The organism is Halobacillus litoralis (genome assembly GCF_009856445.1).
Taxonomy (GTDB): Bacteria; Bacillota; Bacilli; order Bacillales; family Halobacillaceae; genus Halobacillus; species Halobacillus litoralis.
Map to the genome: position 1 here is coordinate 56930 of NZ_WMFA01000004.1, position 115343 is coordinate 172272.

A 115343-nucleotide genomic window follows, 5' to 3' on the forward strand; every position below is an offset into this window, starting at 1 on the left:
GAATACGGAAACCACTGGTCAGGGTTTTTCAGCCATTCACCGATCAGAAACCGAAGAGATGCGCCGATCATCCCACCGATTCCGACATAAAAATAAATCATTCCACAAACCTCCTACAAATCTAATCGTTATTATATAGACTTTCGGAGTAATTTGAAAGGAATGCTTTTTTTACACGGCAAGAAGCCTTATAATTTACATAATAGTACCAAACGAAAGAGGGTTACGCATGATACGGAGAATTTTAAAAAACATAGATTTTACCATCCTGTTCGCTGTATTGGCATTGTCTGCTTTCGGTACGGTGATGGTATATAGTGCCAGTATGGTCAGTGGTGTCATGGTTTACGAAGTAACCCCTGATTACTTTTTCAACAGACAGTTGATGTCATGGGGACTTGGCCTGGTCGCCCTATTCCTTGGGATCATCTTCCCTTACAAAAACTATCGACGGTTATTCAAGCTGATTCTGCTTGGGACTGTCATCCTTCTGGCCGCGGTCTTTGTATTCGGACATACGTCCAACAATGCCCAATCATGGCTTCCGATTCCTGGTCTTGGAAAGTTCCAGCCGGCTGAATTGGCCAAGATGTCTCTGATCATTTACATGGCCACGATTTTTACGAAGAAGAGCGGGTATATTGAAGATTTCACAAGAGCGCTGCTGCCACCGATCATTTTGATGATGCTGGTCGTCGCGATGATCTTGAAGCAGCCGGATTTAGGGACAGCCCTGATTGCTCTTGCGGTATCCGGTCTGATTATCATGTCCAGCGGATTAAAGAAGGTCCACCTCTTTTCCATGATCGGGATTGCCCTTGCCGGGGCGATCTTCATGTACAATTTCGGGCTCAGTGAAGAACAGCTTTCCCGTTTCGACGGAGCTTATCAACCGTTTGAATACGCGGATGATGCCGGCTATCAGCTGATCAACTCCTACCTTGCGATACATAATGGAGGGTTGTTCGGCACAGGACTTGGAGCTGGCGTCCAGAAACTCGGATACTTACCTGAAGCCCACACTGATTTCATCATGGCTGTCATTGCTGAAGAACTAGGCGTCATCGGTGTCACTGTGGTGTTGTTGTTACTTGGTTTGATCGTACTCCGTGGATTCTATGTCAGCATGGAGAGCCACGATACCTTTGGTCGCTTGCTTGCGATTGGTGTTTCCGGTTTGATCGGCATTCAGGCCATCATCAACCTGGGTGGTTTGACCGGCCTTCTACCTCTGACCGGAGTTCCACTTCCATTCGTCAGTTATGGAGGAACGTCATTGCTCATGATGATGTTCTCTGCGGGGATTCTCATCAATATCCATGCGATTTCAAAAATTAAAAAAGGGCAGGAACAGAAAGCAGCTGCCTAAGCGAAAAACGTCACCAATGTATGGTGGCGTTTTTTTGTTTGGTTATGGTGCTTATCTCGAGGTATAGGAATAGGTGGATCGCGCGAAAGAGAGGGCGAAACGCGCCAAAGAGAGGGCGAGTCGCGCCAAAGAGGGTGTGACTCGCGCCAAAGGAGTGGCGAATCGCGCCAAAGAAAGGCGGAATATACTAACTAGCAACTGGATTTACCAGAATAGGAAAAGATAATAGAGAGAAAATTCAAAAAAGATGAAACGTAACCCCACGCTCATTCGTTAGTATAGTAACCGGTGAGGGCAACACTGCCTAAAGAATTTGGAAGAACCGTAAAAGATAACGGATTGGTTTTTCACTGTAAAAGGAGGGAGAGGTGCTTATGGAGATCTTGATCTTTCTCGTGCTTTTCACTCCATTCTTACTTATTGGATATTTTGCCTACAAATCTTCTGGTTATCAGAAGGGCAATATTGTCATGCATTTGGATGAATGGTACAAAGATCATACGAACTATGTGAAGGCTATTGAGTTGGAATTGAAAAATCAAGGAAGAAAAGTGACGAGCGATGGAAAATACACATTTAATATTGATGGGAAAACATATACGCTGCACCCACAGATTGTTACTAATGCTCGTGTTCCGACTCAACGAACAGTCCTAATACCTGAAAAATGATTAACCTCACTTTGTTGTAGTGAAAGTTTTTATAAGAGGTTGGATATTAAGGAGGGACCTTATGAATTTCATCAATTTGATCATGGCTATCGCGATGATTGTGGCTCCAGCCATGTTTCTAATTTACTGGGGGAAATCAGGCTTCGATTTTGGTGGGAGAAAAGATGAAGAATAGGCGGGGCTTTTCTCCATATTTACGTAGCGTTTTACTTTTACCATCATAGAAATCAAACGATAAGGAGGTGAGTCATGAAGATACGGAAAGCTGAACGGGCGGATGTTCCGACCATCGCAAAAATCCATGTGGATGCCTGGATCGAGACTTATCGAGGACTGGTCCCAGACACTTACTTGGATCGTCTGACCTATAAAAAAAGAGAAGCTCTTTGGACGGAGAACATCCAATCTTCAAACATCATCTTAGCGGAAGATGAGGAAGGGACCGCCGGCTTTGCTACATGGCACTACTCCTCAACTTACGGGACTTACGATGCCGAATTGAGTTCATTATACATACGGCAAAGGTTTCAGCGCCTTGGGGCAGGAAAAGCTTTGCTCTCTTTCATCCTTCATGATTTGCAGGAAAAGGGTCACCAAAAGATGAGGGTCAAAGTATTATCAGAAAATCCTGCCTGTCAGTTTTATGAAGCGATGGGCGGTGAAAGAGTGGAAGAGGTCACGATCACCATTGATGGAAAAAGGCTTAAGGAAACGATTTACTTGTGGACTTTAACAGAAGAGAGTATGTCTTGATCGTTCGGATGGATTCATAAGGTTGATAAGAAAAGGGCCCTGAGTAATCACTCAGGGCCCTTTCTTTGAATGTTCCATGACCAGCACCTTGGCTCAACCTAAAGGTCCTAGAGTATGAATGCAATTTTTCATAGAAAAATGAAAATGTACACGTTTAGAAATTCATCGAAACAGGTATGGATTCTGTACGAATACGATGTGTAAGGACGTTCACAATAAGTGTTTCAGCCCCGTAATGGCTTACATAGTTGGAAGAGTACATGGGCAGCTGAACGTGTTCCTGAGTGACACAAGTTCCGTCGCATTTTAATCAAGGAAGGGAGAATGATGAAATTGAAAAAAAGAATGATCCTATATATTCCGTTAACCGTACTTGTGATTCTCTTCACTTGGGGAATGGTGGAGCCCTATACGATAGATGTAGAAGAAGAAGAGGCTGTGATTCCTAATCTCCCTGAAGAATGGGAAGATAGAAAGATCATAGCGATCGGTGATTTTCAAGTAGGGATGTGGCTGGATAACGATGGACAAATTGAAGATGTGGTGGACCGCATCATAGATCGATCCCCGGATGCAGTCGTTCTCCTCGGAGACTATGTCTATCAATCCGTGAATGACCACCAGAATGAAATGGAAAAAGTTCAATCCTATTTAAAGCCTTTAACAGAGGAAGGCATTCCTGTCTATGCCGTGCTCGGAAACCATGACTACAACATGAGCAGTCGTAAGGTAGACCCGAGCGAAGAGACAGCTGAACGAGTGAGAAGGAAACTGAAGGACATTGATATTGAAATTCTTCACAATCGTTCTGTAGCTCTGGAAAATGAGAGGGCAGATGAACCTCTTTATCTGACAGGAATCGGAGCTCGGTGGCCGGAAAAGGATGAGATTCCCCGCGCGTTTGAAAATATAGAAGAAGAGGATGCGCGTTTCGTCATGATGCACAATCCTGAATCGTTTGATGAAATTCCAGAGGGAGCTGCATCCACCGCAGTCGCCGGTCACACGCATGGCGGGCAAATACGGATCCCGTTTACCCCGCATTGGTCATGGAAAGATCTTGTTGCTAAAGGGAAGGCCCGTGTAGATGGGTGGACGAAAGAAGAATATGGCAATGACGAAAACAGCCTGTATGTCAACCGTGGCATCGGCTTAAGTATGATTCCGGTAAGGGTGAACAATCCACCGGAAATCACAGAATTCCAATTAACCAGGGCAGAAGAATAAAGAAGAATTTCGATGGAAGATTCCAAGTAATCACTTAAATCTATGTATATTTTATGGGATTCTCCACTTTGGATTACAATAATTTTATTATGTAAACATAAAATCAAAAGAAAAGCGGTACTACGCGATGAGTACCGCTTTTTTCATATTTTCAACGGATGACAATATGAATCTCATCCATATCTGACGTTTTCGCATCATTTTGCAGGACAAGTTTAGTTTGAAGGATATAGGTCGTCTCCGGATCATCCAAATCCAGTGTCTCTGGTAAAATGAAATGAAACGGATATTCACTTTCTTCTTTTGGATCAAGTTCACGGTTCATGAGAACGGTGGTGATCGGCTGTAAGAGGCTCGGTTTGTTTCCTGGACTTTTCTTCATTAAGTCACATTCCAGCCGTTGAATGATCTGCTGATTCGATCCACCGATCAAATGGAAAAATCCGGTCACTTTTTCTCCGGGAGCATATTCTGTCTTGGATAGTACCAAGTCGACCTTGGGCAGGCCTGGTCCGAACCAGTTGAACAGCTTCGCTAACATGATCAAAGCCTCCTTATCTCCATCGTTCAAGTTTATGGGAACCTCAAAGCTTGAACTCTATTGATTCGATATATTTGTATCATATTCGACCCTGTACATCCCGTCAATCTTTTTTCGAAAATTCAGCAACTGACTATAAATCGCTTCCATAAAGGTTAATCTTGGAAAAAATCTATGGTAAAGTTATCTAGGAGGAGTGAGATGGATGGACTCATCCATGTGATTCAATACTACGTATCTAATAAAAAACACTCGTTTATACGACATTCATACAAAAGGAGTAGGATGAGACAGCATCCAAACTTTCAGCGGGAGGCGTGAAGTACCGAGTCGCTGCCGTCAACCATACACCTTCCGTAGGCTCACCTGCACACAGGTATGATTACCGTGTGGAATTCAAATTTTGTGTAAGAAAAGTTGATCATCACAAAGCGGAAGAAGCAATTCATAGATAGGAGAAAAGTAGAATGGCAAAAAAAGATTGGTCCGGTATTTTATTTTTTATCAGTGGCATCATTCTTTACGGTTTTACAGCGGTGGGGGCGGTAATTCATCTGTCCTTTATCGAAAGCTGGAACAATCCGCCGGGGTTGTATTGGAGTGCAGTGCTGCAGGGGGGCCTCATGTTTCCGATGATTCTCAGTTGGATTCTCATGGTCCTCGGTATCCTCTTTATGTTCTCCAAAGAATTGAGGAAGGCGTACCAACGGTTGAGCAATTAAAAAGAGCCGGGAGCGATTCCCGGCCTGCTTTTATTTGAAAATGCCGAACGGTTTCCCGATGGGCAGCGTGACTTTACCAAAATGGACATTCAAGACGCTGGCGGCTGATCCGTAAAAGCTCATGATCGCAATCATTAATTCAGCTACGGCAGCTATCATATGCGTCGTGTGCGGCGCAATTCCGAGTGTAGACAGGGAAAGGCCGATGAACAGGAAGTCGATCAATACAAAAATGATGAACAACACTTTGTTCGCTTCCATGGCGCCGATCGTCATGAATAAAGAAAAAATCAGGTAACCGACATAGGCGATCCCTAATTGATGCGGGTCGACCGCCTGGGCGGCTGCTTCTCCGAAGACACCAAAGTCGATGAGCCAGGACGTTCCGACTCCGAACCAGAAGAGTCCGAAAGCAGCAAATGCCGTCGTCCCGAACGTGTTGTTATGTTTCGCATCCTGAATGGCTGCGAACAGCTGGGCAAGCCCGCCGAGGAAAATCGCCCAAGGCAGTACGAAAGATACCCCGTCCGTCCATCCAAGCTTAGCTGAAGATGCCACAAGTGTAACCATAGCGAGTCCAAAAAGTCCGATCGCGGAAGGGTCTGCGGTGGTCATTTGTACCCGTTGCGTCGTTGTTGATTGATTCATAGATGATCCCTCCTAAAAAACATACTTGTTCAATTTACATAAAAAATAGAGGCCATGCAATGAGTTTTTTCATGTAAGCGAAACTTTCATAGATTTCAAAGCCTAGAGAGGAAGTGGAAGATGTTCCAGCATGTCATTACAGATGAAAAGGAGCTTCGCGAAATGACAGGCGAACCCAGTGAACTGGTGAACAATAAGGTGATTCACCACGTGGATGAAAATGCCCGGCAGTTCATCAGACAATCGCCGTTCCTATTGCTTGCGACTTCCGATTCGGAAGGGAATGCTGACGTGTCCCCCCGGGGAGATGAGAAAGGTTTCGTTCACATCCTGAATGAAAACTACTTGATTATTCCTGAGAGGCCGGGGAACAAGCGTGTGGATTCGATGAGGAATCTGCTATCCAACCCTCATGCAGGCTTGATCTTTTTCATCCCAGGAGTTGAAGAAACGTTGAGGGTAAATGGACGGTCGTGCATCATAGCTGATAAAGATCTCCTTGAAAAAATGGCCCACAAGGGAAAAGTTCCTTCCCTCGGCATCGCCGTTGAGGTCCAGGAATGTTTCATCCATTGCGCCAAAGCATTCAAACGATCCGGACTATGGAAGCCTGACACATGGCTTCCAACAGAAGAGCGGCCATCTGCTGCGAAGATGCTGGCGGAACACGCCAGACTTCCTGACTTGGATGAGGCGGCGGTCACGGAGCGTTTAAAAGAAAGTTACACAAAACGACTGTATTGAGAGGTGTCAGGAACATGGACTTTCAAGAATTAAAAACCGATCGCCTGAAGCTCGTGGAAATCACGGACCAATATATTGATCCCTACTATGCCATCATGTCGAAAGATGAGGTCACCAAGTACTATGGAATGCCTTCTCTCACAGAACGGGAGCAGGCAGAAAACATCGTCCGTTCGTTCCGTGACAATTTTGCAGTGATGAAGAGCATCCGCTGGGGAATCATTTGGAAAGAGACAGAGGCATTCATCGGAACCGTCGGCCTGAACAATTGGAGTCCCTACAGCCGAAAGGCAGAAGTGGGTTATGAACTCGACCCTTCCTTTTGGAGGAAAGGGATCACATCAGAAGCCGTATCGGCGGTTGTCGGATATGCGTTTTACGAGTTGGGTCTTTATCGTTTAGGTGCGGTGACTTTTCCTCAAAATGATGCCTCATCAGGATTGCTGCGGAGACTGGGATTTAGAGAAGAAGGGGTGCTGAGAGGGTATCTCTTCCAAAATGATCAGAATCATGATGCACTCATGTTTTCCCGTTTGCGACATGAGTTCCTAAAGGAAGAATCCTGATGGAAATCAATCGTTTCTTCCTGATGTTCGCAACGACGATGATGCTGATTTTTGGAGGCGTTTTCTCTATCCGTTACCTTCGTAATGGAGAGTTCCTCACCGCTCATCTCCTGAGCGCGCTGGCAGGTTTCCTTATCCTTATCATCGCTTTGATTTGGAGGCAGAAGCATAAAGGGAGAGGATGAATACATATGTGGAAATTTCTTTTTTGGTTAGTAGGGATTGGTCTGGTCTTCGGCGGTGGGTATTTTGTTGGGATCATCACATCCGATGACCCTTCCTATCAGATCATGATTCAGGAAGAGGGAGGAGAAAATCAGCCTCCCAATGGGGCGGTTCTGACAGAGGTTGACCAGCCGGCAAAGATGGATACCATGCTTGCCATTCTTCTCGGAAAACAGCCTGCCGATGGGGTCAATGTAAAGGAAAATGAACCGGATGCCTCTCTGAAACTGATGAGTCCCAAGAGGTCGGTCGGATTGACGGATCTTAGAATATGGTTCACAGAAGACGGGGCTGTATTGGCAGAAAGACAAAGCGATACATGGGAGGATCCCGCCTTTTTCACGATTCCGGAAAGGGATGCATCATATATCCAATCCGTGATTGCAGAGGAGGATGAATAGCGTGGAGATGGAAAAACTTCGCGGACCGATTTATTTTGTCGGTATCTGTATCCTGTTCGCCGGCTGTGCCGCTTCAAGTGGAAATAACAGCCCCGTCATTCAACAACAGGATCATTCCTATGAACTGGAGGAGATCCAGCAGGAACTTCAGATGCTGAGGCAGGAAGTCGAGGTCTTAAATGAACAGCTTTCGGATGATGACACTACGGAACGTACGGGTACGAAGCGAACCTATTAATCATGGAGGGATATGTCATGAAGGATGGATTCAAGCACTATTTCTGGAAGCGGTTCTGGTTGATATTCGTTCCGCTTTATTTGATGGCGATTGGAAATGAAAGCTATATTGTCTCGAATTCTTTTTCTGAATTCGAGGACTATGGTTCTTTTCTTTATTTCCTGGTTTTCTATTTCATCGGTTACGGAGCCATTACCGCGGGGATCCTTCACCTTTTTTGGAGAGCGGGGAGGAATACGGGGGTCCTGAATCGTGAAGAAAAGTTTAGAGAGTAAATTTTTCCGGTTATTTACAGGGGAAGGGACGGCTCTCGCTTTGTTCCTTCTGATGTATATTTCTATGTTGGAAAAAATAAATATCATGCAACCCTTCCTTTTTACTCCTTTGTCAATCTTCTGCTTTTTTCTCCTGGAATGGGTTTTATTTCAGGGAACCGTGTACTGGTTTCTTAAATGGAGAAGAATATCTCTTACGAAAAAGACCAGGCTTGATGAATTACAGTATCGGTGGTTCGATTGGTTGAAAAAGAGTAATCTTCTCCTGCTTTCTATTGCGGGAGGATTCCTGATTTACCAATGGGTATTCTCAAGCACAGGAAACTGGTGGGCCTTGTTCCTTTTCGTTTTTGCTGCAGGGGAGCATATCAACTATTACCATATCCGTTTATCCTACCAGACAAAAGAAGAGTGGAGGGATTGGAAAAGCAGAGGGTGGCAGCGCTCTTTACTTGCTCGCGAATTGAGTAAGCATAAAAGGAGACCCAGCTCCACTCATGGACGTTTTTAACCATGCAATAAATGAGTTCCATACATATCCTTGAGAGGTAGAATGAAAAGAAGGGGGATGGCAGGGTGTACTTTCCACCTATGGAAACAGAACGTCTCCATTTAGTCCATGTGAGTCAGAAGCATACGAACTTCATATGGAAGCATTTCAGCAACAGCAAAGTCTGTGAGTTTTTATATGATGAAGAAGACTTGGAGAATTACGACCAAGCTCTGGCATTAGTCGAATGGTTCTCTAATCCTGAAGAAAAAGGGTACAACCGCTGGGTCCTCGAGAGTAAAGAAAAGGGCGGAATACCTGTCGGGACCTGTGGTTTCCATTTATGGGACAGGCAGAATCGAATGGCGGAAATCGGATATGATCTTTATCCCGACTATTGGGGCAAAGGACTGATGAAAGAGGCGCTTGTGGCCTGTATCAACAGCGGCTTTCAAAACATGAATCTGAACCGAATCCACGCTTATGTAGCGGTTGAGAATCAACGTTCCTCTGATTTGTTGAAACGTTTAGGGTTTACGTGCGAAGGTGTGTTCCGGGATAAACATTATTATCATGGCAGGTATTATGACCATTATACGTATTCTCTGCTCCGTAGAGAATGGTAAACCTATGATGATGTAAAAAGCACAGATGGAAAAGGGGGAGAAAGCTTACCCCTTTACAAAATTCAAGTCCTGTTATAAGATGTAATTCGTAATCGTTACTATTAATTGAGTTGGGATTCGTTCTTTAGAAAAGGAGCGTCCTATTTTTTTACGTGTTTTTAAATCGTAATAATTACTATTATTGAAAGGAATGAAGATATGGCTAAAAAGTCAAAAGTAGCAAAAGAGAAGAAACGTCAGGCGTTGGTTCAAAAATATGCAGCACTGCGTAAAGAGTTGAAGGAAAAAGGCGACTACGAAGCGTTAAGGAAACTACCTAGAGATTCCTCCCCCACCCGTCTGACCGGACGCTGTGAAGTCACCGGAAGGCCGCGAGGGTACATGCGCAAATTCAAAATGTCTCGCATAGCCTTCCGAGACTACGCCCACAAAGGCCAAATCCCAGGCGTGAAAAAATCCAGTTGGTAATTTTAAGTGTGGAGACACCCTGATAGACGCGACAAGCATAAGAGGTTCAGCGGAGTTTTTTCCTCCGCTGCCTTACATAAAAAGAAAGAGGAGGTGGCTCGTTGTATAAGTGGGTCATCATCGGTGGAGGCATCCAAGGGTGTACGGTTGCCTCCTACCTTATACATTCAAAAAAAGCAGATACTTCGAGCTTGAAAGTGATCGACCCACACGAGGGACCCCTTCACAGGTGGAAGACGCTCACCCGGCGCGTAGGGATGAAATATCTGCGTTCTACCTCCGTTCATCATATGGATCCTGATCCTCACTGCCTCCGGAAATTCGGAAGAAAAGAAGGGTATGCTCAACCGTTCATTGGAAGATATGATCGTCCAAGGCTTGATTTGTTCAACGATTATCACGAGGAACTTTTCCATCAATATAAATGGAACGACTTTTGGATACAGGCGACAGTGAAGGGATTAGAAAGAACAGCAGGCGGATGGGAGATCGAGACAGATCGCCACTCCATTGCTGCTGAACGGGTGGTCGTTGCCATCGGGGTCAATGACCGTCCTCATTTTCCAGAATGGGCAGACCCGTCCGATGAGCGGATGTGTCACTTGTTTTCTTCTCCAGAAACCAGGAAGAGTGGATCATTGGTCATCGTCGGTGGAGGGATATCCGCCGCTCACTTGGCCAACACGTATGCGATGGAGGGCGAGAGGGATGTGACGCTTCTGAAGAGACACCCGTTCAGGATCAATGATTTTGATAGTGATCCTGGCTGGTTGGGACCGAAATACATGAATGGGTTTCATAAAGTGACGTGTTATGAAAAGAGGCGTGAAATAATTAAAGCGGCGCGTCACCGGGGGTCCATAACAAATGGCCTTTCTGTAAAGCTGAAGCGGCATGAACGCCAGGGGAGATTGAAAATCATCACTGACCAGGTGGAGGCTGCTAGTTACGATAAGGATCACATCCATCTGCATTTGAAAAATCATAAAGGAATAGAGGCGCAAACCGTGCTGCTTGCTACAGGTGCTGAACATTGTGTTCCAGGATGGGAGTGGCTCGATCGTGTTAGTGTATCTTGCGCACTTCCAACAGCTCCCTGTGGCTTTCCAGTCGTGAATGCCCGCCTGGAGTGGGGACCTGGTTTGTATGTCGCGGGAGCGCTTGCGGAACTAGAAATCGGCCCTTCTGCGAGAAACATTGCTGGAGCAAGAAGAGCAGCGGAAAGAATTGCGGCCATTTAGGAGGAGAACAGATGAACGGAAAAATACCAGTCACCGTGTTGAGTGGATACTTAGGTTCTGGAAAGACGACATTGCTGAATCATCTTCTTCATAATAAAGAAGATCGGAAAATCGCAGTGATCGTCAATGATATGAGTGAAGTGAACATTGATGCATCCATGGTCAAACAAGGAGGATTCTCTCGAACGGAGGAGAAACTCGTAGAGCTTCAAAACGGTTGTATTTGCTGTACGTTAAGAGAAGACCTGATCAAGGAGGTCGAGAAATTATCAGACATGGATATTGATCATATCGTCATCGAATCGACCGGCATTTCTGAACCGATTCCCGTCGCTCAAAGTTTCACGTATATTGACGAGGAGCTCGGTATCAATCTCAGTGAAACCTGCCGTTTGGATACGATGGTGACCGTCGTCGATGCTCATCGCTTTTGGGACGATTACGCTTCGGGAGAATCGTTACTGGACAGGGAAGAAGGCGCGGATGAAACCGATGAGCGGGAAGTGATCGACCTTTTGATTGATCAAATTGAATTCGCCGATGTGTTGGTCTTGAATAAAATCGACCTGGTGGATGAAATCGATCGTAAAGAACTGAAGGCTGTCCTTCAGCAACTGAACCCTGAAGCAAAAATCATGGAAACTTCTTTCAGTGAGGTCCCACTGCAAGAAGTATTGGACACATCGTTGTTCGACTTTGAGAAAGCGAGTCAGGGAGCAGGCTGGATCAAAGAACTGAACAATGAACACGTTCCGGAAACAGAGGAATATGGCATTGGCTCTTTCGTTTATCGTAGGAAAAGACCTTTCCACCCGGAACGTTTCATGCACTGGCTTGAGAACTGGCCCCCGGGCATCGTCCGGGCGAAGGGATTCTTCTGGCTTGCGACAAGGAATGATGATGCCGGACTGCTCTCTCAAGCGGGATCATCGTTAATGATTCAGGGGGCAGGAAATTGGATCGCCACCTTTTCTGAAGAGGAGAAGACGGAGCTGCTTGAAGAAGATCCGCAGCTGAAGGAAACGTGGGACCCCCGTTACGGCGATCGTCAAACAGAGCTTGTGTTTATTGGGATCGATATGGACCGTGAAGATATCATACAGACACTGGATCGTTGTTTGTTGACAGAGGAAGAAATGGGCATGACCTGGTCTCGTTTTCATGATCCGTTGCCAGCGTTCGCAGCAGTAGAATAACGACCATAAAAAAGTAGGGACGCCTGAACAAGGGGTCCCTACTTTTTACATACAGCGACACCTAAAGGATAATAGACGCCTTCACGTGGAGGCTCAATAGTGACGCCACGCTGATTATAGATTTCTTTTTCAGAAAAGTCTTCGAACAATTCCTCGAATTCCTCCGGGGTCAGTTGAAAGTAATGGAAAGGCTGACCGCATTCATAATCCCTTCCTTCGCCGAATGGAGTGGACAGAATAAGCATGCCGCCTGGCTTCAATAAATCGTACATACGCTGGACGAACAAACGGTCATCCTTGACGTGTTCGATTGTTTCAAAACTGAGAATCGTATCAAAGGTCCCGATCTCCTCTGGGAGAGAAGCATCCATCGCATCTCCCTGCTTGAAGGTGAGCAAAGGGTGATAGTAGTTGTGAACCGCGTATTGCAAGGTTTCCTCACAAATATCCATGCCTATGATTTCATCGATCTTCTCTTTTGTATCTTTCGCTATTTTGAGACTTCCATAGCCGGTCCCGCATGCCAGGTCCAATACCCTCCCATGGACATAGGGGGTGGAAAAGACGTACCGTGCAATGTGCTCAAGAAGCATGTTGTTCATCGGGTCCATTTCTTTCGGTATGACCCGTTCGCCCGTATCTTCTAGCATATCAAGTTCACCGCTTTGTCTGATTTTTCTTACTATGGATCAGTATAACATAGTCCGGTTTTACAAATGGAAGACCGTACGTATTGAAGAAGGCAGCGTTTAGGAGGCGCTGCCCTTGGATTGCTGCTGACTCTTGAGATGGCGGATAGCCTTCAACAGATCCGCAGCACAGGCCCTGCCGAAGGGGCCGGTTTGTTTTTGTTGATATAGCAGTTCTCCCTCGTGGTTGATCAGGAAGCAGGCCGGTTCCCCGAATGAACGGATCCCTTCATTGGAAATTTCTCGATGTTGAGTATATACGCCGAATGCTTCGTTGATCGATAGAAATTCATCGGCTAAAAGCGGGAACGTGAAATTTTCTTTGTCCGCCATACGTTTCAACCCCGCAGTATTTTCTGCGGCAATCGCCATGACAGTGACATGCTCCCTGGAAAAGTCGCGGAGATGATCCTCGATCTGTTTTAAAAAGCGGACGCATTCCGGTGACCATGATCCTTGGAAGAAAACAATCAAATGCCAACTTTTCTCATGAATCTCCTGATGGGATTCTAACAAAAACTGTTCTCCGGTGATGGTGGGCAAGATAAAGTTCGGAACACGATCGCCGAGCCTGAACTCAGACATAACGGACCCTCCTTTCCTGATGGTTCTTCTTCAAGTTAATCCTGAGGCTTGTTGCTTGTGACTTATATTTTCTTGAACAACGCTTTCATTATACGGTTGAATCTCTTGTGAAAATGGCTTTCTCCTTTAGATTAACCAAATTTTAAGATAATTATAATAATTGCTGGGTATCTATGAAACTTTTTCCTGTTTACGACCGTATACACAGGAGAAGAGGAAATAGAAGAGAGGGTTACAAGATGAATAGGGAAAGAGAGTTATATGAGGAAGCCAAAGCACTTGTGGAACATAGATATCCAAGCGGTTGGGGAGGAGCAGCAGCGATCCGGATCGAGGATGGCACCATCCTGACGAGCATCGCGCCAGATGTCATCAATGATGCTGTGAATCTCTGCATGGAGACAGGGGCGATTCTCGAAGCCCATAAGCGGAACCAACGGGTTACGCATTCCCTGTGCCTCGCCAGGGATGATGAACGCTCTTCCTATAAAGTGTTGTCGCCTTGCGGGGTTTGTCAGGAGCGGTTGTTTTTCTGGGGCGATGATGTGAAAGTCGCTGTGACTCATCCCGGCGATCAGCTCCTGTTCAAGACACTTGCGGAAGTTCAGCCTCATCACTGGTCAAGAGCTTATGAGGAAGAAAATGAAACATCTACTGAGTGAACGAGAGTTGCAGCTGTTGAAGAATTGGACCGGTAAATCCATTCAGGTGCTGCAATCGGATTTCTTCCAAATGAATAGACAAGATTTTAAGAATGGAGTTTTTTCTACTAGTGAAACACTAGTCATCAATAACACACCGGCCCATTACCTCGTTTTTGAACTGAACACGGATTTAGGCCCTGATTTTGAGGATGTCTACGAAATAACCATCCATGAAAAGCAGACACCAAGCCCGCTCCCCTATGAGGAAGTGGGCGGGTTGGCTCATGCCAAGCGTTCTTCAGGCTTATCGTTGTTCCGTACGATTGAAAGGGTCGACGTTTATCAAAAATGCATAGGGACTTTTTATTACGATCATGCCCTGGTGTTTTCTATCGGTAATGGGGATCAGTTCTGCCTCTCTGGAGACGGTCACATGTTTTGGGTCAGTTTTAATCAGAACCGGATAGATGAAAAGGTGGCTGGTTGTTCCATTCGCTGGAGAAGTGGAAAATGACCTCCGAACATTTTTAAAGTTTGGAAGAATGGTTGGTTTGAAGCTATCCTTACCATCAATGTGGGAGTGTGATTTTTCATGAATGGCATCAATAAGCACGTCGTTCCATCCTTGAAATATGGCGTGGGGGCATTGATGGTGTTTTTGTATATCAATCTCCTCAGTGTGCTGGCAGCAATGATCTGGCCGGACCTGACTTTTGATTTTTCGTTATCCTTTCTGGATCACTCGCTGTACTACTTCTCTGTCAAAGATACAGGTTTCCAGTGGAGCGGATCTTTTATTGTATTCGTACTCATTTTCGGGATAGGTCTTCTCGTCTACCTCATCAAGGAGAAAGTGACGAAGCAGCGGAGGTGATTCTATGGGGATGTTGATTTCTTTAATGATCATCGGGATTCTGATTGGGCTTGGATTCATGTTCGGCCTATTGTCTGTCAATCGAATGAAAGGTGGATTTAAAGGGTTGATTGCTCCCGATTCCTCTTCCATCACCTGCCACCATTGCGGAGAAAAGCTCAAAAGGGGAAAAGGTCAGACCGTCTGCCCTAACTGTTATCGACCATTATAATTTGTTCTTTGTTTTCTAATACTTTTATTATTACTTTTATTCGGAGGTTTTCCGTTTTTATTAGTGCTTTTGCTGGTTTTATTTGCAACTTAAACCGTTTTATTGGCGAGTTTTTAAGTTTTATTAGCAACTTTGTGCCATGGAGCGAATGAGAGTTGCGAACGGAAGAAATCGTGCCTCAAGCATCGGCATCGATGACCAGGATGATGATTCTTAACAAAGTGAATCTAAATTCCTAGTATTTTTTAACAAATGATGACAATAAACCCATGTCAGTATTTTCAATTTATTCCATACATGGTACGCTTTTAGTAACAATACATACGGAGAGCGCGGACGTTGTGTGCTCGAATTTACAGAAAGGTGAGACATCGTGAAGAAATTACTTGTCGTTCTTTTACTCTTAGTCGTAGGATGCAGTGTCGCTGGAAAAGATGTAAGTGCGTTCCAAGGTCAAGTGACAGCAGTCAAAGTCGGCGGTTTAGAAGTCGAATGCTCCTCGGCCGTGCACAAGGGAGAAGTGGCGGACTCGGAAGAAGGATGGCCCTGCCTCGTTCTCGTTCCTCCTGATACCCCGGTCCATACGGATAATGGAGAGGATCTGAAAATGGAGACGTTCAGAGAACAAGCGAGAGAGGAAAAGCTGCTCAAAATACGGGTGACGCTCAGTGAAAGTACAGAGATCAATGAAGATCCAGAAAGCAGGAAAGTGACAGCCAAGCAAATCACGGTCCTTGAATAACAGAAATACATATAGTTGAGGTGTTGTCATGAAAAGACTTTTGTTTCATCTAGGATTTGCTGTCTTTCTGATAGGCGCGATGATGGGGATGTTGAGTATCCGTGGAGGACTCGCTGACCAGGCGGAGATGGAATTCAATGTCCTGCCACTGATGATCTTCGATTTGATCTTCCCGGTTGTTTTTGGGATGTTGTTTGCTCTTCCTTTTCTATGGCGCAGATCTAGAGAAGCCCGGCTGAAAGGTTTTGCGTGGCCGGAGTTCATCGGAATCGGTATTCCAAGTCTCTTTGTTTCCGTGTCGCACTGGTTGTATTACACGAACTTTCCACTGAATCCGGTGACGAAATTTTTTGCGATGCATGCGATCCAGGGACCCATCCTTTTTGGATTCATTTTTGGCTTTACCCTGATTCATTCGATTAGAAAAAGGGAACGTGCCTTATGAAAAGGATTTTAGTCACGGGGATGGTTGTTATTGTGCTCCTTTCCTCCTGTTCTCCAGGAACAGGGGAAGGCGGGCAGCTGGATAGAAGGCAGGTGCTCAGCATGAATCCTGATGCGGATTTCGTGGAATTGGAGAACGGAAATGTCTATACCCACGGAGCGGAATGGATCAGCGAGAAGAAGCTGACCAAAGGTGAAGAAATCGCTATCGTTGAAGAAGGCATGGCGAGCGATCTCCCCCCAGGAACGATCCTATATGAATCGAAGGAAATCCCAGCCATATTGATCGCTGAATACGGCGGAATCACGAAACGTTATCATCTGGCCATGGGAGAATAGAAGGAGGAGAAACTATGTCTAACGATACAAAAGTGGCACTTGTGACAGGCGGGTCTAAAGGTCTTGGAAAGGAAATCGCCTATAACCTGGCTGCCTCTGGTGTCACGGTGATCATCAATTATAATCGTGATCAGGAATCGGCCGATGAGGTCGTTCATCATATCCGGGAAAATGGAGGACAAGCGCACGCGGTCCAGGCAAATGTGACGGAAGAGGAAGAAGTGGAGCGTCTTGTGCGGGAGGCGGAACAACAAGCAGGACGTCCCGTTACGATCATTGTCAATAATGCCACAGGTCCTCAGCCTGAATATTCCCTTGAAGATGTGACCTGGGAGGATTATCTCGATCAGCTACACTTTACAACGAAAGCCCCGTTACTCCTCACAAAAGCTGTCCTGCCTTCGATGAAGGAGCAAAAGTGGGGACGGATCATCAATATTGGGAGTGAAGTCGTCGAACTGGGCAACGCCTATTTTTCCAATTATGTAACAGCGAAGTCAGCCGTTGTCGGCATGACGCGTTCGTGGGCCAGTGAACTCGGCGAACACGGCATCACAGTGAATGCGGTTCACCCTGGTTTTACTCCTGTTGAACGGCATGGAGAGGTATCGGAAGAAACAAAATCTTCTTATATGAGTGATGTTCCTCTGAAAAGAATGGGGGAACCGAAAGATATCGCCAATGCCGTACGGTTCTTAAGCAGTGAGGATGCGTCCTTCATTACAGGACAGAACATCAGCGTCAACGGAGGGAAAACATTTTAGAGGGGTGTGTGAGTAGGATGAATCGAGAGACGATGACACGGACAAGCAAGTGGATCAAAAGGAACGCACGGCCTTTGGAGGCAGCTCGATGGCATGCCATGATGGAAGGCGGTTTGAAGAGTGAGGTTATTCATTACATACGCGCTTTCCAAAACGAGGATGGAGGTTTCGGCCATGGCATCGAACCGGACTTTTGGCTGCCGGAATCTTCTCCGATGGCGACATGGGCCGCCGGACAGTACTTGTACGAACTGGATCTCGCTTCTAAGGAACGTGTCGTCCTTGATATGCTCTCCTATCTGCTTGATACGTACGATGCAGACTCAGGCATGTGGCCTTCGGTTCTTCCTGAACACAATCATCACCCTCATGCCCCGTGGTGGCATTGGAAAGAAGGCGTCCAGCAAAATTGGATGTTCAACCCCGGTGCAGAACTGGCTGGTTTTCTCATTCACTGGTCGTATGAAGACAGTGAAGGGGCGAAAACGGGTTGGGCCAGTGTAGAAAAAGCCGTCGCTCATTTGATGGCTGTCGATTTGATGGACTTTCACGAAGTCAATTGTTTTCAAAAATTGATGAATGTCCTGTTCCGTCATAAGGACAAGGTCGCTGACCATACCCCGTTTACATTCGAAGAAGTGAACGCAAAAACCGTGCTGCTTGCGGAACGGTGCATAGAGAAAGACCCGGAGAGTTGGGGCAGCAGCTACAAACCGCTTCCGCTCGATCTCATCCACTCACCGAAACATATCCTTGCTGAAAAGCATCCGGGACTGTTGAAGGAAAACCTGGATTTCTATTTGGAAACAATGAATGAGGATGGTGTCTGGGATCTGACGTGGGATTGGGGAGATGGATCTGAAGCTTTTGCCGTCAGCAAAAGACAGTGGCAGGGAATCCTCGCTGTGGATCGCTATCAGAAATTGAAGGCTTTCAATCGTCTGCCGGATTAACACCGTACCCTGTTCTTTAGGGGTACGTACATAATGGATACAAGGAGAAAAGTCATGAGAATCATAGACTTGAAACACATATCCACCCGGGACAAGGTGGATTTTTTTCATACCCATTGGGGTAGCACAAAGATGGTCATCTCGAGCGGGGTTTATGAATGCCCGGAGCTTAGCGGATTTGCCGCCTTGGAAGATCAAGAGATCATAGGGTTGATCACTTATGTGAAGAAGGAGGGGGCATGTGAAATCATCTCCCTCGACAGTTTAATAGAAAAAAAGGGGGTCGGAACATCGCTCATCGATAAGGTGGAAGAGGAAGCCGCACGTCTGGGATGCCGTTCGTTGTCTGTCATTACGACGAATGACAACATACAAGCTCTCGCTTTCTATCAAAAACGCGGGTTCCGTATCATGGAGATCTTTCATGATGCGGTTCAGCGAGCAAGGGATGTGAAACCCGAAATACCCGCCATCGGTGATCATGGCATCCCGATCGTGGATGAACTTTTATTGAAAAAGGAGATTTGATGATATGCGTAAGTGGCATGTCGTGGGTTCGTTTCTTGTTATGGCCGGACCCGTGCTCATCCTCTCCGGGGTGAAGAATACGTGGCTCGTCCTCTTCCTGATGGTGCCGGGAGTGCTGACTCTCACGATCCATGCGCTCCTGGAGAAAAACGAAAAAAGCTTACGGTGCCGGCTTGGCCTTCATACCTATGAACGCGTCCGTTGGAATGAGGATGGACCTGGAGAAATCATCGAATGTCAGCGGTGTAAAAAAAGAAGAGAAGTAATGAGAGGCTTTTAATGGACAAGGAAATAGGGGGCGTGATCATGCGTGCATTGAAATTGGTTGAACCTTCCATAGAACTGGAAGAATCGTATCTTTGCTTTTATAAAGAATGGAAAGAGAGTGGAGAACCGATGATTCCATGGGTAATCGGAAAAGATCCGACGGACTTCCCATCAATGGTGGACAACTTACATAAGGAAGCGAAAGGGATCGATCTGCCCGAAGGGTTCGTACCGGGCTCCACTTACTGGCTCGTCGATCAAGAGAACAAGGTGATCGGTGCAGTGAATATCCGCCATACACTGACGGAACCTCTGCGGAATGCCGGCGGGCACATCGGGTATGGCATCCGTCCATCGGAACGAAGAAAAGGATATGCGACGGAATTGTTACGTTTATCCCTGCTGAAATCCAAAGAGCTTGGCATTACGAATGCTCTTGTCGTCTGCGATGAAATCAACACGGGCTCCATGAAAACGATTTTGAACAATGGAGGCCAGGAGGATGAAGATTTTATTGAAGAGGACGGCAATGTGGTTAAGAGGTATTGGATTGAATTATGAGATCTTCCTTAAGGGGGTGGAACGATGGAAGTACATCAAAAAGAAGTCGAGGGATCGGAAAGGAAAATCCCATATACCTATATCCAAAATGGATCCACACGCATTTGCTTCATGTTTGCGGGGAGAGGCTACAACTACGACCGCCCGTTATTTTACTATACGACGATGAAATTGATTGAGGACACCTGTGACATTGTACACGTGCATTATGACTATGATTCCTCCTTTTTTGAACAACCATGGGAGGGGATAGCTAAACAGATGGAAGAGGATGTCTCTTCAGTCATAGAAGATGTATTGAAGCAAAAGGATGATGTCCATTTGTGTTTCCTTGGTAAATCGATCGGGACGGTTCCAATTGCTGAAGGGCTGATTCGAAAATACCCTGCGGCAAAATATATCTTTCTGACCCCTTTATTCAAGTACAACTTCTACTAAGAGCCGCTCATACAAACAAGCGCCGACGTGTTAATTTTTGTAGGAGATCAGGATCATCACTATAAGAAAGATGTCATGGACAAATTGAAGAACCGTTCGAATGTTCGAATAGAGCTTCTGGAAAATGTCAACCATTCTTTAGACATAGCCGGAATGGATACATCAAGGTCTATAGAGGTTATGAAGCAGGTGGTCGAATCTGTTGGGGTGTTCATGAAGGAATAGAGGAGGTGTGAACATGAAAGGTTTGTTAATCAAAGAGCCATGGATCGACCTGGTCCTGGATGGAGAAAAGACGTGGGAAATCCGTGGTACGAACACGAAGCAGCGGGGAACCATAGGATTGATCAAAAGTGGAACTGGTCATGTATTCGGAACAGTAGACATTGTGGACAGCCGACCATTGACGATTGAAAAGTATGTGAATAGCACACGTCTACACCGCATCCCTGAAGAAGATTGTAAGCAGATGCCCTACAAACGTACCTATGCCTGGGTGCTCCGGAATCCGGTTCTTTATGATAAACCGATCCCCTATACTCATCCGCTTGGAGCGGTCATCTGGGTCGATTTGGATAAAGCACTGACTGAGGAAGTGTCAGTATCTACATAAAGCCAAAAGCCCATTTCTCATTAAGAGAAATGGGCTTTTGGCTCATCTTGGAATCCATATCTTCGAGAAATCGAAATGACCGAACGACTGAAACCGGACGTCCTGGATCATCGGGTGGAACGTGCGGACTTTCACAGGATGATATTGGAAAATCAACAGCTGGTGTTGTCGTATGTACGTTTCAATTTCAGCCATCACCCGCTCACGCTCATCCGACGTATCCTGCCTTTTAAAAACCTCAAGTTTGTCATGAATCCACTGCAGGCCCCAATCCGGGAAGAAGCGTTGGAAGAATAGATTCTTGTTGTAAAAAGCCCCTAAAAAAGAGAGGTGGGGGTCTAAAGATGAGACTTCTCCCATGAAAATCAAATCCACGTCTTTGTCCATCTCTTCCGTATAGAAATTGGAGAAGTTGAAGGGATGACGTTCGAAATGGAGGCCATAGGCGGCTCCTCTTTCCTCCAGCCATTCTGCTTCCTTCACGGCACTCGGGAATTCAAGGTGATACAGTTTCAACGGTTCGCCCGCGTAGCCGGATTTTTTCAACAGCTCTGGAATCATCGCACTCTTTTTCTGCAAGTGTATCGATCGTGATGGGGCGAAACTGCTGGCTTCGATGTACTGATTTTCGCCAGGCCTTTCAGCAGGGTCAGTGAAGGGGCGCCAGCCGAAAGCGTCCGCCATCTTTCCGATATCCAGCAGGTGGTAGGTGGCTTCTCGGAAATAAGGATTCTGGACAATGTTCTTTTTATGATGATTGAACGTCAGAAAACGGAAGCCGGTTTCGACTTCATGCTTTTGAGCCGGGTTTGCCTCTTCTCCGTCTGCCACCGTGAAATTGATGATGCTCGCAGCTTCCTGGGAAACTTTGAAAAACTGGACCTCATCAAGAAGCGGACGTTCTTTGAAATATCCGGCGAAGGCAGAGAGGACGAGCTTGTTCTCTGTGCGTTCTTTCAGATAAAAAGGGCCGGTTCCGATCCACTCGTGTTCATTGAAGGGTGTGGCCGATGGAAGGATGCACAAATTCGATGCGGCCATGTATCTCGGAAAAAACGGATTCGGTTTCTCCAAATGGATGATGACTTTATAGCGGCTCGGACAGTCGATGCCCCGAATTCCATCCGTCAGCCAGGACGTAGAGGTTTCCTTATTCATCGCTCTCAATAACGTGAACCGGACGTCCTCACTCGTCAGCTCTTCGTCATTATGAAACCGGACCCCTTTACGCAAATGGAACGTCCAAGTCCTGGACGATTCGTCGACCTCCACGTGGTGGGCGATGTGAGGGAGCACTTCATCTCGTTCCGCATCATATTTGAGGAGCGGATCGCCGAGCTGTTCGATCATATGCGCTTCGAAGGTGATGGAAACTTCCAGTGGATCGAGCGTCGTCAATGATCTAGCTATAAAAGAGTGAAGCACGTCTTTCGGACTGTTCTCCTCCCGGTAGCTGAACATTTTGCGGATATCATAGGACGCTTTCGCAATCCAGGACTTCGGGATCGGCAGGCGCAGGAGATGGGCCGCTTCATCCAGCTCGTCCCGCTCCACACAGGCGGTGACGAAATCCTCGACTTCCTTCTGGAACGATTGCGGAAAACGCAGGGTGGACGGCTTTCCGCGTCCTTTGCCTGGAATGTAGGTAAGTTTTCCATGGGCTTCCATTTCTTTTAAAATTCTCTTCGCATTCTTTTGAGAACAATACCAAATGGTTTCGAGTTCCTGCAGCTTAAACGAGATCTTCTGGGCCTCTTCCCGTTCATATAAATGGGCCCGCAATGAAAAATACCGTTCGTCGAGCATCGGTGCACCTCCTAAAAGGGGACAGATTTTTCTAAATTGTACCCTTTTTACCCCTTTTTGGAAACCCCATAATAGAGGGAACGAAGGGGGAAATCTTATGTTCAAAGAATTGCATCCCAACATCCGGATCCGGATTTATACATCTTTTCTCAGCCGGGTCGTCGGGGCGGCTGTGTTTCCATTCATGGCCATCTATTTTACAAAAGAAATCAATGCGACGGTCGCAGGAATTTTACTGCTGATCCAAGTCGGTGCCCAGTTTGTGACCGGGCTTTACGGCGGGTATCTGGCAGATATCATCGGACGGAAACGTTTGATGGTGACAGGGGAGATCCTGAAGCTTGCGGCGTTCATCGGCATGTTCCTTGCCAATTCTCCGTGGTTTCAATCCGCGTGGATGACATTTTTCATGCTGCTGCTCATCGGAATTGCCGGAGGACTCGTGAATCCAGCGGCCGAGGCGATGCTGATTGATGTCAGCACGAAAGATTCGCGGGCGTTCATGTATGCGATCAACTACTGGGCGATCAACATGTCGATGATGATCGGGCTCATGATCGGCGGCTGGTTTTTCGAGAGGAATCTGTTCGAATTGATCGCCGTCCTCTTAGGGATCAGCCTGCTGACGCTCTGGATGACGAGCACGAAGATCACCGATACATACGTCGTGAGCGAAGAGAAGGTGAGGGAAGGGTACGGACTGAAACCGGTTTTGAAAAATTACAGCCTCGTGATGAAAGACATCCCGTTCCTCGCATTCACGGTCGGTGGGATCGCGATCCTAGGCATCGAATTCCAACGCAACAATTTCATATCCGTCCGTTTAGAGCAGGACATCGCTTCAAACATGATGGACCTTTTCGGTCTGTTTTCTTTTGAACTGGACGGCATCCGGCTGCTCAGTCTGCTGACTGTCGCGAACACGTTGTTCATCGTCCTGTTCACATCGCTTTTCTCAAAATGGATCAAGGGGAAAAAGGAAGAACCAATCATGTATGCCGGCTTTGCTTTATTTGGGCTTGGGTATGCGTTTCTCGCGTTCAGCAATCACATCCCCGGCCTTTTCATCGCTGTCATCGTCCTATCCATCGGTGAATTGCTGTATGTTCCGACCAGGCAGTCGCTCCTTGCTGATATTGTCGACGACACACGGCGCGGAGCGTATATGGCTTTCAACGGACTCGTCTTTCAGTTCGGAAAGATCCTTGGAGCCTTGGGAATCATCATCGGGAATGTCATCGGTGGTTACGGAATGGCGGTATTATACGTCGGGCTCGTGTTCGCGGGCATCCACTTTTCCAAAATGGCGATCCGTCGGAGGAAATCACCGGAAGAAATCGTCCTTGAGGCGAGTGGTTCATAAGGATAGCAGGACTGATCCCTACCGTCGAGTAAAATGAATTTCTAATATTTTGAAACAAAAGGCGCTGCTCTTCCGTATGGAATAAGTAAGAAGAAAAAACGGAGGGGTCATTTATGGAAACCATCAAAAAATATTTGAAGCCATTATTCCTGGCAGGGATTCTACTATTATCTGTAGGCTGCACCAATTCGGAAGACGCAGAGACCCATGCCGAAGAGAATGGAAGCGAAGAAAACATCCGGACAGTTCTAGAGCATAGTTTTACCGGTCCTGATGAGGAACAGGAAAAGTTAATCGAGGGTCCTGAAGGCGATGTGGAAGAGTATGCCAAAGAGCTTGGTGATTATCGTGAGGAAAATTTCAAACCCTATATGACTGAACGTTTCTTTGAAAATTATCTGGTAAATACGAATAGGGCATTAATGGCTCAGAGCCTCGCACACCCAAATTATACGTTGAGTGTTGAGGATATAGAGATGGAAGAAGAAGAAGATTATTATACGTTCACTGTGGAAGTGTCTTATATGGATAACGAAAGCAATGAAAGTAAAACGGTTAACGTTGAAGGACATGCACAAACGAATGAAGAGGATAAATTAACAAGTATCCAATATAGTAACTTTGAAGATCTTCGTACCGCCTTAGAGTAATAAATAACCGCCCCCGCTTTTCAAAAGCGGGGGCGGTTTGATGTTATAGCTGTCCATCATACCAGGAAAAGTATCCGAAATAGACGGAGAAGGCAATCGTTATACCAAGCATCCCGAACATCATCACAGGAAAAAGCCAATCCTTTCGCTGTACTTTCATGGGCCGGTAAAACGTGCGGGTCTTCGCACCGGTGAACCCTTTCGATTCCATCGCGATCGCCGTCCGTTCCGCTTTCCGTATGGCGCCAGCGAGAAGCGGAATTGCGAACCGCTGATACTGAAGGAGTTTTTCCTTCCAAGAATCCGGCCGGTTGACGCCGCGGATGCGGTGCGCCGCGCGAATCTGTTGGAATTCCGTCTTCAACATCGGCAAAAAGCGATACCCGGCAAGCACGCCGTAAGCAATTTTCGGTGGCAGCTTCAACTGCTGGATCAAGCTTAAAATAAAATGGACCATGTTCGTCGTGAACAAAAACAGCAGCGACAGGGTGGCGAACGCAAGCACCCTCAGGCCGAGGGCGGCCGCCGTCCAGATGTCTTCCGTCGGAAACTCCATCCCTAGGAAAGAAACCGAATCAGCAGTCACGGTACTGGTATCCGAGAAGACCACCGTCGTCCAGAACATCCCGAAGGCGAACAGCGTGAACGGAATGAAATAATAGACGTAGTATCGTTTCTTGAACGTCCCGAACACGAAGGTGACAAACACTGTCCACACGATGTAGAGCAGTGGGGTGACCGGGTCGAACACGAAAGCGAGGAGGAAGACAGCACCGATGATCGTCAAGGCTTTGACTGTCGGGTTTACGTCATGAAGAAACATACGCAGGCTCCTCTCGCTTCAAAACGGCACGCTTCCATTGTTCTCTTGGAGGCAGCTCTAAGTGATGGTCGCCCAAATCCGGGCGAGCCCAGAGTTCCTTCGGCTGACCATCAAAGCTGAGTTCGCCTTCGTTCATGACAAGTACTCTCGTCGCGTATTTGTCCACGAGCTCCATGTCATGCGTGATCATCACGATCGTCGTCCCGTTTTCGTGTTTTTCTTTCAAAAGGGACATCAAATCTGAGGTCGACTTTTCATCCTGTCCGAACGTCGGTTCATCGAGGAAAAGCATGTTCTGATTCTCGACGATCATCGTCGCGACACTCAAACGCCGCTTCTGTCCCTGGCTGAGAAGGAAGGGATGCTGATCCTCCAGTCCGTCCAACCGGCAGAACTTCAAGGTTTCCTCGACAATCCTTGTCCATTCTGCTTCCTTCATCCCAGCATGCTGGAGACTGAAGGCGACTTCATCATAGACTGTGTCCGTAATGAACTGGTGCTCCGGGTTCTGAAAGACATACCCGACTTCTTTTCGCATCTCACTTTCTTTCCATTTCTTCAGGGCGCGGCCGTGCATAGCCACGCTCCCTTTGCTCGGAGGTTGGATACCCGCAAGTATTCTGGAAAAAGAAGATTTTCCGCTCCCGTTCTCTCCGACGATGGCCATCCATTCTCCCTCATGAAAAGTGACGTTGATGTTCCGCAAAATCGACTTCCAATGCACAGCCTCTGCTTCCAACAATGCCTTCCCAGCAGATAGGACAGGACGGTTTTCTGGGAGAGCGACGGGTGGTATGTCTCCGATGTGAAGCGGATAGGGCGGTGTCCACCCCTGTTCCAGCGCTGTCCTTGTGGCATAAGGAAGCTGGATGCCCATCTCATGAATGTCCCGAGCGTACGTTTTCAAATGATCGTGCAGCGGACCATCGTAGGCAAGTTCTCCTTTTTCATTAATAATAAGGACCCGTTCCAACAAATCGAGCCAGCCTTCAAGCTTATGCTCGATGACAAGCAGAGTGAAAGAAAGCTCCTCTTTCAATCTTTTCAAAAGCTGGATGAATTCCTTCCGCGCCACTGGATCCAGATTCGCCGTCGGTTCATCGAGAATCAATACTTCCGGTTCCATGGCGAGGATGCAGGCAAGGGCGACTTTCTGCTTTTGACCGCCGGAGAGGGAGGAGATGTCCGCTGTTTTGTAGGCTTCCATCCCGACCTGACGCAGTGCTTGGTCCACTTTTTCCACCATCGACGCATGAGGTGTATTCAAGTTTTCAAGACCAAAGGCCACTTCATCCTCAACGGTAATCATGCAGAACTGCGTCTCGGGATCCTGGAAAACGACGCCGACGTTCTGCGCCATTTCACCGGCAGGATAGGAGTCGGTCCGCTGACCTTGCACGAGAACTTCTCCGTTCATGGCACCATCTAATTCCCGAGGATAGAGCCCGTTCAAACAGTGGGTGAGGGAACTTTTCCCCGACCCGCTCGGACCAAGGATCAGCATGTTTTCTCCTTCCTCGATGGAAAAAGTCAGACGCGACAGCACAGGCTTCTGTCTCTCCTCATAACGGAGGGTAAGGTCCTCAACGCGTATCACTTCCTGACTCATGCCGCCTGCTTCCTTCGCTGTTCTTTCCCGAGAGCGAAGCTTGAGAGGACACCTGTCTTCGCTAAAGCGTCACTGAGCGCTTTACCTGCGACACCTGAGATGATCGCACCACTGATGATGCGGGCGATGAACATGGCGACGACGTACCCTGTACTGAGGGCTGCGTAGCCGGAAAGGAAGTAACCCCAGACGAAGCTGAACACCGCCGCCATCACACCGGCAAGCATGAGGGTGAACAGGTCATAACGCTTGTACCTCGTCATAGCGAAGGCGGATTCTGCGCCGAGCCCCTGGATCATCCCTGAAACGAGCAGCATCGGACCAACTGCATTCCCTAGCAGCACTTCGACCGCCGCCGCAATCGTTTCGGATAAAAACGCGGCGCCGGGTTTGCGGATGATGTAAGCTGCAATGATCGACACGATGAACCAGATGCCGAAGATGAGGTCATAGCCGATCGGTCCGAAAAAGCCGACGAGGATTTTCCCGACCGGAAGGAAGGCCAGATACACGACCGCAAAGACGACAGAAAGGACGGACATGACGACGATTTCTTTCAGTTTCCAGCTGTTCATGCTGTATCATCCTTATGGGAAGGGCTGTTGGCAGAGACCGTCACGGTCATGACCGTATGTGAAGAGCCGCTTGCTTCCGTCTCTCTGAACACATCCTCAAGTCCTTTGAAAATGTCACGCGTATCTCCGTCGAGACGGGTGGAGTAGTGGGCGGGCGTGACTTCAACACCTTTTTCTTTCATCGCTTCGATTTGACGGTAGATTGTGTCCATATAGTCCCCGCCACCCATGGGATACAACGAGAACTTCGCCGCAATGCGTTGTTCAATTTCTCTGGAGTGAGACTTGTTCAATCGTTCTTCTGATTCATCCATGTGGGCATCCCCGGATGAATCCCCCGGGCATCCGATCGAAAATGTCCCTTGAAAAGCGACATGGACGCCTGTTTTCGCGATATGTAACAGAATCGCTTCGGTGACATCAAAGACATGCTCCATCCGGCCGCGCACCGTCGTCGTGACGTCATCCGTCTTCATCCACACTTTCGAGCTGTCCACTTCCTTCAGACTGCCCTTGATATAATCCACGAAGTTGTCGGCCATCGGGTGCACAGAAAAAGAGCACCCCGCAATTCTTGAAGTTCCACAGGTGTTTTCCATTTCTAATTCCTCCTTTTTTTTGAGCACAAAAAAACTGCATCCCACGGGAATGCAGTCTACCAATCATAAAGGAAGAACCAGTCAGGTCCTTGTGAATGACGACTGCACTTCCCCACGCTAGTATTATCTAGTTCGGGTTCCAAGGGTCGGAATGTCTCCTCTCAGCCGCCTCAAGCAGCTCCCCCAGTGCAACACGCGTATGCAATTCTTGTACGTTGCTTCCATCGTAGCGGAGAGTCATAGATTTGTAAACCACCTTTTTCCTGAAAAACAAATGGACCGGACCGCCAAACGGCGGATCCGGTCCATTCCTTATGCTTTCGACAAGCGTAACTTCATTACATTCTGATCTATGACACAATCGATATAGGGTACGCGTTCATAAGGGTAATACGTGAGTGAAGTGGGTATCACTTCCATCATTTGATACAGGTCCTCTGTTGAAGCCACATCATTCAAAACCAATTGCACGTCTTCACCAGTCATCGAGGAGAACTTGGCCGAAGTGTAACCTTCATTTTTCATAAATTGGAGTAGATCCATAGTAGTCTCCTTATTATCTGACCTTGAACCTTACATTTTCCCTGAATAGCAATATTCGAAACATAAACCTTAGAAATTACTTAACGCGACATCGCTCTAACTATTATTCTACTATAACAAGGTGCAGGAAGGAAGCAAAGAGTTTCGACAAAAAAACAGGACCTGCATCGCTTCTTGTCGTGCATCAATAATAAGGGGAGATCATCAAGTAGACGATGACTCCGGTGAGACTGACGTACAGCCATAACGGCATCGTCCAACGCGCGATTTTCCGGTGCTTATCGACCTTCATCGCAAGCCCGCGGAACAAAGTGAGTAGCGCAAGCGGCACGATGAGAGCTGCCAGTACGATATGGGTGATCAAAATGAAATAATAGATGCCGGCAACGATTCCTTCACCGCCGAACGATGTCGACTCCGCCATCGAATGGTACGTCAGGTACGAAACGAGGAAAAGAGCCGTCGATGTGAAGGCGGCGAAAATGAAGCGCTTGTGCCACTTCACGTTTTTCCTGATGATCATGAACAAGGCAGCAACCAGGAACACGAACGTAAAGGAATTCAAGACCGCATTCAGGAGGGGAAGAAGTTTGATATTGAACCCGAGATCCCCGTCGACTTTAGGTAAGAACAATAAGGCCACAACAATGAGGTTGATGGCGATGGAAAGCCCCACGACCCATGGGACGTAATTGAATTTTTTCATGGTATCGATCCTTTCTCAATCTCTTTATATAGAATCCTAGTCAAGTATAAAGAAAGAGAGAGGAGAATGCTATGACAGAAAACGCACAATTTGTCGAGAGAACCTATTTTGGTTTGGAATCAGGACGCACGAAGGACTTTGAAACATGAACATAGGCCTGGCATGGAAAAAGAGATGGGGCAAAAGCTCCATCTCTTTTTCTTCGTTCTGGGTGAATGGGCAAACCGCTGACGACGAAAACCCATAGGATACTACACAGAAAGGAGGGACTTCGATGTCCGAAAGAAACTTGTTCCTCAGATTCATAGGCACAGGACTGGAATTCATCGTATCCGGCTTCCTCGCCATCCTCTACACAGCAACCCAGGACACCGGGCGCGGCTTCGATCCGAACCCCGTCTTTTGGAAAGCGTTCATCATCATCCATGTCTCGCTACTCCTCGTCATTCCGCTGCTTGCGAAAGGAAGGACGCTCGGCATGCTGTTGACACACCTCACCATCGAAACGAATGCAGGAAAGCCACCGAACATTATGCAGATTCTCATCCGTGTGATCCTCGGGTTCGGTCCGGTCATCCTTACCCAGGGAATGTGGTATTGGATTTCCTTCGTCACCGGTTTGATGGATCCGAAAGGGAGAGGGTGGAGTGAGATCATCTCTTTTACGACGATTAAATGGAAAGAGCCTCCACCCGAGTAAGAAACTCAGGCCACTGCTGCTTTATATAAAGGGATTCTGACGTAGTTAGGCATATTTTATAGTTTTGAAACCATACCCGGAAGCTTTTTCTCCATCAATCCCTCAAGCCAATGGGTGGTTTCAACGAGTGGATCCAGAGAAGCGGATGTTTCTACGCCCATTTGATGAAACATATGGACCATATCTTCGGTACACACATTCCCTACGGCCTTAGGTGCAAAAGGGCACCCTCCGAGTCCTCCGATGGAAGAGTCGAATGAAGTGACACCTTCCTGGTATGCGGCTAACACATTTGCTAGTCCTAACCCTCTTGTATTATGAAAATGAAGTCTGAGAGGTACTTCACCTTTGAAAGCCGCTTGATATGAGTGGACGACTTTTTTCACTTGAAGCGGATTAGCCTGCCCTGTAGTGTCTGCCAATACCATTTCAGTACAGCCTGCCTTTATGAAGTCTTCGGAAATTTTTAAGACTCTATTGATGGGTACGTCCCCTTCAAATGGACAGCCGAAGACAGTCCCGAGAACTCCTGTCACGGGTTTTCCTTCTTCTTGAGCTTCCTTCGTAACTTCGACCAGGGCATCTTTGGATTCTTCTACTGTTCGTTTGGCATTTTTTAGGTTGAAAGTGTCGCTCGTCGCTAAAACAGTATGGATGACGTCGATATTTGTGCGTAGAGCTCTTTCCAGACCGGATCTACTTAATACTAAGCCTGAATACTGGACGTCTGAATCTCGTGGAACCTGTTCCATGACTTGCTCTGCATCACTCATTTGAGGGACGACTTTTGGGTTCACAAAAGAGACGGCTTCCACTTGTTTCAATCCGGACTGTACAAGTCGTTCAATCAGCTCCACCTTTTTTTCAGTAGGTACCCACTTCTTTTCATTCTGCAAACCATCCCTCGGGCCGACTTCACATATATGAATCATAACTTTTCCTCCTCATTCAGGATTCATGATCTATGTTCTTCAACACGTGGTCTCTTCCTTGATATATGTGTTCCTGCATAGCAGTTTTGGCTCGGTCCGGTTCATTTGCTTGTATAGCGACCGATATGGTTTGGTGCAACTCAAGAGATTTTTTTAACTGATATTCGTTATACCAATAAAAGGACCGGAAAACTAATGGGAGTACGGTCACACTAGAGATGTGAAACCTCAAATGTTCATTATGAGAGGCGTTGTAAACAGCACTGTGGAATTGGTTGTTCAACTCCATGATTTCATTCAATCTTTCTGTTCTCTCATAGGTGGGGGTTTCAAGCAAATCCTTAAACTGTTCATTGCACCTTTCCATAGCTTCGATATCCTCATCGCTTCGATTCACCGCAGCTTCGGCAGCTGCATAACCCTCCAGCAGTGCCCTCAAATTATAAATCTGTCTGATATCTTCCGTATTGAACTCACTGACTATGACACCTCTTTTTAAAGGAGAGATCAGCCTCTCTGTTTCGAGGCGCTTTATGGCTTCGCGTATCGGTGTGCGGCTGATTTGTAATTCTTTTGCAAGGTTTTCTTCCGTTAAACGGGTGCCTGGTGCGTAGGCACCTTCAATAATGGACTTTTTTATGCGTTCATAAGCTTCCATAATTCTATCCCTCCTTGGTGCTATTGTATACAAAGAGGATTTCAACAGCAACTAAATTGGTGTATTTTTCTGAAAAAAGTGCAAAATACCGGCTTTTTATACATAATATTTGATTTTTCTGAATTTTAAGTTGATTTATTGTATACAAAGTGCTACGATAAATTCAAATTAATGGAAATGGAGGTTGTTAACGTGGACAATTCCGAACACCTGCCGTTGCAGGGGGTACGCGTACTAGAATTGGGGACGCTTCTTGCCGGACCATTTTCAGGAAGGTTGTTAGCTGATTTCGGGGCTGAAGTCATTAAAGTAGAACCGCCTGGAAAGTCCGATCCTATGAGAAATTGGGGCAAAAAGAAAGATGGCGTAGGCTTATGGTGGCCGATTCAATCGCGCAATAAAAAGTCTATTACTCTGAATCTTAGAGAGGAAGCGGGACAACGTGTCCTGAAAGATTTAGTGAAGGAGTCGGATATCATCATCGAGAATTTCCGGCCGGGTACGATGGAAAAGTGGGGCCTCTCCTATGAGAGACTTTCGGAGGTCAATCCGAGAATCATCATGGTACGAACATCCGGATTTGGTCAAACGGGGCCTTATAACAAACGGGCCGGGTTCGGAAGTGTCGCAGAAGCGATGGGGGGCTTGCGTCATGTGACGGGATTCCCAGATCGTCCACCTTCTAGAATCGGCATCAGTATCGGGGATACGCTTGCTGCATTATTCGCTACGATCGGATGTTTGACGGCATTGCATGAACGCGAAAGGTCAGGCGAGGGTCAGGTGGTGGATACTGCCATCTATGAAGCGGTATTTTCTGTGATGGAGAGTACGATTCCGGATTATATGCTTACGGGTTATGTGCGAGAACGGATGGGAAATATACTGCCGGGAGTTGCTCCTTCCAACATATATCTGACGAAAGACGAGACGTATATTGTGATCGGAGCCAATTCCGATGGTGTATTCATGAGGTTGTGTGAAGCGATGGGTGAACCTGAATTGGCAGAGGATGAGAAATATTCGACACACGATGCAAGAGCTAAACATATGAAGGAACTGGATCTACGGATTGAAGAATGGACCAAATCGTTGCCAGCTGAAGAAAGCCTTGCCTTACTCGAAGAGCATGGAGTCCCTTCAGGAATGATTTATAGTGCCAAAGACATTGTCGAGGATCCTCATTATAAGGAGAGGGAGATGATTGTACCTGTGGAGCATCCTGAGCTTGGAGAATTTCCAATGCCTGGAGTCGTTCCGAAATTAAGCCGTACCCCGGGGAAAATACATAAACCAGGGGCTGTGAAGATGGGGATGGATAATGAGAAAGTGTTTAGAGACATCTTAGGCATGACGAGTGAGCAAATGGAAGAGTTAAAAGGAAACGATATTATTTAAAGGAGGATCTTATGTCTGATACTTTCCAGGGGTTTGGTGAAAGTATTCATTTTGGTAAAAAACCGGCTGTTCTGGTCGTTGATTTCATCAATGGATTTACGGATGAATCCTGCGACCTTGGATCCAATTTAGACGAAGAGGTATCTCATACCAAACGTTTGCTTGATATAGCCAGGTCACGCCAGCTGCCTATCCTGTTCACAACGGTCGTGTACGAGCCTCATTATCTCGATGGAGGGCATTTCATTGAGAAGGTTCCTGCCTTGAAGTGCCTGTTACGGGATAGTGGATGGGTGGATTTGGATGATCGTTTGGAACGGAGAGAGAATGAAGAACCGCTGATCGAAAAGAAGTTTGCCAGTTCTTTCTTCGGGACAAGTTTACATTCCATACTCGCCTACAAAAATGTCGATACGCTGATCATCACCGGATGTACGACATCGGGGTGTATAAGGGCCACAGTCGTGGATGCCCTCCAGTATGGGTACAAAGCGATTGTACCTGAAGAATGCGTGGGCGACCGATCCGAGAAAGCGCATCGCAGCAATTTGTATGATATTCAAACGAAGTATGGGGAAGTCATGGCGGTTGAGGATGTCGGGAATTATTTGAACACCATATAATCTAATATTCGGAGGGATCGGACATGTACAGAATTGCTGTTGATGTCGGTGGTACGTTTACTGACGTAGTGCTTCAAAATGAAAGTACAGGAAGTATTATTGGTACGAAGACACCTTCTACTCCATCAGATCAGTCGATTGGGTTGATGAAAGGGATCCAGAAGATTTGTGAGGAAAACGATATCGAGTTATCTCAAATCCAATCCATCATGCACGGAACCACAGTTGCGACAAACGCTGTATTGGAAGGAAAAGGGGCGAAAGTGGGTCTCATTACGACGGAAGGCTTTGAACAGATCCTGCATGTGGCACGGTCATGGACACCTGCTCCGATCAGTGCCTGGATGGGCTTCATTAAACCTGATCCTCTCGCCGACCTTATTTATACACGGGGGGCTAAGGAAAGGATTGATGCAAAAGGGGAAGTTTTGACCGAACTGGATGAAGACCAGGTCCGTTCTGAAATCCAGGCCCTTTATGAAGAAGGAATTGAAAGTTTGACTGTAAGTTTATTGAACTCCTACGCGAATCCCACACATGAACAAAGAATCCGTGAAATGGCTGAAGAGATTGATCCGAATATCCTTGTCAGTATCTCCTACGATATCTTACCTGAATTCAGAGAATATGAAAGAACTCTCACCACTGTTATGAACTCTTATGTCAGACCTCCTATGCAAAGATACTTAACGAATATCCAAAACAAACTGGAAGATTTGAAACTAAATAGCCGTCTAAGCATCGTACGTTCCGACGGTGGGTTGATGAGTATCCCCGCTGCAGCTTCTCTACCTGTGCACACGATGCTCTCTGGTCCTTCCGGCGGTGTTACGGCTGCGGCTATGATCGGCTCGCAAACGGGTAATCGGAATGTCATCTCCTTTGATATGGGCGGTACCTCTACGGACGTATCCCTGACCTACGACGGCACACCGCGCGTATCCAGAGAAACAAAAGTGGGGGTCTTCCCAGTCAAGTCTCCTTCTTTAGAAGTAGAAAGCATCGGAGCTGGGGGCGGTTCCATTGCCCATGTTCCTCCTACTGGAGCGCTGCGCGTCGGTCCGCAAAGTGCTGGTTCAGAACCGGGCCCGGCAAGTTACGGTTCGGGAGGAGAGGATCCGACAGTGACGGATGCGAATGTCGTATTAGGGTATTTACCTCCAAGCCTCGTCGGTGGAGAGATGAAGTTGGACGTAGAAGCGGCTGAGAAGGCCGTTCAGAAAGTTGCTGAAAAGTTGGATACGGACATCTACCATGCCGCTCAGGGAATTTATGACATCGTCAACGAAAACATGTATGGAGCGACAAGGGTCGTCTCTGTCGAAAGAGGGTATGATCCGAGGGAGTTTTCTTTATTGGCTCTAGGAGGAGCTGGTCCGCTGCACGCGAATGCACTTGGGAAACTGACGGGCAGTTTTCCTGTCATTTTACCTCCAACACCAGGCGTGTTATCTGCTCTAGGATTCCTGCAGTCAGATATTCGAAATGAATACTCAAGAACCTATATCCACAAGTTGAGTCATCTGGATCGGGAAAATCTGATTGCAGCATTGAATGACCTTTATTTGGACTGCCATTCATGGCTTGAGCAGGAGAAAGTAGAGGAAGACCAGAGGTTGATCCGATTTGAAGTCGATGTTCGTTACTTCAGACAAGGTCATGAAATCCCTATAAAAGTAACGAAAGAAGAGTTGGATCATGCCGGAGTTTCCATTTTAGCAGAACGTTTCAGCTCGATCCACGAACAGATTTATGGATTCAAAATGGACGTGGAAGTGGAACTTGTGAACATTCGGGCTATTGCAATAGGAAAAGTGGAATCTCCTTCCATTCCAATGGTGGAAGAGGGAGAGGTGGATGCATCGGGAGCAATTATAGACCACTGGGAACGGCCCTTTTAAAATGAAGCTCACCATATGGCGGGAAGGGGATCACGCCTATTTTGACTGGACAGGGACGGATAAGCAGTCTCCTGGTCCTATCAACTATTATTTGAGTGAACCTATGTTCAAAATGTTCATCGGTTCGTTCCTCATTTCCGTCTTTGACCCTGCGATCAATTTTAATGATGGATTCTATGATGTACTCCATATCGAATCTCCAGAAGGGACGTTGATGAGACCTGTTGAACCTGCAGCGCTCGGATGTCGTACCCATGCCCTCAGCCGATTGTTCGATGTCTTAAGTGGAGCGCTCTCCATCAATACGCCAGAAAACAGCCCGGCAGCGGGATATGGAACGAGCCCTTACTTCATTTATTCGGGCTACGATCAAGACGGTCGATATTTCAACCTCATGGAGGTCATGTATGGAGGACTCCCGGGTCGACCGATTGGCGACGGTTTGGACGGGCATTCGTGGTGGCCGGCGTTCGTGAATATTCCGACGGAGTATCTAGAAACCTATTATCCTTTACGAGTGGAATATTATCGAACTGGTAAAGACTCTGGTGGGGCAGGAATGAATAGAGGCGGAAACTGTAATGAAAAATTATATACCTGTCTCGCGAAGGGGACGGTCTCCATTCACGATGACCGGTCGACCTTGCAGCCCTGGGGAATCAATGGAGGGGAACCAGGCGGATCTTCTTCTAAGACATTAATTAGAAAAGATGGCTCAAAACAGGAGCTGGATTCAAAAGTGGACAATATCGAAGTGGAACCTGGTGATCAGATTCTATTCATTACAGGTGGCAGCGGAGGGTGGGGAGATCCTCTGGAACGTAAGCCGGAACAAGTGTGTATGGATGTGAAACGAGAATTGGTCAGCCTTGAAAAAGCAAAAGATGCCTACGGTGTCGTTTTGAATCCATCGACGTTAGAAATTCAGCGCGAAGAAACGGTGGAATTGAGGAATCATATGAGAAGGCAGAGAGGAAATTTAAAAGCGTTCAACTTCGGGAACAGAGCAGATATTGTAAAGGTTTAGCTCCTGTCGGCTAATCCCATGAAACGAGCTCAGTCTATTCACAAGGGAGAGAGACCAGATGGGTATAACCCTCTATGAAAAAATATGGGAGCGCCACGTCGTAGAGAACCGGGAGAATGAACCGGATCTCCTCTACATTGATCTTCACTTGATCCATGAAGTGACCTCCCCGCAAGCTTTTGACGGATTGAAAAAAGAAAATAGAACCGTCCGGCGACCGGAGTTGACGCTCGCCACTATGGACCACAGCATCCCTACTGAAAATCGGGATTTCCCATTTGGGGATCCCGTGGCCCAACTGCAAGTGGAAGCACTCGAAAGGAATTGCAAGGAGTTTCACGTCCCTCTTTTCAACCTGGGAAGCGACCGCCAAGGGATCGTTCATGTGATTGCACCTGAGCAGGGGCTGACATTACCAGGCCAGACGATGGTTTGTGGTGACAGTCACGCCTCTACTCATGGGGCCTTCGGAGCGCTCGCGTTCGGAATCGGGACAAGTGAGGTTGAACACGTATTGGCAACCCAATGTTTACAGTTGGTGCCTTCCAAAACGCTGGCTATTGAATTCACTGGAGAGTTGGCACCCGGCATCACATCGAAGGATTTGATTTTGGCATTGATCGGTGCCTATGGGAATGACTTTGCTACAGGCTATGTCATTGAATATCGTGGAGACCCTATTAAAGCCATGTCGATGGAGCAACGGATGACGATTTGTAATATGTCGATAGAGTTCGGTGCACGGGCAGGTCTGATGGCTCCAGATCAAGTGACTTTCGATTACATCAAGGATAAACCCTTCGCCCCGAAAGGAACGGACTGGGAAACAGCTCTCGGAGACTGGAGGGAGTTATACAGTGATGAGGAGGCCGGTTTTGATAAGGTCATCCATTTTGATGTCACTCAAGTATCCCCGCAAGTCACCTGGGGGACAAACCCCGGCCAGGTCGTCGGCGTCAAAGGGGAGGTACCGAATCCTGAATCCTTTACTGGGTTTGCGCGCTCCAATGTCGAAAACGCCTTGGATTACATGGGTTTAAAACCTGGTACTAAGATGGAAGACATCCCAATTGATGTGGTTTTCATAGGTTCGTGCACGAACAGTAGAATAGAAGATTTGAGAGAAGCGGCTCGAGTATTGAAAGGATATGAAAAATCTCCTGACGTCCGAGGGATTGTCGTTCCCGGATCACAGCAAGTCAAAGCCCAGGCAGAAGCTGAAGGGCTTCATCACATTTTTCTGGAAGCTGGACTGGAATGGCGGAATTCCGGGTGCAGCATGTGTCTTGGGATGAATGATGATTTTGTCGGGCCGAACGAAAGGTGTGCGTCTACCTCAAATCGGAATTTTGAAGGCAGGCAAGGGGAAAATGCTAGGACTCACCTCGTCAGTCCTGCGATGGCAGCTGTCGCAGCGGTCAAAGGTCACTTCTATGACATCAGAGACTGGGAGTACAAACTTCAGGAGGTGCATTCATGAATCCCTTTACCGTCCATGAAGGAATCGTCGCCCCTTTTAATCGGTCCAATGTGGATACCGATACGATCATTCCAAAGCAGTTCTTAAAATTGATGAAGAAAGAAGGGTATGGGAAGTTTCTCTTCTATGACTGGAGATACCTTGATGGAGAGGAAGAAAATCCGGAATTCATCCTTAACCGCTCCCACTATAAGAAGGCTTCCATCCTCTTGTCGAGAGATAACTTCGGGAGCGGGTCGTCGAGGGAACATGCGGTTTGGTCGCTTAAAGATTTCGGTTTCCGAGTCATTATTTCCTCATCGTTTGCTGATATCTTTTATTCGAATTGTGTGAAAAACGGAGTGCTCCCTGTAGTTTTACCACAGGGTTCTATAGATGAACTATTTGATCGAGAGGAAAAATCAGAAGTGTACCCACTGGAAGTTGATTTGGAGAAAATGATGATCACTGATTTCGATGGATTTGAAGAGTCCTTTGAAGTGGATCCATTCATTAAAGAAATGCTCCTTAATGGATGGGACGAAATCAGTATGACGCTAAGGAAAGAACAGTCCATTGAAGATTTTGAAAGGAAACATCCGATTCATTTCAGTCTGAAGGACGCTGTTACTCAAAGGAGTTCTGAATGATTGTTTACAAGCGTTCATGCTTGTTTAACAATAAAGTCTCATGTCGCGCCCTTGGTTTTATGGTCCATTCAAACTAAGAGGAGGAATGAAAGATGAGTAAACAGACAGATGTGAAAAGCAAGGATTTCTTTGTGAAGATGGTGGAGGATCATTACTTCAGGAATGTAGATGCCAATAACCTGGAGGGAGTGTTGGAGTGTTTCAGGGAGGATGCTGTATTTACGATTCAGACGGCCCATTCAGTGCATAAAGGAACAGATGAAATAAAAGAAATGTTCATCAATTTGTTCAACAACTATCAACCCAAGATGGTTCATAAAGACTTCAGGCACGTGATCGACGAGGATAAAAACTGTTGTGCTTCACAATTCAATGTTGAATTGATTGAAACGAATAGTGATCAAGAAATCCTCTTGACCAACTGTAATTTCTTTTACCTTGATGAACAAGGCAAGTTCAAAGAAGTGTATGTGTACATGAGTGACGGCCAGAATGTCTTAGGTTGAGGAGGATGACTATGAGTAAAAGAGTCAAAATCATTATCCCTGTTCCCGTCGATTCAGATGGAGTAGAAAATAGACGGTCCCAGCTTCCTGAAGAATGGATTCGGCCCGGGTATGAGGTCGAATTCGTATCCGTGAAAAATGGAGCATCTCTAGGAGATAGTTATTACGACACTTTACTTATGGATATGTTCGTTTTTGAGGCAGGTTTAAAGGCGGAGGAGGAAGGATACCAGGCCGTCTGTATCGATACCGTCAGCGATTCCGGTTTGTATGCTTTGAGATCCAGGTTGGAAATTCCGGTTTTCGGGCCAGGGCAAACGGCTTTCCATACCGCCTCCATGCTCGGCCATAAGTTTTCAGTCATTACGATGTGGGATGAATGGTTCCATCTTTATCAAAAGACATTAAATGATTATGGATTGAAGGATAAATTAGCGTCATTGAGATCGATTAACACCAGACCTGATTTATCAGAGCTATTATCTGGAAAAGAAGAGATCATCTTCGAAAAATTGGAGCGAGAGTCATGGAAAGCCATCGAAGAGGATGGGGCGGATGTGATTGTACTAGGGTCTACAACGATGCACCAGTCCTACCAGTACTTGAAAGAAAAATTACCTGTACCGGTGATTAATCCGGGTCTCGTTATGTATAAGTATTGTGAAGTTTACCTGGAGTTAGGGTTAACTCATAGTAAGAAAGCATTTCCTTCTCCTGAAATAAACAAGGATGAGGTGGTATTTAATAGTTTGATGCATCAAAACTAACGGTACTTTAAATAGTCGAAAAAAACTTCCTGCTCTCTCCGAGTAGGAAGTTTTTTTAACAACTTATGCCAAAGCTGCTTTACGGTATCGAAACAGGCTTGCACTGATTAAAATGAAGGTGATCAACACAAGGATCCACATCGCATCCCGGTAAGCCGAAAAGGTTAGGGGTTGGATCCAGTCATGATAAAGTTCGATTGCGAGCCAGCCGATCGGGAAAATCGGCGCCGCTTTTGCATAGGAAGCATTCAGGGCTGCCTTTCCTTCCTCCGTTTTTCCCTTCTTCCCCCAAGTAAAGCGTAAGAGATAAACGAGCGCTATTAGAAAGATTGGAGTCAACAAAAGTCCTACGAACATCATTTTTCTTCCCCCTTTCTTATCTGTTCACTAATGGTTTGATTCAAGTACTCATCCATGGGATCTCTCTGTCCGAAATTTTTAAGTCCATCTCCGATGAAGTAGCCGGCTAAGGCGATTCCTGCTGCCAGGATGACAGCATCGAGTGAAAATTCCATTGGTTAGAACCTCCGTCCTGTTCTTTCTCTCTCTTCTATACGCATAGGAAGGAGAAAGGTTTCAGGGTAGAGGACCTCATTCTTAAAATGAAAAGACAGAAAATTCCCTCACTTCATTTACGAGCTAACTGTGAGATGGTAAAATTTATCATTGTAATGAACGAAAGAATATAAAGGAGAGAGGGCAATGGGAAACGATGTACTCTATGCAAAATCATATTTTGAGAGACTGCCGGAACTTGGTGATATGGCACCAGAAGCGTTCAAAGCTTTTGTAGCTTTCGATAAAAAAGCACTTGAACCAGGAAAGCTGAATGGGAAATTAAAAGAATTGATCGCTGTAGCGGTTGCTCACGTGACGGGATGCCCGTACTGCATCGATGTGCATGTGAAAAATGTGAAGAAGCAGGAAGCCACGAAAGAAGAAGTGTCAGAAGCGATTCTTGTAGCAACAGCGTTGAAGGCAGGTTCTTCGATCGCACACAGTGTCAATGCATTGAATACATACGATGAAAAAGGCGACGATGCTTTATACAAAGCCTCTTACTTCGACCGTCTGAAAGAACTATCCAACCTTAATGGGGATGCGTTCCATGCGTTTGTCGATTTTGATCAGCAATCCATGAAAGAGGGAGCGATTTCCGCTAAAGATAAAGAACTCATTGCCGTAGCGGCCGCGCACACAACAGGCTGTCCTTACTGCATCGATGTTCATACGAAAGGTGCGAAGAAGCAGGGTGCTGAAAAAGAGGAGGTAGCGGAAGCGATTTTTGTTGCCACGGCATTGAAAGCAGGTTCTGCTTTAGCTCATAGTGTAAATGCGTTAAATGCCTATGATGATGAGTAATAGAATGAACGATAAGTAAAAAAAAAGTTTCCAGAGGCGATTCCTTAATCAAGGAATCGCCTCTTTTACATCTCAGTATGTTGAAAAGTCCCTGACCCTGACGTCGCTAGTGGGGCAGGAGTTTTATAAAAGCGCCCACCAATCTTCTTCCTGATCCTATTAGCTAGATTTGAAAGTTCCCTGTTAGAAAAATTAACCATTACTTTCCACCCACTAACTATCTGAAATTTACGACAATTACTACTATTATCGTATTTACCAATATCCAATAGTCTTGTACACTTTAATCGAAACGTTTCACCAAACTTTGAAAGGGAGTGTTTTTTTGAAAAAGAAGGTTTCACTTTTATTCCTGGCACTTATCCTAATGATGAGTGTAACCGTACCAACCACGTCTCTGGCTAAACAGTCACCAAAAGGTAAAGAGATTGCTTTATCCAAACAATTGGAAGCGATTTCAAAGAAAACGTACCGGTATTTTGAAGATTTTACAGTGGAGGAAACAGGACTCACTTATGATGCTGTCAGATATGATGAGGACGGGGAAATGACGGCACAGAAACATACCTCACCAACAAATATCGGTATCTACATGATGAGCACGATTGCTGCAGAAGAAGCGGGGCAGATTTCCCGTGATTCAGCGGTTGATAAAATTAAAACGACTTTAACGACGCTTGAAGGTATGGAAAAATGGAACGGCTTGTTTTATAACTGGTACAACACTTCAGATGGATCTCTTTATACGGACTGGGGCGAGTTCATTTCAACGGTAGACAATGGTTGGCTGTCTGCAGGGTTGATCGTCGTCGGACAAGCGTACCCGGAACTCTATGATCAGTCCAACGATATCGTACAGGATATGGATTATTCCACGCTCTATACGCCTGAAGTCGGGCAGATGAGAGGCGGATATGATGTCGCTGCAGAAAGCTATACCTCCCACCATTACGGAGCGTTCTACACGGAACCTCGTGTTGCCAGCTACATCGCGATCGGTAAAGGGGATGTACCTAAAGAACACTGGTGGAAGATGTACCGCACGATGCCTGACAGCTGGGATTGGCAAGCCCAGAAGCCGGAAGGATATACGACAACGTATGATGGTGTAGAAGTGTTTGAAGGCCACTATTCTTACAACGGTAAAAAATATGTACCAAGCTGGGGCGGCAGCATGTTCGAAGCTCTCATGCCACCTCTTGTATTAAAGGAAAAAGAGCTGGGTAAAGATGCATTAGGATTGAACAATAAGCGTCATGCGGACATTCAAATCCAATATGCCAAAGAGGAAGGGTACGCCGCTTGGGGAATGTCCCCTGCCGCGACGCCAGAGGATTATTCTGAGTTCGCTGCTACACCACTTGGTATGGATGGATATAAATCAGACGGCACGGTAACCCCTCACGCCACTTTCCTGGCTCTTGAATATGCACCGATGGAAGCATTCAAAAACATCCATCAATTGAAACGTTTCGATACTTATAGCAAGTATGGTTTCTTAGATTCCGTCAATGTAGAAACAGGGGAAGTGACCAACGCTTATCTCGCTCTCGACCAGGGCATGACGATGGTTTCAATCATCAATTATCTCAAAGATGGGGTAATCAGAGACTACTTCCATGAATCAGACATTGGACACGGTCCTGAAGATCTACTGATCAAAGAAGAATTCTCCATCAAATAATAAATAACCCGGTGACTCTCAAGAGAGAATCACCGGGTTATTTTATTTGCTTCTTACAGAAGAGCGTTTCACAAACTCTGTGGAAAGATCAAACGACTGATCAACCTGCTCTCCTGCGAGCATTTGGAAAATGGTATGGACTGCTAAAGCACCTGCTTCATACTTCGGTTGCTTGACGGTCGTCAATGGTGGGTTTACATACTCCGATAACTGGATGTCATCAAATCCGACGATAGAAATGTCATCCGGGATGGATATCCCTTTTTCTGAGAACGCCTGAAGGCCGCCGATCGCCATTTCGTCATTGGCGTAAAACAGTGCATCCGGCAGTTGCTGCTGGGCAATGAGCATTTTAGTGGCCCGGTATCCGCCATCACGAGTGAAATTCCCACTTATTTTAAAGCGGGATTGGAACGTGATCCCATGTTCGTTCAAGGCATCTGAAAAACCTTTGAACCGTTCCTCATTGTCATGGGAATCGTGGGGACCGCTGATATACCCGATCGATCGGTGACCATTCTCAATCAAATGTTCCGTGGCTTGATAGGCGCCATGGCGGTTATCGACCTTCACATGGATCGCAAACGGATTTTGGACTTCACGATCCAGCACGATGATCGGGAAGTCTTCACGTGCAGACTCCTCAATCAACTGGGTGCTGACATTATTCGCAAGGATGATCGCTCCGTCCACTCGTTTCTCCCGGAGGAATTTCGTGGCGGTGGACCGATCGCCTCCTAATGAACTGCAGGCGATCAAATCATATTGATGGCTTGCTGTCACTTCCTGGACCCCTTTGATCAATTCAGAAAAATAGGGGCCTGACATATCACTCAATATTAAGGCGATCGTATTTGTTTTGGTACGCTTCAGATCGGAAGCGAACCCGTTCTTCTGATAATTCAACTCTCTAGCGGCTTTAAGCACTTTTTCGATCGTCGATGCACTTACTTTTTGATTGCCATTCAACGCATAGGAAGCTGTTGAAAGCGCAACCCCTGCTCGCTTAGCCACATCTTTAATTGTAGCCATATTAAATCCTCCATCTGTCAATTCGTATATTTAATTATAACAGTTTTTTACCGGTTTATTTGATACCAGACATAGTGAAACCTTCCACAATATACTTTTGGAAAAAAGAGAAGATGATGATGATCGGTACAACCATGAACGCAGCTCCTGCCATTTGCAGGGCAAAATTATTCGCGTACTGCCCCTGCAACAGGGAGAGTCCGACGGATAAGGTGTAAAGACTTTCATCATTGGCGATGATCAACGGCCAAAGGAAACTGTTCCATCCCGCTATGAAGGTCAAAATTCCCTGCACAGCAAAAATCGGTTTCGCAATCGGCATGACCAGCCGGAAAAAGATATAAAATTCTCCCGCACCATCAAGCCTTGCCGCTTCAATCAAATCATCGGGAATCGTCGTCATGAACTGACGGAATAAAAAGATGCTGAAGGCGACAGCTAGTCCGGGTAAGATAATCCCTGTCATCGTATTCGTAAGACCCATCGCATTCAACAACAGATATACAGGAATCATGGTGACCTGACCAGGAATCATCATCGTCGCCAAGACGATATAAAACACTTTTTCCCGGCCTTTAAAATCATATTTTGCGAAGCCATAGCCTGCCATCGCGTTGAACAATAATCCGAGGAAAGAGAAGAGCACAATGACGAGCGTATTCCTCAGGTACACCGCAAAATTCATGTTGGTGAACAGGTTGATATAATTATCAAGGGTCGGGTTGTCCGGAATGATGGTTGGCGGGATGGCCAAAACTTCACTTTCAGGCTTGAAGGAGCTTGAGATCATCCATATGAATGGAATCGAAACGAGAATGCCTCCCGCTACCATAATAAAGATGACAAGCGCTTGTTCCCATTTGTTTTTCTTAGTCGCTACTGCCATAACTGCTGAAACTCCCTTCGATTAATATTCCGTATCTGATTTTCTGAATTTGAATTGGATCATCGTTACGATAATGATCATGGCGAAAAGCACAAAGGACGCAGCGGCCGCATAGCCGAATTCACTGAATTGGAAACCTTCCTTGTAAATGAAGAGGGCAATGGAAATCGTGCCATCCAACGGTCCACCATCAGTCATGACGAACGGCTCTTCGAAAAACTGCATCCAGCCGATCAAAGTGGTAACGGTCACGAAGAACGTGGCGTAGCGCAGGAGCGGTAACGTTACATGAAAGAGCACCTGCAAGCGGTTCGCTCCATCCATTTCGGCTGCTTCATAATAGGATTTCGGAATTCCCTGCAAAGCGGCGAGGAAGATGATCATATTGATCCCGATCCCTTTCCAGACCGCTAAGATGATCAGGGAGATCTTAGCGATGGTTGGTTCCTGCAGCCATGGAATATTTTCAACCGTAAGTAGAGAGAGTAAGTAGTTGAACAAGCCGTATTCTGTATTGTATAAATAACCCCAGATCACAGCGACTGCAATGATGTTCGTGATCGAAGGCATGTAGTACACGGCCCGGAACATCGTGAACAGTTTGCTTGTCCCGTAGTTCAGCAGCAAAGCGATGGACAATGAACAAATAATGACTAATGGAACACCGATGACGACATAAAAGATCGTATTGAAAATGGATTTGATGAATTTATCATCAGCGAATAGGGATTGGTAATTTTCAAGACCGATGAAAGAAATCGAAGACCAATCGGCCAGACCTTTCAAGTTCATATCCGTGAAACTGATGAAAAAAGCAATAAGAATCGGGATCAAACTGAAAAGGGATAACAGTAGAACAGCTGGAGAAATGAACATATAAGGATGTCTATTTTTTAATTTCATGAAAACCCACCTACCTTGTCGTGACATGGATAAAAGAAGATGGAATGGGGGTTCCATTCCATCCTGCCATGTGATGTTTTATTCTTCGATCAAGCTTTGAGCTTCCTGGTTGAACTCCTCAAGCTCTTTTTCTACGTCAGCGCCACCTACGGTAATGCGCTCGATATGAGCCAGTAGTTCCTGGGCAATTCTTTCAAACTGTTCGGTCTGCAAACCAGGCTTCGTATTCTCCAGCTGTTCCCCGAATGTTGCATACATCGGATTTTCCTGCATCACTGGATCTTCCCACGCTTCCGTACGGGAAGGGAGGGTGTTGGACTCTTCCAACCAGCTCAACTGTGTATCCACATCTGTCATATAGGAAATGAACTTCAATGCGCCTTCCACGTTATCAGAGCTTTCAAAGATGGATAGATTGGCACCACCCATGCTGGACGTATTCGTTTCTTTGGTCGGCATGACGGCTGTCGACCATTTTCCTTCAAGGTCCGGAGCCTGATCATTGATGATATTGATCATCCAAGGGCCACTGAAGAACATCGGTTTAGATCCATCCTTGAACGCTTCTACGATGTCTTTGCCTTCCTGCTTCTGACTGATTCCTTCTTCGAAATAACTCGTATAGTATTGGATCGCTTCTTTGAATTCCGGAGAATCAAAGTTCAAATTTCCTTCTTCAAGGTTCGCTTCATAACCATTCTGCCACGCAAAAATGAAAGGAGTGATCTGATCATTTCGATCGATGTCAAGACCATAGGAATCTTCGCCGCGCTCCGCTAACGTTTGAGCCGCATCCTTCAGCTCGTCCCACGTTTTCGGTGCTTCTTCATAACCCGCTTCTTTCAAGATATCTTTCCGGTAGTAAATGACACGTGTATCGGCATACCAAGGAATTCCTACGACCTGGTCGTTATGTTCCATCGTCGTTACAGAACCATCGAAGTAATTTTCTTTTGCAAAATTCGGGTAGTCTTCCATGTATTCAGATAAGTCCAGTAAAGCTCCTGCTTCTGCAAATTCCGGTACCCAGGTGGTACCCAGCTGAACGACATCGGGTCCATTTCCTGAGGCAACCGCTGTCAACAATTTGTCATGGGCTGTATCCCATGGAATAGCTTGCACATCGACCGTCAAACCTTCGTTCTTTTCCTCGAAATCTTTACTGAACTCTTTCAGTTTTTTACCTTCTTCTCCCATCGCCCACACCGTTACCGTGTTTTCATCCCCTTCAGAGGATGAACTGTCTGAGCATCCTGCCAACATCAATGATGTCATAACAACTGCGATCAAAAACCATAGTTTTCCCTTCACGTAAAGCACCCCTTTTTGAAAAATTAAAGTTTATTGAAACGTTTCGATAACTGTATTATAATTTACTTTGTATCCGCTTTCAACTACTTCTTTGATTTTTCTAATAAATTTTAATAAATCCCTATTTTAAGCGGTTGACGGATAGAGATAGCGGCATTATACTGCAGTTATATTTATTCGAAACGTTTCACTTACTAAAGAATTGAGGGGGAACATTCATGGCAGAACATCAACTGAAAAACTTATTGGATCAAATGACCGTAGAAGAAAAAGTAGGGCAGCTCGTACAATTGGCCACACCATTTTTTAAAGGAGCTTCCGATCGAGGCGAAATTACAGGTCCGATGGTTCACATGAATATAGATGAAGAAGATATCAAACGTACAGGTTCGGTTCTCGGAGCTTCAGGAGCGAAAGAGACGATCAACATTCAAAAGGTTCATATGGAAGAGAGCCGGTTAGGGATTCCATTGTTATTCATGTCCGACATCGTTCATGGGTTCAAGACCATCTTTCCTGTACCCTTAGCGATCGGCTGTTCCTGGGATATGGAACTGGCTGAAAAGAGTGCTTCCATTGCTGCTAGAGAAGCGGCTGTCGCCGGCGTCCACGTCACATTCGCTCCGATGGTGGATTTATCGCGGGAACCAAGGTGGGGGCGTGTCATGGAAAGCACAGGGGAAGATACCTTCCTGAACAGCCAATTTGCCCGATCGTTCGTTCGTGGTTTTCAAGGAGATTTGGAAAAGGATCCTCATAAAGTAGCTTCATGCGTCAAACACTTCGCTGCCTATGGGGCGCCGGAGGGTGGTCGTGATTACAATACCGTCGATATGTCCGAATGGCAGCTCCGTGAAAACTACCTTCCCGCCTACAAGGCTGCGTTAGATGAAGGTGCTCAAATGGTGATGACAGCCTTCAACATCTTAAATGGCATGCCATCAACAGGAAATGAACCGTTAATGAGGGGTCTTCTCCGTGATGAATGGAACTTTGATGGCGTGCTCATCTCTGATTGGGGAGCGGTGAAGGAATTAATCCCTCACGGCGTCGCAGAAAATGAAAAGCAGGCAGCAGAAAAAGCGATGAAAGCAGGCGTCGATGTCGAAATGATGACGTCCTGTTACGTCAATCATGTTGAAGAACTGATCGAGGAGGGGACATTGGAAGAAAGCCTCCTCGATGAAGCTGTGCTGCGCATCCTGCAATTGAAACAGAAACTTGGATTGTTTGATAATCCTTACCGGGGAGCGAGTGAACAAGAGGAAGACACCCATATCCTCTCCACTGAAAACAGAAAAGCTTCCCGTGAACTAGCCACAAAATCAATGGTGCTCCTGAAAAACGAAGGGACCCTGCCACTGCAACAGGATCAGAAAGTCGCACTGATCGGTCCGTTTGCCGACAATACCGATATCCTCGGGCCGTGGTCATGGGGAGGCTCAGCCGATGATACCATTACCGTTGCTTCCGGCCTCTCCCGATACTTAAATGAAAATCAGCTCCTAACATCAGTCGGATGCGGCATTGAAACGGGAACAGACGAACAAATGCAAGCCGCATTGCAAAAAGCAGAACAGGCGGATTCCATCGTTGTAGCGCTTGGGGAGCATTCTGATATGAGCGGGGAAGCTGGATGCCGGGCAGACATCCGCATTCCTGAGGTCCAGTTAGAGCTTTTGAAAAAAATCAAGTCATTAGGAAAACCTGTCACAGCCGTCCTATTCAATGGCCGTCCCCTTGATCTACGGGAAGTCATCGAGAACGCCGACGCCGTCATTGAAGCCTGGTATCCAGGAACCGAAGGTGGGAACGCGCTCGCAGATATCCTGTTCGGCGAAGTGAACCCTTCCGCTAAATTGACGATGTCGATGCCTTATTCCGTCGGACAAGTGCCGATCTACTACAACCGTTACAATACAGGCCGTCCTAAAGGCGCGCCAGATGCGCAGGAGCGCTATGTCTCTCAATATCTTGATATCCCGAACGAACCATTATTTCCATTCGGCTTCGGAATGAGCTACAGCCGATTCGATTATGACGAACTTACGATCTCCTCGAAGCAGATCCGACAAGATGAATCACTGACTGTCTCAATTCAAGTGACCAACACAGGCGACTATGCCGGTGAGGAAATCGTTCAATTATATGTAAGAGATCTAGTTGGGGAGGTTGTCCGTCCGCTGAAAGAGCTGAAGGATTTCGAAAAGATTTATCTTCATCCTGGGGAGCAGAAGGACGTCCATTTTACTCTTACAGAAGAGCAGCTCAGGTATTATCATGCAAATATGGAACATAAGAGTGATGCCGGGGAGTTTGAAGTTTTCGTAGGGCCGAACAGCCGTGATGTTAAAAGTTCGAGCTTTTCGCTTGAGCTAAAATAATTCCAATTAAAATTCACACGGATCTTTTCCGTGTGGATTTTTTGCTTAATTTAAATGCACGCTTGAATCTCATTAGGAAAAGGTTTCCACATAATAAATAAAGGAAGATCAAAACTCTCATTTAGAGTTTTCACTTCCATATTTTTATAGAATAGATCGAATATCAGTTAAGAAATCAGGGTATTTTGTAAGATTTTGTCGAATAACTACAGGTAATATCTTGAAATTATTTTTATTTTCAAAATATTGTTGAAATTATAAACAACTCTATGTATAATTCAGTCTAAGAAAGCGTTTCCATACACTTTTATTAGGGTAATGAAGTCAATTTGTGGAAACGTTTTTATGTTTAAGTCTTTTGGAAAAATCGTGAGAGGGGGTGAATCTTAAAAAGGAGGTTTGACTATTCGCTTTCAAAACAGAGGAGGGACATAACGAATCATGATGAAAAAGAATTCCAGTTTCATTGTTGCGATGATTCCAGCCGGTATTGCACTGAACTGGGTGGCGAACTCGATTGTAGAGATGCTCAAGCTGCCATTGTTTCTGAATAATATCGGTACCGTACTTAATGCCATCGTCTTAGGCCCGCTATGGGGTGCGGCGACCGCTTTGATGACCAACGTAATTTTAGCTCTTATTGTTCGTTGGACGTACTTACCATTTGCTCTTGTCGGAATATTTGTCGCTTTCTTGGCTTACTTCTTCTATAAAAAAGGATGGTTTAAGAAAGCTTGGAAAGTCATGACAGCAGGTGCCGTGACGGGAATCTTAGCTTCAGCAGTCGCCACTGTCATATCGGTGTATGCTTTTGGTGGATTTTCAGGACATACAGTGGATGTGTTGACCGCAGGGTTGATCGCTTCCGGGCAGGAAATATTCAATGCTGCATTTGTTGCAAACATCCCTGGAACAGTCGCTGACAAATTGTTGACGTTCTACATCGTTTGGATGATTCTTAAAATCTTCCCAGTCCGTTTCCTACCAAATGCTAAAGACATAAGAGAAAAAATCGGAATTGCTCCGAAGAATAGTACAAGCAAAAAGAAAACGGCATAAAAAAGAACATCAATACAACAAAATTTGGGAAATCGTGTTGTATGATGCTCCAATTACTTACTTGTAAGGATATAGAAAAAGAGAACAGAAATCAAAAGTTATGACTTGGTTGAATGTGCGGAAAAGGATCGAATACCTGTTGTAGCCTATTGGGTCCTTTTCCAACTATATGAGGAGGGTGCCGATGAATTTGCGCAGAGATGCTTTGGAGCTCCATCAAAAATACCGCGGGAAACTTAGTGTGGAAGTGAAAGTGCCAGTGGAAAGCAAGGAAGATTTGAGTTTGGTTTATTCCCCTGGAGTCGCAGAACCTTGCAAGGAAATTCATGAGAATGAAGAAGCCATCTATGATTATACGATGAGAGGAAATCTAGTTGGTGTCGTCACCAATGGGACCGCGGTTTTGGGGCTTGGGGACATAGGGGCCGGTGCTTCCTACCCTGTGATGGAAGGGAAAGCGGCACTATTCAAGCTGTTTGCTGATGTCGATGCTTTTCCGATTTGTATCGACCGTAAAGATCCGGATGCATTCATCGATGCCGTGAAGGCGTTAGAAACGACCTTTGGAGGAATCAACCTCGAGGATATTTCCGCCCCAAATTGCTTCTATATTGAAGAAAAGCTGAAAGAGGCCCTTGATATCCCTGTTTTTCATGATGACCAGCATGGCACGGCCATTGTTACTGCAGCCGGTTTGATCAATGCTCTGAAAGTCGTTCAAAAGAAATTGGAGCATGTGAAAGTCGTCATCAATGGAGCTGGAGCAGCAGGTATAGCCGTGGTCAAGCTCCTCGTCAATATGGGCGTCGGGGAGATCATCCTCTGTGATTCGAGAGGTGCGATCTACGAAGGGCGTCATTACCGGATGAATCCTCTGAAAGAAGAGGTCGCTGCCATGACTAATGAAACAAGGGTGAGTGGAGAGTTGTCAGAGGTTTTGCAAGAGGCGGATGTCTTTATTGGCGTTTCTGTAGCAGGAGCTCTCACCAAGGAAATGGTCGCTTCGATGAATCGTGATCCTGTCATTTTCGCAATGGCAAACCCCATCCCGGAAATTATGCCTGAGGAAGCCGAAAAGGCGGGGGCTGCGGTGATGGGAACCGGGAGATCGGATTTCCCGAATCAAATCAACAATGTGCTGGCCTTTCCTGGCATTTTCAAAGGTGCCTTGGATGTTTCCGCAAAAGAAATCAATGAGGAGATGAAGGTTGCAGCTGTGGAAGCCATTGCTTCACTAGTGGATGACGAGCGATTGAGTAAAGATTATGTCATCCCCGACCCATTAGACGAACGTGTCGTTGATAGGGTATCACGGGCGGTAGCGGATGCTGCGATCCAGACCGGTGTTGCCAGAAAGACTAAAATGACGGATAAAGTGGAGGTTAGACGATGAAATTTATGCGTTTTACGATTCAAGGTGAGAAGAAAAAAGGGATACTGGAAGATGGAGAAGTGAAAGAAATTTCAGGGGATATCTATAAAACCTGGGGATATACAGGGGATACCTATGCAACTGAGGAAATCGAGTGGCTGGCACCCTTAGAGCCGAATCAAGTGATCGGAATCGGAGCGAATTATGTAGCGGAGGTTGAGGATCTGCCGGAAAAAGGACCTGATATGCCGGTATTCTTCTTTAAACCGAACAGCTCTGTCATTGGTCCCTGGGACACTATTCAAGTCCCTGAAACCATTGATGAAGTAAAGTTCGAGTCAGAGCTGGCGGTTGTGATCGGGAAGGAAGCGAGTGGACTGAAAGAAGAGGAAGTGCAGGACCATATTTTCGGTTATGCCATTGGGAATGATGTGACGGCACCTCAATATTTCCATGAAAACGGTCATTGGACGCTGGGTAAATCATTCGATACCTTCACGCCTCTTGGACCTGTCATAGAAACAGAGTTTGACCATACGAAGGCCGTTGTAGAAGCTGACCATAACGGGGAAAGAAAGCAGAGCAGTTCGACAAATTTAATGATCGTCACGGTTGAACGGATGATTTCGTATTTGAGTCACGTGATGACACTACAACCTGGGGACGTAATTCTTACAGGAAGTCCGGTCGGAGCGGAATTTTTGAAAGAGAACGATGAAATCGAATGCCGCATCGATGGGATCGGGGCACTTAAGAATTCGGTAAGTAAAACGAGGCAGAAAACAACGGTCTCCTAAGTCTTTTACAGCCTTTTATAAAAACGTTTCCACATCTTCGCAAGGGCACACGCCGAAAAATGTAAAAAATAAATATCTTTATTTTCTGAAAATTATTGAAATAACCGCTTCCTTTCCCGTATAATAGACACAAATAGAAAGCGTTTGCATGCGACTATATAAGGGATGAAAGCTGATTTTTTATCTCTTCTCATAAAAACGTTTCCATAATGATAGGAAGTGGTGACAATGACTACGATCAAAGATGTAGCGAAAGCGGCGAATGTATCCATCTCCACCGTTTCGAGAGTATTGAATAATAGTGGGTACTGCAGCGTAAGCACGAGAGAAAAAGTGTACAAAGCGGTAGAAGAACTCAAGTTTCAAAAGAGCATGGTCGCAACGGCCATGATTAAGAAAAAAACCTCGACCCTCGGGTTGATCATTCCGGATATTAAAAACATCTTCTATGGAGAATTGACCCGGGCCATCGAGGATCAGGCTCATCAACATGGCTTTAACGTGATCTTATGTAATACGGACAATGATTTGGATAAAGAAGCAGAATACCTGAGTTTCCTTTTAAGAAAAGGGATTGACGGCATCATTTTTTCTACCCCTGAAATGAATGATCGGAACATCAGAGAAGTCATGAAGAATCGCCCTGATCTTCCTATGATTTTGTTAGGAAGCCAAGTGGAAAACGTGAAGCTGGATGAAGTCCTCGTCGATAACTTTGAAGGTGGCTATCAAGCGACCCAGCACCTTTTGGAATATGGGCATGAGAGAATCGGCTATATCGGTGGCCAGGAAGATTCTTATGCCACAGTCGAAAGGTATAAAGGTTATTCCAAAGCACTGGAAGATCACGGTTATCAAGCCACTGATCATTATGTGCGGTTGGATGAATTCAAAATCCATAGTGGGTATCAACAAGGGAAGGAATTGCTCGCTCTTCCTGACAGGCCCACAGCCATCTTCGCCGGAAACGATGCGATTGCAGTCGGAATTTACAAGGCAGCAAGGGAACTGGACATATCAATTCCGGAAGAACTTTCGGTCATCGGTTTTGACGATTCACAATTTGCGGAAATCGTCGCTCCAGAATTGACGACAATCCGTACTCCGACGGCTGATATGGGAGAGAAGACTGTGGAATTGATTGTGCAGATCATCAAGGAAGGCAAGAATTTCAAGGAGACGATTACTTTTCAGCCGACGCTGGTTGAAAGGGGATCCACAACCGTCGTTGATGAGAACGACCTCGTACAGAAATACCCATCCTAACTACACGAAGGAGGAAAAAGCGTGAATAGTTTGTACTTGCCCAAAGATAGCTTGATTCACAGCTTGGACCCAAGGACGAAGATGATTTTTGTAGCATTTGTCGTTGCCAGTTCATTTATCATGAATGACCCGGCGCTCCAGCTTTTATTGCTGGTTGCTCTTTTCCCGCTCGTCGTTTTAGCAAAACTTGTAAAACCGTATTTGATTTCCATTCAATTCTTACTGCTTTTTGCAGTCCTGATCATGACCGTCCATGGAATCTATAATCCGATTGGTGTCACACCAGTATTTGAAATTTTCGGCGGTTTGACTTTCAAGTATGAGTCGATGGTTTATGCGTCTGTCATGTCTTTCAGAATTCTTGTTATCGGTACAGGTGCTGTCCTCTTCGTCATGACGACCCACCCATCTGACATGGCGTCAGCCCTTGTAAAATGGAAAGTCCCTCATTCTTTTGCGTTTATCTTACTATCAACCTTTCAAATCATCCCAATCATCGCCCGTGAAGCGAAAATCGTCATGGAAGCCCAGCAGGCGAGATGTCTCGATGTGAAAGGGAACATTATTCAACGTGTTAAGAATCTCGTCCCCATGTTCGCTCCATTGTTCATCATTACATTTATGAAAGTGCACCAACTCTCTTATGTTCTCGAATGCAGAGCCTTTAGTAGAAAAGGAAACAAAACAAGCCTACGCGAGACGAATATCGGATCTCTTGATTATTCTTTCTTCATTGGAATGCTTGCAGCCCTGGTCTTTGAAATCTACTTGAAGTTGTTCATGATGGGATCCTTGCAGTGGACAACCGACGCTCTATTAACCTATTCCCTTATTGGAACCTGGGTCGTATGCGGATTTATGTTCGTTAAGTTCCTGGTCAAACGATTTCAAGGGAAATTCGGAGGTGTGAATTGATGCGAGAACAAGCGATTGAAGTGAAAAATCTCACATTTGAATATCCGGATACAGAAGAACCGGTACTGAAAAACATCAACTTTTCCATCGACTATGGAGAGATCCTCGGCATCGTCGGTCCAACAGGGGCCGGTAAATCGACCTTAGCCATGTGTGTGAATGGCCTTGTACCTCAGGTAATCCAGGGAGAGATCGAAGGGGAAATCACAGTCAAAGGCATGAATGTCCACGAAAGTAATGTGGCTGCGATGTCAGAACATGTCGGTTTTGTCTTCCAGGAACCTGAGAACCAATTGAGTCAGATGACGATTGAAGAAGAAATTGCCTTTGGAATGGGGAATCTCGGAGTCCCTCGGGATGAAATGCTTGTACGCATCAAAGATGCCCTCTCTCAAGTCGGTCTGGAAGGATTCGAAGAGCGCAGCCCGCTCGCCTTATCCGGTGGACAGCAGCAGCGACTTGCCATCGCCGCCGTACTCGCAATGAGGCCGACCATCATGATTATGGACGAGCCGACCTCGATGCTTGATCCGAAAGGAAAGAATGAAGTCTATGATGTGTTGAAGAACTTGAAAGCCTATGGAATGACTGGCATCATCATCGACCATGAGGTAGAGAGAATCGCCGCGTATTGTGATAAGGTCTTAGTTTTGGATGAGGGGGAAGTCAAAATGTTCGGCACGACGGAAGAAGTTTTTACAGAGATCGACCGTCTGCATGAATTGACCCTGCACGCCCCGCAAGTGACCGAATTTTTATCACAATATAACCGGACGTTCCATAAGAATGCCGCGCTTGCGACAACCATTGAAAAAGCTGTTCGATCTTATGAAAGCGCAAACAAATAACGTTTGAGGAGGCAGAAACGATGCAACCATACATGTCTGTTAAAAATGTCTCTCATGTTTATCCGAACGGAGTGACCGCGATCAAAGATATCGATCTCGATATCTATGAAGGAGAAGTCGTCGCGATCCTTGGCAGTAATGGCTCAGGGAAAACGACGCTCGTGAAGCACTTCAACGGGCTGTTGACCCCTACGAAAGGTGAAATTACCGTAGGCGGGTTGAACACGAAGAAGGAGAAAATATCGAAGCTCTCAAGCTTAGTGGGGTATGTTTTTCAAAATCCGAACCACCAGACGTTTCTTCCTTCGGTGAGAAAAGAGTTGGAATATGGCTGTACCAATTTGAAAATGTCGGTAAGTGAGACGGAGGAAAGGGTCAACAAAGCCATTGAACTGTTTGAACTGGAAGAGAGGCTTGATGATAATCCTTTTGATTTGAATTCCAGTCAGCGGAAAGAAGTAGCGATGGCATCGATCATGGCGGTTTCCCCTAAAGTAATCGTCCTGGATGAACCGACGACCGGTCAGGACCATAAAGGGTGTAAACGTGTCCTCGATCTAGTGAGGATGTTCAAAGCGCATGGCCACATCGTCGTTCTGATTACTCACGATATGCACCTGATCGGGGAATTGAACTGCCGGACCGTCGTCATGAACCAGAGTAAAAAGATTGCCGATGATCAGGCGGATGTCGTCTTTTCCCACAAAGGCGTAATGGAAGAGGCTGGCCTTCAGCCACCACAAATCACAAGCTTCGCCAATCAATTAACAGATTTGGATGCAAATAAAACCTATTTAACAATCGATTCCATCCTTTCATGGATCAAAGAAAACAAACCAAACAAAGAGAAAAAAGAGGAGGCTGTTCAAATTGGCTCAGGATCTTAAATGGAAAGCAAAAGCAAATCGACCAGAATCAGCAGATCAATCACAATATCACATTCGGTGCCGTCCCGGTGATGTAGAAAAATATGTCTTGCTGCCAGGAGACCCGGAACGTGTGGGACAGATGGCCGAGCTTTGGGATGAGAAAGAACACATCGCCACTTACCGTGAACACGTTACATATACGGGAAAAGTCGGCGGGGTAGGAATATCCGCCTGCTCGACAGGTGCAGGTGGACCGTCAACGGCCAGTGCTTTGGAAGAACTCGCTGAAGTAGGGGCAGAAACCTTCCTTCGTGTTGGGACTTGCGGGGCGATGCAGGAGGATATCGAACCAGGAGACTTGATCATCTGTGCCGGTGCGGTCCGCTATGACGGGACGAGCGATCAGTATGTCGATCAGAAGTTCCCGGCGATTGCCAACCAGGAAGTCGTGATGGCGACAATCGAGGCCGCAGAGAGATTAGGTGTAACCTATCACGTCGGTATCGGCTACACAGCCGCATCCTTCTTCTGTGGACAGGGACGTCCAGGGTACAACAATTATAACCAAAGCTGGATGCACACGATCATGGATGATATGCAGCGGGCCGGTGTTCTGAACTTCGAAATGGAAGCTGCAACGGTTCTGACTTTGAGCAGTTTGTTCAATTTGAGAGCAGGAGCTATTTTTACAGCGGTTGCCAACAGAGTGAAAGATGAATTCGAGTATAAAGGGGAAGGCGTCGAACAATCGATTGCTGTGGCGACAGAAGCGATCAAAATCCTGAGCCACTGGGATCAGCTGAAAAAAGAATCAGGCAAGCCATACTTTTACCCATCCTTATTAACCCAACAATCCAAAGTTGAAGGAGGAAATGTTCTATGAAAATCGGAATTGTCGGAGGCACAGGCTTTTACAATTTAGTGGACGGCATGAAGGAAGTGCAGGTTTCTACAGAATATGGAGATGTCGTTGTCTATGAAGGAGAGCATGCAGGAAAAGACATCTATTTCCTTCCGAGGCACGGGAAATCTCACGACAGTCTTGCCCACCAGATCAATTACCGGGCAAACATGATGGCCTTGAAACAGCTCGGTACAGACCACGTGCTTGCCATGTGTGCGGTCGGCTCTTTGAATCCTGACATCCCGGTTGGAGCACTTGCCCTCCTGGATCAATTTATGGACGTCACGACGAAGCGCATATCTACTTATGATAAATATTCCGTGGAAATCACGCAGCCGTACTGTCCGGACTTGAACGACACGTTCTTAGAGGCAGCCAATCAGCTTGACATGGAAATCACACCAAAAGCGAACTACATCTGCGTGGACGGCCCCCGTTACGAAACGGCATTGGAGATCAACATCTACAAGCAGTGGGGGATGGATGTTGTCGGCATGACGAATGCGACAGAAGCGATTCTGGCAAGAGAACTTGGCATCGCCTATGCGGTCGTTACGATGTCGACAGACCTCGCGGCAGGAACGACGGACGTTCCACCGGATCTTGATACACATAAAAATGTCGTCATTGAGAACCAGGATAAAATTAGAGATCTTTTCCTGAAGACGATTGAACTGGCGACCGATGACAAACCATCGATTGCGCATGAAGCTTATGCAAGAGCTTTGAAAGCCCGTGAAGAAAAGCTCGAAAAATTAGAAGCGACACAGGCATAAAATGAGCCTAGTCATCAGACAGGCGGAATGGATCGACAAGAAAGGTTCAGTGAAGACGGGGGACATTCTGATCAAAGAAGGGAAAATTGAAAAAATTTTCCCTTCTGGGTCTTATCCCGGCAGCGCTGAAACCCGTGAGGTCGATGCCACCGGGCAGTTGATCATTCCTGGCATGACGAATGCCCATTATCACTCGTATTCCAACTTGCTAAAAGGTACCGAAACCGACCTGCCCCTAGAGCTATGGTCATTATATACCGTTGCTTACGGTCATTCCTTAACAGATGAAGATATCTATTTGGCGGTCTTGCTGGGAGCAGCAGAGATGATCCGTAATGGGGTGACTTCCTGTCTGGACCACTTTCCGCACATTCCGAAATCAGAAAGCGCATTGGAAGCCTATCTCGAATCAGGAATGCATGTATCCTTCGCTCCGATGATTCACGATGTGCCGGATCATCACTTTCTTCAATTGGATTTACCTGATGATCTAAGAAGAAAAATGGAAGTCCCACCAAGGTCTTCCGCACAAATGAATGACTTTTACAGCGAGTTGATCGAAAAGTGGCACGGAAAAGAGGATCGCATCCAGCTGACGGTCGGTCCGAATGCGCCGCAAAGATGTACCGCTGAAGCTTTGGAATTATGCGATCATCTCAGCAGAACCTATGACCTTCCTATCCATACCCATCTCTTGGAAACGAAAATCCAAAGAGATTACGGAAGGCGCCATTATGGGGAAGACGGGGTCCTAACACACTTGGATCAGGCCGGCATTCTGGATAACCGCCTCACCGTCGCCCATGCGATCTGGCTGGATGAATGGGAAATGGATCTACTCAAGGAACGAGGCGTATCGATCGTTCATAACCCGGCAAGCAATATGATTTTAGGCAGTGGACAAGCGCCGGTCTTTGATTTTTTACAAAAAGGGTTCCCTGTTGGATTAGGCACTGATGCTTCCAATTGTGGCACGACACACAGTCTCTTTGAAACGATGAAACTCGTAGCCATGGTGCCAAGAATAGGCGAGAGGGATCCAGGGAGATGGCTGGATGCCTCCCAAGTTTTCAATATGGCTACTGGGCAAGGGGCCCTGGTCTTAGGAAATGAAAATCGAAAAGGTGAGATAGCAGAAGATTTTGACGCCGATCTTGTTTTCCTTAACAAAAACACGACAACATGGACGAATACCCATGATGCCGTCACCCAGCTGGTTTTCCATGAAAATGGTTCTTCCATCGATTCCGTCATGATTCAGGGAGAATGGGTGCTGAAAAATAAGCAGATCACATCATATGATGAGAAGCGAGTGATCCAGCGTGTGCAGGAACGAGCAGAAACGCTTCGCGAAAACAGTGCAGAAGCTGTTGCATTCGCAGACAAGCTAAGGGTTCATGTGGAGGAGTTTTACCATCACTTTTATAAACGGGAGGAATGAAAGATGAGCTACGAATTATTGAAAAAAGAACTGCAGCATGTATCCCATAAGGTTTATCAAAAAGGGTTCACCCAGGCGACAGGTGGAAACATCAGTGTAAGAATTCCAGGCACCGACTATGTGCTGATCAAAAGAAGCGGGGTCAGCCTTGGAGAAGTGAGCAGGGAAGATGCCCTCGTTGTCAATATGGACGGAGAGGTCATTGAAGGCCAAGGAAAGCCTTCGAAAGAAATCGGTTTTCACCTTGGTGTCTATAAAGTCCGCCCTGACGTTAACGCGGTCGTCCACTGCCATCCCAACTACGCGATTGGCTATGCCTGCTTAGGAGAAGAGCTTCCTCTTCCTACCGTGACGGCGAGAAAACTTCTCGGACATGTTCCGGTGGCGGACGTCGCACCATCAGGGTCCAAGGAACTTGCGCAACATGTGACGGACGTCTTCACGCAGTACCCGGATATCAAGATCACGCTGATGAAGGATCACGGTGTTTGTTCGGTCGGACCGACGCTTGAAGCGGCTTACAACGTCGTAGATCTTGCCGAAGCAACAGCGAAACAGGCGTTCATCCTAACTCAATTACGTGCAGGTGTACCGGTAACAAACTAAACGGGGAGGGGATTATCATGACTGAAATTCAACAGTTGGTGCAGCGTTATCAAGAAGAAAATCTCGCTCTTCCGATTTGGTTTGAAGAGGGGACGTTGAAAGTCATTGACCAGACAAAGCTGCCTTTTTCTGAAGAGATTATGACTTGTTCCACAGTCGAAGATTTAGGAGAAGCGATTCGTTCCATGCAAATCCGCGGTTCAGGTGCGATTGGCATCTGCGGGGCTTACGGTCTTTACTTAGCAGCCCTTGTCTCTGATGGCGATCCAGAAGCTGTTAAGGAAGCGGGCGTTTTGCTTAAAAGCACACGCCCGACGGCTGTAAACTTGATGAAGACGGTCGATGAAATGATAGCCGCCATCGAGGGGGCTGGGCAGGAGCTCATTCACACAATGGAAACGAAAGCTGTGGAGATTCTGGAACGCCAGCTTGCCTTTGAATATGAACTCGGCCGACATGGAGCCGAGCTGATCGAGGACGGGGATACGGTTATGACGCATTGTCACTCCGGGGCCTTAGGTGGAGCTGGCTATGGTGGCCGGGCTTTATCTGTCATCCGTACCGCCCACGAGCAGGGCAAGAACATCCATGTCATCACTTGCGAGACACGGCCTTATCTGCAAGGAGCCCGCATCACGGCCTATGAATTGAAAAAATTCGGGATTCCACATACGTTAATCACCGATAACATGTCCGCATTCTGTATGAGTACGGGGCGGATCGATAAGGTTGTCGTCGGGTCTGACCGTGTTTCAGCAAACGGGGATTTAGCCAATAAGGTAGGCACGTATATGCACGCACTGGCCGCCAAAGAGCATAATATCCCGTTTTATACAGCCACATCCAGCCATACAATTGATTTCGAAACACCGAGTGGATCCGACATTGAGGTGGAAATGCGTGATGCCAGCGAAGTCACCCACCTGAAAGGTATCGCCATCGCCCCTGAAGGAACGAATGCTCTCTATCCATCGTTTGATATTACGCCAAATGCGTTGATCAGCGGCATCATTACCGAAAAAGGTGTGATCTCGGCGCCTTACTCAACGAACTTGAAGAAAGTGAACTCCAAGAAGGATAAAGTCTCCCAGTAAGTACGGGAAGGAGGAACTCTTATGGTAAAAGAAGCGATTCTCGCATTGATGGCAGGGATCTTCATCGGTGTCGTTTTCAAATTGATTAAACTTCCTTTACCTGCCCCTCCTGTTCTCGCTGGTGTGCTTGGTGTAGCAGGGGTGTATATCGGTGGTAAGATCATCGAAATGCTTTTTATGAGAGTACAATAAAGGAAGATTAGAAGGAGGAAGGACTTATGAGTCAATATGTACAAATCGGAAATTTGAACGTGGACAAGGCCTTGTATGAATTCATTGTTTCTGAAGCTCTTCCAGAGAGTGGGGTGGCGGACGAACAATTTTGGAGTGATTTTGAAACTTTGCTGGATGAATTGACGCCAGTCAACCAATCGCTGCTTGGAGAGCGCGCCGCTATTCAAAACCAGCTGGATACGTGGTACAAGGACAATAACGCTGGTTATGAATTCGAAGAGTACAAAAGGTTTCTCGAGGAAATCGGCTACCTTGAACCGAAAGTGGAGGACTTCAAGGTCACCACGGAAGGTGTCGATCACGAAATCGCTCAACAGGCGGGTCCTCAATTAGTTGTTCCAGTCGATAATGCGCGCTATGCACTGAATGCAGCCAATGCAAGGTTCGGAAGTCTTTATGATGCGTTGTATGGGACAGATGTCATCAGTGAAGAAAATGGAGCGGAGCAGGGGAGCCGTTACAACCCGGTAAGAGGAAAGAAAGTCGTCACGTATGCCAAGGAATTCCTGGACCGGGTCGCTCCTTTGGCAGAAACCTCCCATAAAGATGTGGTTACATACAAGGTGACGGGAGGAGAGCTGAGTGCAACACTCAGCGATAACTCAGAGAGAAGATTGGTCGATCCTGGGAAGTTCAAAGGGTACCAAGGTGTCCCTGAAGATCCTTCTGCCATCCTGCTTGAAAATCATGGGCTGCATGTAGAAATTCAACTGGATCCTGATCACCCAATAGGTAAGGATGATCCGGCTGGAGTGAAAGATGTGCTCGTTGAATCCGCGACTACGACGATCATGGACTGTGAGGATTCCGTCGCAGCCGTCGATGCCGAGGACAAGGTGCTCGTCTATCGAAATCTGCTTGGTCTCATGAAAGGGGACTTGACCACTTCCTTCAATAAAGGGGGCAAAGAAGTGACGCGTCATCTTCAACCTGACCGCAGTTACACCACTCCTGAAGGTGGCGAAAGGGTGCTCAAAGGTCGTTCACTGATGTTCATCCGCAATGTCGGCCACTTGATGACAACCCCAGCGATTTTGGATAAAAACGGAGACGAAGTGCCGGAAGGGATCGTTGATGGTGTCGTGACCTCTCTCTTAGGTAAACATGACCTGCTTCAAAATGGGAGATACCAGAACTCCGTTGAAGGATCCATATACATCGTCAAACCAAAAATGCACGGTTCAAAAGAAGTGGCTTTTGCGAATACCCTTTTCAACAAGATTGAAGACATCCTTGGCCTGGATCGCCATACCATTAAAATCGGGGTGATGGATGAAGAGCGCCGGACGACGCTTAATCTGAAGAACTGCATTCATGAAGTAAAAGAACGGATCGTCTTCATCAATACAGGCTTCCTTGACCGGACAGGGGATGAAATCCATACCTCCATGGAAGCGGGAGCGATGATTCGAAAACAGGAAATGAAAACATCCACCTGGTTGCAGGCGTATGAACAGTCCAATGTCAATGTAGGAATTGAAACTGGACTGATCGGCAAAGCTCAAATCGGAAAAGGGATGTGGGCCATGCCTGAGTTGATGAGCAACATGATGGAGCAAAAAGGAAGTCAGTTGAAAGCAGGGGCGAACACTGCCTGGGTACCTTCTCCAACGGCAGCCTCCCTCCATGCGCTTCATTACCATGAGATCAATGTAAAAGCGATACAGGAAAAGATTCTTGAGAATATCACAGACAACATCGACGACATTCTCCAAGTGCCTGTCGCCTCTTCGACCAACTGGAGTGAGCAGGAAATCCAGCAAGAACTTGAAAACAATGCCCAGGGAATTCTCGGATACGTGGTACGCTGGGTGAACCATGGCGTCGGTTGTTCCAAAGTCCCTGATATCAACAACATCGGCTTGATGGAAGACCGTGCGACACTAAGAATCTCCAGCCAGCATATGTCCAACTGGCTGCATCACGGGATTGTCACCGAAGAACAGGTCGAACAAACCTTGAAAAAGATGGCCAAGGTCGTAGATGAACAAAATGCTCATGATCCCGAGTATAGATCGATGGCTCCTGATTATGATCAATCGATTGCTTATCAGGCGGCGAGAGACCTGATTTTTGAAGGGACAGAACAGCCGAACGGTTATACCGAACCGATTCTGCATCAGCGGAGAAGAGAGCTGAAGGAAAAGGTTTATATCTAAAGAGAAGGAAAAGCTTAAGGCTGTTTACAGCCTTAAGCTTTTTTTGTGAACGTTACATTTTCCTCACTGTAAAGAGAGTAAACGACTGTTATTTTTCTTGAAAGGAGCATCATATAGTGACTTTTAGTAAATATTAGAGGTTGAAACAGGAGGTGAATGCATGAAAATCAAAGGACCGATTTTATTAGGCATTTTAATTGCAGCTATTTTGAACGGTTGCGCTGGTAACGAACCAAATGAACCAGAAGATGTAAATTACCAGCCGACACGTTATGACCAGGACGACCAGAGAAACCGTTTAGAGATAGATAACGGCGAGGATACGAGGCCTGATGTTGATTACCCGATCATCGATCATCAGGATCAGGAAATCGATTTTGGTAACCGGGAGATTGACCTTGAGGAACCTTTTGATAGGAAAAACAATCATGACGATAACCGGGAAATGGATGAATAACTGATACAAAATACCTCGTTGTACATCAGAAATTCCCTGGCCTCTGCCAGGGACTATCTTGTCCTGTCTACTTTTTTAAAAGTATTGTTCGTTGTCATTTTTGAGCTCGAAAAACTTTAAATTTATTCGATCAACCACTTCATTTCATCTACTTTAGGAGAGGGTCTTATTAATCATACTTAACCTTCCGTTCGCTTCTCCCCAGAAGTTCATCCTTAGTTTTGCGCATGATTATAGACCTTCATTTACCAGTTTACTTCTAATGCGCGTGTGGTAACATATACATAATTAGAACAAACGTTCGTATTTTTGTTAAGGAAGTGATCATCTATGAATGGCGTATTGAGAAGGGGTTTAGAGGAGAAGCAACAACTGGAACTCATCTACATGGCTGACAAAGGGAAAATCTCACAGCGGGTCATCCGCGTAGTATCCATCAAAGAGGAGACTGTCCTTGCTTATTGTTACACCCGAAAGACGGTTCGCTCATTCAAGCTCGCCAATATTTTGTCGGTAACCCCTTATAAAAAGAGGGAGCGCTATAAAAAGACACCTTGAAAACCTGGCATCGAAATATGTTGAATGTACGGTTGCTCTAGCGGAAACTAGAGGAGGTACGTTAGGGTCGTTGAGATTTGCAAGAAAATAAGTATGTAAAAAAAGAACCACAAAATAGTGGTTCTTTAGTCTTTCATGGATCCTGCCTCACGCGATGTCATGGCCCCTATCCCTGCGCTTACATCTTTTTGAATTTCCTGCTTTACTTTATTTGGATCTGTTCCGGAATGTCCTGGCTTTAATGATTTCGGATCCTCTATTCTTCCTTGTCCGACCTCGGTTCCTGCCTTTGTCTGGTTCTTTGCCACTACCAATCACCTCCATACTTGTAGGTTTAGCGACAACTCAAAAAATAATCACGCGTATCAACCTGAGGGATGAGTGGTTCTTAAATGAGAAACACAGGCCTACTGATCTTGTGTACTTGAATGTACGGGAGAAGATTTTTTCTCTACCTCTCTCAGTTCCTCATTCAAAGCTGCATGATCAAGGTCATCACCAATAAACACTAAATTGTTTTCCAAATTTAGAGGAGAAGGGGTGAAACTTGGCATCCCATAAGCATATTGAAAAAGTTGAGTTCCTGGTTGACCTGTAAGTCGTAAATATCCCTTAATACGATAAATCTGCTCAGGCATGGATTTCAAGAAGTTTTCAAATCGTTCCTGGTTGACGGGAGAGGAGAATGTATGAACATATGTCTTAATATGAAGATGGTCGATCGTTTGTTCTTTTTCATGCTCACGTCTTTGTTGACCCTCTATATTTGAAAAAGTATCCCAGGGAACTTGAGCGTGCTTAGCTGCAAGCACCTTACCACCAGGGTTTATTTCATTTAATTCTCTCATCAATTTCTCTTTATTTCGTATAGTGAGCTGATCTGATTTATTCAGAATGACAAGGTCTGCATGCTTGACTTGTTCTGTAATCAGCTTTCTGAGTGGGATTCTGAGGTTATGCCGTCCCGCCCAACTATTGGGATCGACCATGGTTATGATCGAATTCACTTTAACTTTATCGGATAAAAGGGGAGTTAAACACGCATCTAATACCTCAACCGGGTGTGCAACACCTGTCGTTTCTATATAGAGCACATCCAGATCATGATGGTAGAGGATATCCGAGATTTGAGTTTCCAGTTTATCAGAAAGAGTGCAGCAGACACAGCCGTTTAACAGTTCTTTTAAAGGGGTGCCCTCAGGCAATGACTGGGTATCGATCGGCAGTTCGCCTGCTTCATTCATAATCACGCCCACTTTTCGTCCTCTTTGATATTCTTCTTCCAGTATTCTCTGCAATAGCGTTGTTTTTCCTGAACCTAAGAAACCAGAAAGTATGTGGATTCCGGTGTGTGCCAATACATAAACACTCCTTGTAAAGTAAGTATTAGTGTCTTGCTAGTTCACATCATTTGTCATCCGTAAATTATTTTAATAGTAATGATTACGAATATTTGTGAAGGCTTACATTTTAACTTCATTTAATGAAAGATGCAACATTTTCACCCCTTTGTATTTACCCACGAGAGAGTAAAAGGGAAGGAAGAAATTAAATAATAAATCAATTTATGCTTGTCCTCATAGAAATTAAGTGATACATTATTCTTTGTAAGTTAAATAGTAATCATTACGATTAAAAACAAAATAGTGAGTTGCGATATAAGAGAGCTTCCTTACATGAAAATATTATCGATCATTGCTTATTTATATCCCAAATATGTATGAAATCACTTGAGCCCATTCACAGAAGAAATCCAGTAGGAAATGTACTCGATCCACCCAGAAAAATTGAAACAGACAAGGTACATAAAGAGATTCGAATTCGGAGGTGAAACGATGAGTGATTATTTACTTAAAATACTAACGGACCATATTATAAGTACCCTGCCACAAAAGCAGCGGGATCTATATAAATATGTCATTAAAATGGAGGATGACATGGTAGAAGAAGTTGATTCCGCAGGAGAATTTATAACCCGTCTTAAAATTGAATCTCCTCATAAGCTTGCAGCGGACCATTTTGAATTAACTTTATTTGAATTATTGCAGGTGATGAAAGAGATCGAGGAGGAAGTCGCTCGACAGCTTCCCTCGAAGATGGACGCTGTTAAATTCATCGATTGTACAGACTCTATTCATGCTGACTTGAACGTAAAAAAGGAACAAAAACTTTATTTTGTATCACTTCCACATTCGTAAAACTGGATCAATCAGAGGAGAAAATAGGAGCTCTGTAATTTTATGGGGCCGTCTACGCTTACGATCATAAAGAGTAAGGAGGTTATGATCATGTTGGATGATCTTTATCGTAAAATTGTAATGGACCACGCCAAATACAAACGAAATTATGGAACGATGGACGGAGAAAGAGATATTCATAAAATTCATTATAAAAATCCCACCTGCGGAGATATGATGGTCTTATATTTAAGCGTAAGGGAAGGGGGAATTGAGGATTTATCTTTCGAAGGCGAAGGCTGCAGCATTAGTATGGCTTCATGCTCTATGATGACTGAGCTTTTGAAAAAACATACCGTGGAGGAATGCCTGAAGAAGAGACGTTCTTTTGAACGCTTAATAAGGGAAGGGCACCGGGAGGATGAGATTGATTTAGGGGACGCCGCATCACTCCAGGGTGTACATAAATTACGTGCCAGACATCATTGTGCACTTATGCCTTGGCAAGCCCTTGATCGATGGTTGGAGGAGCAAAAAACATGATGGAGATGGATACAAGAATTCCTGTAACCATCGTGACGGGGTATTTGGGATCGGGAAAGACCACTTTCCTTAATCATCTGCTCAAGCATACAGAAGAAAAGACAGCACTCATTGTGAACGAGTTTGGAGATATAGGGATTGATGATCAGCTCATTGAACAAACGAAAGAAGAAATCATCGAAATAAACAGTGGCTGCATTTGTTGTAATGTACGCAAAGATTTAATTGATACCTTATCCATGCTTGCTATATCTAGGGACGAGAAAGTGATTGAGTTTGACCGTGTGATTATTGAAACGACAGGACTCGCTGATCCTGCTCCTGTTGTGCAGACATTCCTGATGGATAAAGAAATGGTCGAAGATTACTTCATCGATGCGGTTTGTACATTGGTTGATGCGAAGCATATTTCCAGACACTTGGATCAACAGGGGGAAGCTATCAATCAAATCGCTTTTACCGACGTTGTCCTTGTCAACAAAGTGGATTTGGTAACAAAGGAACAGCTCACGGATCTGCGAAAAAGATTGGTACGCATCAATCCCACCGCCTCTCAACACCTCTGTGAAAGCAGCCGTATTTCACCGGGTGAAGTTCTTGGGATATATTCCTTTGACTTGCAGGAAAAATTGAGAGCACATCCAGATTTTTTGAACAGCCATCACCATTCCCATGATGATGAAATATCTTCTTTGGCTCTTCGGGAAGTGAAGCCATTGAATTTGAAAAAGCTAAACCTTTGGTTATCCTTTCTCGTTCAAATTCAGGGAGAGAATTTATACCGTTACAAAGGGGTTTTGAACATTGAGGGAAAAGAGAGACGCTTTGTTTTTCAAGGTGTTCATATGCTTTTTGCAGGCGAGGAAGCTGGTTCGTGGGGAGATGATGAGCGGGTAAGTGAGCTTGTATTTATTGGAAAGAACTTAGATAAAAAAAGTCTTACGGAACAGTTCCAGCAGTGTGTGACGGAGTAGAAATTTTTTTACACAGTTTTAAATCGTAATCATTACTTTTATAGGAGGGTAACAATGGAGAAGAAAATACCAGTCACGGTCTTGAGTGGTTACTTAGGTTCAGGAAAAACCACGTTACTCAATCATCTATTAAACAACCGCGCTGGACTTAAAATCGCTGTCATCGTCAATGACATGAGTGAAATCAATATCGACGCAGACTTAGTAGAGAAAGGCGGCCATTTTTCCAGAGTGGATGAGAATTTGGTCGAGATGTCCAATGGCTGCATCTGCTGTACGTTAAGAGAAGATTTATTGATCGAAGTGGAAAAGATCGCAAAAGCCGGGGATGTGGATTATATCGTGATTGAGTCAACAGGGATCAGCGAGCCTGTGCCAGTTGCTCAAACCTTTTCTTATATCGATGAAGAGCTCGGAATCGACCTTACCCAGTTCTGTCGCTTGGACACGATGGTAACGGTTGTGGATGCTTACCGGTTTTGGCACGATTATGAATCCGGGGACCGCCTGTTGGACAGAAAGCAGGCCGTAGGGGAAGAGGACGAACGAAATCTGGCGGATCTGCTGATCGACCAAATTGAATTCTGCGATGTGCTCTTATTAAATAAATGTGACATGGTGACGAAGGATCAACTGGATGCATTGACTAGAGTGGTGCAGACATTACAGCCGGATGCGGAAATCATCCCAACAACGTTTAGTGAAGTCGATCCGGAGAAGATTTTAATTACGCATCGCTTTGATTTTGAAAAGGCGAGTCAATCGGCTGGCTGGCTCCAGGAATTGATGGCAGGCCCCGAGTCTCATACACCGGAAACGGAAGAATATGGGATTCAATCTTTTGTATATAAGAGAAGGCTTCCTTTTCATTCCAAACGCTTCTACGATTGGATCAGCCGGATGCCGACTTCGATCGTACGGGCTAAAGGAATTTCATGGTGTGCCACAAGGAATGATCTGGCGCTTCTATTATCACAAGCAGGTCCATCGGTTTCCATAGAACCGGTCTCCTACTGGGTAGCTGCCCTCCCGAAAGAACAAAAAGACCGTACGATTATGCAAAACCCGGATGTGTTGAACGATTGGGATGTGGAGTATGGTGATCGAATGACCAAGCTGGTCTTCATTGGAGTGGAACTTGATAAGAAAACGATTACCAAAGAGTTGGATGAGTGTTTGGTAACGCCTGAAGAGGCGGACATGGAATGGTCGGAGATGGAAGATCCCTTTAACTGGGAAGTCCGATCCTACCAATGAAAATGAAGAAGGTGACAACATGATACTATCCCGTGAGTCTATACGGAACAAGGTGGAGAAAGAGGAGTTGGGCATTGATCCATTTATCCTGGATCATGTTCAGCCTGCTTCTGTTGACTTAACACTGGGCAGGCACTTTATGACAGTGGACGAACATAGTACAGGGCAACTGTCTTTCAAACAGAAAGCTTCCTATCGCGATATCTATATCGGCCATAATGAATCCATAATTATCCCTCCTCATTCATTTATTCTTGCGACGACGAAGGAATGGGTGAAATTACCTGATGATCTCACCGCATTTGTCGAAGGGAGAAGTTCCATCGGGAGGATGGGGTTGTTTGTGCAGAATGCAGGCTGGGTGGATCCGGGATTTGAAGGACGCATCACGCTGGAATTGTTCAATTCAAATCGGTGCCCGATTGAATTGACGGAGGGATGGAGGATCTGTCAACTCGTTCTTGCCCAGATGAATCGACCGACGAACGCCTATCAAGGTAAATATAGGGGTCAATCCAGTACAACAGCTAGTGCCGTATATCGAGATAAAGAGAATCATTTTTAAAAATTTTAAATCGTAATGATTATCATTAAAGGAGAGCATACAGAATGGCTAAGAAATCTAAAGTAGCAAAAGAGAAAAAAAGACAGGAGATGGTAGCGAAATACGCGGAACTTAGAAAAGAGCTGAAAGCCAAAGGAGATGATGAGGCACTTCGAAAGCTTCCTCGTGATTCCTCTCCCACACGTTTAACAGGGAGGTGTGAAGTGACGGGAAGACCGCGTGGCTATATGAGAAAGTTCAAGATGTCCCGGATCGCCTTCAGAGAATATGCACATAAAGGTCAGATTCCCGGGGTGAAAAAATCAAGCTGGTAAGTGACCAGTGACCGGCCTTCTGTCCCTGATGAAGAGCAGGTGGATCAGGATTATGATATGAGCCACGGATATCTAATGAGTAAAGGGTGAAGTCTATTGGACTTACAAACAGCCATTTATACCTTAAAAGAAAAAGGATATAAACGTACAAAACAAAGAGAGAGAATGCTGAAGATTTTCATCGATCAGCATCATTATCTGGCAGCTAAAGATGTCATAAGGGACATTCAGCAATATTTTCCTGGTGTCAGCTATGCCACCGTTTATAAAAACCTTTATCTTTTAACAGAGGAAAAACTATTGGAAACCATAGAGATGAATAGGGAAAAGCATTTCCGGCTTGCGCGTCCGGGCCATAAGCATCTCTTTATTTGTAAGGCATGCAGGGAAACGAAAGATATAGACCTTTGTCCGATGGAACTCATCAAGAATGATTTGGAAGGGTATGTTATTGAAAATCACAAATTTGAAGTTTGTGGGATCTGTCCTCAATGTCATTGAAGTGACAGGGAGCGCATATTAAAAGTAATGATTACTATTTACAAATAGTAATGGTTACGATAATATCAAGTGTGGAATAGAAGGAGGAGAACAAATGTTTAAGAAATTTTTAGGATTATTCAGTTTATGTTTCGTGATCTTTACCATGGCTGCATGTAATGGGGAAGAGGCAAGCAGTGATGAAAGTGAAAAAGAAACGCAGGATTCAACGGAAGAGATGAAGGTGTTTACGACGGTTTATCCCCTTCAGTTTTTCACAGAACAAATCGCTGGAGATTCAGCTTCAGTAGAATCTATTCTGCCACCGGGAACCGACCCGCATACTTATGAACCAACGACGAAAGAAATGATAGAAATCGCTGAATCGGATGCTTTCATATATAACGGTGCAGGATTAGAGCCTTATGCGAAGAAAATCTCTGATTCTATCGAGTCGGAAGATGTTCAAATTCTCGAAGCATCCAAAGGCATAGATTTAAAAGATCACAGTCATAACCACGGCGAAGAAGATAGCCATGACGACCATGCTCACGGTGAGGACGGCCATGCCGACGAAGAAGGTAGTCATGACGAACATTCCGGTGGTGAAGGTAGCGACGAAGAGGGACATGAGGGGCATCATCATGGCGACCAGGACCCTCACGTTTGGCTGGATCCGATCCGTTCCATTGAAATGGCCGAACATATTAAAGATACGCTAGTTGAAATAAACCCTGAACAGGAAGACGTATTCCTAGAAAATTTTGAGACGTTGAAAGAAGATCTTGAACGTTTAGACGAAGAGTTCCATACGAAGATGGAAAGCCTGCCTGGGAATAAGATTATCGTATCCCATGCCGCCTATGGCTATTGGGAAGAAAATTACGGAATAGAGCAGGTGGCGGTGTCTGGACTAAGCCCTGCGAATGAACCTTCACAGAAGGACCTGGAAAATATCGTGAAAACGGCTGAAGAAAATGGCTTGAATCATGTCCTTTTCGAACAGAATGTCACCCCTAAAGTAGCAGAAGTTGTACGCCAGGAAATCGACGCCGAAACGTTACGCATCCATAACTTATCTGTCTTAACAGAAGAAGATCTTGAAAATGATGAGGATTACTTCAGCCTCATGAAGCGTAACTTAGAAGTCCTTTCAACCGCTTTAGCGAATCCTTCGGCAGCTTCAGAAAACACGGAAGAATCTGAGGAGCACGATCATGACCACAGCCATGAACATGGGCATGACGAAGAAGCGCAGAAAATTTATGAGGGCTATTTTGAAGACAGCCAAGTGGAGGACCGAAAACTTTCCGATTGGGAAGGAGACTGGCAGTCGGTGTACCCACACCATAAAGACGGAACGCTTGATGAAGTCTATGCTCATAAAGCAGAAGAAGGGGACAAGACAGCGGAAGAATACAAGGAATATTATGAGCAGGGGTATAAGACAGATGTGAATCGTATTGATATTCACGGAAAGACCGTCACTTTTTATGAAGATGGAAAAGAACGATCCGGGGAATATGTCTCGGATGGGTACGAAATCTTGACTTACGATAAAGGCAATAGAGGGGTAAGATACATCTTCAAACTGGAGAAAGAAGCGGAAGGCCTTCCAACGTATATTCAGTTCAGTGACCACAGTATCTATCCAACCAAAGCGGGTCACTATCACCTCTACTGGGGCGATGACCGTGAGGCTTTGCTTGAGGAAGTGACCCACTGGCCGACCTACTATCCATTAGATATGGATGGACAGGAGATTGCCCATGAAATGATGGCCCATTAGAAGGCTATTCTGTTTAGAGTGACTGTTCCAGCTGATTTAAAGAGGAATGGGAAAAGCTGAAGATTGAATACGGTCTTCAGCTTTTTATTATCCACACATAGGAATCAATCTTAAGAGGTAGTCAAGGATCTATTAAAAAAACTGGAGTATGGAGAACGATAGATATGAAGCAGAGTCGTAAACTGATCGATTTCGCGCGCAGAACCGATTTCAACATTCCCGTTGCATGGAGGAAAGAATTACAGATCGAGGACGGGATGACCGTCACGTTTAACATCGAAAATCAGTGCATCATGATTAAGCCAGCCTACAGTAAAACCCTTGATGTGATGAGTACAGTGGGAAGAAAAGGACTGATTTATGTTCCAAAAGAAATCCGCACCCACTTTGAACGGAAAGGGTTGAAACGTTTCTCTATTCTTATGGAAGAAGGAGAGAGGGCTGTGATCATGCAACCGTTATAACAATAAGGAAAAACTGAGGGGTGTATCAGAGAGCTTGTTATAAATTCCAGAAGAGTACTCTTTCTGTCATTTCCAGTGTGGACGCATGCCGTTTTCATATAGGAAAATCTTGAAAAGAGCGAACCATCCTGCCATGGTTCGCTCTTTTTGTTATCTCCAGCTTATGAGCACTCGAGGATTTTTCATTAGAGTGTAACTATCCATGTACAAGGGACCTATGATCATCCATCGGACTGAATCCACTCCCATTGAATAAGGCCTCCGGCAAAATTTTAAGAAAAGCCATGTTCCATACGCATATTTTTCATGTTCAACTAGTAGATTGTTAGAAATAGTAACAATTACGATTTATTGAATGGAGGAGGATGTTCGACGTGCCCATACCGACTTATATGATAAGTGGCTTTTTAGGTAGTGGAAAAACCACCGTCTTATTAAAAATGATAGAAGAATGCGAGAGGAAGAACCGACGGGTAGGCGTGATTTTAAATGAACTGGGAGAAGTAAATATAGAAAAACCTCTCTTTCAGAAACAAAACGTGAAAGAACTATTAAACGGCTGCATATGCTGTACTATCAAAGAGGATTTAGAGACGACGTTGGATGAATTTATACTAGAGGCGCAAAAGAATGAACTGGATCTTTTGATCATTGAAGGAACAGGCGTTTCCAACCCTCTCGAAGTGAAGAAAGTATTAGAGAATCCTATGTATTCGTCTCATTTCCGTTTGTATTCGATGATTAGTTTGATAGATTCCAGTACCTTTTTAGAGTATCAGAGTGTGTTTTCAAGCACGGCGGATATAAGGAAACTGCTGGAAGAACAGATCACCAGCGCTGATCTCATTCTATTAAATAAACAGGACCTGACCAAAGGGAAGACGTTAAATAAAACCATCATGAAAATCAAGGGTCTTACAGGGGAGTCCGTCCCAATCTTTCAGACATCCTATGGGCGTGTCCCATCTCTGGAGTTATGGAAGAGACGAATCCAACCTTCTATCCAGTCTTCAGCGGAAAGGAGAGAAGAGGAAGGTCATTCCCATCACCACTCCGGGTTGCGTGCCGTGAAGCTCGAGCCCGTACCAAAGATGAAGAAACGAGAGTTGGAGAGTTGGTTGAGCCACTTACCTGAAACCATCTTAAGGGGAAAAGGAGTCGTGAACCTTGAAGGTCATGAAGGCCTTTATTCCTTTCAATTTTCCTCCAACATGCTCGAGTTTGAGAAGATTCAACATCCAGCAGGCATACACCCGGCTATCATTTTGATTGGTGACCAGCTCCAGCGAACAGAACTCATGCACAGCTTCAGCCGGTTAGGGAAGGTCTGAAATTGGTGAAGCAGCTAAGACGATGCAGAATGGACGCTCGAAGATAACAGTAGAACGAGAAAAAGTACGGGATAGGAGGAAGCTATGACTTTTAGGCTTTACAACACAGTATTGGATGTGACAGCCGTTTTAGCTTTTGTTATGGTTGCTTATTTTGTTACGTATAGTCAATGGCTTGGAAAGAGTGCTTCTATGATCCTGCCCGATTCCTTCAACCAGCTGAACACGATCTTCCTCAGCCTCATCATTGAGGCCATACCTTTTGTACTCATTGGTGTTCTCATTGCCGGATGTATTCAAATGTTTATTACAGAAGAACATGTGAAGCGGTGGATCCCCCAAAATAAGTACCGGGCGATCCTGATGGGCTGTTTGGTGGGATCTGTTTTTCCCGCCTGTGAATGTGGCATCGTCCCCATTGTCCGCCGGTTAGTAGCAAAAGGAGTGCCCTTGCCAGCGAGTATCGGATTTCTTCTGACGGGACCATTGATCAATCCGATTGTCATTTTATCGACGTATATGGCCTTTGGGAATGATATGAGAATGGCAGGGTTACGGATGGGCGTGGGTTTTGTTGCGGCGCTGCTGATCGCCCTCTTCATCAGCACTTTATTCAAGTCCAACCAGCTCAAACATTCGGTTTCCGGTTTGTATGGTTCTGAAGGGTCCCCGCAAACAGAAGTATCGTTCATGAAAAAGCTAAAAGGAATGTGTGTCCATTCGATTGACGAATTTTTCGATATGGGAAAGTACTTAATCATTGGTGCTTTCGTTGCTGCCTTTGTTCAAACGTATGTACAAGCCCAGTCCCTCTTTTTGTTCGGCGAAGGATTGATGGGGGCGACGGTCGTCATGATGGGACTTGCTTTCGTGTTGTCCTTATGTTCAGAGGCGGACGCTTTTATCGGAGCTTCCTTCAGCAGTTTGTTTCCTTCCGGTGCTGTTTTAGCCTTCTTAATCTATGGACCTATGATTGATTTGAAAAATACCATCATGTTGTTGAGTGTGTTCAAGTCCAGGTTCGTGTTCACATTGTTCCTTTCCATCACGGTCATTGTTTTCGTTTGTACGATCACTATATCTATGGTGGGCAGGTGAGTAGGCGGTGCGCTTTCACTTTTATCAATTCATGAAACTGATCCTATTAGCCGCCTTCGCTTTTTTCCTTATCCAATTGCACCATACCGGGGAGATTGTGAAATTGATCAACCCCAAATATGTCCTGATGAGTCAGGTGGCCGCAGGTGTGATCGTTCTTCTGTTCTTCGTCCAGCTGGGGAGAGTATGGCAGGGGAATAGCAGTGAACATGCCTTCTGTGCTCCCGGGTGCACAGAGGACCATGATCACAGGCAGTCGTATGTAAAAAGGTGGGTGAGTTATTTGGTTCTCCTTTTTCCTTTATGTACAGGATTTGGATTGGAGCTCACCTCCCTGGATGCTACGATTGCCAAAAATAAAGGTTCCCTTCTCCCACAAGGAGGAAATGCTTATCAAGAGGAAGCATCATCGAATCCACCGACTCTCGATGAGAACAAGCCGATCCCCAATACCAACTATTTGACGGATGAGGAATATGAACAGAAAATGGGTCTTCTCAACGATGAAGTGATTGAAATGAACGAAGATATTTTCGCTTCGTATTATCATGAAATAGAAGAAAATCTCCATCAATATAAAGGGAAAACGATACAAATGAAAGGTTTTGTGTACAAAGAAGAAGGATTGGATCCCAATCAGCTCGTTGTGGCAAGGTTTCTGATCACCCACTGCGTGGCCGATGCCAGGGTCATTGGATGGTTGAGTGAATCGGACGAAGCCGTAAACTTTGGTGTAGATACGTGGGTGGAAGTGCGTGGTGTGATTGATGTTGGTGAGTATAATGGTGTCGAACTTCCAATCATTCAGATAAAAGAAATCACCCCTATCCCTGAGCCGACCAATCCTTACATTTTCCCTATTTTGACGAAGGTTCTTTAATGTCCGTCTTAATAAGGAACAAACCTTTTCGAAAAAATAAAAAAACTTTCAAATTCATAGACACCAAACACACACTTCCTTCGATTATAGAATTGAGGAAGTGTTTTTCTATGCACAAATCCTCCATCTTTCCATAAGAATAGGAGAATCCAAATGAACTATATCAAAGCGATCAACGCCTTCTACGATCACCAGGAATTCAACCCGCTAACTTCTGCTGCCATCAACCTTTGGCACAGCCTCATGCATGTGAATAACAAATCCCGCTGGAAAAAAGAATTCACGGCTTCGATGACCGTCCTTTGTCTGAAATCCAACTTGAGCGAAAGCAGCATTCGGAAAGCCCGCAAGGAACTCGTGGAGAAAGGGTATGTGACGTTCACTTCAAGACCAGGCAACCAGGCTCCCATCTATCGGATCCTCCCTTTATATGAAGAAATGGACAGCGAGAACGACAGTGTGGAGGAGAACAACAGTGGCGGCAAGTCGAACGGCAATGATACCGACAAGTCGAACACATTAAGTAAACAAAACGAAACGAAAGAAAAAGAAGCAGTAGTAGAAACGCCGGCTGAGAATCCCCACCATTTTTACGAAAACAACATCGGCACGTTGTCGCCGTTCATCGTAGAAAAAATCACTCAGTGGTGTGAAGAGATGTCTGATGAACTCGTCATTCATTCGATGAAGCTTGCCGTCGAGAGCAACAAGACTTTCTTCAGCTATTGTGAAGGCATTCTGAAACAGTGGCAGCAAACGGGCGTCCGCACCCTGAGAGGAGCGGAACGAGCCCAGCAGGATCACAAGAAAAAGAGGACTACTCCGAAGCATGACAAAAACAAATCGGTGTTCGATAAGTTGAGAGAGGAGGTACAGGTGTGAAGAGAGAAGAAGCCATCGAGGTGCTCGAGACGATCAGTGAATTGTATCCGCAGAAATTCGATATCACCGAGCGTGTCGCGAATATGCTGATTCCGAAGCTATTGGAAATGGATTATAGAGGGGTGATGGCCAAGCTTTCCGATTTCGCCGTCCGGAGTCCGTTCCCACCGACCATCGGAGAGATTGCTGTCTATCAACCGGAGGAAAATCATCACTTGGAGCAGATGAAAGTGTGGGAAGCGGAAGCAGCCGAAGTATCTGATGAGATCCGTCAGCGGTTCATGGACAAGCTGCGTTCGCTTGCAGAGGAGAAGTCCGATGAGTCATAATCTACAGACGGAACAGGCCGTATTAGGTATTTTTCTCGTAGACGGGGAGAAAATCAAGCAGACGACGCTCGCCCCTGAGCACTTTTCCCGACACGACCATCGACGCATTTTCTTAGCGATGCAGCAGGTGGACAACAACGGAACACCGGTGGATATGGTGACGGTAACAACTAGTCTTGGAGGTGAGATCGCTCAGGTAGGGGAAGTTAGTTACCTATTAGGGCTCGCTGAATCCGTCCCGACAACCGAGAACTTCCACTTCTATGAAAAACTCCTCGTCGAATCCTACACGAACCAACAAATGAGGCAGTCGGCGATCAAGTACATAGAGAACCCGAGTGCTGATGCGCTGCTCGGCTTGAAGCAGCAGCTCCATCTGATGGATCAGGACCCGGAAGCGGATGAGCAGACAGTGAAAGAGCAGCTCAGTGACATCGCCATGGAGATGATCTCCTCGCCCGTACAGACGGGTTTAGCCACAGGATTCGAAGACTATGACAAAATGACCGGAGGAGCGTGGCGATTTGATCATCGTCGCTGCCAGGCCTTCGATGGGGAAGACCGCCTTCGCCTTGAATATCGCCATGAACCATTGCAAGAACGGAGGAGCCGTCGACCTGTTCAGTCTAGAAATGGGGTCCAAGCAGCTGCTGCAGCGGATGATTTCTTCCGAAGCACGCATCGACGGTCAGAAGTGGCGCTCGATGTGTTTCTCAGCCGAAGACTACAAACGTTCCTTCCATGCCATCGGGGAAATCGCCGAGTGGAATCTGTCCATCCACGAGCGACAACAAACCGTCCAGGACATCACCTCAAAAATCAGAGCCTCCGTAACTTCTGACACCGACCATAATCACCTCATCATCATCGATTACTTGCAGCTGATGAACGTCAAAGGCCGCTATGAACGTCGTGACCTCGAAGTCGGCGCCATCACCCGCGAATTGAAGCTCCTCGCCCGTGAACTCAACATCCCGATCATTCTTCTCTCGCAACTCTCCCGAAGCGTCGAACAACGCCAAGACAAGCGCCCGATGATGTCTGACTTGAGGGAATCTGGCAACATCGAACAGGACGCCGATGTCATCAGCTTTTTGTACCGCGATGATTACTATTCGCAGGAAGGTAGTGATGTGGTGGAGGTGATTTTGAGGAAACAGAGGAATGGCCCGGTGGGGACGGTTATGTTAGGGTTTCAAAAAGAGTTCGGGCGGTTCGCTTGATTTGTATTCGGTGAATCATAAAATAAAATGCCTAACATTGTTCAGATGACCGGAAGCATTATCTTCTAGAGAAAATTCCATTTGTGACAAGCTCCGTTCAATCCATTACTGTTATATACATATCAAGAAAACTCCATTTATTCCGGCTGCTTCCTGTATTATACTGGAAGGAGATTCGAAATAGGGGAGGCCGTATCATGGAATTGAACAACAACACGCGATTACTCAAACTAAGGGATATCCTTTTCGAAGAGACGGATGAACATCATGAACTGAGCATCCAGGAAATATGTGAAAAACTGAAGCTTTACTTCGGACCGGAAGCGAAATTCGATGCTCGTACACTCAAGCGTGATATGGACGTGCTCGAAGATGCGGGGATTGAAATCATCCGTAACACCGGACGCTTCGGTAAAGTGTATTACAGCTATCAGGACCGCGTCTTCGAGACCTATCAACTGCGGCTCATCAATGACGCCATCCTATCCGCTAAATTCATCACCGAAAAAGAGAAGAAGGATCTGATTGAACGGAACAAGCAGTTGACGAGCAGACATATCGCAAAGACGCTTCCGGACCCGCTGCTCTACTCCCAGTCAGCGAATGACGATTATGAACTCGTAAAATTGAGCATCGACAATGTCCACAGGGCGATCTCAGAACAGAAGGTGCTCCGTTACCAGTACGGAAAATACAATATGGACAAGGAATTCGAATACCACAGGAATGGGGATACATATCATGTCGAGCCCTATGCGCTCATCTGGCAGAACGATTTCTATTATCTGATCGGAAGGTTCCGCGGAAACGGGGAGATGCGCCACTACCGTTTGGACCGTATGCGGAACATCGAAATATCAGAAGAACGTTTCAAACGGAAACAGGATTTCCTTGTCAAAGAATACGTCGACCAAAGCTTCCACATGTTCGCAGGGGAGGATGCCTGGATCAAAATTGAATTCGATGCAAGTCTCCTGAATGTCGTTCTCGACCGTTTCGGAAAAGACGCCTCCATAAATGCAATCAATGACGACCGGTTCCTCCTATCAACGAAGGCGAAAATGAGCATCGGACTCATCGGTTGGATTCTCACCTGGGGCCACAAAGCAAAAGTCGTCTCGCCAGAATCCCTCGTCGTACAAGTGAAAGAAGAAGTGCAAAAGATGCACAAGCAGTATGAATAGAGAACGTGTGTTGGGAGTGCAAATTTTTGATTACCCCATACGTTATCCTTGAGTTAACACAAATCAAGGAGGAAAAAAAACATGGCAAAACAAAAGAAAAGCTTCATCAAAAAATGGTGGTTCTGGGGAGTCGTAATCCTCGTCGTTTTCGCAGCAGCACAAGGCGGAGGGGAAGAACAGGACCAGGCAGAAGCAGAACCGGAAGAGACGCCGGTCGAGGAAGTGGAAGCGGCTAGCACAGAGACCGAAGAAATCTCAACAGAAGAAAGTGAAGCACCAGCTGAAGAGGAAGCTGAAGAAACGACCGTGGAAGAGAAGGAAGAAGAAGCACTTCCAGAAGATGATAACGTAAAAGTCTCTACAGGCATGCACTAAGTTGGAACGGACATCGAACCAGGCCTCTATAAATCAGAAGGATCCGTGTATTACTGGGAACGCCTTGCAGGATTCAGTGGTGAATTCGATGACATCATCGCGAACGGCAACCCACAAGGTCAGGAATACGTAGAAGTGAAAGAATCCGACACCGCCTTCAGCACCCAGGGCACAGGCAGCTGGATATTGATTGATGACAGCTATGCTCCGGAAACACAAACGAGTTTCGGTAATGGCACGTACCTGGTTGGAAAAGACATCGAACCCGGCACGTACAAGAGTGAGAGTGGAGGAGGCTACTGGGCTCGTTTGAGCGGGTTCAGTGGAGAGCTTGATACCATCATCGCGAATGATAACCCTGGTGGTTCTTCGATTGTAGAGATACAAGAATCTGATAGTGGTTTAACGTGGGGGAATGGTGAGTGGACGAAGGTGGAATAAGCAAAGGAGGCGATCTCAGCCTCCTTTTTCCATTGGTATATTGTAATATTTTTGATATATTTTAAGGTAGAGAAAAATAAAAGGGGTTAAAATAAATGAGTAAATTGACATTACCACAATTAGAGTCCCACCTATGGGAATCCGCAAATATCCTACGAGGGAGCATCGACTCTTCTGATTATAAAAACTATATCTTCGGACTACTTTTCCTCAAACGATTGAATGATGTGTTCGTTGAAACAGCTGTAACCATAGAAAAAGAAGAAGGCGACGATTACGGCTGGTATGACCGCGATGAACACCAATTCTTTGTACCCGAACGAGCGCGTTGGGCACATGTCCAGGAACAAACGCAAGACATTGGTAATACGATCAACAAGGCGTTTGAAGCGTTAGAAGAAGAAAACAAAGCGTTGGAAGGTGTTCTGGCAAGTATCGACTTTAATGATAAAGAAAAGCTTCCAGACAAACTTCTCCTTCAGCTCATTCAACATTTCTCTTCATTAAACTTAGGAAACCAAAATCTTTCAGAGCCTGACATGCTTGGTCGTGCTTACGAATACTTAATCAAGCAGTTCGCCGATGATGCAGGTAAAAAAGGCGGCGAATTTTATACACCAAGCAAAGTCGTTGAACTCATTGTTAAATTAATCAAGCCAGAAGAAGGTATGCGTGTTTGTGATCCGACCGTTGGATCTGGCGGTATGCTCGTTCAATCTGTCGACTATATTAAAGCCAATGGTGGAAATCCACGCAACCTTTCCTTGCACGGGCAGGAGCGCAATTTGAACACATGGGCGATCTGTAAAATGAACCTATTGCTTCATGGATTGAGTGACCACCGTATCGAGCGCGGGGATACAATTCGTGAACCGAAGCTGACGGAAGGTGGAGAGCCCCTTCGCTATGATCGTGTGATCGCTAATCCACCATTCTCTTTAAAAAACTGGGGTCGTGAAGAGGCAGATAATGATGAGTTCGGACGTTTCCGCTTCGGTCTTCCTCCTAAGAACGCTGGGGACTACGCTTTTGTTCAGCACATGGTTGCTACTTTGAATCATGAAGGAAAAGCAGGCGTTGTTATGCCTCACGGAGTTCTTTTCCGTGGTGGAGCTGAAGGGAAAATCCGTAAAGGTCTATTAGGAGAGGACTTAGTAGAAGCTGTTATAGGATTGCCTTCTAACCTTTTTTATGGAACAGGTATCCCCGCAGCTATCCTTATCTTGAATAGAAATAAAGATGAAGATAAAAAAGGTAAATTGTTTATTCTTGATGGATCAAAGTATTATCAAGAAGGTAAGAATCAGAATGTTTTACGTGATGAAGATATTCTTAACATAGTAAAAGCTTATGATGGTTGGGAGGATCAAGAGAAGTATAGTCGAGTAGTTGAGTTAGAAGAGGTTGAAAATAATGATTATAACCTTAATATTGCAAGATATATTGATACAACTGAAGAAGAAGAAGAAATTGATGTGAAGGAAAAGCTTAGAGAATTGGAAAATCTAGAAAATGAAAGAAAGCTATTGGAGAAGAGCTTTGTTAAATACATGGAGGAGCTAGGATATCATGGATAATTGGAGTACCTATGAGCTTGGTACAGTAGTAGATTTTGCAAGTGGTAGTTCATTTCCAACAAAGTATCAAAACAGTTTAAATGAAAAGTTTGACTTTTATAAAGTAAGTGATATGAACGATATAAGGAATCAAAAGTATATGGAGACTGCAACGAATACTGTGTCAGAAGATATAGTTAAAAAACTAAATTGTAAGGTCCATCCTGAAAATACTATAATACTTCCCAAGGTTGGGGCCGCCTTGATGACAAATAAACGAAGGATTCTTACAAAGCCATCAGTATTTGATAACAATATTATGGGGTTGATGGCAAAAAAAGGTCTAAACAACCAATACTTGTTTTATTTTCTTCAAATTATCGATTTAAGAAAATATGCCCAAATAGGTGCTGTGCCTTCAATTAATAAATCTATTTTAAGTGCTATACCAATTGAAGTGCCTAATAGATATAATGAACAACAAAAGATTGCAGAAGTCCTATCCTCTATCGATGAATTGATTGAGAAGACTGAACAAATTATTACCCAAACTGAGAAAGTGAAAAAAGGGTTACATCAACATCTTTTAAGAAGAGGAATTGGACATAAAAGATTTCAAAGCACTTCAATAGGAGAAATCCCCACTGAGTGGGAATTGGTACGATTGGGAGACTTATTTAATAATGCAAGTATAAAAAAGAGTAGTCACCTTCAAGTTCTCACAGTTACACAAAATCAAGGAGTAATACCTAGGGATGACTTTAACATGAACATTAAATATAATAAAAACTCCTTAGATACTTACAAGAAAGTACAAAAAGGTAATTTCATTATTAGTTTGAGATCCTTCCAAGGTGGGTTAGAAATGTCTAACTACGAGGGTATTGTAAGTCCTGCTTATACGGTTCTTGAGAAAAAGGCAGATATTGATGAAGAATTTTTCAAACATTTCTTTAAATCATTTTGGTTTATTGAACAATTAAAATCTTCCACTATAGGAATTAGAGATGGGAAACAGATAGCATTTAATGATTTTAAATTAATCAAAGTGGGGCTGCCAAGCCTAAAAGAACAAGTAGAGATTGCGAAACGTTTGAAAACAGTAGAGCAGAAAATTAGGTTAGAGAATAATAAAAAAGAGAAGTTATACAGTATGAAACAAGGACTTATGCAACAATTATTCACAGGCAAAATACGTGTTCCTGTTGACGATGAAGAGGTGATGACGACGTGAGCATTACTCAAGACTGGAACGAGAAAAAGCTAGTCGAGGATCGTGCCATAGGTCAGTTGAAGTCTCTTGGGTACACTCATGTAATGGGATCCAACCTTGATCAAGAAAGAGAATCACAGGTGGAAGTTGTTTTAAAGAAACGATTGTCACAAGCCATTCAAAAGCTGAATCCGTGGATCAGTGAGAACAATCTTAATAAAGTCGTCCGTAACATTACTCATCTAGACTATACAAACCTCATGGAAGCAAATCAATACTTCCATGAGGTTTTGATTAACCAAATGTCTGTCAATCAGGACCTGGGAAAAGGGCGAAAAAATCAGACTGTTCAACTCATCGACTTTGAGAATCTGGAAAACAATGAATTTCTTGTTGTTGATCAGTTTTCGATTACCAATGCAAAAGGAACGATTCGGCCTGACCTGTTGATTTTTGTGAACGGTCTACCACTTGTAGTTATTGAATGCAAAAGTCCGACACTTCCGCCTGATGAACAAATCGGACAAGGTGTGAAACAGTTGATTCGCTACCAAAAGGATAGTGAGAATCTCTTTTATTACAACCAGTTCGTCATTTCCACAAGTAATGATCGTGCTAAAGTGGGGACAATTGGGGCGAAGGTGCAGCATTATAGTTCTTGGAAAGATCCATATCCACGTACAGTCTCAGAAATTGGGCCGAGCCCTTCGGCACAGGATATCCTCCTTACAGGTGTGTTAGTAAAAGAGCGCTTAATGGATTTGATCCAGAACTTTATCGTCTATGAGCCTGAAGAGGGGAGAGTCATTAAGAAACTTGCTCGGTACCAGCAACATCGTGCGGTCAATCGGGCGGTCAACCGTATCCTTCATGAAAACACTCCTCAAGATCGCGGGGGCGTTGTCTGGGCGACCCAAGGTTCTGGTAAATCATTATCGATGGTTTTCCTTGCAACGAAGTTACGGAGGATTGCCGAATTGAAAAACCCGACCATTGTCATCGTCACTGACCGTCAAGACTTGGATCAGCAAATTACGAACACGTTCCGGCGCTGTGAGTTTCCCAACCCGCAACAGGCAGGTTCTGTTTCTGAACTGAGAGACTATTTAAAACAAGGGCCTGGGTCCACGATTATGACTCTCGTGCAAAAGTTTCAGGAAGCAGAAGGAGAAGAAAGCTTTCCAGAAATGACCAAGTCGGAAAATGTCATTGTAATGGTCGATGAAAGTCACCGCAGTCAATACAGTTCTTTAGCATTGAACATGAGGATGGCTTTACCAAATGCCACGTATATCGGTTTTACCGGCACACCTATTGATAAAAAAGATAAAAGCACAAGACGTACGTTTGGTAACTATATTGATAAATACACCATCGAACAGGCGGTAGAAGATGGCGCAACGGTACCGATTTTTTATGAATCTCGCCTTGTGGATCTTCATGTTCAAGGGGAAAGTGTTGATCAATTATTCGACCGATTTTTTCGAGATTACTCAGAGGAAGATCGGGAACGAATCAAGAAAAAGTTTGCGACAGAAGAGGCAATTACAGCTTCACCGAAACGGGTCCGGCAAATTGTGCTTGATATCATTCAACATTTTGAAGATCATATCAAACCGAATGGCTTCAAAGCCCAAATTGTTGCAATATCAAGGGAAGCTGCCGTTCTTTACAAAAACATGCTGGATGAACTGAGTGATTACGAGTCAAAAGTAATCATATCAGCTGGTCATAATGATAAAGAAGAAATGCAAAAACATCACCTCTCTAGACAAGAGGAAAAAGACGTCATTCAGCGCTTTAAAAAGCCGATGGAAGAAGATTCACTAAGCTTCCTGATCGTTTGTGATAAATTGCTGACAGGCTTTGATGCACCAATAGAGCAGGTGATGTACCTAGACAAACCATTAAAAGAGCATAACCTGTTGCAAGCCATCGCTCGTACAAACAGGACGTATGATAAAAAGACATATGGTCTAATTGTCGACTACTTCGGTGTATCCCGCTTCCTTGAAGAAGCGCTAGGCATCTTCCATGAAGCAGATGTAAAAGGGGCAATGAGTGATGTAGATGCCGAAATTCCGCGCTTGCAAACACGGCACCGAAAAGCGATGCGCTTCTTTGATTATAAAAATAAAGAAGATCTCGATGGGTGTTTAGCTGTTCTCGAACCGGAAGATATTCGTAATGAGTTCGATACGGCGTTCAAACATTTTTCCGAAAGCATGGACATGATTATGCCGAGTCCGAAAGCGAAGCCTTACTTGGACGATTTGAAATGGTTAGGAAAGATTCGTGTCTTAGCAAAGTCCCGTTATCATGAGGAAGATGGAGCAGATATTTCCGATTGCGGAGAAAAGGTTCGTCAGCTTATTGAAGAGCATGTCTATGCTTCGACTCCGCACATTTTGTTTGAACCGATTGATATTTTATCGAACCGTTTCGAGGATAAAATTGATGAAATCAAAACACCTGAAGCGAAAGCAGCAGAAATGGAACACGCTATTAAACATGAAATACGAATCAAGTTGGAAGAAAATCCAGTGCTCTATACTTCCCTTAAAGAGCGGTTGGAAGACTTGATCGAACGCCGCAAAGAGAGACAGATGACGATTGAAGAGTTGCTCGAAGAATATCGGGAAATGATTCATGAGATGAGGAACAATGCAGAAGAAAGTAAAGATCATGGATTTGAACCGGAACAATACCCTTTCTTCCAATTGTTAGATAAAGAATTGGAAACACATGAAGAAGAAAACCTCAAAGCTTTGACACATCTGATTACAGGTGTGGTTCAAGAGCATGCGGTCATCGACTGGACAGAAAAAGAAGATGTCCAACGCCAGATGAGAAGAAGTATAAAAAATCAATTACGTGCAAGTAACTGTCCAAAGGATCGGGTGGAAAACGTTGCCCACCAAATGATGAAGCTTGCAGAAGTCCATTACAAACAAATCGCTTACTAATAACAAAAGGCAAGGTCCCAAGTTTGGGTACCTTGCCTTTTTATGAGCCTATTGTGTGGAGTTCCATTCCTTGAACTCGTAACCACTCTTTGCTTTTTTTATAATCAAAAAGAACCGACTGGACGACATTCCAAAACTTTTCATTATGCTCGGGAATAATCAAATGCGCAAGTTCATGGACCATCACGTAGTCGATGACGGAAACAGGAGCCATGACAATTCGCCAGTTCAAATAAATATCCCCGTTTGGTGTACATGTTCCCCAACGTTTATGTTGCGTACGTAATTGAAGGGAGTTGGGGGCCACACCTAGGATCTCTTCATAAATCTTCGCGCGTTCTTTTACTTTTACTATTCCATGATCACGATACCATTGGATGAGTTTGGTTTCAAGAACCTTTTCCACTTGTGTATATTCCCAATCGCTGGGAACAATCGCAATAAACTTCCCCTGGTGAAACTTCAATGTTGGTATAGAAACCGCCTCTTTATGAACTTTCAAACGATAATGACGACCTAGATAGGGAAACTTCTCTCCACTTACATATTCCTTTTTAAAAGAAGGGGTGTGGACTTGCTCGATCTCCCGCAATTTATTTGTAATCCAAGGCCCTCTTTGTTTGATGGCTTTTTCTATTGATTCCATACTAGTCTCTTCTGGAGCTGTTACTTGTACGCCGTTCACTAAATCTACAGTGATTTTTAAGTCTTTTCTTTTCATGTTTAGTAATTCATATTCTATGGTGGTTGTGCCGTATTGGACTTGGGGCATTTAGTTCACATACCTTTAAGTAGTTTTTCTTTATATAGGATAACATGTAACGAACGAAAAAAGAATATGAACCCGAACGTTTGTTGGGTATGAATTCATTTTATCTAATTTTTGAATATAAGGAATTGCAGGTCAAATCTTTGAACATTCCTTAAGCACATTAAGAGAGGGAAGGATTGCAGAAGCATAGGGTAGAAATGCTCCAAGAAGTAAAATTTCAAACATATAATTACTATAATATGGGAAGGCAATGGATTATTTAATAAAAGCAAGCCTAGCACCCAAATCAACTCTGAAATAGCGTTTTTGTTATGAATCTTCACACTAATGATTAATATGGTATGAAGATTTTTATGTGGGAATATATTACATGTGACTCTCCGTACGTGGTGGTCTTCTTCATTCAATTAGAAGATTTCATTATGGAAAAAGATTATGATGTTAAAGTAAGAAAAGCTGTTGGGAGAAAAATTAAGCAATTGCGCGAAGAAAAAGGAATATCCCAGGAAGAGTTCGCTTATCTAGTTGGTATTGATCGTACGTATATCAGTTTTATAGAGCGAGGTCGCAGAGCCCCAAGACTGCCTATGCTATATAGAATTGCTAATGTCCTTGAGGTACCCGCTAGTTCGTTGGTCGTAGAAGTCAAGGAAACACCGGATAATAATCGTTAGGAGGGAACATACATATTTTATAAAGAGTATTTGTACCTTGAAGTTAAGCGAGTTCCGTTATTTATTGAGATTTATCAAGCGGATCAATGTATTGCTATGACCAAATTTTACAATCGTCACTATAAAGTGGAGGCTAGTAGCAAAAATGAAGCAATTCGGGAAATTTTATTATCAGTTAATGACTATGAGTGATACAGAAGTTACAAAAAGACCTATGGCCAACCTTGTTGGCCATAGGTCTTTTTATTTATCTAGTTATCTGAGCGAAATAACATATACATGACTTCCATTTGTTATTTCAATTCCTAATTATTCATAATTTAAGCATCCTAAGTAATAGATTAAAAGACTAATATTAAACAATCCATTTATTGTTATTCATAATAGTTTTAATTTCCTTATTACAAGTGAATAGATCTGGTTGCATTAAAAAATTGATTCTTAAAATCTACTAACAGAGCCTATATATTTTGCCTAAGTAGTTAACATTAAAAATGTTTTACAATTTTAGGAATGAGGGGACGTTTCTATCCTTTTTTCTGTAAATTTATTTAATTTTTGGGATATTTGTTATAAGATAATAGTAAGAATATTCTACAAGTTGTCTGTCAGGGAAGGTGAAATAATTGTCTAAACTTACTCCAATTGCTATTAAATTGATGGATTTTCTTAATGACAATATTGAAGGTGGAAATATAGTTGAGATAACTAATCAAATCAAAAAAGAAAATTTATACATAGAAAAGGAACAAATAGAAAGAACGCTTGAAAAATACCCAGAGATCTTTGAATTGGAAGGCGAAATATGGCGACTAGTATCAGTTCTTGAAGAAAAAAAGCGAAAGGATGTTGTAAACAGAAAGGCCAGTTTAAAGGAGGAGACTGAAGAAAAAATGGATGAAGGAAGAAAACTAAAGGATGAACAAAGTTATTTTACCAATATGAGAGATGACTACATAAAAGCTCTTCAACGGGACCTGATAGGTCCTACTGAAGAGGAAGAACTAATAAAAGAACGTCCTAATGTCTTTTACCTTGGTGGCATGTTGTATCCTGCCAACACAGAAGTTGAAGACATAGAGGAATTTGGTGCTGAGGAGAAAAGTGAAAGAAAAGACCATGAAGATGACACTGATGAAGAAATTGCATCCAATCAGAATCGTTTTCAACCTTCCTCAATAGGAATTACTTGTAACTTAAAACAAGAAACAGCAAGCGTAAATGTAAAAATAAGCTATGGTAAATATAAACAGGTCAAAGAAGGGAAGAGAAAGTTTTATAAAAGATTACCTTACTATTGTGAGAAGTCTATAAATCTTAACAAAAACAAAGATTCATTTTATTTGGAAGATGGTAAAGTGGAATTTCTTTCAATTGTCAGTCAGAAGGAAAATGAAATTTCACTAAGTGTTTTCCTTATTAATAGATATAAGCATGAAGATACTATCCCTGTTGAACATATTTTGTTTCAGCCTGAGATCATTTTAGTGGGTCCAGATGAGAAGGATAATGTGTTTATAAGAAGGGATGTTAATTATGATAATTCAATAGAAGATGAAGATATAGATCGTTCTATGCTGCTTTACAGAAATACCCCTGAATTTGCTGTTGGACATGGGTGTGCTGTCCAATGGAATGAATTTACAGAAGAGACAGCAGGGAAAATCAAAACAGTTTTTATACCTGAGTATGAAGTGCCAGCAGTGGAGCATTTGGACCTGAAAGATATGAGTGGTCTTAATATGTATGTTTTATCCTATTTAGATGATCCTGAAAAACTAAAGAAAGAATTATTTCCCCTGCTTGACATGTATAAACAATGGATTAACAAGCAGACGGAAATTAAGGTAGATGAACATTTAGTCAGTCAGAAGGATAAACATATACGATATCTTAAAGAAGCATATGGACGCATTAAAGAAGGTATTGAAATTATCTGCAATGACGAAGACTACTTCGAAGCTTTCAAATTTGCAAATGAAATAATGTTACACCAACGGACTTTTTCAGAAGCCTCTAAGTTTTATCGTACAACTGGGAAGCATGCTGAGAAGCAGATACTAGAAGGACAGTGGCGTCCTTTCCAGTTGGCTTTTATTCTGCTAAATATTAAAAGTATTGTAAATCCTCAATGTGAGGAAAGAGATTATGTTGATTTATTATGGTTTCCCACTGGTGGGGGTAAAACGGAAGCTTATCTAGGGTTAGCTGCTTTTGTTATGTCCATAAGAAGACTTAAAGGTGCACCAGATGGAGTAGAAGGCTATGCGGGTACTACTATCATTATGCGTTATACATTAAGGCTTTTAACAATTCAGCAATTTCAGAGAGCCAGTGCTCTGATATGTGCTGCAGAATATCTGAGAAGTAATAATTCAAAGAAGTGGGGAAGGGAAAGCTTTAGTATTGGTTTGTGGGTAGGCGGTGGGACTACTCCAAATCAATTGGAAGGAGAAGGATCAGCTACAGACGCTCTGCATAAATTAAACAACAACGAGAAAGTGTATGGGGGCAATCCTATTCAGCTACATAATTGCCCCAAGTGTGGTCAGGAATTAACGCCAGAATCTTATAAAGTTGAAAGGAAAGTCTTTACAATTCATTGTGAAAATAAAAAATGCTTCTTTCACACAAATAAAATACCAGCTTATACAGTTGATGAAGCTATCTACAACCAGTGCCCAACCCTTTTAATAGGTACAGTTGATAAGTTTGCCCGCCTGCCTTGGAATGGTTCAATTGCTAGTTTTTTTGGAAAGGTAGACCGGTACTGTGAGCGACATGGTTTTATACGAGAAGGAGACAGTCACTCTTGGACCCATAATGCTACTGGAAGTTTACCTAAATCAAGAACAGTGGAAATTGAAAACCTTAAGCCGCCCGAATTGATTATTCAGGATGAACTACATCTTATATCTGGTCCGCTGGGATCAATGGTTGGTCTGTATGAGTCTGCAATCGACTTTTTATCTATGGACGAAATAAACGGTGAAAAAATCAAACCAAAAGTTGTAGCTTCTACAGCAACTATCAGGAGAGCTGATTCTCAGGTTAAAGGAGTTTTTAACAGAGGGGTACGTCAATTTCCCCCTTCCGGAACCAATAGTGAAGATTCCTTCTTTTCCTATGAAGTAACGGGAGAAAAAAAACCGGGAAGGAAGTATGTCGGTTTATATTTTCCTGGGTCGTCTGGTAAAACGGCTCTTGTCAGAATCTATGCGAGGTTATTGCAAAAGAGTTTTGACTTAAGAGAACAGGGGGACGATGTGAATCCTTATTGGACTCTGGCAGGGTATTATAATAGTTTAAGGGAACTTGGTGGAACTTTACGTCTCTTGGAAGATGATATTCCAGACAGAATCAAATACCTTGTTGGCGATAAAAGAAAACAAAGGTTCATTAAACATAAACAAGAATTGATGAGCCAGATTGATGCAACAGATATTCCAGAATTACTTAATAAGCTTGAACTGAATGCTGATAACAAAAGGGCTGTAGATGTTCTTCTTGCCACAAATATGATTTCCGTTGGCGTGGATATAGATAGACTGGGTATGATGGTAATTACCGGACAGCCGAAAAGTACATCCGAGTATATTCAAGCTTCAAGTCGAGTTGGACGAAAATATCCCGGGCTTGTCTTTACTCTTTATAACTGGTCCAGACCAAGAGATATTTCTCATTATGAACAATTTGTTTCTTATCATTCCAAGTTCTATTCCCATGTAGAGGCAACAAGTGTAACTCCTTATTCCTTCAGATCCAGGGACAAAGGCCTTCGGGCTGTTATAGTAGGACTGCTTAGACAATTGGACTCCCGATTATATAGGAATCCTGATGCCAAAAAATTCACAAAAGAAAATGGCTATATTGATGAAATTAGAGAGTACATTATCAATCGCTGTAGAGATATAGATGAAATTGATCAGGACAATATAGAAAAGGAAATAGATGATATTTTTAACTGGTGGGAAGAAAGAGTAAACGAAAACCCAGATAATCTTAATTATCAGAAATATAAATTTTCCCGCAGGGATACACCTGTCCTGTTTAGGAGTATCAATCAGGATATAGAGAATGCAAAGCTGATTCCTGATTCACTCAGGGACGTGGAAGCGGAAGTAGATACTTATTATACCTATTGGGATGAGGAGGATGGACAATGAATAGTAAAAGCCCTGGGGGGATGAGACCGAGTCAGATCGTTACTACTTTCGGACCTGGCTCCCTAATTGACTTTAAAAATGATTCTGTGATGGTTATGGGTTTACAGGACTGGGTTGAACAGGAAGGCTATTATAAGCGTTTAAATGAACCAAGGCTTTCAGCCAGACTAAATATATCTTCCTTTTTGGAACCTAAATCTTCCAAAGGTAAAGGAGGTATTCCAGTCATATCCTTCCCGAAATACCGAGTATGTTCTAAATGTGGCTCCTTAAGAAAGAATTTTAACCGTGATAGATACCGCTTTTTCTGTGACTGTTCTGGTAAGAAAATCACTGCTTACCCTGCTCGTCTAATAATGGCATGTGAGGACGGCCACATAGATGATTTTCCTTGGGCTGAATGGGCGCACAAAGGAAAAGACAATGTTTGTGAGCATCCTGACCTCTATTTGAAAACAAGAGGATCCAGTTCCGCATTGGATGATATAAATATTGAGTGTAAGAGTTGTAAAAAGGGCTTTAATACTCTTTCGGGTGCTCTTAAGAAAGACGCATTGGAAAGTGTTTTGGGCAAATGTGACGGAAGCAGTCCATGGAAAAGGCAAAAAAGCAGCAGGTGTGATAAAGTTCCGAGAGGTTTACAAAGGGGAGCCTCGAACGTTTACTTTTCTTCAAGCATCAGCGCCTTATCAATTCCTCCATGGACAGATGATCTTCAGGAGCTTGTAAGCAGTAAATGGAAAGATATTGTTGATATTATACAAGAGGAAGGTTTTAGTGAACTGAAATCTGGACTCAAGTATATATTTAGGGGCGTTAGCCAAGAAGAACTCGATAATATCTACGATATAATAAAGCAGCAATATAAGATGGGGCAGGAAAAAGAGGATATTAGATATGAGGAATGGAAGGCATTTCAGGAAGATAAAAAAATAACAAAACATTTTCACATTGAGGAAGAGGCTGTGCATCAATCTATCCAACAGTATATTTCAAGAATAGTCCTTGTACATCGATTAAGAGAGGTTAGAGCTCTTAGAGGCTTTACAAGAATAGATTATCCGGACCCTAATAATGAAACGTCTGTTTCCTATTCATATTTATCAAGGAATGCAGATATAGACTGGCTGCCAGCTGTTGAAATTTCTGGTGAAGGTCTCTTTATACAACTTAATGAAGATGAATTGAAAAGTTGGGAAAAGATGATAAAAGAGAAGAATCGTTACAATAAGCTTTTAAAAAGATATGAGAATTGGAGGACAGAAAAGGATTGGGGAAGTGATAGTCGTTTTACTGAGAGATTCATATTACTGCATTCTCTGTCACACGCACTTATCCGGGAACTGTCTTTATCATGTGGTTATTCATCAAACTCAATCAGGGAAAAGGTTTACTGTGACACGGATATGTATGGAATATTACTCTACACCGGATCGCCGGACTCTGATGGATCTTTAGGAGGAATAATACAGCAGGGTAGAAAAGAACAGTTTCATAAACTTTTAAAACAGTCTATTTTAAGGTCTAAAGTGTGTACCTCTGATCCCTTATGCAGTGAAGCAGAAAATGTGGTGGAAAGCAGGCTTAACTTGTCTGCTTGTCATGCATGTTCTCTGGTGTCGGAAACATCTTGCGAGTGGTCAAATATACTGCTCGATCGTCTATCACTTTTTAAATCAAATAATAATGATTTTGGTTTTTTTCATTCAATATAGAGGGGGGTACATATCCCCTCCTTAAGGATGTGACCAACGGAAATGGGCTATACCAATAAACAGAAGTCAGGTCCCGTTTACAGTAATATCAGTTTAATTAAAAAAAGTTTAGTCCAAAGTCCAAATGGGAAGCTTCCATATCACGATATCGTACTATCCCTTAAAAAGACGTGGATTAGAAGCTCAGGGGATGACATTAATTTTTTTGTTAACCTTGCTTTGAATGCCAAAAAATCATATTTTCAGGAAGATGAAAACGGATTGTGGGCAATTAAAAATCGTGAAAATAGAGAACTAAACGAAGTTATCAGATATGTAAGTGAAATTGCAAGGCCTTTCAAGGTTAAAGAGGTCATAAGTTTTTTTCCAGGGGAAGTTTCTCTGAACGAACTTGATAATTATTTAAAAACTGATATAAGATTTACTGAATTGGAAGGTTCTCCTTATTGGCTCTTATCTGAATGGAGTTTAGTTAACGATTTAGTATATGATTACATGCAGAAACAGAAGACAGTGTCCCAAAAAATAGATGAAGTCATAAAAGAAGTAATAATTGAGTATAAACTTGATACGAATACAACAATTTTTGCTCCTCACATAGATGAACGTTTCAATACAGTAAAAAACCTTGTGTCAGTAGAATTATATGAGTTCATTAATGAATTTGATGAAAACATAATAGTACCTAAAGAAATTTCAGAGGAGATTGCCCGTGCCAGTGTGAAGTTGATGAATTGGGTTGGCTCCCAGGAAAGTGAATTTAAGATTAAGGACTGTATTCCTGATGTTTTTAGGATAAAAGCTAGTGAGAATTCTTTCGCTCTATATTATCAGGCTATCGAAGATTTTTTCACCATAGTATCTACAGTTTCGAAAGTCAAAAAAGGGACATATGTTTTTACGGGAAATGTTTCTGATACACGTCTAAATAAATATGGATTTACTAACTCTATCTATGGATCTGTCCCTTTTATTAAAAACATTGAGGATTTATACAAATCCTCAGAGGAAAAAAACGAAGAATGGAAATTGGATAAGAGGCAGCCACCAAAAAGTATTGAACAGAAAAGGTCATATGGTTACACTACTTTATCCTATTATGAAAGAATTAAAGGTTACCTGAACGTTCCAAGTAGTTTATCTGGACACTTCAACAGCGAGGCGGTGTTCGATAAATTATCAATCCAGGTTGAGGGATTTATTTATGAAGGTTGGTGGGTTTTTAAAGATGATAGGTACACCATTTATGGTGATGGTATTAATGATTTTTATAGTGATTACTTACTCAAACCAGGTCATAGTTTAAAAGTTGAAAGCAATGGTAAAGAAACATTAAATATAAGTATAATTGGGTTTGATGAAAGATACAGTGAGGAACAATCCAGGTACCTGGATATAGGAAAGATAGCTGAAGAGAGTAAAGCGGTTAATAAATCCATCTTCACCTTGATGTGCGAGGTTCTTGCAACCTACCCATCTGGCATGCACTGGACACAATTACTAGATCAGGTCATGGAGATTAGATCTACAACCCGTAAGACTGTGTATAATCTACTTAGTAAGAATGAGTGTTTTGAGAAAGTAACTTCTAAAAAAGGGTACTGGAAATTAAACATTGTTAAATTGTCCAGGTTCTATGTTGATGAGGAAGGTAACGATGCTGAACTGATTATCGAGCAGATTAAACCGCCTGCTAAGACAGAAAAAATTTTTAACCCAAGAGAAAACAAACAATCTTATATTGATCCTTATGTATTTGATGAGGAGTATGAACTTCCCCCACTTCATATTTCTTTCAGTAACTGGGCAAAAAAGCAAGAGGGAATTAATTTTTCGGATGCCGTAAATAAAACAACAGGTAAAGAAGATTTGATAGGAATTCTTACAGAATCATACGCAAAATTGTTATGTAATTTCGCCAAATCGCGACAATTATATTCCGTTGAATTTATGGATTTAGTTCAGGAAGGTTTTTTTGCCATTATGAAAGCTGTAGAAAACTTTAATGGTGAAAATTCTTTTTCAAACTACCTTAAAATATGGTTGAGACAGCGCATAAGCAGACAAAGGGCTGATATGGCTAATTTAATTAGACTTCCGGTTCACATGATCGAGCAGATAGATAAGTTAGATAGACTGATAGACAGAAGCCTTACATTGTATGGGAGGTCTCCGGAGCTACAAGAGGTATTAGAGGCAGGACTTAGTCAGAATGCTGTTAATACTCTACCTCTCTATACTATAGATTATGTTTCTTTTGAACAGTTTTGGGGTTATGTTTCAAATAAGAACGAACTTTTTTATACAAACCCCTGGTTTGCGGGGGCGATTATTAACAACAAAATATCAAGGCATAATTATAAAGTAACTGACAAACAGTTACAAGAGGTCCTTAGTAAGCTTTGTGAAATAGATGAGCAGGATAACGAAGAATGCTGGGCAACTACTAATGTAGAAAAGGAAATTGAATCAAAAGTATTATCCGAGGAAGTAACAAATATATTAGAAGCTTTATCAACAAGAGAAAAACAGGTTATCAGATTCCGCTATGGTCTGGATAATAGTGAAGAAAAAACCCTTCAGGAAATAGGGGATATCTTGGGCATTACACGTGAGAGAGTAAGACAGATTGAAAAAAAATCTTTAGAAAGAATTCTTGTCCTCGCTAAAAAACAAAAGTTGAATGAGTTTATATCATGACAAGAAACTTTTCTTGTCATTTTTTATTTAATTCAATAGAATAGTAATTAACATACATAAAATTAAAAGGAAGAAAAGTAAATGAAGAGATTAAAAGTGTTAGATCTTTTTGCTGGTGGAGGTGGTTTTTCCACTGGTTTTTTGCAAGCCGAACATCCAAATTATGAATTTGAAATAACAAGAGCAGTCGAATTAAACGAAGCTGCTTGTGACACATTACGAGGTCATTTAGGTGAAGATAAGGTCATCCAGGGAGACATCACACTTTCATCAGTGAAAAAGGATATATACGAATCATGTAAAAACGTCAATGTAATAATAGGTGGGCCTCCTTGCCAGACTTTTTCACTGGCGGGGCCATCCAGATCCGGTACAAAAGAAATGCGAGAAAAGCTGAAAAACGATCCAAGGAATACTCTTTACAAACACTTTTTTGAAATTGTTGAAAACTTAACACCAGATTATGTTGTTTTTGAGAATGTTGAGGGAATGTTATCAAAAAAAATATATGAAACACAGGGACTGGAAAGTAAGCAGGTACAGGTGATCGAGCTTATTTGTGATGAGCTCGAATCCATAGGTTATACAACCAGGGTTGAATATAACTTATCGCAGAGGTTTCAGGTGTTAAATGCAGCTGATTACGGAGTGCCACAGCACAGGAGAAGGATTATTATCATTGCGAACAGATTGGGAATAGAAAATCCTAAATTGGAACCAACCCACGGTTTTGAACATATGCCCTACAATACGGTAGAAGCAATCAGACATCTGCCAGTAAGGTTACCTAGAATTTCCCTTTCAAATAAACTGAAAAATATTAATGTTATAAAGGATAACTACGGCAAGAGCCTGATGTTGTTTGTGGAAAGTATTAAATTCTTAGCTCTTATAGATAATGATTCTGGGAGTAAACAAAAGCTAACAGAACTTTATGAGAGGCTTAAGCAAGAACTTAAATTAATTCAAAATAAAAAAAGCTATAAGTTGCATAATCTTTTAAAATTTATAAAGCTTTATAATGAAATGGTAACTAAGTTGGAAATAAATAGCTATAAGGATGATGAGGCTCTCACCGACCATAAGTCTAGAGAGCATAATTTTCGTGATATTATAATCTTCATTAGAACCAGGCCTGGCAGTAACTCTTCACGTTTTATGAATCCGGTCTCGTGTGACTATGATGAACTTCTTGACTCTCTTTATCCTTATAACAGAACTAAACATAAGGATACTTATGTAAAGCATAGCTGGGACAAACCTTCCAATACTATCTTAGCCCATATGGAGAAAGATGGACTGAAGTTTATTCATCCTGAGCAACCAAGGACCTTTACACCTTTTGAAGCACAACTACTGCAATCATTTCCAGAAAGTTATGTTATCTGTGGTGGACGGAACGAGCAGTATAGACAAATTGGAAATGCAGTTCCTCCTAAACTTGCTAAAGTGATAGGAGAATCTATACTGGATCTTAATGAAAAAATACAAATTGAAGAAAAAGCTAATCCAATAAACTCCACAGAGGAAGTGTGTCAGTAGTCAAAAACCTCATGTTTACAAATATAAAAATGACTCGCTACTATCAGTAGTGAGTCATTTTTTTAAGCCGGATGTAGATAGGAAAAGGACCTTAATTCACTTTAGATTCTTTAATGAATGTAGAAATTGCTCTTACAACGTCCTCTATATCATTTTTCACATCGTGTTCCCAAATTCTGAGGATATTCCAGTTTAAACGTTCATAATACTGGTTAACTTCCTTGTCTCTTTCTTGGTTTCTTTCCAATTTCTTTTTCCAGAATTCATGGTTTGTCTTTGGTATATTTCCATGTAAAGGACATCTATGGAAGAAACATGAATCTATAAATATTACCACTTTGTACTTTTTAATCGATATATCAGGCTTGCCTTCAAGTTTTTTTGAATTTCTTCTGAACCTGAACCCTTCTTTCCACAACACTTTGGTTACAATCGACTCTAGCTTTGATACAGACTTTATAGCTCTCATGTTTTTTCTTCTCTGCTCTTCGGTCATAACATCTAACATAGAAAGAATCACCTCAGTAAATTAATACCTTCTAAAAATTTTTTTAAACTGTTAGAAGATGTTTCTTCATTTGCTTGGGTGAGTTGTGTTAAGGAAGTTGTTAATATAAAGAAACAGTATAATCATAATAATCTTAAAGGAGATGGGAATATGTCTAACAATCATTCTTTCACTATTACTATTAGTAATAATAAAACGGAAAAAGCAGGAATTAGTTATTTGCAGTCACAAGATGAACGCTTTATTTATCCTGATATAAAAATGAGAAAGAAGTTATTAGAATTGTTAGGACTTCCAAGCCGGTATTCCAAAACTTTTGATTTGATTTTCGTTGATCCAGTTAACAAAGAAGATAATGAGGTTATTATTGATGATGAAACGACTTTTAATTTGATAGAGCTAAAAACTACACAAAAAGAATTACATAATAACCCATCCGGTTTCTTTTTTGGAGCTACCGAGAATGAATTTAATCTTGCTGAAATGCTGGGGGATAGATATAAGTTTTGTTTTGTGTGCCTTCACTCTAATTGTCCTTCTTATCAATTGTTAACCTTGGAGGAATTAAGAAGAATTATTAAGACTAAGAGAATTCAATATCAGATCAATCTTTAATGGCTGTATGACACTGAATTATATGAAACCTCTTCAATAAAGCAGGTTTCATATAATTCAGTGTCGAATGAGGTAGATTAAGGGGGGTTTTTATGTCTTATAGGAAAGTAAGGTTTGAATATTATCAAGTTGTATATAGAAAAGCATCTGATAAAAAAGAACAGAGAGATAGGCTATTTGATTTATTGTTGTGGATGGATGCTGCCAGCAAGAAATCATTAGAAGGTAGAACTTATGATTATTACTCAGAGCAAGCAAGGTTGGAAAGTGCATACTGGGACACAGAATTAGGCTTCTCGTTTCTTCATTTTTTAAGGTTGAGGGAAACAAACCTTCCTTCTAAAGCTAAAAAAGACAGTGAAGTTGAACCATTCGAATTAGATGACGATGAATATTTAGGTGAAGATGTTTCAGCATTATATGATGAAACAAATCATGTTTTGATGCTTCAGAGAAACAAATATAGCTTAGGGCCAGAAGGAATTGAAGAATACCTTAACTTACTATGGAATGAAAAAGAGGAACAAATATACTTAAGACCCATCTCTCCTCCCAATGCCTTTGACGTTGCAAGAAGAGGATCGGAATATAGAAAAATTAATCTCAGATTTGCTGATATCAACACATCAATATCAGAGGGGTTTAAGGATAAGTTCAAATCACCTTTAAAGAAAGTAATAAAATCATTTGGCGATTATGAGGGAATTAATGCACAAATAACAATCACAATGGGAAAAAAGAAAAACGATTCATTAAATGAAGAAACAATAAGCGATACTCTTGATGACATTGAAGAAAATCCAGAGTATTTCTCTAAAGCTGAGATAGCAAAAAAAGACAACGAAGATTCCAGGGTAGAGCTCATTGACCTCTTCGCTCATAAAGCTCATGATTTCGGTAACTTTAAGATGGAAAAACGATCCACTTTAAGTCACCAGGCAATCGCAAAAGAAATGTGGATGCTTTATAGTCCTAATACAGATTGCCTTAACAGACAGCAGAAAATTAACCAGTACCTTAAAACTTGAGATTAAAATGGAGGGTATGATGCAATCTATTATTAATGGATTTAGATACTTATTCCCTTTTATCCTTGCATTGACTTGTTGTGGCCTTTCCTACAAGTATTCAATAAGTTATAATTATAAAAATTTTGAAAAAGTACTAGATGGAGTAATAACGTTTGGCTCTATTGTTGTCGGTTTCCTAGGTGCTTTACTGGGTATTCTTGTTAGCGTAAGGAATAGTGGAATAGTAAAGGAAATCTTTGAGTCAAATAACAAAACTGTGTTAAAAATCTATTTTAACGAGACGTTTATTGTGGGTTTCTTAACTATTATAACTTCAATATCGCTATACATTCTAAAAGAGTACGATCAAGTTGCTAGTAAAATTGTATTTTATTTTTGGATTCTGTTTGTTATATGGTTTATTCCATCAACTTACAGAATTATAAATATCCTAATGACAGTCTTATTTAAGTCGAATGTGAGAGATAATAGTCTTAGACCAGAAGGCAATGCGGTGGATAATCATGAAGATCGCGAGGATATGAAGGAAAGGTTAAAAAGAAATAATTAAAGGGTCTCGAAAGAGTATTTTTTCAAAATGTTAAAACCTTCAGCAAATGTTATTTAAGCTAATTTATGTTTACGCTCTGAATGTTTTGCAATCACACTAATAAGAGAGCGCTTCAGTCACGAAGCGCTCTTTGCTTATAACTACCTGTCTCAGGATTTTTTCGAAGATTTTTATAACTAAGCAAGGGTGAGGACTGGAACTGGGAAGAAATAGGATGAAGCTGAATTACAATCTAAATAAATTGCGATTTTAATTTAAGGTCTTTTCGTGAGTTTCAATGATTATAGTAGATATGCCTTCTCTTCCGTTAGCATTAGGAAAATCACCATTTGTTAGTAGTTCTTCTACTAAGTTTAGCTCTTTTTTATCAGCGATAATTTTATTAATTACGCCGCTCTCCTTAGATTTCTTATCTATAAAATTTAAGCAAACACCAGATAAACCCGACAAATTAGCTCCATCTAAACGCGGTAAGTCTTCTATACCGATATTTGATCTTTTATAAGGCTTATCAAAACTATTTTCTAATAGTTCCCAGATTAATCTAGACCAATCATTTCTTTTCTTTGCTGACTTTCTCCCATAAAAACTCTTCCCTCTTTTCAAGGTTAAAAGACCCATGATCTCGTCTAATAAATGATACTCTTTATTTAGAAAAACATCTGGAGTGGAAGTTGAGTACATTAGTGGTGTATATCTAGGATAAGCTGTGTTTTCAATTAGAAGGTATCTAGCCCCTTCATGAGGGGAAGTTGTATTAATTTGAAAGCTATTTGAAGTTAATCTTGGTTTTGAGAATTTAAAGGATGGCCATTTCTCGTATAAATATAATTGATGATTATCTGTTCTAGGAACCCTCACTGCTCCATTCTTTCTTCTGTCCACCTTAGCCTGGAGTAGTAGAGATCTACGTTTGGTTCTTCCTTTCCGTGGATGGTGAATATGTACAATTAAAAGATCGCCTATTTCTGGGTTCTTATTACTGATATCAATTGGAGGATTTTTAATTTGTACAATAGGTCTTTGGTGACAATAAACTGCAGCAAAGGAGGTGGTAATTCCAAACCTTGATAAAGCTTTGTTCCATTCTCTTGCAATAGATGCAATGCCACCCACTAAAGTAGCAATATAATCGGGTTCTTGCGGTCTCTTATACTTAGAATGGATTTCAGCATCCTTATGGGCTTTATTGAAAGACTTATGTAATCCATTCTCTGCAATGCTCCATAGTTCCCCCCGGGAGCTTTTAATAGCCTCTGTTATCTCCATTTTTTTACACTCCTCTAATATAACTAAGTATAGTTTACCATGAAGAGGAATAAATGAGAGCTTTATGAATGTATGCTAAATAAAATACTTCACTCATAATGTTAGTTACTAAAAGGTATCGACTTTGCTTTGTCTGTTATGAAATCCATAATTTAGCAGGGATAAATTGTAAAAATTATTTAGGTGTTGGTAAAGATAAAATTATTCTTACTCTTGTTCTACTATTAGTAAACACCTAAACCGGTTGTACGTGAGAGGAGATCGAAGATCCATCTTCAATTCCATTTCATTGAAATATATTTCTCCTTTCTGATAAAGTATATTTTATAATGTCAGATTGTACAGAAGGATATCCCTATGGTTCTTTTTAGCTATGAGTTTGAGACTGTAGGTGTTGTATATGATTAACAGAGGTCACAGTATAAATATTTATAGTTTGGGTGATGCTCTATGAGTTGTTATTTTACAAATTTAATCAGAGATCCTAGTTTTATGGGGGCATTATTAGGGGCTTTAATTACTGGAGGAATTGCGATATCAGTTTTTCTTTATCAGAATTATCTTGAGAAGAAAAAAGAAAAAGAACATCACAAGAAGGTGTACTACAACATTCGTAAACCCTTAAAGTTGATTAGCGATTCCATACCCACCCTTCAAGAAAAGTTAAGTGAGGAGCTGATTTTTAATGCCAGTGAGATATTAACATATAAAAATTTGTTTGATATAGCTTCTAAGCTAATTGACGGTGTTGAGGCAAAAGACATGCCAATTGATTTATTAGAGAGTTACTTAAAAATAAAAGATTCTATCGATGGTTTTAAAATATACATTTCTGCAATAGAAGAGAGACAGAAATTAAATGGCTTTTTTAAGCAAGAATTCTTAGATGATATAGAGGTTTTTATTAAATATTACAAACAATTAGAAGAGTACTTTAAATAGAGAATTAATATCAACGTTCATCAGATAGTTAAACTATATTAAACAGTAAGTCTCCACATATAGACAAAATTAGCACTTTCTTCTAAAAACCTTCGGAAGCTAAACGCTATATTAAGAAATAAAGTAGGAGTTATTATTGATGGTTTTTAATTTAAAAGAGTCATTGTTTCTCTTAGGTCCTAATGTTCTTTTTAGATATAGTTTTCCACGAATGTTATGCCAATGATTATGAGCATGTTACGATATCATTGAAATCAAAAAATCATAGACGATCCACTAGAGGTGCCTTCTCATAAGACTGAGATTAAAGTGTAGCTTTAAGACTCTTAGAACCTGATCTGGTTGATACCAGCGTAGGGAAGTGGCGGTTGCGTATATCTTAAGCTACATATAGATTTTTACACATGAAACCACTTTCTTCGCGCATATGAAGAAAGTGGTTTTTTTAGCGTCTGGATATAGATGCATAAATTAAGGTGCCTGACCCCCACTTCGCTAAAGTGTTAACGATTCGGGGCCGCCACTTCACATGTATCCGCCTCATTAAATTTGTGTTAACTTAATTACAAACCATTTTAAGGAGGATTTGATGGTTTCTAAACTTAAACATAGCAGCGAGGAAGAATTGATCAATCAGTTAAAAAACAAGAAGGAAACGTTCTGGCCAAACACATCGCTTCAAGCTTATCAAACGTTTGAAAAAAATCTACCTATTCCTACCAAAGCCCTTCATGAAGCAGAAATGCTTCTTCAAAGATTTACTCCATATTTAGCTAAAGCATTTCCAGAAACCAAGAAAATGAACGGAATCATTGAATCTCCCATTCGCGACATACCTTCTATGCAGCAGGAATTGGAAAAGCGATCTCAGCAATCCATTCCTGGCCATTTGTATCTAAAGTGTGATCATGACCTTCCGATAGCTGGGTCCATAAAAGCGCGGGGAGGCATTTATGAAGTATTAAAATACGCTGAAGGGCTTGCAATAAAACATGGAAAGCTTACAAAAGATGACGACTATTCTAAATTAACCAATAGCGAATACAAGCAGTTCTTTTCCAACTTCTCAATCGCTGTAGGTTCAACAGGTAATCTGGCTCTAAGTATAGGCATCATGAGTGCTATTTTAGGTTTTCAGGTGACTGTTCATATGTCCGTGGATGCGAAAGAATGGAAGAAAGAGCTACTCAGGGATAAAGGTGTAGTGGTGGTGGAGCATGATAAGGATTTTTCTTTTGCCGTAAACGAAGGACGGAGACAGTGTCAGGAGCAAAGGAACTGTTATTTTATTGATGATGAAAATTCCAAGGATTTATTTTTAGGCTATGCCGTAGCTGCTTTGCGCCTTAAAGAGCAATTAAAACAAGAGAATATCACGGTTGATGCGGACCATCCCCTGGTGGTTTATTTACCTTGCGGGGTAGGAGGAGGTCCTGCGGGGATCACTTATGGACTGAAGTATGTTTTCGGGGATCATGTGAACTGTTATTTTTCAGAGCCAACCAGCTCTCCTTGCATGATGCTTGGACTTGCCACAGGTAAACATGCGGACATTTCTGTTCAGGATATCGGGCTTGATAATAGGACGGAAGCGGATGGATTAGCTGTTGGACGACCATCAGCTTTGGCAGGCCGGTTGGTAGAAAATATGGTGAACGGCATTTATACGATCAACGACGAAAATTTGTACAAGCTTTTAGCCCTTTTGCATGAATCTGAAGGTATTTCCCTCGAGCCATCGGCACTTGCGGGCATGTCCGGCCCTATTTCCATTGACATTCAACAACAGTTAGACCGGATGTATGGCTCCCGTTTAAGTCAGGCGACACATTTAGTCTGGGCAACAGGTGGAAGTTTGGTGCCAAAAGATATTATGGAAGGTTTTGTTTCTAAAGGGACATCATTTCTTCTTCAGGAGGAATAGGAGAAACTAACCTGTTGAAAGGTCCTTGTGACACAACTGTCAAGCCAGGGGCGGTTCGTCCGCATCTATTCTTCCTTCATGATACAAAGGAAAATAGCATATTTTCCAAATAGAACACTTCTAATCAATTAGAAATATGGGAGTGAAATGAGGGAGCACTAGAACTGCATCCACTTCAGATAAAAGTCGAAGAGGGAGGAATACTTTAAATTGAAAAAAATCATAACGCTATTGATCTCTACCTTCTTTTTTATAGCAGGTTGCTCTGATAATAAACAGGAAGAATCGCCACTACCTGTTGAAGGTTTAGAAGTTATAGCAGATAATCTGGAAGTTCCGTGGTCCATCGAAAAAAGGGAAGATACCTTTTATTTAACAGAAAGATCAGGGAACATTGTCAAAATAAAAGATGGTGAAGTAGAAAGACAAAGCGTAGAGCTTGAAGAAGATGTATCCACAGCTTCAGAGGCAGGCCTGCTTGGTTTTGTTCTTGCTCCTGACTTTTCTGAATCGAACCTTGCCTACGCCTACTACACGTATGAAGATGGGGAAGAACAATTTAATCGTATTGTAACGCTTCGGTTGGAAGATCGTGTCTGGAGAGAAGAGGATCTGCTTCTTGATCAAATCCCCAGCGGTACTTACCATCATGGAGGAAGACTTAAAATAGGACCTGATGAAAAACTCTACGCTACAGCTGGGGATGCTTCTGATCGTGAAATAGCACAAGATCTAGATTCATTAGGTGGGAAAATTTTAAGAATGAACTTGGATGGATCCATACCAGGTGATAATCCGTTTGCGGGTTCCTATGTTTATAGCTTTGGACATCGCAACCCTCAAGGGATGACTTGGTTATCGGATGGTACGATGTATGCAAGTGAACATGGGGATAATGCAAACGATGAGATTAATCTGATTGAAGCTGGTGAAAATTACGGTTGGCCGGTTATAGAAGGCTCTGAAGAACAGGAGGGAATGGTTTCGCCTCTATTCACTTCTGGAGATAACTCCACCTGGGCACCATCTGGAATGGACAATTTCGAAGGAAAACTTTTTGTGGCAGCATTAAGAGGATCTGCCGTCTTAGAATTCGACCTCGAAACAGGTGAATCCCGCGAAGTGATCACTGGTCTTGGAAGGATTCGGGATGTACAGATTAAGGATAACGATCTTTATTTCATTAGTAATAATACAGATGGGCGTGGCGATCCACAGGAAAATGATGACAAGCTATATAGAATCTCACTCTCAAATTTGGAATAACTACTGAAGAGTAACCGGTCAAAATCGTTCCATATGATAGAGCGCTTCCGTCACGAAGCGCTCTTTGTTATATATCTTTTCTATGAAATGTTAGACGCTCTAAAAAGTTACCATCACTTAGTTTTTCGAGGAATGTTTTGACAATTATTTAGAACATGTTACGATATCAATGAAATCAAAAATCATAGACGATCCACTAGGGGTGCCTTCTCATAAGGCTGAGATTAAAGTGTAGCTTTAAGACTCTTAGAACCTGATCTGGTTGATACCAGCGTAGGGAAGTGGCGGTTACGTGTATCTTAAGCTACATATAGATGTTCACACATGAAACCACTTTCTTCACGCATATGAAGAAAGTGGTTTTTTTAGTGTCTGGAAATAGATGCATAGAGTGCTTGCGTCTTATTTCTTTTTTCCTTGACCGTGGATCGTCGGGAAAAGGAGAGTTCAATCATGAAATTTTCACAACAAATTCGCGAAGCGGTGGATCCCATTTGGGAAGCAAGTTTCAACCATCCTTTTGTCAAAGGGATTGGAGAAGGGACGTTATCGCTCGACCAGTTCCGATACTACGTGCTTCAGGATTCTTATTATTTATCCCATTTTTCAAGAGTCCAGGCGATGGGTGCAGCGAAGTCAGAGGATATGAAAACAATGGCCAGTATGGCATCTCATGCTCAAGGGACGTATGAAGCAGAGATGGAGCTTCATGAGAACTTTTCCAAAAGGCTCGGGATCACAGAGGAGGAGCGCAACCAGTTCACTCCTTCTCCGACGTCTTATGCCTACGCATCCCATATGTACAGGGGAGCCTACCACGGAGACTTGGGAGAGATTATCGCTACGATTCTTCCGTGCTATTGGCTTTATTATGAAGTCGGGGAGCACTTGAAAGATCATCAGCCGGAAGAACCGATTTATCAGGAGTGGATTGGCACCTATGGCGGGGATTGGTTCCGGACGCTCGTAGAGGAACAGATCCAGCGGCTGGATGATCTGGCGGAAGTGAAATCGGAAGCTGACCGTGAGCGAATGAAAGAGTTGTTTGTGATCAGCAGTCAGTATGAATACATGTTTTGGGAAATGGCTTATGTCATGGAAGCATGGCCGTTTGATATGAGAGCTTCTCTCTTGGCAGGAAAAGGAGAGTGAATCGTGAGGCCATCCATTCACTTGATTTCGACAGGAAAGCAGACGTTTTCTGAACTAACCGAGACAGTGAGCGCGGTCCAACAGGAAGTTGATTTTCTCCACATTCGGGAAAAACACCGCTCGGCTGCTGAGATTTTTGATGGGATTCAACAGGTGACGGAGGCAGGTTTTCCAAGGGATCGTATCATCGTCAATGACAGGGCTGACGTTGCTTTTGTAGCAGGATGTTTCGGGGTACAGTTGACTCACCATAGTCTCCCAGTCGCACAAGTGAAGCAAACTTTTCCCGGCCTGAATGTAGGGAAATCGGTACATTCTTTAAAAGAGGCCATAGATGCGGAACAGGAAGGAGCGGATTTCCTCCTATACGGAAATATCTATCCCACCGCCTCCAAGCCTGGAAAAGCGGGGGAAGAATTGAATTCGCTCCGTGAAATCATCCGGCATGTAGGATGCCCGGTCGTTGCTATCGGTGGAATAACTCCAGAAAGGGCAGGCGGTGTCATTCATGCAGGAGCTCAGGGCATCGCTGTCATGTCTGGCATTCTACAGGCGGAGGATCTTGGTGAAGCAGCACAGGCTTACCGGAAGGAAATCGATGGAGGGAGGATGTTATGAAAAAGCATTATGAAACGATTGTTGTCGGTGCTGGTGTGATCGGCAGTTCCATCGCCTATCATTTGTCCAAGCGTGGACGCTCTGTTCTTCTCCTGGAGCGAGGGACAATCGCCTGCAAAGCATCTTCAGCTGCCGCTGGCATGCTTGGAGCACAGTCGGAATTAAAAGACGGGAACGATTCTTTATATTCACTCGCTACAGCAAGTCGAGCAATGTTTCCAGCGCTGGCTGAAGAATTGAAAGTTTATAGTGGCATTGATATCGGATTGCAGCAAAACGGCATCTATAAAATTGCTACAAATGAAGGAGAAAGGGAAGAGTTAATCGCCTATGGGGAAGTTCAAAGAAAGCGCGGGGAGGAAGCGAGATGGATGGAGCCTTCTGAATTGCAAAGAGAAGAGCCGGCGGTGTCTTCCCAGCTGAGTGGTGCTTTATTTCTCCCGAATGACGGGCAAGTTTCCGCTCCCGATTTGTCGAAGGCTTTTGCCATGTCAGCGGTAGAGCTTGGAGCCGAACTTTTAGAATATACCGATGTACAAGGTTTATTTAAAGAAGGGAATCAAGTCACAGGCGTGAGAACCAATCGAGTAGACGTAAGCGCCGATCATGTCGTAGTCGCTTGCGGGGCATGGAGTGAAGATTTGCTTGGAAAACAGGAACTCGGGATGGATATGTTTCCGGTAAAAGGTGAATGCTTTTCGGTGAAAACGAAGCGCAGGCTCATTCAAGGGACGCTCTTTTCAAAGGGGTGTTACATCGTTCCGAAGGCAGGGGGGCGTTTGGTGATCGGTGCGACAGAAAAGCCTGGTACATTTGATGAAACGGTAACCTTGGGTGGGTTATTTCCCTTGATCAAAGCAGCGACTCAGTTAGTTCCGGAACTTGTTTTTGCGGAGTGGGAAACAGCCTGGACCGGACTTCGTCCACAAACCAAAGCTGCCATTCCATATCTGGGCCCGCACCAGGAATATGCCGGACTTTTTATCGCTACCGGACACTATCGCAATGGCATTTTATTGTCCCCGATCACAGGAAAGGTGATCGCTGACTTAATCGAAGGCAAGGATGTTCCTCATGAATGGATAACTACTGGGAATTTATCACGTGGAGGGGTGAACCTATGAAACTACGAATCAATGGGGAGTGGCTGACCGTTCCGGAAACGGTCGATACAATCGGTGAGCTTCTGGGTCATTTTCAATTGGATCATAGGGTGGTCATCGTTGAACAGAATGAAACCATTCTCGAGAAGGAATCACGATCAAATCACAAGGTGCAGGATGGAGATATCATAGAGATAGTACAATTCGTAGGAGGAGGATGAAGATGTTGAAAATTGGTAACCAGGAATTTAAGTCTCGTTTATTGTTAGGCACAGGAAAGTATCCGGATTTTGACGTTCAAAAAAAAGCGGTGGAGGCATCAGGCACTGACATCCTTACCTTTACCGTAAGGCGGATGAATATTTTCGAACCGAGCCAGCCGAATTTCCTTGAACAGCTTGATGTAGAGAAATATACGCTCCTTCCGAACACAGCGGGTGCGAAAACGGCAGAAGAAGCGGTCCGACATGCTAAACTCGCTAAAGCTTCAGGGCTTTGCGATATGATCAAGGTAGAAGTGATCGGCTGTGACAAGACGCTACTGCCGGATCCTGTAGAAACGCTCAAGGCAACGGAAGAGCTGATCAAAGAAGGATTTACGGTGCTTCCGTACACGTCCGATGATGTCGTGCTTGCCCGGAGGCTTGAAGAATTGGGTGCTCATGCGGTTATGCCGGGAGCTTCCCCGATCGGTTCTGGACAAGGGATCATCAACCGTGAGAATCTTCAATTCATTATCGAACAATCAACGGTGCCAGTCATTGTGGATGCCGGGATCGGATCGCCGGCTGATGTTGCACAGGCGATGGAGCTTGGAGCAGACGGTGTGTTATTAAATACCGCTGTTTCAGCAGCGAAAGACCCAGTGAAGATGGCCGAAGCGATGAAACTAGCGATTGAAGCTGGGCGCCTCGGGTATGAAGCAGGAAGAATTCCGAAGAAACGCTATGCCACAGCCAGCAGCCCGATGGAGGGAATGAGCCGGACATGAATGAACGCTATTCCAGGCAGACGCTTTTCTCTCCCATTGGAGAAGCCGGTCAGAGAAAAATAAGAGACAAACATGTGCTGATTCTTGGGGCAGGTGCACTTGGAACAGGAAACGCAGAAGCCCTCGTCCGTGCGGGGATTGGACGGTTAACCGTAGTAGACCGCGACTATGTCGAGTGGAGCAATCTCCAGAGGCAGCATTTGTACTCAGAACGGGATGCCGAAGATCGAATCCCAAAAGCGGTAGCAGCGAAACAACGGCTGTCGGAGGTGAACAGTGACGTACAAGTGGATAGTTACGTCATGGATGCGACGCCATCTGAAATGGAACGTTTGTTAGATGACGTCGATCTCATGATTGATGCCACCGATAACTTTGACGCCAGGATGATGATGAACGACCTTTCACAAAAATACCAGATCCCATGGATTTATGGGGCATGTGTGAGCAGTTATGGCATCAGCTATACCATTCTTCCGGGGGAGACCCCTTGTTTGAACTGCCTCCTGGATCAAGTGCCCCGCGGTGGTATGACTTGTGATACCGCTGGGATTATCAGTCCTGCTGTGCAGATGGTCGTCGCTCATCAAACCGTTGAAGCTATGAAAATACTAGTGGAAGTCTGGGAGGCGGTCAGTCGTAAGCTCGTTTCCTTTGACCTGTGGCAGAATCAGTATACATCCATTGATGTATCCAGGATGAAGAAGGAAAGTTGTCTTTCTTGTGGAGACGATCCTGCTTATCCATTTTTAGAATACAGCCAGCAAATGAAAACGGCTGTATTATGCGGACGTGATTCTGTTCAAATCCGTCCTCCGGCAGACGGAGAATGGAATTTAGAAGAGGTTGCCGGTGCTCTTGCTAAACAGGAAGGGCAGGTAGAACAAAATCCATACCTTATTTCTTTTACAACGGAAAACAAGCGGATTGTCCTTTTCAAAGATGGGCGTGCGTTGATCCATGGAACGCAGGATGAGACAGAAGCAAAGACACTTTATCACCGGTACTTTGGCTAGGTCATCTGCATGAATTTCAAATCTGTGGTCTGGCTCAGGGCATTGTTTTTAGATTAAAAGGATATCCAAAATAGGGGAAGTTGATATAAGTCCCACTCAAATTGGTGCATTCAACAAAGCCCTTTAATCATTAATAAAAAGAGCTGCCCCCCACTCCGTTAAATGATTAACGTGGTGGGGGGCAGTCATGTGATTGTTATTTTTTAAAAGAGAAGAATGCACCTGCAGACCCGTAATTACTCCGGAATCGGTGGAACCACTTCGTTATCTACTAAATCGAAGGCATTCAAGTCCATACCGTACATCATACCAGTTGTCGTGAACCCTACAGGAGCATCTGGAGAAACGGTATCCAGTGCGGTTCCCCAAGGCAACGCCACATCCAAGCGGTTCCGGACCACTTGAATCTGGTCGGCGGTAGGAGCGGTTGTGCCTCCGAATCGATAGTCAACGAACACGGCTAAGCGGTTAGGGTTCGGGTTTGTAATATCGTTCTCCTCTAAGAGGATGGTATCAACTTCTGGGAAATCGTTGGGAAGGAAAATAATCGAGCTTCCTGAACGGTCCTGGTGATCAATGGCATTCCGCCTTACGAATATGGACACATCCGTATAAGCAGAAGTTGCGAACAATACGAATTGGGAATGTCTTTCCATGGTGTTGTCATCGATCAGGAACGTGCCGCTGAATTGATCGGTAGGAGTGTCCTGTTGGAACCGGATGGCCGCTCTACTGACAGCCCCGCCTAGGAACGAATTATCTTTAATGTTTGTAACACCGAACGTTCCGCGTATTTCCAGCGATTGCTCATCGCCTGTATGGTTTAAGGTGTTGTTTTCTAAAGTAAAGTCCTCTACATTTACAATCAGCGTTCGTTCTCCACCGGTCAAAATTGAATCTCGAATGGTGATGCCGCTGTAATAGTCGGCGACTCCACGAGCTGGAATCCGCAATAGTGTTTCATCTCCGGTAACTCCACTTGTGGTCCGGCTCAAACTCAATCCCTCAAGCGTAATGTTATCGGCCTCAAGAGAGATGGTGGTTTCGTCCGTGAACACACCAGGGAACGCGACATCCGTTAGGGCGGCTGAAAAACCTCTGATCGTCAGCGGTTTATCGATGACCAACTCGGCTGTCTGCGGATACTCTCCTGGAGTGACGAGGAGGGTATCTCCGTCGTTAGCATCGGCAACCGCTACAGGAATCAAGTCATAGAATGTTTGCTGGTCGACGTTGAATATGCGTCCGCCTTGAAGGGTGCAGGAGATACCTGGCGGGAATGGAACAGCATCCGGCGGGCAAGGGATGCATGCTTCTGAAGTCCTTTGCAAAATGATGCTGCACGTGTCGTTGGCACAGATCAGTGTTTCTCCGCACGTTTCATCACAAGGGAAGCAGACGATATCGCCTTCTGCAAGCCCGCCGCATTCTCCCTGGATGGTCGTGACTTCATACACACACGTGGGAACGAAACACGAGAATCCCTCGGGAAGAGAAACAGCATCCGGTGGACAAAATAGACACGCTTCCTGCGTCCGGTTCAGGGTCAACGTACAAGTTCCATTCGAGCACTGCAGTATTTCATCGCACGGTTCATCACATGGGAAACAAATCAGGTTTCCGACGGCAATCTCCCCGCACTCGCCCTCAACGTCCGTAACCTCATACACACAGGAAAGCACCGGAACTTCACATGCGAATCCTGCCGGAAGCGAGACGGCTTCTGGAGGACACGTCGTACAGGCAGCATCCGTTAAACTCAGCAGTAGCGTACATTCCCCGTTCGAGCATTGCAGAATTTCATCACAAGGTGTTTCACAAGGGAAGCAGACAACGTCACCGAGGGCAAGGCCCCCGCATTCTCCATCCAGCTCTGTAATTTCATAAAGACAGAAAACCGGTGGAATGGTAACCGTCACGGCCGCATCCACTTGGGTTTGGATCCAGTCGTATACACTTTCTGTACGGATGCAGAGGTTTTCCTCCTGCTGAGGATTGACTTGTAATGGCTGTGTAAGGAGAACCGGCAGTTTTTTCTCACAAGTATCGACTTCGTCGTTTCCGAAGACAGCAGGACACTGGGGTGGTCGCACCGGATCCGGACACGATATCTCAATCTGTTGTTCCCTTGGATTGCAAAAACCTGCTTCGATGTCCACGACGACAGAAGCCGTAGATTGCACATCTTGACACAAACGAAGGATGACACCTATTTCTGTCCCTTCCTCGGTTGTCATTACGGTACAAATGTGACAGGATACATCGGTTGCCTGGGCCACGATGTCTGTTCCCGGTGGGGCGCATAAATAATACCTTTCACAAACAGTGAAATCAGCAGATCCCGTCGACCCGTCTTCAAGAGTCACCGTCACGGTTCCAGTTATCCGAATATATACGAGCTGCAGGATGACCTCTACACCGCTTGGCAGGATGAAGACCTTCTCTTCACGCCCCCCTGGCTGTGGAATTTCCTCGTAACTCAGGTTCGTAATCGTACAGACACTGTTATCATCTGCCTGATTGATGGTGAATCGGTTTTGTTCTGGATTCAATACCATATCGAACCTCCTTTTAATAAATTTATTTGTTATCGATGTAGTATTTGTATGCATGTAGTCAAGCGCTGGGGAGGGCATGGGAATGAAATAGACGGATGTATAGAGCGATAGAAAACGTCTGAAGAGGATGAATGAAAAAGGAAAGTATCGCTGTTCACTTAATATAATGGAAGGAGCTGTTTAAAAACGAATAAAGAGGAGGTTGTCAGTGGAGACAATCTTAATGATTTTAATGCTGGCGTCTTTAGCAGGTGTGATTGTTTTCTTTGCATTAGCTTTTGAAAAAGGGAAAGGAAACAAACGCAGAGATTTCATGAAATCTGGAGGTTGTCTATACGCATTTCTGGCTCTAGTTGTGATCCTGGGGTCCAATGATGGAATTCTTCTAGCATTCTTGCAGGTATTCATGCTAACCGCCTTTCTGGGAGTCATCATCTTTACTGCTTTAGCTTTCGCAAAAGGAAAGATTAACAGGCTGAAGAACTTTGCGATGGCGGGTGGATGTCTGTTCGTACTTCTCGTCCTCGCGCTGGTTGTAGGATCGATCAGTGATGAAGCACCTGTTGCGAAAGAGGCTACAGCTAAAGCTTCCATAGAAGGTCAAAAGACGGATTTGAACGTCAATCAGGAAGAGGAAGTTAAAGAGAAAGAAGAACAGGAGGCTAAAGAACAAGCCCAAAAGGAGCAGGAAGAAAAGGAAGCTAGAGAGCAGGCCCAGAAAGAACAGGAAGAACGGGAAGCGGAAGAACAAGCACAGAAAGAGCAGGAAGCCAAAGAGGCTGAGGAACAGGCGAAGAAGGAAGCAGAAGAGAAAGCCAAGAAAGAAGAAGAGGAACGTAAGGCGAAAGAAGAAGCAGACCGGAAAGCAAAGGAAGAGGCCGAACGTAAAGCTAAAGAAGACAGCGTAACTGTTTCTCAAAAGCAG

General features: G+C 44.0%; 126 protein-coding genes, 1 pseudogene and 3 riboswitches (2 of these 130 running past the window's edge). Of the genes and pseudogenes, 101 read left to right on the forward strand and 26 right to left on the reverse strand.

Annotated elements, in window-relative coordinates; all coding sequences use genetic code 11:
- Window positions 1-101, reverse strand: the 5' portion of a protein-coding gene (crcB, locus tag GLW00_RS12220; protein ID WP_160914451.1) for a fluoride efflux transporter CrcB. Its footprint begins 274 nt before the window's first position; the window shows 101 of its 375 coding nt (coding positions 1-101); its start codon is at window positions 99-101; its stop codon lies off the left edge, out of view.
- Between the two features lie 128 nt (window positions 102-229).
- On the opposite strand from crcB, the gene GLW00_RS12225 reads away from it, so the two are divergent.
- The 4 genes from GLW00_RS12225 (at window position 230) to GLW00_RS12240 (ending at window position 4020) form a co-directional block, all read left to right on the forward strand.
- The gene (locus GLW00_RS12225) at window positions 230-1369 is read left to right on the forward strand and encodes an FtsW/RodA/SpoVE family cell cycle protein (RefSeq protein WP_160914453.1); all 1140 of its coding nucleotides are present in this window, start codon (window positions 230-232) and stop codon (window positions 1367-1369) included.
- Between the two features lie 374 nt (window positions 1370-1743).
- Window positions 1744-2040 (forward strand): hypothetical protein, encoded by a 297-nt coding sequence (locus GLW00_RS12230; RefSeq protein ID WP_160914455.1) that lies wholly within the window; start codon window positions 1744-1746, stop codon window positions 2038-2040.
- A gap of 249 nt (window positions 2041-2289) precedes the next feature.
- On the forward strand, window positions 2290-2793 hold the full coding sequence (locus tag GLW00_RS12235; RefSeq protein ID WP_160914457.1) for a GNAT family N-acetyltransferase: 504 nt from the start codon (window positions 2290-2292) through the stop codon (window positions 2791-2793).
- A 327-nt stretch (window positions 2794-3120) separates the two neighbouring features.
- Window positions 3121-4020 (forward strand): metallophosphoesterase, encoded by a 900-nt coding sequence (locus GLW00_RS12240; protein ID WP_160914459.1) that lies wholly within the window; start codon window positions 3121-3123, stop codon window positions 4018-4020.
- A 151-nt stretch (window positions 4021-4171) separates the two neighbouring features.
- Here the strand turns inward: GLW00_RS12240 and GLW00_RS12245 are convergent, their stop codons facing one another.
- Window positions 4172-4561 carry a sporulation protein gene (locus GLW00_RS12245; protein WP_160914461.1) on the reverse strand — a complete coding sequence of 130 codons (390 nt, stop codon included), beginning with the start codon at window positions 4559-4561 and terminating at the stop codon, window positions 4172-4174.
- A gap of 467 nt (window positions 4562-5028) precedes the next feature.
- On the opposite strand from GLW00_RS12245, the gene GLW00_RS12250 reads away from it, so the two are divergent.
- A complete protein-coding gene (locus GLW00_RS12250; protein ID WP_160914463.1) occupies window positions 5029-5283 on the forward strand; it encodes a hypothetical protein in 255 nt (84 codons plus the stop codon).
- A 30-nt stretch (window positions 5284-5313) separates the two neighbouring features.
- Here the strand turns inward: GLW00_RS12250 and GLW00_RS12255 are convergent, their stop codons facing one another.
- Window positions 5314-5931 carry an acetate uptake transporter gene (locus GLW00_RS12255; RefSeq protein ID WP_160914465.1) on the reverse strand — a complete coding sequence of 206 codons (618 nt, stop codon included), beginning with the start codon at window positions 5929-5931 and terminating at the stop codon, window positions 5314-5316.
- Between the two features lie 120 nt (window positions 5932-6051).
- On the opposite strand from GLW00_RS12255, the gene GLW00_RS12260 reads away from it, so the two are divergent.
- The 11 genes from GLW00_RS12260 (at window position 6052) to GLW00_RS12310 (ending at window position 12401) form a co-directional block, all read left to right on the forward strand.
- Complete coding sequence (locus GLW00_RS12260; protein ID WP_160914467.1) at window positions 6052-6675, forward strand: pyridoxamine 5'-phosphate oxidase family protein; 624 nt, start codon at window positions 6052-6054, stop codon at window positions 6673-6675.
- Between the two features lie 14 nt (window positions 6676-6689).
- Complete coding sequence (locus tag GLW00_RS12265) at window positions 6690-7241, forward strand: GNAT family N-acetyltransferase (RefSeq protein WP_160914469.1); 552 nt, start codon at window positions 6690-6692, stop codon at window positions 7239-7241.
- Window positions 7241-7426: a hypothetical protein gene (locus GLW00_RS12270; RefSeq protein WP_160914471.1), complete on the forward strand. Its 186-nt coding sequence runs from the start codon at window positions 7241-7243 to the stop codon at window positions 7424-7426. The genes GLW00_RS12265 and GLW00_RS12270 overlap by 1 nt, the downstream gene beginning before the upstream one ends.
- A 6-nt stretch (window positions 7427-7432) precedes the next feature.
- Complete coding sequence (locus GLW00_RS12275) at window positions 7433-7867, forward strand: hypothetical protein (protein ID WP_160914473.1); 435 nt, start codon at window positions 7433-7435, stop codon at window positions 7865-7867.
- 1 nt (window position 7868) lies between these two features.
- The gene (locus GLW00_RS12280; protein WP_160914475.1) at window positions 7869-8105 is read left to right on the forward strand and encodes a hypothetical protein; all 237 of its coding nucleotides are present in this window, start codon (window positions 7869-7871) and stop codon (window positions 8103-8105) included.
- 17 nt (window positions 8106-8122) lie between these two features.
- On the forward strand, window positions 8123-8380 hold the full coding sequence (locus GLW00_RS12285) for a hypothetical protein (protein WP_237417503.1): 258 nt from the start codon (window positions 8123-8125) through the stop codon (window positions 8378-8380).
- Window positions 8358-8891 (forward strand): hypothetical protein, encoded by a 534-nt coding sequence (locus tag GLW00_RS12290; RefSeq protein WP_160914479.1) that lies wholly within the window; start codon window positions 8358-8360, stop codon window positions 8889-8891. Before GLW00_RS12285 ends, GLW00_RS12290 begins: the two co-directional genes overlap by 23 nt.
- A gap of 65 nt (window positions 8892-8956) precedes the next feature.
- On the forward strand, window positions 8957-9496 hold the full coding sequence (locus tag GLW00_RS12295) for a GNAT family N-acetyltransferase (RefSeq protein WP_335808475.1): 540 nt from the start codon (window positions 8957-8959) through the stop codon (window positions 9494-9496).
- Window positions 9497-9694: 198 nt separating this feature from the next.
- Window positions 9695-9964, forward strand: a complete 270-nt coding sequence (gene rpsN, locus GLW00_RS12300; RefSeq protein WP_160914481.1) for a 30S ribosomal protein S14 — start codon at window positions 9695-9697, stop codon at window positions 9962-9964.
- 101 nt (window positions 9965-10065) lie between these two features.
- On the forward strand, window positions 10066-11205 hold the full coding sequence (locus GLW00_RS12305) for an FAD/NAD(P)-binding protein (protein ID WP_160914483.1): 1140 nt from the start codon (window positions 10066-10068) through the stop codon (window positions 11203-11205).
- Window positions 11206-11216: 11 nt separating this feature from the next.
- Window positions 11217-12401: a GTP-binding protein gene (locus GLW00_RS12310; RefSeq protein WP_160914485.1), complete on the forward strand. Its 1185-nt coding sequence runs from the start codon at window positions 11217-11219 to the stop codon at window positions 12399-12401.
- Between the two features lie 38 nt (window positions 12402-12439).
- Here GLW00_RS12310 and GLW00_RS12315 read toward each other — a convergent pair whose 3' ends face one another.
- Complete coding sequence (locus GLW00_RS12315; protein WP_160914487.1) at window positions 12440-13051, reverse strand: class I SAM-dependent methyltransferase; 612 nt, start codon at window positions 13049-13051, stop codon at window positions 12440-12442.
- 99 nt (window positions 13052-13150) lie between these two features.
- Complete coding sequence (locus tag GLW00_RS12320; protein WP_160914489.1) at window positions 13151-13675, reverse strand: peroxiredoxin family protein; 525 nt, start codon at window positions 13673-13675, stop codon at window positions 13151-13153.
- Between the two features lie 239 nt (window positions 13676-13914).
- On the opposite strand from GLW00_RS12320, the gene GLW00_RS12325 reads away from it, so the two are divergent.
- The 15 genes from GLW00_RS12325 to GLW00_RS12395 all read left to right on the forward strand — a co-directional run bounded on the left by GLW00_RS12325 (window position 13915) and on the right by GLW00_RS12395 (window position 21053).
- A complete protein-coding gene (locus GLW00_RS12325) occupies window positions 13915-14337 on the forward strand; it encodes a cytidine deaminase (RefSeq protein WP_160914491.1) in 423 nt (140 codons plus the stop codon).
- Window positions 14318-14833: a hypothetical protein gene (locus GLW00_RS12330; protein ID WP_160914493.1), complete on the forward strand. Its 516-nt coding sequence runs from the start codon at window positions 14318-14320 to the stop codon at window positions 14831-14833. Before GLW00_RS12325 ends, GLW00_RS12330 begins: the two co-directional genes overlap by 20 nt.
- 78 nt (window positions 14834-14911) lie before the next feature.
- Complete coding sequence (locus GLW00_RS12335) at window positions 14912-15193, forward strand: hypothetical protein (protein ID WP_160914495.1); 282 nt, start codon at window positions 14912-14914, stop codon at window positions 15191-15193.
- Window positions 15194-15197: 4 nt separating this feature from the next.
- Window positions 15198-15404 carry a hypothetical protein gene (locus GLW00_RS12340; RefSeq protein WP_160914497.1) on the forward strand — a complete coding sequence of 69 codons (207 nt, stop codon included), beginning with the start codon at window positions 15198-15200 and terminating at the stop codon, window positions 15402-15404.
- Window positions 15405-15777: 373 nt separating this feature from the next.
- Window positions 15778-16146 carry a hypothetical protein gene (locus GLW00_RS12345; RefSeq protein WP_160914499.1) on the forward strand — a complete coding sequence of 123 codons (369 nt, stop codon included), beginning with the start codon at window positions 15778-15780 and terminating at the stop codon, window positions 16144-16146.
- 28 nt (window positions 16147-16174) lie between these two features.
- Entirely contained in the window at window positions 16175-16591 is a 417-nt protein-coding gene (locus GLW00_RS12350; protein WP_160914500.1) for a hypothetical protein, read from the forward strand.
- On the forward strand, window positions 16588-16929 hold the full coding sequence (locus GLW00_RS12355) for a hypothetical protein (RefSeq protein ID WP_237417504.1): 342 nt from the start codon (window positions 16588-16590) through the stop codon (window positions 16927-16929). Before GLW00_RS12350 ends, GLW00_RS12355 begins: the two co-directional genes overlap by 4 nt.
- A 14-nt stretch (window positions 16930-16943) precedes the next feature.
- Complete coding sequence (gene fabG, locus GLW00_RS12360) at window positions 16944-17693, forward strand: 3-oxoacyl-ACP reductase FabG (protein WP_202412486.1); 750 nt, start codon at window positions 16944-16946, stop codon at window positions 17691-17693.
- 17 nt (window positions 17694-17710) lie between these two features.
- A complete protein-coding gene (locus GLW00_RS12365) occupies window positions 17711-18646 on the forward strand; it encodes a hypothetical protein (RefSeq protein ID WP_160914502.1) in 936 nt (311 codons plus the stop codon).
- A gap of 54 nt (window positions 18647-18700) precedes the next feature.
- Window positions 18701-19174, forward strand: coding sequence for a GNAT family N-acetyltransferase (locus tag GLW00_RS12370; RefSeq protein WP_160914504.1), 474 nt, complete (start codon window positions 18701-18703; stop codon window positions 19172-19174).
- A gap of 4 nt (window positions 19175-19178) precedes the next feature.
- A complete protein-coding gene (locus GLW00_RS12375) occupies window positions 19179-19454 on the forward strand; it encodes a hypothetical protein (protein ID WP_160914506.1) in 276 nt (91 codons plus the stop codon).
- Between the two features lie 26 nt (window positions 19455-19480).
- Entirely contained in the window at window positions 19481-20002 is a 522-nt protein-coding gene (locus tag GLW00_RS12380) for a GNAT family N-acetyltransferase (RefSeq protein WP_160914508.1), read from the forward strand.
- 24 nt (window positions 20003-20026) lie between these two features.
- Window positions 20027-20440, forward strand: a complete 414-nt coding sequence (locus tag GLW00_RS12385; protein ID WP_160914510.1) for a hypothetical protein — start codon at window positions 20027-20029, stop codon at window positions 20438-20440.
- Between the two features lie 27 nt (window positions 20441-20467).
- Entirely contained in the window at window positions 20468-20665 is a 198-nt protein-coding gene (locus GLW00_RS12390) for a hypothetical protein (protein ID WP_160914512.1), read from the forward strand.
- Window positions 20666-20678: 13 nt separating this feature from the next.
- A complete protein-coding gene (locus GLW00_RS12395) occupies window positions 20679-21053 on the forward strand; it encodes an ASCH domain-containing protein (protein ID WP_160914514.1) in 375 nt (124 codons plus the stop codon).
- Between the two features lie 42 nt (window positions 21054-21095).
- Here GLW00_RS12395 and GLW00_RS12400 read toward each other — a convergent pair whose 3' ends face one another.
- Window positions 21096-22859, reverse strand: a complete 1764-nt coding sequence (locus GLW00_RS12400; RefSeq protein WP_160914516.1) for an ABC transporter substrate-binding protein — start codon at window positions 22857-22859, stop codon at window positions 21096-21098.
- 97 nt (window positions 22860-22956) lie between these two features.
- Between GLW00_RS12400 and GLW00_RS12405 the strand changes: the two genes are divergently transcribed.
- Together GLW00_RS12405 and GLW00_RS12410 are read left to right on the forward strand one after the other, a co-directional pair.
- Window positions 22957-24222, forward strand: coding sequence for an MDR family MFS transporter (locus GLW00_RS12405; protein WP_160914518.1), 1266 nt, complete (start codon window positions 22957-22959; stop codon window positions 24220-24222).
- Between the two features lie 113 nt (window positions 24223-24335).
- Window positions 24336-24872 carry a hypothetical protein gene (locus tag GLW00_RS12410; protein WP_160914520.1) on the forward strand — a complete coding sequence of 179 codons (537 nt, stop codon included), beginning with the start codon at window positions 24336-24338 and terminating at the stop codon, window positions 24870-24872.
- Between the two features lie 43 nt (window positions 24873-24915).
- Here GLW00_RS12410 and GLW00_RS12415 read toward each other — a convergent pair whose 3' ends face one another.
- The 6 genes from GLW00_RS12415 to GLW00_RS12440 all read right to left on the reverse strand — a co-directional run bounded on the left by GLW00_RS12415 (window position 24916) and on the right by GLW00_RS12440 (window position 29727).
- Window positions 24916-25695 (reverse strand): energy-coupling factor transporter transmembrane component T family protein, encoded by a 780-nt coding sequence (locus GLW00_RS12415; RefSeq protein WP_160914522.1) that lies wholly within the window; start codon window positions 25693-25695, stop codon window positions 24916-24918.
- Window positions 25682-27304, reverse strand: coding sequence for an ABC transporter ATP-binding protein (locus GLW00_RS12420; RefSeq protein ID WP_160914524.1), 1623 nt, complete (start codon window positions 27302-27304; stop codon window positions 25682-25684). The genes GLW00_RS12415 and GLW00_RS12420 overlap by 14 nt, the downstream gene beginning before the upstream one ends.
- Window positions 27301-27879, reverse strand: a complete 579-nt coding sequence (locus tag GLW00_RS12425; protein WP_160914526.1) for an ECF transporter S component — start codon at window positions 27877-27879, stop codon at window positions 27301-27303. Before GLW00_RS12425 ends, GLW00_RS12420 begins: the two co-directional genes overlap by 4 nt.
- Window positions 27876-28478: a YkoF family thiamine/hydroxymethylpyrimidine-binding protein gene (locus GLW00_RS12430; protein WP_160914528.1), complete on the reverse strand. Its 603-nt coding sequence runs from the start codon at window positions 28476-28478 to the stop codon at window positions 27876-27878. Before GLW00_RS12430 ends, GLW00_RS12425 begins: the two co-directional genes overlap by 4 nt.
- A gap of 92 nt (window positions 28479-28570) precedes the next feature.
- A riboswitch (TPP riboswitch) is annotated at window positions 28571-28673 on the reverse strand.
- 117 nt (window positions 28674-28790) lie between these two features.
- The gene (locus GLW00_RS12435) at window positions 28791-29021 is read right to left on the reverse strand and encodes a hypothetical protein (protein ID WP_160914529.1); all 231 of its coding nucleotides are present in this window, start codon (window positions 29019-29021) and stop codon (window positions 28791-28793) included.
- Window positions 29022-29205: 184 nt separating this feature from the next.
- Window positions 29206-29727 carry a DUF420 domain-containing protein gene (locus tag GLW00_RS12440; RefSeq protein ID WP_160914531.1) on the reverse strand — a complete coding sequence of 174 codons (522 nt, stop codon included), beginning with the start codon at window positions 29725-29727 and terminating at the stop codon, window positions 29206-29208.
- Between the two features lie 274 nt (window positions 29728-30001).
- Here GLW00_RS12440 and GLW00_RS12445 point away from each other — a divergent pair, with 274 nt between their 5' ends.
- Window positions 30002-30427, forward strand: coding sequence for an RDD family protein (locus GLW00_RS12445; RefSeq protein WP_160914533.1), 426 nt, complete (start codon window positions 30002-30004; stop codon window positions 30425-30427).
- A gap of 56 nt (window positions 30428-30483) precedes the next feature.
- Here GLW00_RS12445 and GLW00_RS12450 read toward each other — a convergent pair whose 3' ends face one another.
- Together GLW00_RS12450 and GLW00_RS12455 are read right to left on the reverse strand one after the other, a co-directional pair.
- The gene (locus GLW00_RS12450; RefSeq protein ID WP_160914535.1) at window positions 30484-31359 is read right to left on the reverse strand and encodes a hydroxymethylglutaryl-CoA lyase; all 876 of its coding nucleotides are present in this window, start codon (window positions 31357-31359) and stop codon (window positions 30484-30486) included.
- 16 nt (window positions 31360-31375) lie between these two features.
- On the reverse strand, window positions 31376-32017 hold the full coding sequence (locus tag GLW00_RS12455) for a GntR family transcriptional regulator (RefSeq protein ID WP_160914536.1): 642 nt from the start codon (window positions 32015-32017) through the stop codon (window positions 31376-31378).
- A 177-nt stretch (window positions 32018-32194) separates the two neighbouring features.
- Between GLW00_RS12455 and GLW00_RS12460 the strand changes: the two genes are divergently transcribed.
- The 8 genes from GLW00_RS12460 to GLW00_RS12495 all read left to right on the forward strand — a co-directional run bounded on the left by GLW00_RS12460 (window position 32195) and on the right by GLW00_RS12495 (window position 40348).
- Window positions 32195-33415, forward strand: a complete 1221-nt coding sequence (locus GLW00_RS12460; RefSeq protein ID WP_160914841.1) for a CaiB/BaiF CoA transferase family protein — start codon at window positions 32195-32197, stop codon at window positions 33413-33415.
- An 11-nt stretch (window positions 33416-33426) separates the two neighbouring features.
- Window positions 33427-34038 (forward strand): isochorismatase family protein, encoded by a 612-nt coding sequence (locus tag GLW00_RS12465; protein WP_160914538.1) that lies wholly within the window; start codon window positions 33427-33429, stop codon window positions 34036-34038.
- A gap of 23 nt (window positions 34039-34061) precedes the next feature.
- Window positions 34062-35939, forward strand: a complete 1878-nt coding sequence (locus GLW00_RS12470) for a hydantoinase/oxoprolinase family protein (protein WP_160914540.1) — start codon at window positions 34062-34064, stop codon at window positions 35937-35939.
- A gap of 1 nt (window position 35940) precedes the next feature.
- On the forward strand, window positions 35941-36966 hold the full coding sequence (locus GLW00_RS12475) for a hydantoinase B/oxoprolinase family protein (RefSeq protein ID WP_160914542.1): 1026 nt from the start codon (window positions 35941-35943) through the stop codon (window positions 36964-36966).
- A 58-nt stretch (window positions 36967-37024) separates the two neighbouring features.
- Window positions 37025-38446, forward strand: a complete 1422-nt coding sequence (gene leuC / locus GLW00_RS12480) for a 3-isopropylmalate dehydratase large subunit (RefSeq protein ID WP_160914544.1) — start codon at window positions 37025-37027, stop codon at window positions 38444-38446.
- Window positions 38443-39075: a 3-isopropylmalate dehydratase small subunit gene (leuD, locus tag GLW00_RS12485; protein WP_160914546.1), complete on the forward strand. Its 633-nt coding sequence runs from the start codon at window positions 38443-38445 to the stop codon at window positions 39073-39075. Before leuC ends, leuD begins: the two co-directional genes overlap by 4 nt.
- A gap of 92 nt (window positions 39076-39167) precedes the next feature.
- Window positions 39168-39581 carry a nuclear transport factor 2 family protein gene (locus tag GLW00_RS12490; protein WP_160914548.1) on the forward strand — a complete coding sequence of 138 codons (414 nt, stop codon included), beginning with the start codon at window positions 39168-39170 and terminating at the stop codon, window positions 39579-39581.
- Window positions 39582-39592: 11 nt separating this feature from the next.
- Window positions 39593-40348, forward strand: a complete 756-nt coding sequence (locus GLW00_RS12495; RefSeq protein WP_160914550.1) for an aspartate/glutamate racemase family protein — start codon at window positions 39593-39595, stop codon at window positions 40346-40348.
- 63 nt (window positions 40349-40411) lie between these two features.
- On the opposite strand, the gene GLW00_RS12500 is transcribed toward GLW00_RS12495, so the two are convergent.
- Both GLW00_RS12500 and GLW00_RS20700 read right to left on the reverse strand, forming a co-directional pair.
- Window positions 40412-40708 (reverse strand): hypothetical protein, encoded by a 297-nt coding sequence (locus GLW00_RS12500; RefSeq protein ID WP_160914552.1) that lies wholly within the window; start codon window positions 40706-40708, stop codon window positions 40412-40414.
- Entirely contained in the window at window positions 40705-40863 is a 159-nt protein-coding gene (locus tag GLW00_RS20700; protein WP_237417505.1) for a hypothetical protein, read from the reverse strand. The genes GLW00_RS12500 and GLW00_RS20700 overlap by 4 nt, the downstream gene beginning before the upstream one ends.
- Before the next feature lie 187 nt (window positions 40864-41050).
- On the opposite strand from GLW00_RS20700, the gene GLW00_RS12510 reads away from it, so the two are divergent.
- Both GLW00_RS12510 and GLW00_RS12515 read left to right on the forward strand, forming a co-directional pair.
- Window positions 41051-41710, forward strand: coding sequence for a carboxymuconolactone decarboxylase family protein (locus tag GLW00_RS12510; protein ID WP_160914553.1), 660 nt, complete (start codon window positions 41051-41053; stop codon window positions 41708-41710).
- 325 nt (window positions 41711-42035) lie between these two features.
- Window positions 42036-43394, forward strand: coding sequence for a glucoamylase family protein (locus GLW00_RS12515; RefSeq protein ID WP_237417506.1), 1359 nt, complete (start codon window positions 42036-42038; stop codon window positions 43392-43394).
- A gap of 42 nt (window positions 43395-43436) precedes the next feature.
- Here GLW00_RS12515 and GLW00_RS12520 read toward each other — a convergent pair whose 3' ends face one another.
- The 4 genes from GLW00_RS12520 to GLW00_RS12535 form a co-directional block, all read right to left on the reverse strand.
- Window positions 43437-44426, reverse strand: coding sequence for a LacI family DNA-binding transcriptional regulator (locus tag GLW00_RS12520; RefSeq protein ID WP_160914554.1), 990 nt, complete (start codon window positions 44424-44426; stop codon window positions 43437-43439).
- Between the two features lie 55 nt (window positions 44427-44481).
- Window positions 44482-45312 (reverse strand): carbohydrate ABC transporter permease, encoded by an 831-nt coding sequence (locus GLW00_RS12525; protein ID WP_160914555.1) that lies wholly within the window; start codon window positions 45310-45312, stop codon window positions 44482-44484.
- A 21-nt stretch (window positions 45313-45333) separates the two neighbouring features.
- Window positions 45334-46215 carry a carbohydrate ABC transporter permease gene (locus GLW00_RS12530; protein ID WP_237417507.1) on the reverse strand — a complete coding sequence of 294 codons (882 nt, stop codon included), beginning with the start codon at window positions 46213-46215 and terminating at the stop codon, window positions 45334-45336.
- Between the two features lie 78 nt (window positions 46216-46293).
- The gene (locus tag GLW00_RS12535; protein WP_335808476.1) at window positions 46294-47526 is read right to left on the reverse strand and encodes a sugar ABC transporter substrate-binding protein; all 1233 of its coding nucleotides are present in this window, start codon (window positions 47524-47526) and stop codon (window positions 46294-46296) included.
- Between the two features lie 218 nt (window positions 47527-47744).
- On the opposite strand from GLW00_RS12535, the gene bglX reads away from it, so the two are divergent.
- From bglX to GLW00_RS12620, 17 genes are all read left to right on the forward strand, one after another.
- Window positions 47745-49910 carry a beta-glucosidase BglX gene (bglX, locus tag GLW00_RS12540; RefSeq protein WP_160914557.1) on the forward strand — a complete coding sequence of 722 codons (2166 nt, stop codon included), beginning with the start codon at window positions 47745-47747 and terminating at the stop codon, window positions 49908-49910.
- A gap of 441 nt (window positions 49911-50351) precedes the next feature.
- Window positions 50352-50969 carry an ECF transporter S component gene (locus GLW00_RS12545; RefSeq protein WP_160911626.1) on the forward strand — a complete coding sequence of 206 codons (618 nt, stop codon included), beginning with the start codon at window positions 50352-50354 and terminating at the stop codon, window positions 50967-50969.
- 184 nt (window positions 50970-51153) lie between these two features.
- Window positions 51154-52362 carry an NAD(P)-dependent malic enzyme gene (locus tag GLW00_RS12550; protein WP_160914559.1) on the forward strand — a complete coding sequence of 403 codons (1209 nt, stop codon included), beginning with the start codon at window positions 51154-51156 and terminating at the stop codon, window positions 52360-52362.
- Complete coding sequence (locus GLW00_RS12555; protein WP_160914561.1) at window positions 52359-53138, forward strand: fumarylacetoacetate hydrolase family protein; 780 nt, start codon at window positions 52359-52361, stop codon at window positions 53136-53138. Before GLW00_RS12550 ends, GLW00_RS12555 begins: the two co-directional genes overlap by 4 nt.
- Window positions 53139-53366: 228 nt before the next feature.
- The gene (locus tag GLW00_RS12560) at window positions 53367-54404 is read left to right on the forward strand and encodes a LacI family DNA-binding transcriptional regulator (RefSeq protein ID WP_160914563.1); all 1038 of its coding nucleotides are present in this window, start codon (window positions 53367-53369) and stop codon (window positions 54402-54404) included.
- A gap of 21 nt (window positions 54405-54425) precedes the next feature.
- Entirely contained in the window at window positions 54426-55319 is an 894-nt protein-coding gene (locus GLW00_RS12565; protein WP_160914565.1) for an energy-coupling factor transporter transmembrane component T family protein, read from the forward strand.
- Window positions 55319-56167, forward strand: a complete 849-nt coding sequence (locus GLW00_RS12570) for an energy-coupling factor ABC transporter ATP-binding protein (protein ID WP_237417516.1) — start codon at window positions 55319-55321, stop codon at window positions 56165-56167. The genes GLW00_RS12565 and GLW00_RS12570 overlap by 1 nt, the downstream gene beginning before the upstream one ends.
- A 20-nt stretch (window positions 56168-56187) precedes the next feature.
- Window positions 56188-57054 (forward strand): energy-coupling factor ABC transporter ATP-binding protein, encoded by an 867-nt coding sequence (locus GLW00_RS12575; protein WP_160914569.1) that lies wholly within the window; start codon window positions 56188-56190, stop codon window positions 57052-57054.
- Window positions 57038-57919 carry a nucleoside phosphorylase gene (locus tag GLW00_RS12580; RefSeq protein WP_160914571.1) on the forward strand — a complete coding sequence of 294 codons (882 nt, stop codon included), beginning with the start codon at window positions 57038-57040 and terminating at the stop codon, window positions 57917-57919. The genes GLW00_RS12575 and GLW00_RS12580 overlap by 17 nt, the downstream gene beginning before the upstream one ends.
- Complete coding sequence (locus tag GLW00_RS12585; RefSeq protein WP_160914573.1) at window positions 57916-58716, forward strand: MTAP family purine nucleoside phosphorylase; 801 nt, start codon at window positions 57916-57918, stop codon at window positions 58714-58716. Before GLW00_RS12580 ends, GLW00_RS12585 begins: the two co-directional genes overlap by 4 nt.
- Before the next feature lies 1 nt (window position 58717).
- Window positions 58718-60157: an amidohydrolase family protein gene (locus tag GLW00_RS12590; RefSeq protein ID WP_160914575.1), complete on the forward strand. Its 1440-nt coding sequence runs from the start codon at window positions 58718-58720 to the stop codon at window positions 60155-60157.
- A 3-nt stretch (window positions 60158-60160) separates the two neighbouring features.
- Window positions 60161-60763: a class II aldolase/adducin family protein gene (locus tag GLW00_RS12595; protein ID WP_160911649.1), complete on the forward strand. Its 603-nt coding sequence runs from the start codon at window positions 60161-60163 to the stop codon at window positions 60761-60763.
- 17 nt (window positions 60764-60780) lie between these two features.
- Complete coding sequence (gene mtnA, locus GLW00_RS12600; RefSeq protein WP_160914577.1) at window positions 60781-61857, forward strand: S-methyl-5-thioribose-1-phosphate isomerase; 1077 nt, start codon at window positions 60781-60783, stop codon at window positions 61855-61857.
- Window positions 61858-61878: 21 nt separating this feature from the next.
- Complete coding sequence (locus GLW00_RS12605) at window positions 61879-62049, forward strand: DUF1427 family protein (RefSeq protein WP_160911653.1); 171 nt, start codon at window positions 61879-61881, stop codon at window positions 62047-62049.
- A gap of 26 nt (window positions 62050-62075) precedes the next feature.
- A complete protein-coding gene (locus GLW00_RS12610; RefSeq protein ID WP_160914579.1) occupies window positions 62076-64250 on the forward strand; it encodes a malate synthase G in 2175 nt (724 codons plus the stop codon).
- 160 nt (window positions 64251-64410) lie between these two features.
- Window positions 64411-64707, forward strand: coding sequence for a hypothetical protein (locus tag GLW00_RS12615; RefSeq protein ID WP_160914581.1), 297 nt, complete (start codon window positions 64411-64413; stop codon window positions 64705-64707).
- 330 nt (window positions 64708-65037) lie between these two features.
- Window positions 65038-65265 (forward strand): WYL domain-containing protein, encoded by a 228-nt coding sequence (locus tag GLW00_RS12620; protein WP_160914583.1) that lies wholly within the window; start codon window positions 65038-65040, stop codon window positions 65263-65265.
- Window positions 65266-65390: 125 nt separating this feature from the next.
- Here the strand turns inward: GLW00_RS12620 and GLW00_RS20515 are convergent, their stop codons facing one another.
- Both GLW00_RS20515 and GLW00_RS12625 read right to left on the reverse strand, forming a co-directional pair.
- Complete coding sequence (locus GLW00_RS20515) at window positions 65391-65573, reverse strand: hypothetical protein (protein ID WP_237417523.1); 183 nt, start codon at window positions 65571-65573, stop codon at window positions 65391-65393.
- A gap of 99 nt (window positions 65574-65672) precedes the next feature.
- A complete protein-coding gene (locus GLW00_RS12625; protein WP_160914585.1) occupies window positions 65673-66623 on the reverse strand; it encodes a CobW family GTP-binding protein in 951 nt (316 codons plus the stop codon).
- 477 nt (window positions 66624-67100) lie between these two features.
- Between GLW00_RS12625 and GLW00_RS12630 the strand changes: the two genes are divergently transcribed.
- The 22 genes and pseudogenes from GLW00_RS12630 to GLW00_RS12730 all read left to right on the forward strand — a co-directional run bounded on the left by GLW00_RS12630 (window position 67101) and on the right by GLW00_RS12730 (window position 87306).
- Complete coding sequence (locus tag GLW00_RS12630) at window positions 67101-67463, forward strand: hypothetical protein (RefSeq protein WP_160914587.1); 363 nt, start codon at window positions 67101-67103, stop codon at window positions 67461-67463.
- A 90-nt stretch (window positions 67464-67553) separates the two neighbouring features.
- Window positions 67554-67985, forward strand: a complete 432-nt coding sequence (gene sufU / locus GLW00_RS12635; protein ID WP_202412488.1) for a Fe-S cluster assembly sulfur transfer protein SufU — start codon at window positions 67554-67556, stop codon at window positions 67983-67985.
- Window positions 67985-68959: a CobW family GTP-binding protein gene (locus GLW00_RS12640; RefSeq protein ID WP_160914849.1), complete on the forward strand. Its 975-nt coding sequence runs from the start codon at window positions 67985-67987 to the stop codon at window positions 68957-68959. Before sufU ends, GLW00_RS12640 begins: the two co-directional genes overlap by 1 nt.
- A gap of 54 nt (window positions 68960-69013) precedes the next feature.
- On the forward strand, window positions 69014-70216 hold the full coding sequence (locus GLW00_RS12645) for a GTP-binding protein (protein WP_160914591.1): 1203 nt from the start codon (window positions 69014-69016) through the stop codon (window positions 70214-70216).
- Between the two features lie 19 nt (window positions 70217-70235).
- Window positions 70236-70781, forward strand: coding sequence for a dCTP deaminase (dcd, locus tag GLW00_RS12650; RefSeq protein ID WP_160914593.1), 546 nt, complete (start codon window positions 70236-70238; stop codon window positions 70779-70781).
- 44 nt (window positions 70782-70825) lie between these two features.
- On the forward strand, window positions 70826-71095 hold the full coding sequence (gene rpsN, locus GLW00_RS12655; protein WP_160911675.1) for a 30S ribosomal protein S14: 270 nt from the start codon (window positions 70826-70828) through the stop codon (window positions 71093-71095).
- Window positions 71096-71191: 96 nt separating this feature from the next.
- Entirely contained in the window at window positions 71192-71596 is a 405-nt protein-coding gene (locus GLW00_RS12660) for a Fur family transcriptional regulator (protein WP_160914595.1), read from the forward strand.
- Window positions 71597-71690: 94 nt separating this feature from the next.
- Window positions 71691-73364, forward strand: a complete 1674-nt coding sequence (locus GLW00_RS12665; RefSeq protein ID WP_160914597.1) for a metal ABC transporter solute-binding protein, Zn/Mn family — start codon at window positions 71691-71693, stop codon at window positions 73362-73364.
- 164 nt (window positions 73365-73528) lie between these two features.
- A complete protein-coding gene (locus tag GLW00_RS12670; protein WP_160914599.1) occupies window positions 73529-73828 on the forward strand; it encodes a hypothetical protein in 300 nt (99 codons plus the stop codon).
- 374 nt (window positions 73829-74202) lie between these two features.
- Window positions 74203-75159 (forward strand): CobW family GTP-binding protein, encoded by a 957-nt coding sequence (locus GLW00_RS12675; protein ID WP_160914601.1) that lies wholly within the window; start codon window positions 74203-74205, stop codon window positions 75157-75159.
- A gap of 84 nt (window positions 75160-75243) precedes the next feature.
- Window positions 75244-76257 carry a permease gene (locus GLW00_RS12680; protein ID WP_160914603.1) on the forward strand — a complete coding sequence of 338 codons (1014 nt, stop codon included), beginning with the start codon at window positions 75244-75246 and terminating at the stop codon, window positions 76255-76257.
- 7 nt (window positions 76258-76264) lie between these two features.
- Window positions 76265-77137: a TIGR03943 family putative permease subunit gene (locus GLW00_RS12685; RefSeq protein ID WP_160914605.1), complete on the forward strand. Its 873-nt coding sequence runs from the start codon at window positions 76265-76267 to the stop codon at window positions 77135-77137.
- 153 nt (window positions 77138-77290) lie between these two features.
- On the forward strand, window positions 77291-78019 hold the full coding sequence (locus tag GLW00_RS12690; protein ID WP_160914607.1) for a DnaD domain protein: 729 nt from the start codon (window positions 77291-77293) through the stop codon (window positions 78017-78019).
- Window positions 78016-78348, forward strand: coding sequence for a replicative helicase loader/inhibitor (locus GLW00_RS12695; RefSeq protein WP_160914609.1), 333 nt, complete (start codon window positions 78016-78018; stop codon window positions 78346-78348). Before GLW00_RS12690 ends, GLW00_RS12695 begins: the two co-directional genes overlap by 4 nt.
- A pseudogene (locus GLW00_RS20705) lies at window positions 78338-78565 on the forward strand (DnaB-like helicase N-terminal domain-containing protein); the annotation flags it as partial. The gene GLW00_RS12695 and the pseudogene GLW00_RS20705, both read left to right, overlap by 11 nt.
- A gap of 334 nt (window positions 78566-78899) precedes the next feature.
- Window positions 78900-79571: a replicative DNA helicase gene (locus GLW00_RS20710; RefSeq protein ID WP_237417508.1), complete on the forward strand. Its 672-nt coding sequence runs from the start codon at window positions 78900-78902 to the stop codon at window positions 79569-79571.
- 197 nt (window positions 79572-79768) lie between these two features.
- Window positions 79769-80755 (forward strand): helix-turn-helix transcriptional regulator, encoded by a 987-nt coding sequence (locus tag GLW00_RS12705; RefSeq protein ID WP_160914611.1) that lies wholly within the window; start codon window positions 79769-79771, stop codon window positions 80753-80755.
- Window positions 80756-80836: 81 nt separating this feature from the next.
- Window positions 80837-81130, forward strand: coding sequence for a hypothetical protein (locus GLW00_RS12710; protein WP_160914613.1), 294 nt, complete (start codon window positions 80837-80839; stop codon window positions 81128-81130).
- Window positions 81131-81142: 12 nt separating this feature from the next.
- On the forward strand, window positions 81143-81571 hold the full coding sequence (locus tag GLW00_RS12715) for an Rv1352/Rv1906c domain-containing protein (protein ID WP_500683505.1): 429 nt from the start codon (window positions 81143-81145) through the stop codon (window positions 81569-81571).
- A 95-nt stretch (window positions 81572-81666) separates the two neighbouring features.
- A complete protein-coding gene (locus tag GLW00_RS12720; RefSeq protein ID WP_160914617.1) occupies window positions 81667-83148 on the forward strand; it encodes a type I restriction-modification system subunit M in 1482 nt (493 codons plus the stop codon).
- A complete protein-coding gene (locus tag GLW00_RS12725; protein ID WP_160914619.1) occupies window positions 83141-84361 on the forward strand; it encodes a restriction endonuclease subunit S in 1221 nt (406 codons plus the stop codon). Before GLW00_RS12720 ends, GLW00_RS12725 begins: the two co-directional genes overlap by 8 nt.
- Window positions 84358-87306: a type I restriction endonuclease subunit R gene (locus GLW00_RS12730; protein WP_160914621.1), complete on the forward strand. Its 2949-nt coding sequence runs from the start codon at window positions 84358-84360 to the stop codon at window positions 87304-87306. The genes GLW00_RS12725 and GLW00_RS12730 overlap by 4 nt, the downstream gene beginning before the upstream one ends.
- A 40-nt stretch (window positions 87307-87346) precedes the next feature.
- On the opposite strand, the gene GLW00_RS12735 is transcribed toward GLW00_RS12730, so the two are convergent.
- Window positions 87347-88078, reverse strand: a complete 732-nt coding sequence (locus GLW00_RS12735; RefSeq protein WP_160914623.1) for a M48 family metallopeptidase — start codon at window positions 88076-88078, stop codon at window positions 87347-87349.
- Between the two features lie 353 nt (window positions 88079-88431).
- On the opposite strand from GLW00_RS12735, the gene GLW00_RS12740 reads away from it, so the two are divergent.
- From GLW00_RS12740 to GLW00_RS12760, 5 genes are all read left to right on the forward strand, one after another.
- Entirely contained in the window at window positions 88432-88752 is a 321-nt protein-coding gene (locus GLW00_RS12740) for a helix-turn-helix domain-containing protein (RefSeq protein ID WP_237417509.1), read from the forward strand.
- A gap of 626 nt (window positions 88753-89378) precedes the next feature.
- Window positions 89379-92918, forward strand: coding sequence for a DISARM system helicase DrmA (gene drmA, locus GLW00_RS12745; protein ID WP_160914625.1), 3540 nt, complete (start codon window positions 89379-89381; stop codon window positions 92916-92918).
- Entirely contained in the window at window positions 92915-94633 is a 1719-nt protein-coding gene (drmB, locus tag GLW00_RS12750; protein ID WP_160914627.1) for a DUF1998 domain-containing protein, read from the forward strand. Before drmA ends, drmB begins: the two co-directional genes overlap by 4 nt.
- 42 nt (window positions 94634-94675) lie before the next feature.
- Window positions 94676-97333 carry a sigma-70 family RNA polymerase sigma factor gene (locus GLW00_RS12755; protein WP_160914629.1) on the forward strand — a complete coding sequence of 886 codons (2658 nt, stop codon included), beginning with the start codon at window positions 94676-94678 and terminating at the stop codon, window positions 97331-97333.
- 81 nt (window positions 97334-97414) lie between these two features.
- Entirely contained in the window at window positions 97415-98875 is a 1461-nt protein-coding gene (locus tag GLW00_RS12760; RefSeq protein ID WP_160914631.1) for a DNA cytosine methyltransferase, read from the forward strand.
- 91 nt (window positions 98876-98966) lie between these two features.
- Here GLW00_RS12760 and GLW00_RS12765 read toward each other — a convergent pair whose 3' ends face one another.
- The gene (locus tag GLW00_RS12765) at window positions 98967-99383 is read right to left on the reverse strand and encodes a very short patch repair endonuclease (protein WP_160914633.1); all 417 of its coding nucleotides are present in this window, start codon (window positions 99381-99383) and stop codon (window positions 98967-98969) included.
- A gap of 150 nt (window positions 99384-99533) precedes the next feature.
- On the opposite strand from GLW00_RS12765, the gene GLW00_RS12770 reads away from it, so the two are divergent.
- From GLW00_RS12770 to GLW00_RS12780, 3 genes are all read left to right on the forward strand, one after another.
- Window positions 99534-99998, forward strand: a complete 465-nt coding sequence (locus tag GLW00_RS12770; RefSeq protein ID WP_160914635.1) for a hypothetical protein — start codon at window positions 99534-99536, stop codon at window positions 99996-99998.
- 92 nt (window positions 99999-100090) lie between these two features.
- Window positions 100091-101026 carry a DUF6731 family protein gene (locus GLW00_RS12775; RefSeq protein ID WP_160914637.1) on the forward strand — a complete coding sequence of 312 codons (936 nt, stop codon included), beginning with the start codon at window positions 100091-100093 and terminating at the stop codon, window positions 101024-101026.
- Window positions 101027-101045: 19 nt separating this feature from the next.
- Window positions 101046-101579, forward strand: a complete 534-nt coding sequence (locus tag GLW00_RS12780) for a hypothetical protein (protein WP_160914639.1) — start codon at window positions 101046-101048, stop codon at window positions 101577-101579.
- 249 nt (window positions 101580-101828) lie between these two features.
- Here GLW00_RS12780 and GLW00_RS12785 read toward each other — a convergent pair whose 3' ends face one another.
- Complete coding sequence (locus GLW00_RS12785; RefSeq protein ID WP_160914641.1) at window positions 101829-102848, reverse strand: hypothetical protein; 1020 nt, start codon at window positions 102846-102848, stop codon at window positions 101829-101831.
- 450 nt (window positions 102849-103298) lie between these two features.
- Between GLW00_RS12785 and GLW00_RS12790 the strand changes: the two genes are divergently transcribed.
- The 9 genes from GLW00_RS12790 to GLW00_RS12830 all read left to right on the forward strand — a co-directional run bounded on the left by GLW00_RS12790 (window position 103299) and on the right by GLW00_RS12830 (window position 111860).
- Window positions 103299-103790 (forward strand): hypothetical protein, encoded by a 492-nt coding sequence (locus tag GLW00_RS12790; protein ID WP_160914643.1) that lies wholly within the window; start codon window positions 103299-103301, stop codon window positions 103788-103790.
- Between the two features lie 268 nt (window positions 103791-104058).
- Window positions 104059-104167: riboswitch (TPP riboswitch) on the forward strand.
- Between the two features lie 212 nt (window positions 104168-104379).
- Window positions 104380-105714 (forward strand): D-serine ammonia-lyase, encoded by a 1335-nt coding sequence (gene dsdA / locus GLW00_RS12795; protein ID WP_160914645.1) that lies wholly within the window; start codon window positions 104380-104382, stop codon window positions 105712-105714.
- A 210-nt stretch (window positions 105715-105924) separates the two neighbouring features.
- The gene (locus GLW00_RS12800; RefSeq protein WP_160914647.1) at window positions 105925-106980 is read left to right on the forward strand and encodes a PQQ-dependent sugar dehydrogenase; all 1056 of its coding nucleotides are present in this window, start codon (window positions 105925-105927) and stop codon (window positions 106978-106980) included.
- Window positions 106981-107168: 188 nt separating this feature from the next.
- Window positions 107169-107277, forward strand: a riboswitch (TPP riboswitch).
- A 156-nt stretch (window positions 107278-107433) separates the two neighbouring features.
- Window positions 107434-108132, forward strand: coding sequence for a thiaminase II (gene tenA / locus GLW00_RS12805; protein ID WP_160914649.1), 699 nt, complete (start codon window positions 107434-107436; stop codon window positions 108130-108132).
- Window positions 108133-108135: 3 nt separating this feature from the next.
- Window positions 108136-108750 (forward strand): thiamine phosphate synthase, encoded by a 615-nt coding sequence (locus GLW00_RS12810; RefSeq protein ID WP_160914651.1) that lies wholly within the window; start codon window positions 108136-108138, stop codon window positions 108748-108750.
- Window positions 108747-109874 carry a glycine oxidase ThiO gene (thiO, locus tag GLW00_RS12815; RefSeq protein ID WP_160914653.1) on the forward strand — a complete coding sequence of 376 codons (1128 nt, stop codon included), beginning with the start codon at window positions 108747-108749 and terminating at the stop codon, window positions 109872-109874. The genes GLW00_RS12810 and thiO overlap by 4 nt, the downstream gene beginning before the upstream one ends.
- On the forward strand, window positions 109871-110074 hold the full coding sequence (gene thiS / locus GLW00_RS12820) for a sulfur carrier protein ThiS (protein ID WP_160914655.1): 204 nt from the start codon (window positions 109871-109873) through the stop codon (window positions 110072-110074). Before thiO ends, thiS begins: the two co-directional genes overlap by 4 nt.
- Before the next feature lie 2 nt (window positions 110075-110076).
- The gene (locus GLW00_RS12825) at window positions 110077-110844 is read left to right on the forward strand and encodes a thiazole synthase (protein WP_160914657.1); all 768 of its coding nucleotides are present in this window, start codon (window positions 110077-110079) and stop codon (window positions 110842-110844) included.
- Complete coding sequence (locus GLW00_RS12830) at window positions 110841-111860, forward strand: thiazole biosynthesis adenylyltransferase ThiF (protein WP_160914659.1); 1020 nt, start codon at window positions 110841-110843, stop codon at window positions 111858-111860. The genes GLW00_RS12825 and GLW00_RS12830 overlap by 4 nt, the downstream gene beginning before the upstream one ends.
- Before the next feature lie 236 nt (window positions 111861-112096).
- On the opposite strand, the gene GLW00_RS12835 is transcribed toward GLW00_RS12830, so the two are convergent.
- Window positions 112097-114418 carry a BMQ_0737 family morphogenetic spore coat protein gene (locus GLW00_RS12835; protein WP_160914661.1) on the reverse strand — a complete coding sequence of 774 codons (2322 nt, stop codon included), beginning with the start codon at window positions 114416-114418 and terminating at the stop codon, window positions 112097-112099.
- A 208-nt stretch (window positions 114419-114626) separates the two neighbouring features.
- Here GLW00_RS12835 and GLW00_RS20820 point away from each other — a divergent pair, with 208 nt between their 5' ends.
- Window positions 114627-115343, forward strand: the 5' portion of a protein-coding gene (locus GLW00_RS20820; protein WP_202412489.1) for an Ltp family lipoprotein. The gene runs 270 nt beyond the window's last position; 717 of the gene's 987 nt are visible here — the first part of the coding sequence; the start codon lies at window positions 114627-114629; the stop codon falls past the right edge of the window.

Coding starts and splice junctions, on each gene's coding strand:
- GLW00_RS12225 (WP_160914453.1), top strand. CDS start 230: ATGATACGGAGAATTTTAAAAAACATAGATTTTACCATCCTGTTCGCT.
- GLW00_RS12230 (WP_160914455.1), top strand. CDS start 1,744: ATGGAGATCTTGATCTTTCTCGTGCTTTTCACTCCATTCTTACTTATT.
- GLW00_RS12235 (WP_160914457.1), top strand. CDS start 2,290: ATGAAGATACGGAAAGCTGAACGGGCGGATGTTCCGACCATCGCAAAA.
- GLW00_RS12240 (WP_160914459.1), top strand. CDS start 3,121: ATGAAATTGAAAAAAAGAATGATCCTATATATTCCGTTAACCGTACTT.
- GLW00_RS12245 (WP_160914461.1), bottom strand. CDS start 4,561: ATGTTAGCGAAGCTGTTCAACTGGTTCGGACCAGGCCTGCCCAAGGTC.
- GLW00_RS12250 (WP_160914463.1), top strand. CDS start 5,029: ATGGCAAAAAAAGATTGGTCCGGTATTTTATTTTTTATCAGTGGCATC.
- GLW00_RS12255 (WP_160914465.1), bottom strand. CDS start 5,931: ATGAATCAATCAACAACGACGCAACGGGTACAAATGACCACCGCAGAC.
- GLW00_RS12260 (WP_160914467.1), top strand. CDS start 6,052: ATGTTCCAGCATGTCATTACAGATGAAAAGGAGCTTCGCGAAATGACA.
- GLW00_RS12265 (WP_160914469.1), top strand. CDS start 6,690: ATGGACTTTCAAGAATTAAAAACCGATCGCCTGAAGCTCGTGGAAATC.
- GLW00_RS12270 (WP_160914471.1), top strand. CDS start 7,241: ATGGAAATCAATCGTTTCTTCCTGATGTTCGCAACGACGATGATGCTG.
- GLW00_RS12275 (WP_160914473.1), top strand. CDS start 7,433: ATGTGGAAATTTCTTTTTTGGTTAGTAGGGATTGGTCTGGTCTTCGGC.
- GLW00_RS12285 (WP_237417503.1), top strand. CDS start 8,123: ATGAAGGATGGATTCAAGCACTATTTCTGGAAGCGGTTCTGGTTGATA.
- rpsN (WP_160914481.1), top strand. CDS start 9,695: ATGGCTAAAAAGTCAAAAGTAGCAAAAGAGAAGAAACGTCAGGCGTTG.
- GLW00_RS12310 (WP_160914485.1), top strand. CDS start 11,217: ATGAACGGAAAAATACCAGTCACCGTGTTGAGTGGATACTTAGGTTCT.
- GLW00_RS12315 (WP_160914487.1), bottom strand. CDS start 13,051: ATGCTAGAAGATACGGGCGAACGGGTCATACCGAAAGAAATGGACCCG.
- GLW00_RS12320 (WP_160914489.1), bottom strand. CDS start 13,675: ATGTCTGAGTTCAGGCTCGGCGATCGTGTTCCGAACTTTATCTTGCCC.
- GLW00_RS12325 (WP_160914491.1), top strand. CDS start 13,915: ATGAATAGGGAAAGAGAGTTATATGAGGAAGCCAAAGCACTTGTGGAA.
- GLW00_RS12330 (WP_160914493.1), top strand. CDS start 14,318: ATGAAACATCTACTGAGTGAACGAGAGTTGCAGCTGTTGAAGAATTGG.
- GLW00_RS12335 (WP_160914495.1), top strand. CDS start 14,912: ATGAATGGCATCAATAAGCACGTCGTTCCATCCTTGAAATATGGCGTG.
- GLW00_RS12340 (WP_160914497.1), top strand. CDS start 15,198: ATGGGGATGTTGATTTCTTTAATGATCATCGGGATTCTGATTGGGCTT.
- GLW00_RS12350 (WP_160914500.1), top strand. CDS start 16,175: ATGAAAAGACTTTTGTTTCATCTAGGATTTGCTGTCTTTCTGATAGGC.
- GLW00_RS12355 (WP_237417504.1), top strand. CDS start 16,588: ATGAAAAGGATTTTAGTCACGGGGATGGTTGTTATTGTGCTCCTTTCC.
- fabG (WP_202412486.1), top strand. CDS start 16,944: ATGTCTAACGATACAAAAGTGGCACTTGTGACAGGCGGGTCTAAAGGT.
- GLW00_RS12365 (WP_160914502.1), top strand. CDS start 17,711: ATGAATCGAGAGACGATGACACGGACAAGCAAGTGGATCAAAAGGAAC.
- GLW00_RS12370 (WP_160914504.1), top strand. CDS start 18,701: ATGAGAATCATAGACTTGAAACACATATCCACCCGGGACAAGGTGGAT.
- GLW00_RS12375 (WP_160914506.1), top strand. CDS start 19,179: ATGCGTAAGTGGCATGTCGTGGGTTCGTTTCTTGTTATGGCCGGACCC.
- GLW00_RS12380 (WP_160914508.1), top strand. CDS start 19,481: ATGCGTGCATTGAAATTGGTTGAACCTTCCATAGAACTGGAAGAATCG.
- GLW00_RS12385 (WP_160914510.1), top strand. CDS start 20,027: ATGGAAGTACATCAAAAAGAAGTCGAGGGATCGGAAAGGAAAATCCCA.
- GLW00_RS12395 (WP_160914514.1), top strand. CDS start 20,679: ATGAAAGGTTTGTTAATCAAAGAGCCATGGATCGACCTGGTCCTGGAT.
- GLW00_RS12400 (WP_160914516.1), bottom strand. CDS start 22,859: ATGCTCGACGAACGGTATTTTTCATTGCGGGCCCATTTATATGAACGG.
- GLW00_RS12405 (WP_160914518.1), top strand. CDS start 22,957: ATGTTCAAAGAATTGCATCCCAACATCCGGATCCGGATTTATACATCT.
- GLW00_RS12410 (WP_160914520.1), top strand. CDS start 24,336: ATGGAAACCATCAAAAAATATTTGAAGCCATTATTCCTGGCAGGGATT.
- GLW00_RS12415 (WP_160914522.1), bottom strand. CDS start 25,695: ATGTTTCTTCATGACGTAAACCCGACAGTCAAAGCCTTGACGATCATC.
- GLW00_RS12420 (WP_160914524.1), bottom strand. CDS start 27,304: ATGAGTCAGGAAGTGATACGCGTTGAGGACCTTACCCTCCGTTATGAG.
- GLW00_RS12425 (WP_160914526.1), bottom strand. CDS start 27,879: ATGAACAGCTGGAAACTGAAAGAAATCGTCGTCATGTCCGTCCTTTCT.
- GLW00_RS12430 (WP_160914528.1), bottom strand. CDS start 28,478: ATGGAAAACACCTGTGGAACTTCAAGAATTGCGGGGTGCTCTTTTTCT.
- GLW00_RS12435 (WP_160914529.1), bottom strand. CDS start 29,021: ATGGATCTACTCCAATTTATGAAAAATGAAGGTTACACTTCGGCCAAG.
- GLW00_RS12440 (WP_160914531.1), bottom strand. CDS start 29,727: ATGAAAAAATTCAATTACGTCCCATGGGTCGTGGGGCTTTCCATCGCC.
- GLW00_RS12445 (WP_160914533.1), top strand. CDS start 30,002: ATGTCCGAAAGAAACTTGTTCCTCAGATTCATAGGCACAGGACTGGAA.
- GLW00_RS12450 (WP_160914535.1), bottom strand. CDS start 31,359: ATGATTCATATATGTGAAGTCGGCCCGAGGGATGGTTTGCAGAATGAA.
- GLW00_RS12455 (WP_160914536.1), bottom strand. CDS start 32,017: ATGGAAGCTTATGAACGCATAAAAAAGTCCATTATTGAAGGTGCCTAC.
- GLW00_RS12460 (WP_160914841.1), top strand. CDS start 32,195: ATGGAGGTTGTTAACGTGGACAATTCCGAACACCTGCCGTTGCAGGGG.
- GLW00_RS12465 (WP_160914538.1), top strand. CDS start 33,427: ATGTCTGATACTTTCCAGGGGTTTGGTGAAAGTATTCATTTTGGTAAA.
- GLW00_RS12470 (WP_160914540.1), top strand. CDS start 34,062: ATGTACAGAATTGCTGTTGATGTCGGTGGTACGTTTACTGACGTAGTG.
- GLW00_RS12475 (WP_160914542.1), top strand. CDS start 35,941: ATGAAGCTCACCATATGGCGGGAAGGGGATCACGCCTATTTTGACTGG.
- leuC (WP_160914544.1), top strand. CDS start 37,025: ATGGGTATAACCCTCTATGAAAAAATATGGGAGCGCCACGTCGTAGAG.
- leuD (WP_160914546.1), top strand. CDS start 38,443: ATGAATCCCTTTACCGTCCATGAAGGAATCGTCGCCCCTTTTAATCGG.
- GLW00_RS12490 (WP_160914548.1), top strand. CDS start 39,168: ATGAGTAAACAGACAGATGTGAAAAGCAAGGATTTCTTTGTGAAGATG.
- GLW00_RS12495 (WP_160914550.1), top strand. CDS start 39,593: ATGAGTAAAAGAGTCAAAATCATTATCCCTGTTCCCGTCGATTCAGAT.
- GLW00_RS12500 (WP_160914552.1), bottom strand. CDS start 40,708: ATGATGTTCGTAGGACTTTTGTTGACTCCAATCTTTCTAATAGCGCTC.
- GLW00_RS20700 (WP_237417505.1), bottom strand. CDS start 40,863: ATGGAATTTTCACTCGATGCTGTCATCCTGGCAGCAGGAATCGCCTTA.
- GLW00_RS12510 (WP_160914553.1), top strand. CDS start 41,051: ATGGGAAACGATGTACTCTATGCAAAATCATATTTTGAGAGACTGCCG.
- GLW00_RS12520 (WP_160914554.1), bottom strand. CDS start 44,426: ATGGCTACAATTAAAGATGTGGCTAAGCGAGCAGGGGTTGCGCTTTCA.
- GLW00_RS12525 (WP_160914555.1), bottom strand. CDS start 45,312: ATGGCAGTAGCGACTAAGAAAAACAAATGGGAACAAGCGCTTGTCATC.
- GLW00_RS12530 (WP_237417507.1), bottom strand. CDS start 46,215: ATGAAATTAAAAAATAGACATCCTTATATGTTCATTTCTCCAGCTGTT.
- bglX (WP_160914557.1), top strand. CDS start 47,745: ATGGCAGAACATCAACTGAAAAACTTATTGGATCAAATGACCGTAGAA.
- GLW00_RS12545 (WP_160911626.1), top strand. CDS start 50,352: ATGATGAAAAAGAATTCCAGTTTCATTGTTGCGATGATTCCAGCCGGT.
- GLW00_RS12550 (WP_160914559.1), top strand. CDS start 51,154: ATGAATTTGCGCAGAGATGCTTTGGAGCTCCATCAAAAATACCGCGGG.
- GLW00_RS12555 (WP_160914561.1), top strand. CDS start 52,359: ATGAAATTTATGCGTTTTACGATTCAAGGTGAGAAGAAAAAAGGGATA.
- GLW00_RS12560 (WP_160914563.1), top strand. CDS start 53,367: ATGACTACGATCAAAGATGTAGCGAAAGCGGCGAATGTATCCATCTCC.
- GLW00_RS12570 (WP_237417516.1), top strand. CDS start 55,319: ATGCGAGAACAAGCGATTGAAGTGAAAAATCTCACATTTGAATATCCG.
- GLW00_RS12575 (WP_160914569.1), top strand. CDS start 56,188: ATGCAACCATACATGTCTGTTAAAAATGTCTCTCATGTTTATCCGAAC.
- GLW00_RS12585 (WP_160914573.1), top strand. CDS start 57,916: ATGAAAATCGGAATTGTCGGAGGCACAGGCTTTTACAATTTAGTGGAC.
- GLW00_RS12590 (WP_160914575.1), top strand. CDS start 58,718: ATGAGCCTAGTCATCAGACAGGCGGAATGGATCGACAAGAAAGGTTCA.
- GLW00_RS12595 (WP_160911649.1), top strand. CDS start 60,161: ATGAGCTACGAATTATTGAAAAAAGAACTGCAGCATGTATCCCATAAG.
- mtnA (WP_160914577.1), top strand. CDS start 60,781: ATGACTGAAATTCAACAGTTGGTGCAGCGTTATCAAGAAGAAAATCTC.
- GLW00_RS12605 (WP_160911653.1), top strand. CDS start 61,879: ATGGTAAAAGAAGCGATTCTCGCATTGATGGCAGGGATCTTCATCGGT.
- GLW00_RS12610 (WP_160914579.1), top strand. CDS start 62,076: ATGAGTCAATATGTACAAATCGGAAATTTGAACGTGGACAAGGCCTTG.
- GLW00_RS12615 (WP_160914581.1), top strand. CDS start 64,411: ATGAAAATCAAAGGACCGATTTTATTAGGCATTTTAATTGCAGCTATT.
- GLW00_RS12620 (WP_160914583.1), top strand. CDS start 65,038: ATGAATGGCGTATTGAGAAGGGGTTTAGAGGAGAAGCAACAACTGGAA.
- GLW00_RS12630 (WP_160914587.1), top strand. CDS start 67,101: ATGAGTGATTATTTACTTAAAATACTAACGGACCATATTATAAGTACC.
- sufU (WP_202412488.1), top strand. CDS start 67,554: ATGTTGGATGATCTTTATCGTAAAATTGTAATGGACCACGCCAAATAC.
- GLW00_RS12640 (WP_160914849.1), top strand. CDS start 67,985: ATGGAGATGGATACAAGAATTCCTGTAACCATCGTGACGGGGTATTTG.
- GLW00_RS12645 (WP_160914591.1), top strand. CDS start 69,014: ATGGAGAAGAAAATACCAGTCACGGTCTTGAGTGGTTACTTAGGTTCA.
- dcd (WP_160914593.1), top strand. CDS start 70,236: ATGATACTATCCCGTGAGTCTATACGGAACAAGGTGGAGAAAGAGGAG.
- rpsN (WP_160911675.1), top strand. CDS start 70,826: ATGGCTAAGAAATCTAAAGTAGCAAAAGAGAAAAAAAGACAGGAGATG.
- GLW00_RS12665 (WP_160914597.1), top strand. CDS start 71,691: ATGTTTAAGAAATTTTTAGGATTATTCAGTTTATGTTTCGTGATCTTT.
- GLW00_RS12670 (WP_160914599.1), top strand. CDS start 73,529: ATGAAGCAGAGTCGTAAACTGATCGATTTCGCGCGCAGAACCGATTTC.
- GLW00_RS12680 (WP_160914603.1), top strand. CDS start 75,244: ATGACTTTTAGGCTTTACAACACAGTATTGGATGTGACAGCCGTTTTA.
- GLW00_RS12690 (WP_160914607.1), top strand. CDS start 77,291: ATGAACTATATCAAAGCGATCAACGCCTTCTACGATCACCAGGAATTC.
- GLW00_RS20710 (WP_237417508.1), top strand. CDS start 78,900: ATGGGGAAGACCGCCTTCGCCTTGAATATCGCCATGAACCATTGCAAG.
- GLW00_RS12705 (WP_160914611.1), top strand. CDS start 79,769: ATGGAATTGAACAACAACACGCGATTACTCAAACTAAGGGATATCCTT.
- GLW00_RS12710 (WP_160914613.1), top strand. CDS start 80,837: ATGGCAAAACAAAAGAAAAGCTTCATCAAAAAATGGTGGTTCTGGGGA.
- GLW00_RS12720 (WP_160914617.1), top strand. CDS start 81,667: ATGAGTAAATTGACATTACCACAATTAGAGTCCCACCTATGGGAATCC.
- GLW00_RS12725 (WP_160914619.1), top strand. CDS start 83,141: ATGGATAATTGGAGTACCTATGAGCTTGGTACAGTAGTAGATTTTGCA.
- GLW00_RS12735 (WP_160914623.1), bottom strand. CDS start 88,078: ATGCCCCAAGTCCAATACGGCACAACCACCATAGAATATGAATTACTA.
- GLW00_RS12740 (WP_237417509.1), top strand. CDS start 88,432: ATGTGGGAATATATTACATGTGACTCTCCGTACGTGGTGGTCTTCTTC.
- drmB (WP_160914627.1), top strand. CDS start 92,915: ATGAATAGTAAAAGCCCTGGGGGGATGAGACCGAGTCAGATCGTTACT.
- GLW00_RS12755 (WP_160914629.1), top strand. CDS start 94,676: ATGGGCTATACCAATAAACAGAAGTCAGGTCCCGTTTACAGTAATATC.
- GLW00_RS12760 (WP_160914631.1), top strand. CDS start 97,415: ATGAAGAGATTAAAAGTGTTAGATCTTTTTGCTGGTGGAGGTGGTTTT.
- GLW00_RS12765 (WP_160914633.1), bottom strand. CDS start 99,383: ATGTTAGATGTTATGACCGAAGAGCAGAGAAGAAAAAACATGAGAGCT.
- GLW00_RS12770 (WP_160914635.1), top strand. CDS start 99,534: ATGTCTAACAATCATTCTTTCACTATTACTATTAGTAATAATAAAACG.
- GLW00_RS12775 (WP_160914637.1), top strand. CDS start 100,091: ATGTCTTATAGGAAAGTAAGGTTTGAATATTATCAAGTTGTATATAGA.
- GLW00_RS12780 (WP_160914639.1), top strand. CDS start 101,046: ATGCAATCTATTATTAATGGATTTAGATACTTATTCCCTTTTATCCTT.
- GLW00_RS12785 (WP_160914641.1), bottom strand. CDS start 102,848: ATGGAGATAACAGAGGCTATTAAAAGCTCCCGGGGGGAACTATGGAGC.
- GLW00_RS12790 (WP_160914643.1), top strand. CDS start 103,299: ATGAGTTGTTATTTTACAAATTTAATCAGAGATCCTAGTTTTATGGGG.
- dsdA (WP_160914645.1), top strand. CDS start 104,380: ATGGTTTCTAAACTTAAACATAGCAGCGAGGAAGAATTGATCAATCAG.
- tenA (WP_160914649.1), top strand. CDS start 107,434: ATGAAATTTTCACAACAAATTCGCGAAGCGGTGGATCCCATTTGGGAA.
- thiO (WP_160914653.1), top strand. CDS start 108,747: ATGAAAAAGCATTATGAAACGATTGTTGTCGGTGCTGGTGTGATCGGC.
- thiS (WP_160914655.1), top strand. CDS start 109,871: ATGAAACTACGAATCAATGGGGAGTGGCTGACCGTTCCGGAAACGGTC.
- GLW00_RS12825 (WP_160914657.1), top strand. CDS start 110,077: ATGTTGAAAATTGGTAACCAGGAATTTAAGTCTCGTTTATTGTTAGGC.
- GLW00_RS12830 (WP_160914659.1), top strand. CDS start 110,841: ATGAATGAACGCTATTCCAGGCAGACGCTTTTCTCTCCCATTGGAGAA.
- GLW00_RS12835 (WP_160914661.1), bottom strand. CDS start 114,418: ATGGTATTGAATCCAGAACAAAACCGATTCACCATCAATCAGGCAGAT.